The 109950-nt window shown below is 68.4% G+C and carries 106 protein-coding genes, 1 tRNA gene, 1 pseudogene and 1 riboswitch (1 of these 109 running past the window's edge); of the genes and pseudogenes, 57 read left to right on the top strand and 51 right to left on the bottom strand.

The features are described 5' to 3' along the window. Window positions 1-4 precede the first annotated feature (4 nt). Window positions 5-1015: a TRAP transporter substrate-binding protein gene (locus AC07PA_RS10145; RefSeq protein ID WP_494605035.1), complete on the bottom strand. Its 1011-nt coding sequence runs from the start codon at window positions 1013-1015 to the stop codon at window positions 5-7. Window positions 1016-1163: 148 nt separating this feature from the next. Here AC07PA_RS10145 and AC07PA_RS10140 point away from each other — a divergent pair, with 148 nt between their 5' ends. The 3 genes from AC07PA_RS10140 (at window position 1164) to AC07PA_RS10130 (ending at window position 3728) form a co-directional block, all read left to right on the top strand. Then, entirely contained in the window at window positions 1164-2141 is a 978-nt protein-coding gene (locus tag AC07PA_RS10140; protein ID WP_007855518.1) for a LysR family transcriptional regulator, read from the top strand. Between the two features lie 123 nt (window positions 2142-2264). Then, a complete protein-coding gene (locus AC07PA_RS10135) occupies window positions 2265-2750 on the top strand; it encodes a hypothetical protein (protein ID WP_007855517.1) in 486 nt (161 codons plus the stop codon). An 85-nt stretch (window positions 2751-2835) separates the two neighbouring features. After that, a riboswitch (FMN riboswitch) is annotated at window positions 2836-3031 on the top strand. A 181-nt stretch (window positions 3032-3212) separates the two neighbouring features. Then, window positions 3213-3728: a 6,7-dimethyl-8-ribityllumazine synthase gene (locus AC07PA_RS10130; RefSeq protein ID WP_145695270.1), complete on the top strand. Its 516-nt coding sequence runs from the start codon at window positions 3213-3215 to the stop codon at window positions 3726-3728. A 23-nt stretch (window positions 3729-3751) separates the two neighbouring features. On the opposite strand, the gene AC07PA_RS10125 is transcribed toward AC07PA_RS10130, so the two are convergent. The 3 genes from AC07PA_RS10125 to AC07PA_RS10115 form a co-directional block, all read right to left on the bottom strand. Beyond that, window positions 3752-5353, bottom strand: a complete 1602-nt coding sequence (locus AC07PA_RS10125) for a methyl-accepting chemotaxis protein (RefSeq protein WP_145695271.1) — start codon at window positions 5351-5353, stop codon at window positions 3752-3754. A gap of 194 nt (window positions 5354-5547) precedes the next feature. After that, window positions 5548-6801: a CaiB/BaiF CoA transferase family protein gene (locus tag AC07PA_RS10120; RefSeq protein WP_494605032.1), complete on the bottom strand. Its 1254-nt coding sequence runs from the start codon at window positions 6799-6801 to the stop codon at window positions 5548-5550. Window positions 6802-6902: 101 nt separating this feature from the next. Beyond that, on the bottom strand, window positions 6903-8102 hold the full coding sequence (locus AC07PA_RS10115) for an acyl-CoA dehydrogenase (RefSeq protein ID WP_494605030.1): 1200 nt from the start codon (window positions 8100-8102) through the stop codon (window positions 6903-6905). A 210-nt stretch (window positions 8103-8312) separates the two neighbouring features. Between AC07PA_RS10115 and AC07PA_RS10110 the strand changes: the two genes are divergently transcribed. The 3 genes from AC07PA_RS10110 (at window position 8313) to AC07PA_RS10100 (ending at window position 10034) form a co-directional block, all read left to right on the top strand. After that, entirely contained in the window at window positions 8313-9245 is a 933-nt protein-coding gene (locus tag AC07PA_RS10110; RefSeq protein WP_494605028.1) for a LysR family transcriptional regulator, read from the top strand. 246 nt (window positions 9246-9491) lie between these two features. Next, window positions 9492-9725, top strand: a complete 234-nt coding sequence (locus AC07PA_RS10105) for a hypothetical protein (protein ID WP_494605026.1) — start codon at window positions 9492-9494, stop codon at window positions 9723-9725. A 102-nt stretch (window positions 9726-9827) separates the two neighbouring features. Beyond that, window positions 9828-10034 (top strand): hypothetical protein, encoded by a 207-nt coding sequence (locus AC07PA_RS10100; RefSeq protein ID WP_007855509.1) that lies wholly within the window; start codon window positions 9828-9830, stop codon window positions 10032-10034. A 77-nt stretch (window positions 10035-10111) separates the two neighbouring features. On the opposite strand, the gene pcaC is transcribed toward AC07PA_RS10100, so the two are convergent. Then, window positions 10112-10510 (bottom strand): 4-carboxymuconolactone decarboxylase, encoded by a 399-nt coding sequence (gene pcaC / locus AC07PA_RS10095; RefSeq protein WP_494605024.1) that lies wholly within the window; start codon window positions 10508-10510, stop codon window positions 10112-10114. Window positions 10511-10685: 175 nt separating this feature from the next. On the opposite strand from pcaC, the gene AC07PA_RS10090 reads away from it, so the two are divergent. The 3 genes from AC07PA_RS10090 (at window position 10686) to AC07PA_RS10080 (ending at window position 12375) form a co-directional block, all read left to right on the top strand. After that, window positions 10686-11354, top strand: coding sequence for a GntR family transcriptional regulator (locus AC07PA_RS10090; RefSeq protein ID WP_494605022.1), 669 nt, complete (start codon window positions 10686-10688; stop codon window positions 11352-11354). Between the two features lie 317 nt (window positions 11355-11671). Then, window positions 11672-11938: a hypothetical protein gene (locus tag AC07PA_RS10085; RefSeq protein ID WP_494605021.1), complete on the top strand. Its 267-nt coding sequence runs from the start codon at window positions 11672-11674 to the stop codon at window positions 11936-11938. A gap of 2 nt (window positions 11939-11940) precedes the next feature. Further along, the gene (locus AC07PA_RS10080; RefSeq protein WP_494605272.1) at window positions 11941-12375 is read left to right on the top strand and encodes a clan AA aspartic protease; all 435 of its coding nucleotides are present in this window, start codon (window positions 11941-11943) and stop codon (window positions 12373-12375) included. An 88-nt stretch (window positions 12376-12463) separates the two neighbouring features. On the opposite strand, the gene AC07PA_RS10075 is transcribed toward AC07PA_RS10080, so the two are convergent. Then, window positions 12464-12688, bottom strand: a complete 225-nt coding sequence (locus AC07PA_RS10075; RefSeq protein ID WP_494605019.1) for a hypothetical protein — start codon at window positions 12686-12688, stop codon at window positions 12464-12466. Window positions 12689-12828: 140 nt separating this feature from the next. Beyond that, window positions 12829-13083 carry a hypothetical protein gene (locus tag AC07PA_RS10070; protein ID WP_494605017.1) on the bottom strand — a complete coding sequence of 85 codons (255 nt, stop codon included), beginning with the start codon at window positions 13081-13083 and terminating at the stop codon, window positions 12829-12831. A 113-nt stretch (window positions 13084-13196) separates the two neighbouring features. Here AC07PA_RS10070 and AC07PA_RS10065 point away from each other — a divergent pair, with 113 nt between their 5' ends. After that, entirely contained in the window at window positions 13197-13703 is a 507-nt protein-coding gene (locus tag AC07PA_RS10065) for a hypothetical protein (RefSeq protein ID WP_494605015.1), read from the top strand. A gap of 402 nt (window positions 13704-14105) precedes the next feature. On the opposite strand, the gene AC07PA_RS10060 is transcribed toward AC07PA_RS10065, so the two are convergent. Continuing rightward, window positions 14106-14190, bottom strand: a tRNA-Leu gene (locus tag AC07PA_RS10060). Window positions 14191-14231: 41 nt separating this feature from the next. Here AC07PA_RS10060 and cysM point away from each other — a divergent pair. The 3 genes from cysM (at window position 14232) to AC07PA_RS10045 (ending at window position 16135) form a co-directional block, all read left to right on the top strand. After that, the gene (gene cysM / locus AC07PA_RS10055) at window positions 14232-15134 is read left to right on the top strand and encodes a cysteine synthase CysM (RefSeq protein ID WP_007855477.1); all 903 of its coding nucleotides are present in this window, start codon (window positions 14232-14234) and stop codon (window positions 15132-15134) included. 189 nt (window positions 15135-15323) lie between these two features. Further along, complete coding sequence (locus AC07PA_RS10050) at window positions 15324-15890, top strand: NUDIX hydrolase (RefSeq protein WP_007855476.1); 567 nt, start codon at window positions 15324-15326, stop codon at window positions 15888-15890. Between the two features lie 5 nt (window positions 15891-15895). Then, window positions 15896-16135 (top strand): sulfurtransferase TusA family protein, encoded by a 240-nt coding sequence (locus tag AC07PA_RS10045; protein WP_007855475.1) that lies wholly within the window; start codon window positions 15896-15898, stop codon window positions 16133-16135. Between the two features lie 126 nt (window positions 16136-16261). Here the strand turns inward: AC07PA_RS10045 and galU are convergent, their stop codons facing one another. Further along, complete coding sequence (gene galU / locus AC07PA_RS10040) at window positions 16262-17149, bottom strand: UTP--glucose-1-phosphate uridylyltransferase GalU (protein WP_007855474.1); 888 nt, start codon at window positions 17147-17149, stop codon at window positions 16262-16264. A gap of 88 nt (window positions 17150-17237) precedes the next feature. Then, complete coding sequence (locus tag AC07PA_RS10035; RefSeq protein WP_494605011.1) at window positions 17238-20135, bottom strand: valine--tRNA ligase; 2898 nt, start codon at window positions 20133-20135, stop codon at window positions 17238-17240. Window positions 20136-20452: 317 nt separating this feature from the next. Here AC07PA_RS10035 and AC07PA_RS10030 point away from each other — a divergent pair, with 317 nt between their 5' ends. The 4 genes from AC07PA_RS10030 (at window position 20453) to AC07PA_RS10015 (ending at window position 27585) form a co-directional block, all read left to right on the top strand. Beyond that, window positions 20453-22306, top strand: coding sequence for a M48 family metallopeptidase (locus AC07PA_RS10030; protein ID WP_494605009.1), 1854 nt, complete (start codon window positions 20453-20455; stop codon window positions 22304-22306). A gap of 374 nt (window positions 22307-22680) precedes the next feature. Further along, entirely contained in the window at window positions 22681-24603 is a 1923-nt protein-coding gene (locus tag AC07PA_RS10025) for a PrkA family serine protein kinase (protein WP_007855471.1), read from the top strand. A gap of 79 nt (window positions 24604-24682) precedes the next feature. After that, on the top strand, window positions 24683-25954 hold the full coding sequence (locus tag AC07PA_RS10020) for a YeaH/YhbH family protein (RefSeq protein WP_494605007.1): 1272 nt from the start codon (window positions 24683-24685) through the stop codon (window positions 25952-25954). Between the two features lie 38 nt (window positions 25955-25992). Further along, on the top strand, window positions 25993-27585 hold the full coding sequence (locus AC07PA_RS10015; protein WP_494605270.1) for a SpoVR family protein: 1593 nt from the start codon (window positions 25993-25995) through the stop codon (window positions 27583-27585). 7 nt (window positions 27586-27592) lie between these two features. On the opposite strand, the gene AC07PA_RS10010 is transcribed toward AC07PA_RS10015, so the two are convergent. From AC07PA_RS10010 to AC07PA_RS10000, 3 genes are all read right to left on the bottom strand, one after another. Then, entirely contained in the window at window positions 27593-29032 is a 1440-nt protein-coding gene (locus AC07PA_RS10010; protein ID WP_494605005.1) for an aldehyde dehydrogenase family protein, read from the bottom strand. A 5-nt stretch (window positions 29033-29037) separates the two neighbouring features. Next, the gene (aptA, locus tag AC07PA_RS10005; RefSeq protein WP_494605003.1) at window positions 29038-30363 is read right to left on the bottom strand and encodes an omega-aminotransferase AptA; all 1326 of its coding nucleotides are present in this window, start codon (window positions 30361-30363) and stop codon (window positions 29038-29040) included. 212 nt (window positions 30364-30575) lie between these two features. Then, window positions 30576-31457, bottom strand: a complete 882-nt coding sequence (locus tag AC07PA_RS10000) for a GntR family transcriptional regulator (RefSeq protein ID WP_494605001.1) — start codon at window positions 31455-31457, stop codon at window positions 30576-30578. A gap of 81 nt (window positions 31458-31538) precedes the next feature. Here AC07PA_RS10000 and AC07PA_RS09995 point away from each other — a divergent pair, with 81 nt between their 5' ends. The 5 genes from AC07PA_RS09995 to AC07PA_RS09975 are packed head-to-tail and all read left to right on the top strand — an operon-like array spanning window position 31539 to window position 37818. Beyond that, window positions 31539-32699, top strand: a complete 1161-nt coding sequence (locus AC07PA_RS09995; protein WP_494604999.1) for a C45 family autoproteolytic acyltransferase/hydrolase — start codon at window positions 31539-31541, stop codon at window positions 32697-32699. Between the two features lie 52 nt (window positions 32700-32751). Then, on the top strand, window positions 32752-34329 hold the full coding sequence (locus AC07PA_RS09990; protein ID WP_494604997.1) for an ABC transporter substrate-binding protein: 1578 nt from the start codon (window positions 32752-32754) through the stop codon (window positions 34327-34329). A gap of 32 nt (window positions 34330-34361) precedes the next feature. Beyond that, window positions 34362-35318, top strand: a complete 957-nt coding sequence (locus tag AC07PA_RS09985; protein WP_494604995.1) for an ABC transporter permease — start codon at window positions 34362-34364, stop codon at window positions 35316-35318. A 17-nt stretch (window positions 35319-35335) separates the two neighbouring features. Then, window positions 35336-36151 carry an ABC transporter permease gene (locus AC07PA_RS09980; RefSeq protein WP_035205771.1) on the top strand — a complete coding sequence of 272 codons (816 nt, stop codon included), beginning with the start codon at window positions 35336-35338 and terminating at the stop codon, window positions 36149-36151. A 38-nt stretch (window positions 36152-36189) separates the two neighbouring features. Beyond that, the gene (locus tag AC07PA_RS09975; protein WP_494604993.1) at window positions 36190-37818 is read left to right on the top strand and encodes a dipeptide ABC transporter ATP-binding protein; all 1629 of its coding nucleotides are present in this window, start codon (window positions 36190-36192) and stop codon (window positions 37816-37818) included. A gap of 75 nt (window positions 37819-37893) precedes the next feature. Here AC07PA_RS09975 and AC07PA_RS09970 read toward each other — a convergent pair whose 3' ends face one another. Then, window positions 37894-38514, bottom strand: coding sequence for a VOC family protein (locus AC07PA_RS09970; RefSeq protein WP_007858971.1), 621 nt, complete (start codon window positions 38512-38514; stop codon window positions 37894-37896). A 212-nt stretch (window positions 38515-38726) separates the two neighbouring features. Here AC07PA_RS09970 and AC07PA_RS09965 point away from each other — a divergent pair. Next, window positions 38727-39324, top strand: a pseudogene (locus tag AC07PA_RS09965) (ATP-binding cassette domain-containing protein); the annotation flags it as partial. A 332-nt stretch (window positions 39325-39656) separates the two neighbouring features. Further along, window positions 39657-40424, top strand: coding sequence for an ATP-binding cassette domain-containing protein (locus tag AC07PA_RS09960; protein ID WP_494605268.1), 768 nt, complete (start codon window positions 39657-39659; stop codon window positions 40422-40424). A 60-nt stretch (window positions 40425-40484) separates the two neighbouring features. Here AC07PA_RS09960 and AC07PA_RS09955 read toward each other — a convergent pair whose 3' ends face one another. The 7 genes from AC07PA_RS09955 to hemC all read right to left on the bottom strand — a co-directional run bounded on the left by AC07PA_RS09955 (window position 40485) and on the right by hemC (window position 46817). Continuing rightward, on the bottom strand, window positions 40485-41069 hold the full coding sequence (locus tag AC07PA_RS09955; RefSeq protein ID WP_145695287.1) for a YceI family protein: 585 nt from the start codon (window positions 41067-41069) through the stop codon (window positions 40485-40487). 69 nt (window positions 41070-41138) lie between these two features. Continuing rightward, on the bottom strand, window positions 41139-41711 hold the full coding sequence (locus tag AC07PA_RS09950) for a YceI family protein (RefSeq protein WP_007858965.1): 573 nt from the start codon (window positions 41709-41711) through the stop codon (window positions 41139-41141). 52 nt (window positions 41712-41763) lie between these two features. Then, window positions 41764-42339 (bottom strand): cytochrome b, encoded by a 576-nt coding sequence (locus tag AC07PA_RS09945; protein WP_494604990.1) that lies wholly within the window; start codon window positions 42337-42339, stop codon window positions 41764-41766. A gap of 308 nt (window positions 42340-42647) precedes the next feature. Beyond that, the gene (locus tag AC07PA_RS09940) at window positions 42648-43925 is read right to left on the bottom strand and encodes a heme biosynthesis HemY N-terminal domain-containing protein (RefSeq protein WP_007858961.1); all 1278 of its coding nucleotides are present in this window, start codon (window positions 43923-43925) and stop codon (window positions 42648-42650) included. Between the two features lie 15 nt (window positions 43926-43940). Beyond that, entirely contained in the window at window positions 43941-45032 is a 1092-nt protein-coding gene (locus AC07PA_RS09935) for a uroporphyrinogen-III C-methyltransferase (RefSeq protein ID WP_007858959.1), read from the bottom strand. Further along, window positions 45029-45832, bottom strand: a complete 804-nt coding sequence (locus AC07PA_RS09930; protein ID WP_494604988.1) for a uroporphyrinogen-III synthase — start codon at window positions 45830-45832, stop codon at window positions 45029-45031. Before AC07PA_RS09930 ends, AC07PA_RS09935 begins: the two co-directional genes overlap by 4 nt. Before the next feature lies 1 nt (window position 45833). Beyond that, the gene (gene hemC, locus AC07PA_RS09925; protein WP_494604986.1) at window positions 45834-46817 is read right to left on the bottom strand and encodes a hydroxymethylbilane synthase; all 984 of its coding nucleotides are present in this window, start codon (window positions 46815-46817) and stop codon (window positions 45834-45836) included. Between the two features lie 84 nt (window positions 46818-46901). Here hemC and ppc point away from each other — a divergent pair, with 84 nt between their 5' ends. After that, window positions 46902-49691, top strand: a complete 2790-nt coding sequence (gene ppc / locus AC07PA_RS09920; RefSeq protein WP_007858953.1) for a phosphoenolpyruvate carboxylase — start codon at window positions 46902-46904, stop codon at window positions 49689-49691. 106 nt (window positions 49692-49797) lie between these two features. Next, window positions 49798-51870, top strand: a complete 2073-nt coding sequence (locus tag AC07PA_RS09915) for an EAL domain-containing protein (RefSeq protein ID WP_494604984.1) — start codon at window positions 49798-49800, stop codon at window positions 51868-51870. Between the two features lie 28 nt (window positions 51871-51898). Here AC07PA_RS09915 and AC07PA_RS09910 read toward each other — a convergent pair whose 3' ends face one another. Next, window positions 51899-53206, bottom strand: a complete 1308-nt coding sequence (locus AC07PA_RS09910; RefSeq protein WP_494604982.1) for an AI-2E family transporter — start codon at window positions 53204-53206, stop codon at window positions 51899-51901. A 220-nt stretch (window positions 53207-53426) separates the two neighbouring features. Here AC07PA_RS09910 and AC07PA_RS09905 point away from each other — a divergent pair, with 220 nt between their 5' ends. Beyond that, window positions 53427-54206 (top strand): hypothetical protein, encoded by a 780-nt coding sequence (locus AC07PA_RS09905; RefSeq protein ID WP_494605266.1) that lies wholly within the window; start codon window positions 53427-53429, stop codon window positions 54204-54206. Next, window positions 54203-54769, top strand: coding sequence for a FlgO family outer membrane protein (locus AC07PA_RS09900; RefSeq protein ID WP_494604980.1), 567 nt, complete (start codon window positions 54203-54205; stop codon window positions 54767-54769). The genes AC07PA_RS09905 and AC07PA_RS09900 overlap by 4 nt, the downstream gene beginning before the upstream one ends. Window positions 54770-54868: 99 nt before the next feature. Here AC07PA_RS09900 and flhC read toward each other — a convergent pair whose 3' ends face one another. From flhC to AC07PA_RS09875, 5 genes are all read right to left on the bottom strand, one after another. Continuing rightward, window positions 54869-55426 carry a flagellar transcriptional regulator FlhC gene (flhC, locus tag AC07PA_RS09895; RefSeq protein ID WP_007853388.1) on the bottom strand — a complete coding sequence of 186 codons (558 nt, stop codon included), beginning with the start codon at window positions 55424-55426 and terminating at the stop codon, window positions 54869-54871. A gap of 58 nt (window positions 55427-55484) precedes the next feature. Next, window positions 55485-55811 carry a flagellar transcriptional regulator FlhD gene (flhD, locus tag AC07PA_RS09890; protein ID WP_007853391.1) on the bottom strand — a complete coding sequence of 109 codons (327 nt, stop codon included), beginning with the start codon at window positions 55809-55811 and terminating at the stop codon, window positions 55485-55487. A gap of 248 nt (window positions 55812-56059) precedes the next feature. Beyond that, complete coding sequence (locus AC07PA_RS09885) at window positions 56060-56962, bottom strand: sulfurtransferase (RefSeq protein ID WP_145695297.1); 903 nt, start codon at window positions 56960-56962, stop codon at window positions 56060-56062. A gap of 323 nt (window positions 56963-57285) precedes the next feature. Next, entirely contained in the window at window positions 57286-58197 is a 912-nt protein-coding gene (locus AC07PA_RS09880) for a DMT family transporter (RefSeq protein ID WP_007853396.1), read from the bottom strand. A gap of 119 nt (window positions 58198-58316) precedes the next feature. Then, window positions 58317-59456 carry an aromatic ring-hydroxylating oxygenase subunit alpha gene (locus AC07PA_RS09875; protein WP_494604977.1) on the bottom strand — a complete coding sequence of 380 codons (1140 nt, stop codon included), beginning with the start codon at window positions 59454-59456 and terminating at the stop codon, window positions 58317-58319. A 359-nt stretch (window positions 59457-59815) separates the two neighbouring features. On the opposite strand from AC07PA_RS09875, the gene xseB reads away from it, so the two are divergent. From xseB to AC07PA_RS09850, 5 genes are all read left to right on the top strand, one after another. Next, window positions 59816-60058, top strand: a complete 243-nt coding sequence (xseB, locus tag AC07PA_RS09870) for an exodeoxyribonuclease VII small subunit (RefSeq protein WP_007853400.1) — start codon at window positions 59816-59818, stop codon at window positions 60056-60058. After that, a complete protein-coding gene (locus AC07PA_RS09865) occupies window positions 60055-60999 on the top strand; it encodes a polyprenyl synthetase family protein (protein WP_007853401.1) in 945 nt (314 codons plus the stop codon). The genes xseB and AC07PA_RS09865 overlap by 4 nt, the downstream gene beginning before the upstream one ends. A gap of 112 nt (window positions 61000-61111) precedes the next feature. Beyond that, entirely contained in the window at window positions 61112-62995 is a 1884-nt protein-coding gene (gene dxs, locus AC07PA_RS09860) for a 1-deoxy-D-xylulose-5-phosphate synthase (protein ID WP_494604974.1), read from the top strand. 172 nt (window positions 62996-63167) lie between these two features. Then, on the top strand, window positions 63168-64250 hold the full coding sequence (locus AC07PA_RS09855; RefSeq protein ID WP_007853405.1) for a TRAP transporter substrate-binding protein: 1083 nt from the start codon (window positions 63168-63170) through the stop codon (window positions 64248-64250). A gap of 282 nt (window positions 64251-64532) precedes the next feature. Beyond that, the gene (locus AC07PA_RS09850) at window positions 64533-65615 is read left to right on the top strand and encodes a TRAP transporter substrate-binding protein (RefSeq protein ID WP_007853407.1); all 1083 of its coding nucleotides are present in this window, start codon (window positions 64533-64535) and stop codon (window positions 65613-65615) included. A 52-nt stretch (window positions 65616-65667) separates the two neighbouring features. Here AC07PA_RS09850 and AC07PA_RS09845 read toward each other — a convergent pair whose 3' ends face one another. Beyond that, the gene (locus AC07PA_RS09845; RefSeq protein ID WP_494604971.1) at window positions 65668-66873 is read right to left on the bottom strand and encodes an MFS transporter; all 1206 of its coding nucleotides are present in this window, start codon (window positions 66871-66873) and stop codon (window positions 65668-65670) included. Window positions 66874-66991: 118 nt separating this feature from the next. Between AC07PA_RS09845 and AC07PA_RS09840 the strand changes: the two genes are divergently transcribed. Beyond that, on the top strand, window positions 66992-67444 hold the full coding sequence (locus tag AC07PA_RS09840) for a winged helix-turn-helix transcriptional regulator (protein WP_494604969.1): 453 nt from the start codon (window positions 66992-66994) through the stop codon (window positions 67442-67444). A 44-nt stretch (window positions 67445-67488) separates the two neighbouring features. Here the strand turns inward: AC07PA_RS09840 and AC07PA_RS09835 are convergent, their stop codons facing one another. The 4 genes from AC07PA_RS09835 to AC07PA_RS09820 form a co-directional block, all read right to left on the bottom strand. Then, entirely contained in the window at window positions 67489-67983 is a 495-nt protein-coding gene (locus tag AC07PA_RS09835; RefSeq protein ID WP_494604967.1) for a hypothetical protein, read from the bottom strand. Window positions 67984-68006: 23 nt separating this feature from the next. Further along, entirely contained in the window at window positions 68007-69548 is a 1542-nt protein-coding gene (locus AC07PA_RS09830) for a TRAP transporter large permease (RefSeq protein ID WP_007853416.1), read from the bottom strand. 118 nt (window positions 69549-69666) lie between these two features. After that, complete coding sequence (locus tag AC07PA_RS09825; RefSeq protein ID WP_007853420.1) at window positions 69667-70206, bottom strand: TRAP transporter small permease subunit; 540 nt, start codon at window positions 70204-70206, stop codon at window positions 69667-69669. 192 nt (window positions 70207-70398) lie between these two features. Further along, on the bottom strand, window positions 70399-71511 hold the full coding sequence (locus AC07PA_RS09820) for a substrate-binding domain-containing protein (protein ID WP_494604965.1): 1113 nt from the start codon (window positions 71509-71511) through the stop codon (window positions 70399-70401). 49 nt (window positions 71512-71560) lie between these two features. On the opposite strand from AC07PA_RS09820, the gene AC07PA_RS09815 reads away from it, so the two are divergent. Genes AC07PA_RS09815 through AC07PA_RS09800 form a run of 4 tightly spaced genes read left to right on the top strand, consistent with a single transcriptional unit; the run spans window position 71561 to window position 74720 of the window. After that, window positions 71561-72298 (top strand): ABC transporter permease, encoded by a 738-nt coding sequence (locus AC07PA_RS09815; RefSeq protein ID WP_494604963.1) that lies wholly within the window; start codon window positions 71561-71563, stop codon window positions 72296-72298. A gap of 38 nt (window positions 72299-72336) precedes the next feature. Next, window positions 72337-73053 (top strand): ABC transporter ATP-binding protein, encoded by a 717-nt coding sequence (locus AC07PA_RS09810; RefSeq protein WP_494605264.1) that lies wholly within the window; start codon window positions 72337-72339, stop codon window positions 73051-73053. After that, entirely contained in the window at window positions 73050-73883 is an 834-nt protein-coding gene (locus AC07PA_RS09805) for an ABC transporter substrate-binding protein (RefSeq protein WP_494604962.1), read from the top strand. Before AC07PA_RS09810 ends, AC07PA_RS09805 begins: the two co-directional genes overlap by 4 nt. Before the next feature lie 15 nt (window positions 73884-73898). Beyond that, a complete protein-coding gene (locus tag AC07PA_RS09800; protein ID WP_494604961.1) occupies window positions 73899-74720 on the top strand; it encodes a molybdate ABC transporter substrate-binding protein in 822 nt (273 codons plus the stop codon). 7 nt (window positions 74721-74727) lie between these two features. Here the strand turns inward: AC07PA_RS09800 and AC07PA_RS09795 are convergent, their stop codons facing one another. From AC07PA_RS09795 to modA, 7 genes are all read right to left on the bottom strand, one after another. Continuing rightward, window positions 74728-75207 carry a DUF2269 family protein gene (locus tag AC07PA_RS09795; protein ID WP_494604960.1) on the bottom strand — a complete coding sequence of 160 codons (480 nt, stop codon included), beginning with the start codon at window positions 75205-75207 and terminating at the stop codon, window positions 74728-74730. Then, window positions 75204-75575 carry a DoxX-like family protein gene (locus tag AC07PA_RS09790; protein ID WP_494604959.1) on the bottom strand — a complete coding sequence of 124 codons (372 nt, stop codon included), beginning with the start codon at window positions 75573-75575 and terminating at the stop codon, window positions 75204-75206. Before AC07PA_RS09790 ends, AC07PA_RS09795 begins: the two co-directional genes overlap by 4 nt. Beyond that, on the bottom strand, window positions 75572-76708 hold the full coding sequence (locus AC07PA_RS09785) for a saccharopine dehydrogenase NADP-binding domain-containing protein (protein ID WP_494604958.1): 1137 nt from the start codon (window positions 76706-76708) through the stop codon (window positions 75572-75574). The genes AC07PA_RS09790 and AC07PA_RS09785 overlap by 4 nt, the downstream gene beginning before the upstream one ends. Further along, window positions 76705-78414: an EAL domain-containing protein gene (locus AC07PA_RS09780; protein WP_494604957.1), complete on the bottom strand. Its 1710-nt coding sequence runs from the start codon at window positions 78412-78414 to the stop codon at window positions 76705-76707. The genes AC07PA_RS09785 and AC07PA_RS09780 overlap by 4 nt, the downstream gene beginning before the upstream one ends. A 174-nt stretch (window positions 78415-78588) precedes the next feature. Next, window positions 78589-79683: a molybdenum ABC transporter ATP-binding protein gene (modC, locus tag AC07PA_RS09775; RefSeq protein WP_494604956.1), complete on the bottom strand. Its 1095-nt coding sequence runs from the start codon at window positions 79681-79683 to the stop codon at window positions 78589-78591. After that, window positions 79683-80363, bottom strand: coding sequence for a molybdate ABC transporter permease subunit (gene modB / locus AC07PA_RS09770; protein ID WP_494604955.1), 681 nt, complete (start codon window positions 80361-80363; stop codon window positions 79683-79685). Before modB ends, modC begins: the two co-directional genes overlap by 1 nt. A gap of 32 nt (window positions 80364-80395) precedes the next feature. Beyond that, window positions 80396-81154, bottom strand: coding sequence for a molybdate ABC transporter substrate-binding protein (gene modA, locus AC07PA_RS09765; RefSeq protein WP_494604953.1), 759 nt, complete (start codon window positions 81152-81154; stop codon window positions 80396-80398). A 128-nt stretch (window positions 81155-81282) separates the two neighbouring features. On the opposite strand from modA, the gene AC07PA_RS09760 reads away from it, so the two are divergent. Continuing rightward, window positions 81283-81918 carry a LysE family translocator gene (locus tag AC07PA_RS09760; protein WP_494604951.1) on the top strand — a complete coding sequence of 212 codons (636 nt, stop codon included), beginning with the start codon at window positions 81283-81285 and terminating at the stop codon, window positions 81916-81918. An 18-nt stretch (window positions 81919-81936) separates the two neighbouring features. After that, window positions 81937-82716, top strand: a complete 780-nt coding sequence (locus tag AC07PA_RS09755) for a TOBE domain-containing protein (RefSeq protein ID WP_494604949.1) — start codon at window positions 81937-81939, stop codon at window positions 82714-82716. Window positions 82717-82723: 7 nt separating this feature from the next. Here AC07PA_RS09755 and AC07PA_RS09750 read toward each other — a convergent pair whose 3' ends face one another. Beyond that, window positions 82724-83878: a helix-turn-helix domain-containing protein gene (locus tag AC07PA_RS09750; protein WP_494604947.1), complete on the bottom strand. Its 1155-nt coding sequence runs from the start codon at window positions 83876-83878 to the stop codon at window positions 82724-82726. Window positions 83879-84097: 219 nt separating this feature from the next. Between AC07PA_RS09750 and AC07PA_RS09745 the strand changes: the two genes are divergently transcribed. The 7 genes from AC07PA_RS09745 (at window position 84098) to AC07PA_RS09715 (ending at window position 91862) form a co-directional block, all read left to right on the top strand. Next, window positions 84098-84568 carry a (2Fe-2S)-binding protein gene (locus AC07PA_RS09745; RefSeq protein WP_494604945.1) on the top strand — a complete coding sequence of 157 codons (471 nt, stop codon included), beginning with the start codon at window positions 84098-84100 and terminating at the stop codon, window positions 84566-84568. A gap of 37 nt (window positions 84569-84605) precedes the next feature. Continuing rightward, window positions 84606-86993 (top strand): xanthine dehydrogenase family protein molybdopterin-binding subunit, encoded by a 2388-nt coding sequence (locus AC07PA_RS09740; RefSeq protein WP_494604943.1) that lies wholly within the window; start codon window positions 84606-84608, stop codon window positions 86991-86993. 12 nt (window positions 86994-87005) lie between these two features. Continuing rightward, window positions 87006-87797 carry an FAD binding domain-containing protein gene (locus AC07PA_RS09735; protein ID WP_494604941.1) on the top strand — a complete coding sequence of 264 codons (792 nt, stop codon included), beginning with the start codon at window positions 87006-87008 and terminating at the stop codon, window positions 87795-87797. A gap of 61 nt (window positions 87798-87858) precedes the next feature. Further along, window positions 87859-88782, top strand: a complete 924-nt coding sequence (locus AC07PA_RS09730; protein ID WP_494655372.1) for an AAA family ATPase — start codon at window positions 87859-87861, stop codon at window positions 88780-88782. Window position 88783: 1 nt separating this feature from the next. Further along, complete coding sequence (locus tag AC07PA_RS09725) at window positions 88784-90001, top strand: vWA domain-containing protein (RefSeq protein WP_007853468.1); 1218 nt, start codon at window positions 88784-88786, stop codon at window positions 89999-90001. A 39-nt stretch (window positions 90002-90040) separates the two neighbouring features. Continuing rightward, window positions 90041-90724 carry an SRPBCC family protein gene (locus AC07PA_RS09720; RefSeq protein WP_494604936.1) on the top strand — a complete coding sequence of 228 codons (684 nt, stop codon included), beginning with the start codon at window positions 90041-90043 and terminating at the stop codon, window positions 90722-90724. A gap of 58 nt (window positions 90725-90782) precedes the next feature. After that, window positions 90783-91862 carry an XdhC family protein gene (locus AC07PA_RS09715; protein ID WP_494605262.1) on the top strand — a complete coding sequence of 360 codons (1080 nt, stop codon included), beginning with the start codon at window positions 90783-90785 and terminating at the stop codon, window positions 91860-91862. A gap of 8 nt (window positions 91863-91870) precedes the next feature. On the opposite strand, the gene AC07PA_RS09710 is transcribed toward AC07PA_RS09715, so the two are convergent. From AC07PA_RS09710 to hppD, 4 genes are read right to left on the bottom strand one after another with little or no spacing between them, the layout of a single operon-like run. Beyond that, a complete protein-coding gene (locus AC07PA_RS09710) occupies window positions 91871-92374 on the bottom strand; it encodes a low molecular weight protein-tyrosine-phosphatase (protein ID WP_494604934.1) in 504 nt (167 codons plus the stop codon). Window positions 92375-92434: 60 nt separating this feature from the next. Further along, a complete protein-coding gene (phhA, locus tag AC07PA_RS09705) occupies window positions 92435-93334 on the bottom strand; it encodes a phenylalanine 4-monooxygenase (protein ID WP_494604932.1) in 900 nt (299 codons plus the stop codon). Window positions 93335-93352: 18 nt separating this feature from the next. Continuing rightward, window positions 93353-93652, bottom strand: a complete 300-nt coding sequence (locus AC07PA_RS09700; protein ID WP_494604930.1) for a 4a-hydroxytetrahydrobiopterin dehydratase — start codon at window positions 93650-93652, stop codon at window positions 93353-93355. Continuing rightward, entirely contained in the window at window positions 93649-94755 is a 1107-nt protein-coding gene (hppD, locus tag AC07PA_RS09695) for a 4-hydroxyphenylpyruvate dioxygenase (protein ID WP_494604928.1), read from the bottom strand. Before hppD ends, AC07PA_RS09700 begins: the two co-directional genes overlap by 4 nt. A 353-nt stretch (window positions 94756-95108) precedes the next feature. Between hppD and AC07PA_RS09690 the strand changes: the two genes are divergently transcribed. The 6 genes from AC07PA_RS09690 to AC07PA_RS09665 all read left to right on the top strand — a co-directional run bounded on the left by AC07PA_RS09690 (window position 95109) and on the right by AC07PA_RS09665 (window position 100664). Then, window positions 95109-96080 (top strand): Bug family tripartite tricarboxylate transporter substrate binding protein, encoded by a 972-nt coding sequence (locus AC07PA_RS09690; protein WP_494604926.1) that lies wholly within the window; start codon window positions 95109-95111, stop codon window positions 96078-96080. A 17-nt stretch (window positions 96081-96097) separates the two neighbouring features. After that, window positions 96098-97561 (top strand): sulfatase family protein, encoded by a 1464-nt coding sequence (locus AC07PA_RS09685; protein WP_494604924.1) that lies wholly within the window; start codon window positions 96098-96100, stop codon window positions 97559-97561. Further along, the gene (locus tag AC07PA_RS09680) at window positions 97558-97917 is read left to right on the top strand and encodes a YidH family protein (protein ID WP_494604922.1); all 360 of its coding nucleotides are present in this window, start codon (window positions 97558-97560) and stop codon (window positions 97915-97917) included. The genes AC07PA_RS09685 and AC07PA_RS09680 overlap by 4 nt, the downstream gene beginning before the upstream one ends. Next, the gene (locus AC07PA_RS09675) at window positions 97902-98234 is read left to right on the top strand and encodes a DUF202 domain-containing protein (protein WP_007853498.1); all 333 of its coding nucleotides are present in this window, start codon (window positions 97902-97904) and stop codon (window positions 98232-98234) included. The genes AC07PA_RS09680 and AC07PA_RS09675 overlap by 16 nt, the downstream gene beginning before the upstream one ends. Window positions 98235-98243: 9 nt before the next feature. Beyond that, window positions 98244-99167 carry a LysR family transcriptional regulator gene (locus tag AC07PA_RS09670; protein WP_007853501.1) on the top strand — a complete coding sequence of 308 codons (924 nt, stop codon included), beginning with the start codon at window positions 98244-98246 and terminating at the stop codon, window positions 99165-99167. Window positions 99168-99257: 90 nt separating this feature from the next. Next, window positions 99258-100664, top strand: a complete 1407-nt coding sequence (locus tag AC07PA_RS09665) for an FAD-binding oxidoreductase (protein ID WP_494604920.1) — start codon at window positions 99258-99260, stop codon at window positions 100662-100664. Between the two features lie 3 nt (window positions 100665-100667). Here AC07PA_RS09665 and AC07PA_RS09660 read toward each other — a convergent pair whose 3' ends face one another. From AC07PA_RS09660 to AC07PA_RS09650, 3 genes are all read right to left on the bottom strand, one after another. After that, window positions 100668-101354 (bottom strand): glutathione S-transferase family protein, encoded by a 687-nt coding sequence (locus AC07PA_RS09660; RefSeq protein WP_494604918.1) that lies wholly within the window; start codon window positions 101352-101354, stop codon window positions 100668-100670. Between the two features lie 91 nt (window positions 101355-101445). Next, window positions 101446-102324, bottom strand: a complete 879-nt coding sequence (locus AC07PA_RS09655; RefSeq protein ID WP_494604916.1) for an N-formylglutamate amidohydrolase — start codon at window positions 102322-102324, stop codon at window positions 101446-101448. 5 nt (window positions 102325-102329) lie between these two features. Next, the gene (locus tag AC07PA_RS09650) at window positions 102330-103328 is read right to left on the bottom strand and encodes a tripartite tricarboxylate transporter substrate binding protein BugE (protein WP_494604914.1); all 999 of its coding nucleotides are present in this window, start codon (window positions 103326-103328) and stop codon (window positions 102330-102332) included. A gap of 124 nt (window positions 103329-103452) precedes the next feature. On the opposite strand from AC07PA_RS09650, the gene AC07PA_RS09645 reads away from it, so the two are divergent. Continuing rightward, complete coding sequence (locus tag AC07PA_RS09645) at window positions 103453-104367, top strand: LysR substrate-binding domain-containing protein (RefSeq protein ID WP_494604912.1); 915 nt, start codon at window positions 103453-103455, stop codon at window positions 104365-104367. A gap of 105 nt (window positions 104368-104472) precedes the next feature. Here the strand turns inward: AC07PA_RS09645 and AC07PA_RS09640 are convergent, their stop codons facing one another. The 3 genes from AC07PA_RS09640 to AC07PA_RS09630 form a co-directional block, all read right to left on the bottom strand. After that, window positions 104473-104643 carry a hypothetical protein gene (locus tag AC07PA_RS09640; protein WP_007853534.1) on the bottom strand — a complete coding sequence of 57 codons (171 nt, stop codon included), beginning with the start codon at window positions 104641-104643 and terminating at the stop codon, window positions 104473-104475. A 109-nt stretch (window positions 104644-104752) separates the two neighbouring features. Further along, window positions 104753-105661, bottom strand: coding sequence for a transglutaminase-like domain-containing protein (locus AC07PA_RS09635; RefSeq protein WP_035203162.1), 909 nt, complete (start codon window positions 105659-105661; stop codon window positions 104753-104755). Between the two features lie 316 nt (window positions 105662-105977). Then, the gene (locus AC07PA_RS09630; RefSeq protein WP_494604909.1) at window positions 105978-106346 is read right to left on the bottom strand and encodes a hypothetical protein; all 369 of its coding nucleotides are present in this window, start codon (window positions 106344-106346) and stop codon (window positions 105978-105980) included. Window positions 106347-106450: 104 nt separating this feature from the next. On the opposite strand from AC07PA_RS09630, the gene AC07PA_RS09625 reads away from it, so the two are divergent. Beyond that, window positions 106451-107083: an ABC transporter ATP-binding protein gene (locus AC07PA_RS09625; protein ID WP_494604907.1), complete on the top strand. Its 633-nt coding sequence runs from the start codon at window positions 106451-106453 to the stop codon at window positions 107081-107083. A 72-nt stretch (window positions 107084-107155) separates the two neighbouring features. Here the strand turns inward: AC07PA_RS09625 and AC07PA_RS09620 are convergent, their stop codons facing one another. Then, window positions 107156-107545, bottom strand: a complete 390-nt coding sequence (locus tag AC07PA_RS09620) for an acyl carrier protein (protein ID WP_494604905.1) — start codon at window positions 107543-107545, stop codon at window positions 107156-107158. Between the two features lie 326 nt (window positions 107546-107871). On the opposite strand from AC07PA_RS09620, the gene AC07PA_RS09615 reads away from it, so the two are divergent. Both AC07PA_RS09615 and AC07PA_RS09610 read left to right on the top strand, forming a co-directional pair. After that, on the top strand, window positions 107872-108507 hold the full coding sequence (locus AC07PA_RS09615) for a LysE family translocator (RefSeq protein WP_494604903.1): 636 nt from the start codon (window positions 107872-107874) through the stop codon (window positions 108505-108507). A 293-nt stretch (window positions 108508-108800) separates the two neighbouring features. Next, window positions 108801-109950: the 5' portion of an MdtA/MuxA family multidrug efflux RND transporter periplasmic adaptor subunit gene (locus AC07PA_RS09610; RefSeq protein WP_494604901.1), read on the top strand. The gene runs 599 nt beyond the window's last position; only the first 1150 of its 1749 coding nucleotides appear in the window; the start codon lies at window positions 108801-108803; its stop codon lies beyond the right edge, outside the window.

Raw genomic sequence — 109950 nt, 5'->3', positions numbered from 1 at the left:
CGGATCACTTGGCGGTGCCGCGCACCTTGGCCAGCTCGGCGTTCAGCTCGCCGGTGGTCTCTTCACCGAACTCCTTGCCGTACTTGGCCAGCACCGGCTGCAGCTTGGCGCGCATGCGGGCCTGCTCGGCCGGGGGCAGCTCGGTCACCTGCATGCCCGCCTTCTTGAGCTCGCCCAGGGCCTTGTCGCCGAAGGCGCGGATGGTCTTGCGTTCGAACAGGGTGGCCTCGCGCGCGGCCTCCTGCATGATCTTCTGCTCCTGGGCCGAGAGGCCGTCCCAGGCCTTCTTGGAGATCAGCAGCACCCAGGCGCTGTACATGTGGCGCGACAGCACCAGGTGCTTTTGCACCTCGTAGAACTTGCTCGACAGGATGGTGGCAGGCGGGTTCTCCTGGCCGTCCACGGCGGCCTGCTCCATCGCCGAATACAGCTCGGTGAAGGGCATGGGCGTGGCATTGGCGCCCAGGGCGTTGAAGGTGTCCAGGAACAGCGGGCTCTGGATCACGCGCAGCTTCAGGCCGGCCAGGTCGTCGGCCTTGGTGATAGCCCGGCGCGAATTGGTGACGTGGCGAAAGCCGTTCTCCCAGAACCCCAGGCCCACCAGGCCTTTTTCCGGCAGCTTGGCCAGCAGCTTCTGGCCGAAGGGGCCATCGAGCACGGCATCGGCCTCCTGCTCGTTGTTGAAGGTCAGTGGCAGGTTCAGCACGCCGAAGGGCTTGATCAGCGACATCAGGGTCGAGCTGTCGGGCACCGTCATCTCCAGGGTGCCGCCGCGCAGCGCCGAGGTCATGGTCACATCGTTGCCCAGCGAGCCGCTGGCATACATCCTGGCCACCAGCTTGCCGCCGCTCTTGGCCGACAACTGCTCGGCAAAGTGCTTGACGGCCAGTGCCTGGGGGTGGTCGTCGTTCAGGCCGATGCCGACCTTGAACACGTGTTCCTTGGTCTGCGCAGATACCGGGGCGGCCAGGGCGGCCATGAGCGTGGCCGCCAGGGCCAATGTTGTGAACTTCATGAATGTCTCCAAATATGGAATGGCTTGGACACGATGGGATGGCCCATCGGCACCTTCAGGTCTCTGGCGGACCCTCCTGGACGCAGGGCAGAGATTAGGTTTTGGGCCTGCCCGGGTCCACTCACTTTTTTGCTAGCATCCATTCCAAATGCTTATGACTTCAGGTCCGTTCCCGGGCAAGCCCCTGTCCATGGCCCAGGCCTGCGCGCGGCTGCGCTTTCGGCACCTGCAGTTTCTGGACATCCTGGGCCAGACACGCAACCTGCGCCTGACGGCCGAGCAGATGCACATCACCCAGCCGGCGGCCACCAAGATCCTGATGGACATCGAGGAGATCCTGGAGTCCCGCCTGTTCGAGCGTCTCTCGCGCGGCATGCGGCCCAACGAGCTGGGCCTTTTCACCTTGCGCTATGCCGCGTCCTCGCTGGCCGGGCACCGCAAATTCGTCGAGGAGTTCAATGCGCTCAAGCAAGGCGGGCATGGCCACCTCACGATAGGCGCCATCACGGGGTCCGCCGCGCACGTGCTGATCGCCTCCGTGGCCGAGATACAGCGGCTGCGCCCGCTGCTGGTGCTCAAGGTGCTGGAGCAGAGCAGCGACCAGCTCGTCGCCTGGCTGGAAGAGCGCAAGATCGACCTCATGATCGGGCGCTTCACCGACGATGCGCAGAGAACGCAGTTCCAGTACGAGCGCCTGTCCAGCGAGCCGCTGCAGGTGGTGGCGGGCGTGCACCACCCGCTGCGCGGCGCGCGCGACCTGGGCATGGCGGAGCTGTCCCACTGGCCCTGGATTCTCTACCCCGCTTCCACGGCCTTGCGCAAGGTGTCCGACGACATCTTCGGGCGCAACGGGCTGGCCCTCGCCTCGGGCGTGGTCGAGACCCCTTCCTTCCTGTTCGCGCTGGAGATGATGCAGGCCACCGACATGCTCTCGCTGCAGCCTTCGGCCCTGGTGGAACGCTACATCCACAAGGGGCTGCTGGCGCGCATCCCGGTGGAACTGCCGGACCGCATGCCGGACTACGGCCTCATCACGCGGCTGGGCGAGTCGCCCACGCCGGCCGCGCAGGCGTTCATCGACGTGCTGCGCGCAGTGGCGGCCCCGCCCACCGAGGCTGCACCGTGAGCGAGCCGCCTGCAGTGCCCCAGGCGCTCCATCGATAACAAAAGGTTATTCGAAAATGGACGCGGCTGCCGGCCAGTATGCTCTGCGCCCTTTCTCCCATTGAATCCTTGCGGGAACTCCCCCATGCCAGACGATCAGGACATCCCCGAACCCATCAACGAAGCGCGCCTGTGGAGCGACGAGCGCTGGATGGCGCGCGTCATCAAGAACGAGGACGACGATGGCTGGGCCGTGTCCATGACCCTGCACGGCGAGGCCGAGCCGGCGCTGGTGGGGCCCTGGACCATGGGGCGCGACAAGAAGAACCCCAAGCCGCTCGACGTCTCGGCGTTCAACACCCTGGTGAAGACGGCCAGCGAAGTGCTGCGCCGCCACGAGCAGCAGTTGCACGCCCAGCTCAACAAGAACCTCGCCATCACCACGGCGCAGGGCCAGCGCCTGCGCGTGGCGCTGGCCATCGTGCCCGACGAGGAGGGCGCCACGGCGACGCTGAGCGCCCAGGACGAACTGGGCGAGGAGATCGCGCGCGTGCCCGTGTCGCCCGGCTTCAAACTCACCGTGGCGACTGCCACGGCCTGGGTCGAGGGCGGTTTCGAAAAGCCGCGCTGACCATGTTGCTGGTCTTGCAGGTGACTGCACGATCTCAGGGTTTGCCCTAGAATAATTCCGCCGGGCTCGAATTCTTTCAGTCCGGCAGCGTTCTCAGGGCGGGGTGCAATTCCCCACCGGCGGTATCTGTGCAGTCTTGGGCCATCCAGGGCAGTGCAGGAGCCCGCGAGCGCCTGCAGCAACTGGCTGGTGTCTTCGGATGCATGCCAGGAGCGGCGGGGTCAGCAGATCTGGTGCGATGCCAGAGCCGACGGTCACAGTCCGGATGAAAGAGATCGCGAAGCCATGGGCCCTGCCGCCGGTGTGGGCGCCCGCGTGGATGCATTGCCGCTTCGGTGCGGCCGGCCTTCGGGTCGGCGGGTGCTGCAGGTGCGGGCCCGCGCGTGCGCCATGCCGTGTGCAGACGCCTTGTTCGCGCGCGCCCTGATTCTGGTAATCCTTTTCTTTCGTACGAGAAAATCCATGAATCAGCCTCTCCCTCCCCATGCAGTCACGGCCATTGCCGGCAGCGGCGCCCCTCGCGGCGAACGCGTCGCGGTGATATGCGCCAGCTGGCACCGGGACATCGTTCACCAGGCCCGCGATGCGGCCGTGGCGGAATTCGGCCGCAATGGCCTGCCTGCGGGCCAGGTCGAGCATTTCGACGTGCCCGGCGCCTTCGAGATCCCGCTTCTGGCCAAGAAACTCGCGCAAAGCGGGCGCTATGACGCCATCGTGGCCTGCGCCCTGGTGGTCAACGGCGGCATCTACCGCCACGAGTTCGTGACCACGGCCGTCATCGACGGCCTGATGCGCGTGCAGCTCGACACCGAAGTGCCGGTGATGAGCGCCGTGCTCACGCCGCGCGACTTCCATGAGCACGAAGAGCATGTGCGCTTCTTCCGCGAGCACTTCGTGAAGAAGGGCACGGAAGTGGCCCAGGCCTGCCTGGCCACCATGGCCCATCTGCGCGCGCTGGAGCCAGCGCACGGGGATTGATGAACGGGTAGGCAGTCCGCTCCTCAGCCTGCTGCCAGCCTGGGGATCCGCTGCGAGGGCGCGATCTGGGCCCCGCTGCCCTGGGCCTGGCCTGCACCCGGGTGCAGGCGAAACACCGCCACGGCCTGCACCAGTTGCTGGGCCTGCACCTTGAGGCTGTCGGCCGCAGCCGCGCTTTCCTCCACGAGGGCCGCGTTCTGTTGCGTGGCCTGGTCCATCTGCGTGATGGCCTCGCCCACCTGCGACACGCCCAGGCTCTGCTCATTGCTGGCCGCACTGATCTCGCCCACGATGTCCGTCACGCGGCGGATCGATGCCACCACCTCGGTCATGGTGGCCCCCGCCTTGTCGACCAGGGTCGTGCCCAGCTCGACCCGCTCCACGCTGGCGTGGATCAGGCTCTTGATCTCCTTGGCCGCTTCGGCACTGCGACCGGCCAGGCTGCGCACCTCGCTGGCCACCACGGCAAAGCCGCGGCCTTGCTCTCCGGCCCGGGCGGCTTCCACCGCCGCGTTCAGCGCCAGGATGTTGGTCTGGAACGCAATGCCGTCGATCACGCTGATGATGTCGGAGATCTTCTTGCTGCTGTCGTTGATGCCCTTCATGGTCTTCACCACCTCGGACACCACGTCACCGCCCTGCACGGCCACGGTGGAGGCATTGAGCGCCAGCTGGTTGGCCTGGCGGGCGTTGTCGGCATTGGCCTGCACGGTGGAGTTCAGTTCTTCCATCGAGGCTGAGGTCTCTTCGAGCGCACTGGCCTGCTGCTCGGTGCGGGCCGACAGGTCGTTGTTGCCCTGGGCGATCTCGGCACTGGCCAGGGCCACGCTGTCGGCATTGGTGCGCACATTGCTCACCACGCTGGACAGGCTGCCCTGCATGGCATGCAGGGCGTTGAGCAACTGGGCGATCTCGTCCCGGCCGCGCACCTCGGTGGCCACCGTGAGGTCGCCGCCCGCCACGGCCTGAGACACCAGAACGGCATTGCCCAGCGGCTGCGTCACGGTGCGGCTGAACATGATGGCGCCGCCGATGCCCAAAGCGCACACCACCAGCATCACTGCGAGGCTGATGGTGGTGGCGCGCTGCGCGGTGGCGGCCGCGTGGTCGGCCACACCGGTGCTGGCCTTGCCGATCAGCTCGCCCGCCTGGTCAAGCAACTGGGAGGGTTCGCGGTCCATGCCCTGCACGGCCTTGTCGCCGGCTTCCACGTCCTGCCCGGCGGCCTTGAAGGCCTCGAAACCCTTGCGGTAGGCCGCACCCATGCGCTCGTGCGCCTGCACGAACTTGGCCACGTGCTCGCGTCCCTCGCCCGGGGGCAGGGCGGCCAGCAGCTTCTGCGCCTGGTCGCTGACCGACTTTTCCTGCTTTTCAAAGGCAGCCCAGTAGCGCGTGAGCTGGGCCGGGTCCTTGCCGCGGATCAGCACGTTCTTCCATTCCTGCACCTGCACCTTGAAGCCATTGAGCACATCCGACGCCATGCGTTCGTGCTGGAAGCTTTGCGCTACGGCGGTCTGGTAGGTATCGAGGGCCTGGTTCAGGCGGCTGATGCCGAACATGGCGGCTGCAAACAGCAGCAACAGCGACGCGGTAAAGGCCAGGGGGAGCTTGAGGCTGAGCTTCATGACGGGACTCCTTGGATTCCACAGATCACCGCAGCCTGGCAGTCGGGATGCCAGGGCACTCCACTGCATTATGGGCGTTGTAAATGTTTGTGTCCGGCTTTTTTGCGGGACTGGCCGGTACCTGGCCTGTGCCCCGGAATGCAAAAGGCCTGGCTTGCAAGGCCAGGCCTGGGAGGGGCGGGCGTGCGCCGTGGTTACAGAACGCCGGCCGCCCGGAGCTGCGCAATGCGCGCCGCATCCAGCCCCAGCTCGGCCAGCACCTCGTCCGTGTGCTGCCCCAGTGCCGGTGGCGCATTGCGCAGCATGGGCGGGTTGGCCGACAGGCGCAGCGGGCTGGCCACGCCGGTGATGTGGGCCACGCCGTCGCCAGCCTCGCCGTCCTTCCAGCGCGGCAGGGCCACGGCCAGGCCGCGTGCCTTGACCTGGGCATCGTCGAAGGCCTGGGCAATGGTGTTGATCGGGCCGCAGGGCACGGCCTTGTCTTCCAGCAGGGCGATCCAGTCGGCCGTGGTGCGCGTGCGGGTCAGGGCCTCCATGGCCGGGATCAGCTCGGCGCGGTGCTTCACGCGCAGCGTGTTGCTGGCAAAACGCTCGTCGCTGGCCCACTGGGGCTGGCCGGCGGCGGCGCAAAAGCGCGCGAACTGGCCGTCGTTGCCGATGGCCAGCAGCATGGCGCCGTCTTGCGTAGGGAAGTCCTGGTAGGGCGCCAGGCTTGGGTGGCTGTTGCCCTGGCGCGTGGGCGCATTGCCCGTGGCCAGAAAGCCCGCGGCCTGGTTGGCCAGGATGGCCATGCCCACGTCCAGCAGCGACATGTCGATGTGCTGGCCTTCGCCGGTGCGGTGGCGCACGTTGAGCGCGGCGACGATGGCCGTGCTGGCGTAGACACCGGTGAACAGGTCGGTCAGTGCCACGCCCACGCGCAGCGGGCCGCCGCCGGGCTCGCCGTCGCCCCGGCCAGTGATGCTCATCATGCCGGTCATGGCCTGGATCATCAGGTCGTAGCCTGCACGCTCGGCATACGGCCCGTCCTGCCCGAAGCCGGTGACCGAGCAGTAGACCAGGCGCGGGTTCAGCGCGCGCAGGCTGGCGTGGTCCAGGCCGTATTGCTGGAGGCCTCCCACCTTGAAGTTCTCGACCACGATGTCGCTTTGCAGCGCCATGTCGCGGATCAGCTGCTGCCCCTCGGGCGTGGCCATGTCGATGGTGACCGAGCGCTTGTTGCGGTTGCAGGCCGTGAAGTAGCTGGCCTGCGTGGTGTCATTGCCCTGTGCATCCTTGAGGAAGGGAGGGCCCCAGTGGCGCGTGTCGTCGCCCGCGCCGGGGCGCTCCACCTTGACCACGTCGGCCCCCAGGTCCGCCAGGATTTGCGTGCACCACGGGCCCGCCAGCACGCGCGAGAGGTCCAGGACTTTGATGCCATCAAGGGCGCCGACAGGAGGTGTGCTCATAGGATTCGATCAGGAACTGCAAATCGTGAAAGGACAGGCGGCCGCCGCACAGGGTGCAGCGGCCGCGGTGGGACAAGGGGCGGCGCTTGCGCGCCCTTGTCTTAGTTGCTGAAGGCGGCGATGCCGGTTTGGGCGCGGCCCAGGATCAAGGCGTGCACATCGTGCGTGCCTTCGTAGGTGTTCACCACTTCCAGGTTCACCAGGTGGCGGGCCACGCCGAACTCGTCGCTGATGCCGTTGCCGCCCATCATGTCGCGGGCCAGGCGGGCGATATCGAGCGCCTTGCCACAGCTGTTGCGCTTGATCAGGGAGGTGGCTTCCACGGCAGCGGTGCCCTCGTCCTTCATGCGGCCCAGGCGCAGGCAGGCCTGCAGGCCGATAGCGATCTCGGTCTGCATGTCGGCCAGCTTCTTCTGGATCAGCTGGTTGGCGGCCAGGGGGCGGCCGAACTGCTTGCGGTCCAGCGTGTACTGGCGCGAGGTGTGCCAGCAGAATTCGGCCGCGCCCAGGGCGCCCCAGGCGATGCCGTAGCGCGCGCTGTTCAGGCAGGTGAAGGGGCCCTTCAGGCCCTGCACTTCGGGGAAGGCGTTTTCTTCGGGCACGAACACGTCGTCCATCACGATCTCGCCGGTCACGCTGGCGCGCAGGCCCACCTTGCCGTGGATGGCCGGGGCCGACAGGCCCTTCATGCCCTTTTCCAGCACGAAGCCGCGGATGGGGCCCACGGCGCCGCCTTCGGACACTTCCTTGGCCCAGACCACGAACACGTCGGCCACGGGGCTGTTGGTAATCCACATCTTGCTGCCCTTGAGCTTGTAGCCGCCGTCCACCTTGTAGGCGCGCGTGGCCATGCTGCCGGGGTCCGAGCCGTGGTCGGGCTCGGTCAGGCCGAAGCAGCCGATCCACTCGCCGCTGGCCAGCTTGGGCAGGTACTTCTGGCGCTGGGCTTCGGTGCCGAATTCATAGATCGGCACCATCACCAGCGAGCTCTGCACGCTGGCCATGGAGCGGTAGCCCGAGTCCACGCGCTCGACTTCGCGGGCGATCAGGCCGTAGGCCACGTAGTTCAGGCCGGGGCCGCCGTACTGCTCGGGAATGGTGGGGCCGAGCAGACCCACTTCGCCCATCTCGCGGAAGATGGTGGTGTCCATCTTCTCGTGGCGGAAGGCCTCGAGCACGCGCGGGGCCAGCTTGTCCTGGCAGTAGGCCGCGGCTGCGTTGCGCACCATGCGCTCGTCGTCGCTCAGTTGTTGGTCGAGAAGAAAGGGGTCGTCCCAATGGAAGGCGGCGTTTTTGGCCATGGTGCGTGTCTCCGTGAAGATGCAGATGAAAGAGCAGGGCACGGTAAGGGCCATGCCGCGGATGGGTGCCATCGTAGGCCTGCCCCGGCCTCGGAGCAAGCGAGTTCTTTTCATCCAGAAATGCGTTTTTGGAATGTATGGAATACTGGATGCTCGGGTGCGTTGCCACTGGGTCGGCGCCTGCACTGTGTTTAAAAGTTCCTGTTCAGCATGCGCCGCAACATCCCCTCTACCCAGGCACTGGCCTGTTTCGAAGTCGCCGCCCGGCACGAAAGCTACACCCGCGCCGCGCAGGAGCTGTCGCTCACGCAAAGCGCCGTGTCACGCCAGATCCAGGCGCTCGAAGAGTTCCTGGGCGTGGCCTTGTTCCGGCGCACGCGCCATGGCGTGGTGCTCACGCCCGCTGGGGCCCACTACGGCCGCCAGGTGGCGCGCTGGCTGCAGGGGCTGGAGCGCGACACCCTGGACGTGATGGCCCACCAGGGCCAGGGCGGCACGCTGTCGCTGGCGGCGGTGCCCACCTTTGCCACGCGCTGGCTGATACCGCGCCTGCCGCAACTGGCCCAGCAGCACCCCGACATCGTGGTCCACATCGAGACGCAGACCCGCCCCTTCTTGTTTGCCGACGCGCCCTTCGATGCGGCGCTGTACGCCGGCACGGCCGAGCAGGTGGCCAACTGGCCCGGCATCACCGCCCAGCTGCTCATGACCGAGGACGTGGTGCCCGTGTGCAGCCCGCGCCTGCTGGAGGCCGCCGCCCAGCGCGGCCTGGGCCGCGCCTACCAGCCCGTGGCGCCCCAGCTGCTGACCGAGTTGCCGCTCTTGCAGCAGAGCACGCGCCCTTATGGCTGGCGCCAGTGGTTCGAGGCCATGGGCGTGGACGCACCGCACGCACTCGATGGCCCGCGCTACGAGCTGTTCTCCATGCTCGCCGTGGCCGCCACCTGCGGCCTGGGCGTGGCGCTGATCCCTCCCTTGCTCATCGAGGCGGAGCTGGCGCGCGGCGAACTGGTGGTGGCGTGCAACCAGCCGCTGCAGGGCGAGCGCGGCTACTACCTCATCCGCCCCGCGCACGCGCAGTCGCCGGTACTGGCGGCCTTCTCGCAGTGGCTGCGCGAGGCGGCGGGCGCGCAGGACTCCTAGGACTCTGTCCCTAGGGCTGCCACCGGCTTGCGCCTTGCGGCGGACAGGTCTACGCTGGCGGTGCGGGCAATAACGAGCAAGCAAAAGTAGGGCAGGGGCCACGTCCTCCCGGGTCCTACAGGCCGATTGGAAAGATGGACGGAACGTATGCGCGGTGCGCGGGTCACACCCAGTGTGTGGCGTCGGGGAGGCATTCCCGGGCCATGCAGGCACCTCATACCTTTACTATTTCATCAAGGAGCCGTCATGACATTGAACGCGAACTACAGCCCCGTCTACCATGCCCCCCATTTCGAGCCCACGGTGGACGAACTCGCCGCCTTGAAGCACCTGGAGATGGAGAACATCAGCGTCACCTCGGCGCTGAAGGAGCATGTGTCCGGGCGCTTGTACGAGCACGGCTTCATTGCCAAGAATGCACACGGCCAGCTGACCATCACCGACACCGGCCGCCACCTGGTGCGCAGACAGGACAACTGAACGGAGGCGCCCGCGCCCGGCCGGCTGGAGGCCGGCCCTGCGCACCGCGCCTACACACCGGGGTTGAAGGTCGTCGCACAATGGCAGGCACAGGAGGCCATGATGCAAGACCCGCAGGAAGAAAACGTTTTCGGTGAGTACGACGGATCGACCTACTCGGCCACGCTGCGCGAGCAGGCGGGCCGGTACTACTGCAGCAACCTGGTGATCGATGGGCACAACACCCTCGTGACCAACGATGGCTGGTCCAGTCGCGAAGAGGCCATGCAGGCGCTGGACGAGATCGCCTCGGGGGCGCGCAAGCCCTAGCCCGGCGTCTCGGGCCGGCTGCAGCGCCCATGGGCCCGGGGTGTCGCACCCTGTTGCGATGCCTAGGTTCGTCCCCCTTACTGGTCCATTTCCTTGAACACCTCCGCCGCCGTGCGGAAAGAGTCGATCGCGGCGGGCACCCCGCAGTAGATCGCTGTCTGCAGGAACACCTCCTTGATCTCGTCGCGCGTCACCCCGTTGTTGAGGGCGCCGCGCACGTGCAGCTTCAGCTCGTGTGGCCGGTTCAGCGCCGTCAGCATGGCCAGGTTCAGGAACGAGCGCGTCTTGCGGTCCAGCCCCGGCCGGTTCCACACATCGCCCCAGCAGTACTGGGTCACCATCTCCTGCATGTCGATGTTGAAGTCGGTCGCGTTGCGCACTGCGGCATCGACGTACTCGGCGCCCAGCACCTCGCGGCGGGTGGACAGACCCTGGTCGAACAGGGCGGGGTTCTTGGGTGCTAAGGCGCGGGTCATGAAAGCTCCTGGTGGGTAGTTAGGTAAAGGCCGGCTGGAAAACTGTGCAGCAGTGCACCGCGATAAAAATGCAATAAGATTGTCAGACAATCATATGATGCATCCGAGGTTGGTGGCAAGCTTCGTCTGCGTGTCCGACAATCTGTTTGCAGGAGGGATCCGCTAGGATCAAGCCATGACCGCCATGCTCCGTGTGCCCCGTGAAGAAACCTCCCTGCGCGAGCGCGCCACCAGCGCGCTGCGCCAGGCCATCCTGGACGGGGAGTTCTCGCCCGGCCAGAAGCTCTCGGAGCGCGAGCTGTGCGAAAGCCTGGAGGTCAGCCGCTCCTGCGTGCGCGAATCCTTGCAGCACCTGCAGGCCGAGGGGCTCATCACCATCGTCCCGCACCGCGGTCCCGAGGTGAGCACCATCTCGCCCAAGGAAGTGCGTGACATCTACGACGTGCGCGCCCACCTCGAAAGCCTGGCCGCCAAGGCCTTTGCCCTCCAGGCCTCGCCCGAGCAGGTGCGCGCCCTGCGCGCCAAGCTCAACGAACTGGCCAAACCCGCGCTGGCGCAGGACCGGGCCCGGCTGCTCCAGGCCAAGAACCAGTTCTACGAAATCCTCGTCGACGGCTGCGGCAACTTGGTCGCCGGCCAGATGCTGCGCCAGCTCAACAACCGCGTGACGGTGCTGCGCCGCATCTCCATGGCCCAGCCCGACCGGTTGCCGCACACGCTCCAGGAACTCAACGCGATGGTGGCGGCCATCGAGCGCGGCGATGGCGAGGCAGCAGCCCGGCTGTCGGCCGCGCACGTGCAGAAGGCGGGGGAGAACGTGCTCCGGAGCATGGAGCAACATTGATCATTAGCGGCCTCAAGCTGGCATGCGTTGCGTAGCTACAGGCAAGCGTTGATGGCGTTCCCGAACTTCCTTAGATAGTCTTGTCTGTGAGTTGTTCAGCTACAACCCCGGGCACTTGTTACATATTTTTCTCCACATAGCCAAGCCGCCCAGCAGCTAAAAAAGTGGAAAGTTATCCACAAATCCAGACGCAAATCTGTGGATAACATGCTTGTAATTTGTTGATTAGTACTATTCAATGCAACCTTGATAGCAAAAAACTCAGGAGAACCTATGCAAAACACAGACTTCGACCGGAGTGCTTTGAGAGTGTCGCTATGAGCTTTGTTGCCACTTTTGACGACGTTACAGACGCAGCGATGGAGGGGGAGCAGCTCTACGCTAGCCGCTATCAAGTCGATTGCGAACTTAGATTTCCTGGCCATTTCGCCGCGATTGACATCAACAATGGTGAGCTTCATACCGCTGAATTTGCTGAAATAGCTATCCAAAGAGCTCTTGACGCTAACCCCGATTGTGTTGTGCACCTGGTGAAAATTGGTTCGCCAAGCGCAGTCACTATGGGCTACGTGCTTACTTGCTGAACATGGGTGGTCCTTGGCACGGGTCCAGCAGTGCGCCTCATCCAAGTATCGAGATGGTCATCGCGGGAAACGTGGGGCACCCAATCTCTATCTTGGCAACTATTGACACCGGATTCAGCGGCTTCTTAATGATTCCCCGGCGGGTGGCGGAGCCACATGGATTTACTCCGGTAGGGTCTACCCGGGCTAACTTGGCGGATGGCAGTACAAGAGTATTGCCGATGAGCCTTGTGAACATTGGGTTTGCTGGCCGTACGTGTGCTGGTTCGGCGACAGTGACTCCTGGTGAGTGTCACCCATTGGTTGGGTTGGATTTTCTTCGTAAGTTCGAGCTGGCACTGGTCATCGACCATCAGAAGCTTTGCTTGCTTCCTAGCTCTGAAATGGCACACGTCCTGAGTTCCTCAGGCCCAACGGTTCCCGCACCACAGCGTTGACTTAAGAGATGCCTATGAGGCGCAGCTGGCAGCTGCGTCGACTGGTAGGTCAAGCCTCTTTAGCGCACGGCGTTATGTGGGCCTCAGACTACTCTCGACTGAACCGAAGCAGTAGCGAGCTGGTCGCCGGCGCAATCACCAGCTCACCCTCGATGAAGCCGTACAGCCGTCCCTCGGGGCCTGCCGAGTAGAGCTCATTGCCGTCGATGCGGAAGAGCAGATGCTCGCCATCGCGCACGTACTCGTCGCCATCGACCACGCCCACGCTTTTTCCGGACGCGTCGGTCACATTCCATCGGCCTGTTTCGAACATTGAAGCACCTCCCGGTTGGCGGCTTTGCGGCGCCACAGCAGCATTCAAGCAAGGCCGGACTGTAGCAGTCCCTGGCAACCGTGCAAAGGCCGGAAGAAGGGGGAGGCAGATACTTCCAGGCGCGATGCGCGCACCCATCACTAGACGGAAATCTCGCCCGCCGGGTACCAGAGCCATGCTCCTTGCGCCAGCTTGGGCCGCTCGTTATCAAGTTCCCATACCTGCTGCCGCTCCAGCGACCCTTCGCTGCCGGTGCGCCGCTTGCAGCGTGTCTCGAAGCGGATGTGGACGAGGTGGTACCGCGCGCCCTCGGAATCCTGCTGGCGCTTGAGTGGATGGATTTTGGCCAGAGTGCAATTCGCATCCCTGTATTCGATGTTGAACCGCTCGGTCACTTCATGCCACTCCCTGCCCCATCGCCGGTCTACAGTAGCTGGACCTTGATAGTCTTAAAACGCCATGCATCTCTGCAGCGGCAATTTCCATTCCACTTTGCTACATTCCGTCCATGCGCACCCTCGCCCTCCTCCTCGCTACCTTGGCCAGCGCCGCTACCATCGCGGGTTTGCTGCTTCGGTATGAGGTAATAGCGGTACCGGGCAGCGTTGAAGACCGAGGTGTTCTGTATCGACTTGATCGGTGGACCGGCGACGTAGCGGTCGTATACGGGAAAAATTTCTTGCTCTTAAAGCCGGAGCCTGTCGACCATCCAGACAAGCTATTGCCAGAAGCCACACACATCCAGGTTGATGGTTTGCTCGGTGTTTCCAAGGAACGCGAGAAGCTCCTCTTTTCCGCCTTCAACGGCACCGAGTACGTCTTGACAAAGGTAATTGTCAGCGTGACCTTTGACACTCCGAACATGCAGCGGACTCGATTGATAGAGGTCCCCATCGGCTCTAACGGGATCAGGCCAAACACGCAGAGTTCAGAGTTCTCGACGCTCTTTCCTGCTCACGAACTTCAGAAGCTAGTGACCTGGAAAATCGCCGAGCTTCGAGGCTACAAAGAGTGATGCGCACCCTCGCCGCCGTCCTGACCAACGTCACCGCATGGCCCAGATGCCCGGTCGTGGCAGCTGAATGGCAGTGAAGAATTGGTCACCTTCGACAACGATGAGTATCAGCGCCGCGGTCCGCGGTCCGCGAGGCCGTGGCGAGGTGCTGCCCGACCTGCCTGGCTGTCACGTCTGGTATGCGCACGTCTGCCGACAGCGTGTCGGCAGGGGGATGCGCGAGGACGCCGATGGCCTGGCGCTGCGACTTGCCGCGCTGCACAAAAAATTCTCAGTTTGAGAGGGGAGCTGCCACGAGTAGGACGGGCAGTGGCACGTCTGGGACGCTGGCCCGTTCCGCTTTGCGGAACACGTGCGACACGGAATGCGGAACACATTCCCAAAACCATAGCAAAAAAGCCATGGTGCCCGGGGCCGGAATCGAACCGGCACGCCTTGCGGCGGGGGATTTTGAGTCCCCTGCGTCTACCAATTTCACCACCCGGGCAGGGAATTCGTGAAGACTCAAATTATGGCACAGTAGGGCGCATGAAATATCCGACGATCGAAGACGCAATTGGCAAGACGCCGCTGGTGGCGCTGCAGCGCATTGGGGCCGCAGACAACGCCGCGCGCGGCAACGTGATCCTGGGCAAGCTCGAAGGCAACAACCCCGCAGGCTCGGTGAAAGACCGGCCGGCGCTGTCCATGATCCGCCGTGCCGAAGAGCGCGGCGACATCCGCCCCGGCGACACGCTGATCGAGGCGACCTCGGGCAACACCGGCATCGCGCTGGCCATGGCGGCCGCGATCAAGGGCTACCGCATGGTGCTGGTGATGCCCGAAGACCTGTCGGTCGAGCGCGCTCAGACCATGAAGGCCTTTGGCGCCGACCTGGTGCTCACACCCAAGAGCGGCGGCATGGAGCATGCGCGCGACCTGGCCGAGGCCATGCAAAAGCGCGGCGAGGGCAAGGTGCTCGACCAGTTCGCCAATGCCGACAACCCGCGCATCCACTACGAGACCACCGGCCCCGAGCTGTGGGAGCAGACCGATGGGCGCATCACCCACTTCGTGAGCGCCATGGGCACCACGGGCACCATCACGGGCGTGTCGCGTTTCCTCAAGGAAAAGAACGCCGGCATCCAGATCATCGGCGCGCAGCCGCAGGATGGCTCGCGCATCCCCGGTATCCGCAAGTGGCCGCAGGAATACCTGCCCAAGATCTTCGACCCGCGCGCTGTGGACGAAACCGTGAACGTGAGCCAGGACGATGCCGAGGACATGGCCCGGCGCCTGGCGCGCGAAGAGGGCATCTTCGGCGGCATCTCGGCGGCAGGGGCCTGCTGGGCGGCGCTGCAGCTGTCGCAGCGCGTGAGCAATGCGACCATCGTCTTCGTGGTCTGCGACCGGGGCGACCGCTACCTCTCCACCGGTGTGTTCCCAGCGTGAAGCAGCAGGACTACCCCCTGAGTCGCTTCGCGCCTTCCCCCTTCTCTCGAATGGCTGCGCCATTCGGGAAGGGGGACACCGCCAGCGCGGCGGGGCGGCCCTTGCGCGGCGGTCGCTGGCTTCGGCCGCGCGCTGTTTGACGGTGTGGGCACTTTGATGAATAGTTGATGCTATAAAATAAAGAGCAAAATGCACTACGAAACCCGTTTCTGCACCCACTGCGGCACGCCGCTGGCACTGATCACCGTGGCCGAGGACGGCGGGGACAAGCAGCGCCTGCGCTGCCCCGCCTGCGGCTGGACGCACTGGAACAACCCCACGCCGGTGCTCGCCGCCATCGTGGAGGTGAACGGGCAGGTGCTGCTGGCGCGCAACGCGGCCTGGCCGGCCAAGATGTTCGCGCTGATCACCGGCTTCATGGAAGCGGGTGAATCGCCGATGGAAGGCATCGCCCGCGAGGTCAAGGAAGAGACCAATCTCGACGTGACCGCCACCACGCTGGTGGGGGCGTACGAGTTCCTGCGCATGAACCAGGTCATCATCGCCTACCATGTGGTGGCCCAGGGCGAGGTGAAGCTTTCGCCTGAGCTGGTGGACTACCGCATGTACGATCTGGCGGACCTGAAATGCTGGCCTGCGGGCACCGGCTATGCGCTGGCCGACTGGCTGCGCACGCGCGGGCACGAGCCGGTGTTCTTCAGCGCCGAAGAAAATGCCGAGCGACGCCGCGGCCTGGACCTGCCGCCAAAGGACTGACGACCATGGACATCCACAAAGAAATCGACACGCGCGGCCTGAACTGCCCCCTGCCCATCCTCAAGGCCAAGAAGGCCCTGGCCGACCTGGCCAGCGGCCAGTTGCTCAAGGTGGTGGCCACCGATGTGGGCTCGGTGCGCGACTTCCAGGCCTTTGCCAAGCAGACCGGCAACGAGCTGGTGGAGCAGAGGACCGAAGGGGCCGACGACACCAAGGAGTTCATCCACGTCCTGCGCCGCCGATAACGGTGACGGTAGGGAGGGAGCGAGGCGAGAACCGCGCTCCCCAGCAAAAAAGTCCTCCAGCTGCATTTGCGGCGGGAGGACTTTTTTCGTGGGGTCTGCCGCATCGGTTGCGGCATGGGGGTTGCCTTACAGGCTCAGCCCCTTGAGGTATTCGCGGAAGTGGGCACCCACCTGCGGGTGCTCCAGCGCCAGTTCCACCGTGGCTTCGAGAAAGCCTTCCTTGCTGCCGCAGTCGTAGCGCTTGCCTTCGTACTGGAAGGCGTAGACGGCCTCGTGCTGCATCAGGCGGGCGATGCCGTCGGTGAGCTGGATTTCGCCGCCCACGCCGCGCGGCTGGTTGCGGATCTCGTCGAACACGCCGGGGGTGAGGATATAGCGGCCGGCCACGCCCATGCGCGAGGGCGCCACATCGGCCTTGGGTTTCTCGACGATGCGGTCGATGCGGATCAGCGGACCCCCGGCGGATTCACCGGCCACGATGCCGTACTTGTGCACCTGGTCCTCGGGCACCTCCTGCACGGCGATGACCGAGCGGCCCTGCTGGCGGAAGGCCGCGGCCATCTGCGCCAGCACGGGCTGGCCGCCCTTGGGGCCGACCATCAAATCGTCGGCCAGCAGCACGGCGAACGGCTCCTTGCCCACCAGGGGCTCGGCGCACAGCACGGCATGGCCCAGGCCCAGGGAGCGCGGCTGGCGCACGAAGGCGCAGTCCATGTCGTCGGGCTGCACCGAGCGCACCAGGCTCAGCAACTCCTGCTTGCCGGCGGCTTCGAGTTCGCTTTCGAGCTCGTAGGCGGTGTCGAAATGGTCCTCGATGGCGCGCTTGCTGCGCCCCGTCACGAAGATCATGTGGCGGATGCCGGCGGCATAGGCCTCTTCCACGGCGTACTGGATCAGCGGCTTGTCCACCACGGGCAGCATCTCCTTGGGCGATGCCTTGGTGGCAGGCAGAAAGCGTGTCCCCAGGCCGGCAACGGGGAAAACGGCTTTGCGGATGGCGGATGCAGCGGTCATGGGGCTCCTTGCAAGAACAATGGTGGAAAAGAAAGAGGGCAGGGCCCGGCGTGGAGCCGGGCATTCTGCCCTCAGTATGGCCGGGTTTTTACCCCAGTCGTGTCAGCTGATCGCGCAATCGGCCCAGCGTGGCGGTGAAGTCGGCGATACGCTTCTTGGCCTCGTCGATCACAGCGGGCGGGGCCTTGGCCACGAAGGCCTCGTTGCCGAGCTTGGCGTTGGCCTTGGCCAATTCGCCCTCCAGGCGCGCGATTTCCTTGGAGATGCGGGCCTTCTCGGCCGCGACGTCGATCTCCATGTGCAGGCACATGCGCGCCTCGCCCACCACGGCCACGGGTGCCGCCTGTGCGGCGCCGGCCCAGGCGGCCTCGTCGTCGAACACCTTGACCTCGCTGAGCTTGGCCAGCGACTGCAGCACCGGGGCCACGCCGCGCATGAAGTCGGTGTCGCCCACGGTGTACAGCGGCAGGCGCGTCGATGGCGAGACATTCATCTCGCCACGCAGCGTGCGGCAGGCGTCCACCAGGCCCTTGACGCGCTGCATGTGCGCGATGGCGGCCTCGTCGATCTTGCTCGGCTGGGCCTCGGGGTAGCGGGCGATGCTCACCGAATCACCGGGCAAGCCGGCCACGGGTGCCACCGTCTGCCACAGGGCTTCGGTGATGAACGGGATGATCGGGTGGGCCAGGCGCAGGATGGCTTCGAGCGTGCGGATCAGCGTGCGGCGCGTGGCGCGCTGCTCGGCCTCGGTGCCGGTCTGGATCTGCACCTTGGCGATCTCCAGGTACCAGTCGCAGAACTCGTTCCAGACGAAGTCATAGATCGTGTTGGCCACGTTGTCCAGGCGGAACTCGGCAAAGCCCTTGGCGACTTCGGCCTCGGTCTTCTGCAGCAGCGACGCAATCCAGCGATCCGCCTGGCTGAAGTGCATGTAGCCGTGGGCGGGGCCGCCGGGCTGGCACTCTTCCTTGGTGTGCTCCTTGAGGCCGCAGTCCTGGCCCTCGCAGTTCATCAGCACGAAGCGGCTGGCGTTCCAGAGCTTGTTGCAGAAGTTGCGGTAGCCCTCGCAGCGCTTGCTGTCGAAGTTGATGCTGCGGCCCAGGCTGGCCAGCGCCGCGAAGGTGAAGCGCAGCGCATCGGCACCGTAGGCGGGAATGCCCTCGGGGAATTCCTTTTGCGTGTTCTTGCGCACCGTGGGTGCGGTCTCGGGCTTGCGCAGGCCGGTGGTGCGCTTGTCCAGCAGCGGATCGAGCGCGATGCCGTCGATCAGGTCCACCGGGTCGAGCACGTTGCCCTCGGACTTGCTCATCTTCTTGCCCTGCGCGTCGCGCACCAGGCCGTGGATGTACACGTGCTTGAACGGCACGCGGCCGGTGAAGTGCGTGGTCATCATGATCATCCGGGCCACCCAGAAGAAGATGATGTCGTAGCCCGTCACCAGCACGCTGCTGGGCAGGTACAGGTTGTAGTCGTCGGTCGGGCCGTCGCCCTGCTCGGGCCAGCCCATGGTGCTGAAGGGCACCAGGGCCGAGGAGTACCAGGTATCGAGCACGTCCTCGTCGCGGCGCAGCGTCTTGCCCGGGGCCTGGGCCTGGGCTTCGGCTTCGCTGCGCGCCACGATCACGTTGCCGTCCTCGTCGTACCAGGCAGGGATCTGGTGGCCCCACCACAGCTGGCGGCTGATGCACCAGTCCTGGATGTTGTTCATCCACTGGTTGTAGGTGTTCACCCAGTTCTCGGGCACGAAGGTCACCTCGCCCGTGGCCACGGCGTCGATGGCCTTTTGCGCGATGCTCTTGCCCGTGGGGTCCTGGTCGCTCACCTTGCTCATGGCCACGAACCACTGGTCCGTGAGCATGGGCTCGACCACCTGGCCGGTGCGCGTGCAGATGGGCACCATGAGCTTGTGCTTCTTGGTTTCCACCAGGGCGCCCGAGGCTTCCAGGTCGGCCACGATGGCCTTGCGCGCCACGAAGCGGTCCAGGCCGCGGTACTTTTCAGGGGCGTTGTCGTTGACGGTGGCCTGCAGCGTGAGCACCACGATCATCGGCAACTGGTGGCGCTGGCCCACGGCATAGTCGTTGGGGTCGTGCGCGGGCGTGACCTTGACCACGCCGGTGCCGAACTCCTTGTCCACGTAATCGTCGGCAATGATCGGGATCTCGCGGCCCACCAGGGGCAGCACCACGTTCTTGCCGATCAGGTGGGTGTAGCGCGTGTCCTCGGGGTGCACCATCAGCGCCACGTCGCCCAGCATGGTCTCGGGGCGGGTGGTGGCCACGGTGAGGCTGCCCGAGCCGTCGGCCAGCGGGTAGGCGATGTGCCACAGCGAGCCGTCCTTCTCCTCGCTCTCGACTTCCAGGTCGGACACGGCGGACTGCAGCTTGGGGTCCCAGTTCACCAGGCGCTTGCCGCGGTAGATCAGGCCCTGCTGGTAGAGCTTCACGAAGGTGTCGGTCACCACCTTGGAGAGCTTGTCGTCCATGGTGAAGTACTCGCGGCTCCAGTCCACGCTGTCGCCCATGCGGCGCATCTGCGTGGTGATGGTGTTGCCGCTCTTTTCCTTCCACTCCCAGACCTTGGCGACGAAGTTCTTGCGTGCCTCGGGCGGGGTCGGGCCCATGTCGTGGCGGCTGATGCCCTGCTCCTGCAGCTGGCGTTCCACCACGATCTGCGTGGCGATGCCGGCGTGGTCGGTGCCGGGCACCCAGGCCGTGTTGAAGCCGCGCATGCGGTGGTAGCGCGTGAGGCTGTCCATGATCGTCTGGTTGAACGCATGGCCCATGTGCAGCGTGCCCGTCACATTGGGCGGCGGCAGCTGGATGGAGAAGGCCGGCTCGCCCGCCTGCGCCGTGCCGGTGCCCCGAAAGCCCGCTACACCGTAGCCACGGCGTTCCCATTCGGGCCCCCAGTGGGCCTCGAGGGCAGCGGGTTCAAAGGACTTGGAAAGGCTGTCGAGGCCGGTTTGTTGCAGGGGCGAGCTCATGGGTGGGGCAGGTGGTGGAGGCTGCCCGGTCGGGCCGCCTTCCGCTTTCGAGAGGGTGGACCGGCCATTTTAAGTCAGCGGCAGGTCCGTCCGGCAGGCGCCCGCGCAGGCAGCCGACGGGCGGGTTTTGGCGGGGGTTCGCCTTTCAGCCGGGCCTTGCCGCCACTTATCCAATTGTTACCTTGTGCGACTGGCAGAAAGCAGGTGTTTATTGATAATCCGGCGCGAAGGGGTGGGGAAGCGGCGCGCTGCGGGCGTGCCTGGACCCCCTTTGCTTCGCCGGATTCCATAAAACCATTCCAACTGTCCGCTCCCGTATGAACATCTCCTCCGCCCTGCGCCTGGGCCTGGCCAAGGTCTTTGCCTATTCGCTGCTGTCGCTGTTCCTGATCCCGCTGGCCGCCTACCTGTTCACCGGCTACGCGCAGCGCGACGAGGACACGCAGTTCATCACCCGCATCGGCCAGCGCATCGACGCCGAAAAAGGCATGCCGGCGGCCGAAAAGCAGGCCCGCAAGGACTTCTACCGTGCCAACCCGCCGTCCCGGGTGTGCAGCAACCCCGCGGCCGAGGTGCAGGAGTACCGCGAGGCGGTGTGCGAGCGGTACGGCGAGCTGTGGCAGTTCAACCTGGTGCGCAAGGCCTCGCTGTGGACCCTGGTCGCCGGCGTGGTGCTGCTGGCGGCGGTGCTGGGCCTGGGGGCGCTGGCCTTCGTGGACCGCAAGATGCAGTACACCAGCTTCGTCACCGGCTGGCACCTGACCACCTGGTCCAGCGCGGCCTCGCTGGTGGTGCAGGGGGCGCTGGCGGTGTGGCTGTCGTTCTGGCTCACGGCCTTCTTCTTCCAGAAGTACTCGCCCAAGCTCATCATCTTCGTGGGCATCGCGGTGGCCATCGGCGTGATCATGGCGATCAAGAGCATCTTCACGCGGGTGCAGCTGCACAACGGCGTGGACGGCGAACTCGTGGCCGAGGCCGATGCGCCCATTCTGTGGAAGCGCATCCGCCACATGGCAGAGCGCTTGAAGACCGAGCCGCCCAAACACATCGTGGCCGGCATCGACGCCAATTTCTTCGTGACCGAGGCGCCGCTCACCGTGGGCAACCGGCAGCTCACCGGGCGCACCCTGTTCGTGAGCATCCCCCTGCTGCGCCTGCTGGACCAGCAGGAGGCCGATGCCGTCCTGGGCCACGAACTGGCCCACCTGCGCGGCGGCGACACGAAGAGCAGCGCCCTGCTCGGCCCCAAGATCAGCCAGTACGACCACTACCGCCATGCCATGCGCACGGGCGGCCTCTCGGCCGTGGTCTCGCCGCTGCTGGACATGTACCGCATGATCTTCGAGGTCGCGCTGGCGCGCGAGAGCCGCGAGCGCGAGTTCAAGGCCGACCGCATTGCCGCCCGGCTGATCTCGCCCAACGCCATCGCGCAGTCGCTGGTGAAGATCGCGGCCTATGCGCAGTACCGCTCGAAGATCGAGCACGAGCTGTTCGGCCAGAACCGCCGGCACGATGCCGCACTGGGCATTGCGAGCTACGTGGCCCAGGGCCTGCCGCCCTATGCCGCGTCCACCGATTTCCTGTCGGAGATGAAGACGGCCAACGTGCCGCACCCGTTCGACTCGCACCCGGCCATGACCGAGCGCATGCGCGCCGTGGGCGTGAACCTGCCCGAGAGCGCCTACGGCGCCATCGTCGTGCGCCAGCCCGCCAGCACCTGGGCGCAGCAGATCCTCACCGCCGATGCCATCGAGCAGCGCATGTGGGGCGCCTACGAGCAGGCCTTTGCCGCCGACCACGAGCGCAGCCTGGCCTACCGCTACGAGCCCGCCACCGACGAAGAGCGCGCGCTGGTGCTGCAGTACTTTCCGCCCGTGGTGTTCGCCTTGAAGGGCAGCGACACGGTGACGGTGAGCATCGATGGCATCAGCACCTCGGCCGACGGCACCACCATGTTCTGGGATGCCGTGAAGGCGCTGGAATTCAAGGAAAGCAGCTTTGGCAACGCGCTGGTCGTGACCCACCCCGAGAAAAATGCCCTGGGCCTGGGCGCCAAGACCAGCAAGATCAAGCTGGCCGGCCTGAAGAAGGAAAAGGACGACTTCAACGCCACCGTGGGCCACTACTGGCAGCGCCACCAGATCATGCGCGCGCACCAGACCGAGGGTTGAGCCGGAGCGAACCAGAGCCCGCCAGGGCGAAGGGGCGGGGCGCCGCGCCCTGCACAGCACGGCCACGGCACAGGGTATCCACCCATGGCCGCCCCACCGGCACGGCGCAGCATCGTGCTGCCCGCCACGGCATATGCATATACCCAGGAAATCCCTGACGTTCCACGTTCACTGAATGCGTGATGCGAGTGAACTTGTGCAGTGTGCCACGCTCTATCCCTGCATGGGCAGGCCCTGAAAAAAGCGTTGCGCACCTACACGAATTCCCTGTTCAAAGGCAGGCCGTGGTGCTACAAAGGACCGGAGCCGTTAGCGATTACTACTGCAACACCGTGGCACCACCGAGCACGCCGGGGGCCACCACAGGAGGTCGTATGGATGCCATCAGCAGTTTCGCCTCGCGTTACGCCCGTAGCCGCGAAGAGGAAATGTCGATCGACGAATACCTCGCCGAATGCAAGCGCGATCCCATGGTCTATGCCACGGCCGCCCAGCGCATGCTGGCCGCCATCGGCGACCCCGAGATGGTGGACACGCGCAATGACCCGCGCCTGTCGCGCATCTTCGCCAACAAGGTGATCAAGCGCTACCCCGCGTTCGCCGAGTTCTACGGCATGGAGGATGCGATCGAGCAGGTGGTGAGCTTCTTCCGCCATGCCGCGCAGGGGCTGGAGGAACGCAAGCAGATCCTCTACCTGCTGGGACCCGTGGGCGGTGGCAAGAGCTCGATCGCCGAGCGGCTGAAATACCTGATGCAGAAGGTGCCGTTCTACGTGCTCAAGGGCTCGCCCGTGAACGAGTCGCCGCTCGGCCTGTTCGACGCGGTGGAGGACGGTGCGGTGCTCGAAGAGCAGTTCGGCGTTCCCCGGCGCTACCTGCAGCGCGTGCTCTCGCCCTGGGCGGTCAAGCGGCTCGAGGAGTTCGGTGGCGACATCCGCCAGTTCCGCGTGGTCAAGCGCTACCCCAGCATCTTGAAGCAGGTGGGCGTTGCCAAGACCGAGCCCGGCGACGAGAACAACCAGGACATCTCCAGCCTGGTGGGCAAGGTCGATATCCGCAAGCTCGAAACCTTTGCCCAGGACGACACCGACGCCTACAGCTACAGCGGTGGCCTGTGCCTGGCCAACCAGGGGCTGCTCGAATTCGTGGAAATGTTCAAGGCGCCCATCAAGGTGCTGCACCCGCTGCTCACTGCCACGCAGGAGGGCAACTACAAGGGCACGGAAGGCTTCGGTGCCATCCCGTTCGATGGCGTGGTGCTGGCCCACAGCAACGAGAGCGAGTGGAAGGCCTTTCGCAACAACAAGAACAACGAAGCCTTCCTGGACCGCATCTACATCGTCAAGGTACCTTACTGTCTGCGCGTGAGCGAGGAGATCCGCATCTACGACAAGTTGATCCGCGAGTCCTCGCTGGGCAATGCCGTGTGCGCGCCGGGCACGCTCAAGATGATGTCGCAGTTCGCCATCTTGACGCGCCTGAAGGAGCCCGAGAACTCCAGCATCTTCAGCAAGATGCAGGTCTACGACGGCGAGAGCCTCAAGGACACCGACCCGCGCGCCAAGAGCTACCAGGAGTACCGCGACTACGGCGGCGTGGACGAGGGCATGACCGGCATCTCCACGCGCTTTGCGTTCAAGATCCTGTCCAAGGTGTTCAACTTCGACAGCGCCGAGGTCGCCGCCAACCCGGTGCACCTGATGTATGTGCTGGAGCAGCAGATCGAGCGCGAGCAGTTCGCCGCCGAGCTGGAGACCAAGTACACCAGCTACATCAAGGAGTTCCTCTCGCCGCGCTATGCCGAATTCATCGGCAAGGAGATCCAGACGGCCTACCTGGAGAGCTACAGCGAGTACGGCCAGAACATCTTCGACCGCTACGTCACCTACGCCGACTACTGGATCCAGGACAACGAGTACCGCGACACCGACACCGGCGAGGTGTTCGACCGCGGCGCGCTCAACGCCGAGCTCGAGAAGATCGAGAAGCCCGCGGGCATTGCCAACCCCAAGGACTTCCGCAACGAGATCGTCAACTTCGTGCTGCGCGCGCGCGCCAACAACCAGGGCAACAACCCGAGCTGGACCAGCTACGAGAAGCTGCGCCTGGTGATCGAGAAGAAGATGTTCTCCAACACCGAAGAGCTGCTGCCGGTCATCAGCTTCAACGCCAAGGGCAGCGCCGAGGAGGCGCGCAAGCACGAGGACTTCGTCACCCGCATGGTGGAAAAGGGCTATACGCCCAAGCAGGTGCGGCTGCTGTGCGAATGGTACCTGCGCGTGCGCAAGAGCAGCTAGCGCCACCGCAGACAGACAAGCGCTTGAAGGTTTTGCCAGTGCATCCCACCGGGGCGCTGGCCCATGATGGGGGCAAGGGATGGCATTGCAAATCATCGACCGCAGGCTCGCCGGCAAGAACAAATCGGTGGGCAACCGCGAACGCTTCGTGCGCCGCTTCAAGGAGCAGATCGCAGAGGGCGTGCGCCGGGCTGTGTCGCAGCGCGACATCCGCAACATCGAGCAGGCCGAGAACATCACCATTCCGAAGAAGGACATCGGCGAGCCCGCGTTCCACCATGGCCGGGGCGGCATCCACGACCGGGTGCACCCGGGCAATGCCGAGCATGTGCGCGGCGACCGCATCCAGCGGCCCCAGGGCGGCGGGGGCGGCGGTGGCGGTTCGCAGGCCAGTGACAGCGGCGAAGGGGAGGACGATTTCACCTTCACCCTGACCAAGGAAGAGTTCATGCAGCTCTTCTTCGAGGACCTGGCACTGCCCAACCTGCTGCGCACGCACATTGGCGAGACCCCCAAGTACAAGCCGCGCCGCGCCGGCTACAGCCAGAACGGCATTCCCAACAACCTGGCGGTGCTGCGCACCATGCGCGGGGCGCTGGGCCGGCGCATCGCCCTGGGCCAGTCGGCGCACCGCGAGCTGGCGGCGCTGCAGCTGCAGCTCGAGGCCCTGGTGGACGCCGGCGGCGGCAGCGGCGAGGAGGCAGGTGCGCTGCGGCTGCGCATCGACGAGCTCAAGGCGCGCACCGGCCGCATCCCCTACCTGGACCCCATCGACCTGCGCTTTCGGGCCCGGGTGCAGGTGCCCGTGCCCAACAGCCAGGCGGTGATGTTCTGCCTGATGGACGTCTCGGGCTCCATGGACCAGGCGCGCAAGGACCTGGCCAAGCGCTTCTTCATCCTGCTGTACCTGTTCCTCACGCGGCACTACGAGAAGATCGACATCGTCTTCATCCGCCACCACACCCAGGCCGCCGAGGTCAACGAGGAGCAGTTCTTCCACTCCACCGAGAGCGGGGGCACGGTGGTCAGCAGCGCGCTGGTGCTGCTCGACCAGATCATCCGCGCGCGCTACCCCGCAGGGGACTGGAACATCTACGTGGCCCAGGCCAGCGACGGCGACAACTTCACCAACGACAGCGGCAACTGCCGCAACCTGCTGGTGGACCGCATCCTGCCGCTGGCGCGCTACTTTGCCTACGTGCAGGTGGCCCAGGAAGAGCAGAACCTGTGGGAGGAGTACAGCCAGCTGGTGCCGCTGTTTCCCCATTTCGCCATGCGCAAGGTGTCCGAGCAGGGGGATATCTACCCCGTGTTCCGCGACCTCTTCAAGAAGGAAGGGGTGCAGGTATGAACCACTCCATGGCCCAGTACCCGGTACTGGAACGCCGCATGCGCGACAACCCGTGGAAGACCGCCGTCGTCGGCGAGCGCCGCCACCGCACCGTGCCTGAGCAGCCCCTGCCCGCCGGGGCACGGCCCGCGCAGCCCCTGCCCGATCCCAGCGACTGGACCTTCGAGCTGATCGATCGCTACCACGCGGCCATCGCTGCCACCGCCGAGCGCTTCGGCCTCGACACCTACCCCAACCAGCTCGAGGTCATCACCGCCGAGCAGATGATGGACGCCTATTCCAGCGTGGGCATGCCGGTGAACTACCGCCACTGGAGCTACGGCAAGGAGTTCCTGGCCACGGAGCGGCGCTACCGGCGCGGTCACATGGGCCTGGCCTACGAGATCGTCATCAACTCCAACCCCTGCATCAGCTACCTGATGGAGGAGAACACCACCGCCATGCAGGCGCTGGTGATCGCCCATGCCGCCTACGGGCACAACAGTTTCTTCAAGGGCAACTACCTGTTCCGCATGTGGACGGATGCCTCCTCCATCATCGACTACCTGGTGTATGCCAAGGACTACGTGGCCCAGTGCGAGGAGCGCTACGGCTTCGACGAGGTGGAGCGGCTCATGGACTCCTGCCACGCGCTGGCCAACTTCGGCGTGGACCGCTACCGCCGCCCGTCCAAGAAGAACCTGGCGCGCGAGCGCCAGGAGCGCGAACAGCGCGAGTCCTATGCCCAGCAGCAGGTCAACGAGCTGTGGCGCACCCTGCCCACGCGCCCCGGCAAGGACGGTGCGGCGCAGGAGAGCAACCGCTTTCCGAAGGAGCCGCAGGAGAACATCCTGTACTTCATCGAGAAGAACGCGCCGCTGCTGGAGCCCTGGCAGCGCGAGATCGTGCGCATCGTGCGCAAGATCGCGCAGTACTTCTACCCCCAGCGCCAGAGCCAGGTCATGAACGAGGGCTGGGCCACCTTCTGGCACTACACGCTGCTGAGCACGCTCTACGACGAGGGCTACCTCAGCGACGGGGTGATGGTCGAGTGGCTGGGCTCGCACACCAACGTGATCTTCCAGCCCCCCGTGGGGCACCGCGCCTACAGCGGCATCAACCCCTACGCGCTGGGTTTTTCCATGTACCGCGACATCCAGCGCATCTGCCAGAACCCCACGCCCGAAGACAAGCGCTGGTTCCCCGACATCGCGGGGGCCCCCTGGCTGCCCACGCTCGACCATGCCATGCGCAACTTCAAGGACGAGAGCTTCGTCGGCCAGTACCTGAGCCCGCACCTGATGCGCGAGATGCGCCTGTTCGCCCTGCACGACGACGCCCGCGTGAACGAGCTGGTGGTCAGCGAGATCCACGACGAGAACGGCTACCGCAACCTGCGCCAGCTGCTGTCGCAGCAGTACGACCTGGGCACGCGCGAACCCAACATCCAGGTGTGGAACGTGAACCTGCGCGGCGACCGCAGCCTGACCCTGCGCCACACCCAGTACCAGGGGCGCCCGCTGGGCGAGGACACGCAGGAGGTGCTGCGGCACGTGGCGCGCCTGTGGGGCTTCGGCGTGCAGATCGAGAGCGTGGACGCCTACGGCAACCACCCGATGCTGCTGCACTCGGTGCCCGCGCCCACCGAATGACCGCGCACTAGGCGGCCAGCTCCTCCTCGTACCCGAACATGGACTTGGCCTCCAGGTACTCCTCGAAGCCCAGGCGCCCCCATTCGCGGCCGTTGCCCGACTGCCGGTAGCCGCCGAACGGCGCCGCGTGGTCGGCGCGTGCCCCGTTGATATGCACCATGCCGGCACGCAGGCGCCGGGCGATGCGGCGGGCATGCTCCAGGTCGGGCGCGCTCACACCGGCCGACAGGCCGTAGACCGTGTCGTTGGCGATCGCAATGGCCTCTTCCTCGCTGCCATAGGGTAGGATGCAAAGCACCGGGCCGAAGATCTCCTCGCGCGCGATGGCCAGGGTGTTGCGCACGTTGGCAAACACCGTGGGCTGCACGAAATAGCCCCGGGCCAGGCCTGCGGGCCGCGTGAGCCCGCCAGTGGCGAGCCGCGCCCCCTCGTGCAGGCCGGTGGCGATGCATTCGCGCACCTTGCCGTACTGCACGGCGTTGGCCACCGGCCCGAGCGTGGTGGCCGCGTCGCGCGGATCGCCCATGCGCAGCGACTGCGCCACGTCCACCGCGATGGCCGTGGCGGCATCGTGCAGGTGCGCGGGCACCAACAAGCGCGTGGGCGCATTGCACGACTGGCCGCTGTTGCGAAAGCACTGCAGCGCCGCCTGGCGGATCGTGGCCGGCAGGTCGACGCCGTCCACCACGATGTGGGGCGACTTGCCCCCCAGCTCCTGCGCCACGCGCTTGACGGTGTCGGCCGCCGCCTTGGCCACGGCCACGCCGGCCCGCGTGGAGCCGGTGAAGGAAACCATGTCGATGTCCGCATGCGCCGCCATGGCGGCGCCCACGCCCGGCCCGTCGCCGTTGACCAGGTTGAACACGCCCGGCGGCACCCCCGCTGCATGCAGCACCTGCGCGAACAGCAGGGCCGACAGCGGCGCCGTCTCGCTGGGCTTGAGCACCACGGTACAGCCCGCGGCCAGCGCGGGCGCCACCTTGCAGGCGATCTGGTTCATGGGCCAGTTCCAGGGCGTGATCAGGCCGCACACGCCGATCGGCTCACGCGCCACCCGGGTGCGGTTCACCACCTCGTCGAAGGCATAGTCCGCCAGCACCCGGGCCGCCTGCTTCAGGTGCGACAGGCCCGCCACCGCATGCGCCTGGCGGGCCAGCGTGATGGGGGCCCCCATCTCCAGCGAGATGGCCATGGCGATCTCGTCCATGCGGCTTTCGTAGGCGGCGATCACGGCGTGCAGCACGGCCAGGCGTTGCTCCCGGCCCTGGGCGGCCCAGGCCGGGAAGGCGCGGCGCGCGGCAACCACCGCATGGTCGAGGTCGCGTGCATCGCCCAGCGCGATGCGCGCCACGGGCTGTTCGGTGCTGGGGTCGATGACGTCCTGCGTGCGCGTGCCCAGGGCGGGTACCCAGGCGCCATCGATGTAGAAGTTGCGGTGTTCCTGCATGGTGCTCAGGCGATGGTCTGAAGCGCCGCGCGGATGCTGTCCGCTACCTCGTGGATCTGTGCCTCGCTGATCACCAGCGGGGGCGAAAGCACCAGCGTGTCGCCCGAGTTGCGGATCAGCACGCCGGCCTCGAAGCAGGCCGCATGCACGGCATTGCCGCGTGCACCGGCGGCGCCAGCGCGCGGCGCCAGGTCCACGGCACCCAGGAGGCCGATGTTGCGCACGTCCACCACGTGCGGCGCATCGCGCAGGGCGTGCAGTGCGGCCTCCCACACCGGGGCGATGGCCTGCACGCGCGCGGCCAGACCCAGTTCCTCGTGCACGTCCAGCGTGGCCAGGCCGGCCGCGCAGGCCAGCGGGTGGGCCGAGTAGGTGTAGCCGTGGAACAGCTCGATCATGCTGGCCGAGCCCTGCATGAAGGCCTCGTAGACCGCATTGCCCGCGACCACGCCGCCCATGGGCACGGCACCGTTGGTCATGCCTTTGGCGCAGCAGATCAGGTCCGGCGTGACGCCGAAGGCCTGGGTACCGAAGGCGGCGCCCACGCGCGCAAAGCCGGTGATGACCTCGTCGAAGATCAACAGGATGCCGTGCTGCGTGCACAGCTCGCGCAGGCGCTGCAGGTAGCCCACGGGCGGCGGGTACACGCCGCCCGAGCCTGTCACGGGCTCGACGATCACGGCCGCGATGGTGGCCGGGTCGTGCACCAGGAACAGCTGCTCCAGCGCATTCGCGTAGTGCGCGCCCGTGGCCGGCTGGCCGCGCGAGAAGCGCGCGTCCGCGTCGTAGGGCAGGGGCAGGTGGGCGGTGTCGGGCAGCAGCGGGCCGAAGTCGCGCTTGTGGCGCCCGATACCGGCCACCGACAGGCCGCCGAAGCCCATGCCGTGGTAGCCCTTGGCGCGGCCCACCAGCAGGGTGCGGCGCGCATCGCCGCGCGCCTGGTGGTAGGCGCGCGCGATTTTGAGGGCCGTGTCCACCGCCTCGGAGCCCGAGTTGGTGAAAAACACATGGTCCATGCCGCTAGGCGCCAGGTCGGCGATGCGCCGGGCCAGCGTGAAGGCGGCCGGGTGGCTCATCTTGAACGACGAGACGAAGTCCATGCGGCCCGCGGCCTCGCGGATCGCCTCGGTGATGCGCGGCTGGCCGTGGCCGGCGTTGCAGCACCACAGGCCGGCCATGGCGTCGAGCACCTGGCGGCCATCGTCGGTGGTGTAGTGCATGCCCTGGGCGGCGGTGAACAGCATGGGCTGCTGCTGGAACTGGCGCTGGGCGGTGAAGGGGAGCCAGAAGGCGGTGTCGTTGGGGGCGCTGGGGTGGGGGGCGGAGGTCATGGGGCTTTCGGTGAGGGCTGCAATTTCACTCATTATGTTTTTTGTTTAAACAAAAATCAATGCGCGCAGATTCCAACAACTGACGCGATCCAGCCCAGTGCCCCCGCGCAAGGGCCGCCCCGCCGCAAAGGCGGCGTTTCCAGCCCATGCGCTGGGGGCGTCCCCCTCAGGGGGAAGGCGCGTAGCGCCTCAGGGGGAAGGCGCGTAGCGCCTCAGGGGGGAGTCAGCTTCGGAGGTCGCAAACGGCTGGCCACGTCCAGATGGCGCAGCATTAGCAAGGCAGCCAGTTCCTGGTCGCCCGCCTGCATGCGGTCCAGCATCTCCAGGTGCTCGCGGCAGTTCACCTCCATGCGCTCGCGGCCGTACTTCCAGTCGTAGTTGGACAGGCGGCGCAGGCGGTTCTGGCGCTGGATGTCCATGTGGAAGAAGCGGTTGCCCGAGGCAGCGGCCACGCCCTCGTGGAAGGCCGCATTCATTTCGAAGAAGGCGATGCTCGACGACTCCTCCGACAGCGTGCGCAGAAACGCCTCGTGCTGCCGGCGCATGTCCTGCGCCCAGGCGGCAGGCAAGGCAAACCCGGGCTCGCGGATGGCCGCGGGCTCGATCACCATGCGGTAGCGGTAGCTCTCGTGGCGCACGCTGGCGTCCCAGGCGCCCGTGGCAAAGCGCCAGCCGTAGCCCAGCTTGGGCTCGATGGCGCCCAGGTCGGCCAGGCGCTCCAGCGCATTGCGGATGGCCGGGCGGCCCAGGTCATAGGCCTCCATCAGCTCCTTCTCGGAGACGTACTCGCCCAGGTTGCCATGCTGGCGGTCGTAGGCGATGCGCCTGAGCAGTTCGTCGCTGCCGTCGGCCGCCTCGCGGGCGGGCGCGGGCAGGGGCGGTACCTGCAGCAGTTCCACCCCGCGGTGCGGCTTGCGCTCGGCAAAGCCCTGCTGCGCGAGGTGGTCGAGCGCGGCGCGCACCGGCGTGCGCGAGACGCCCAGGCGCTCGGCGAGCTGGTTTTCATTGAGGCGCGCACCGGCTGCCAGGCCGTCCTCGTGGATGAGGCGGCTGATGCGGTCGGCCAGCTCCAGATGCAGGGGGGTAGAAACCATAGCTTGAAACAGTTGATGTTTTTTATTCTACAAAATACAATTCAATCCATCGATCGATGATCGCTCACTCCACCCATCGCCATGGACCAGACTTTCCCTTGGGGCGCCCAGCAGCCCATTCCTTCCTGCCCGCTGATCGAGGTGCGCGGTACGCCGCGCGAGCGTGGCCGCCAGTATGGCGAACAGGCCAAGGCGCGCATCCTGCGCGGTATCGAACATTACTCCACCCAGCTGGAGGGCAGCCAACTCGGCTGGCCCGAGATCGGCACGCTGGTGAAGACCTTCGAGCCGACCATCGAGGCCTTCGATGCCGCCTACCTGGATGAGATGCGGGGCATCGCCGAGGGGGCCGGCGTGTCGTACGAGGCCGTGGTGATGCTCAATGCGCGCACCGAGATCCTCAAGCTCGCCGACCGCCGCCGCAAGGGCCAGCCCGCGCAGATCGACCCCGATGGCTGCACCGGCGTGGTGGCCATGCCCGAAGCCACGGCCTCGGGCCGCGTGATCCATGCCCAGAACTGGGACTGGAAGGCCGAGTGTGCCGAGACCGCCGTGGTGCTGCGTGTGCTGCGCGACGATGGCCCGGACATCCTGACCTTCACCGAAGCCGGGGGGCTGGCCCGCTCGGGCATGAATTCTGCGGGCATCTCCATCACCGCCAACTACCTGGAGTCCGACCGTGACTACCGCCAGCTCGGCGTGCCGCTGGCCCTGCTGCGCCGCAAAGCGCTGGAGCAGGTGCAGCTGGCCCTGGCCATGCGCATCGTCTACTGCACGCCCAAGTCGGCGTCCAACAACGTGATGGTCTCGCACGCCACCGGCGTGGCCATCGACTTCGAGTGCGCGCCCGACGAGACCTTCCAGATCCACCCGGAGCGCGGTGTCATCGTGCATGCCAACCACTTCCAGAGCCCGATCGCGCTGGCCAAGGTCAAGGACATGGGCATCGTGAACACGCCCGACTCGCTCTACCGCGACCTGCGCGTGCGCGCGCTGGTCGCGCCGCACATCGGTGCGCTTACGCGCGAGCACATCAAGGCCGCGCTGTTCGACGACTTCCAGTCGCCCTGGTCGGTGTGCCGCCCGCCGCGCCCCAACTCCAGCAGCAACCTCTCGGCCACCGTGGCCATGGTGGTGATGGAGCCGGCCCTGGGCGAGATGGAGGTGGCCATGCTGCCCGCGCTCAGCCGCAGTTTCCAGGCCTACCGCCTGGACCTGGAGCGCCAGCTGGCGCTGGCCTGAGCGCGCCCGCCGCCCCTCCGCTCGCCTGCCCCCCCGAAGAAAGGACCCCGAGATGACTACTGCCCCCTCGCGCTGGCTGTCCAGAGGCCTGGCCCTGCTCGCCGGCTTGTGCACGTTCGGCCTGGCCCAGGCCCAGCCGCAGGCCGATACCCTGCGCATCCGCCTGAATGCCGACATCCGCTCCACCGACCCCGGCGTCAACCGCGACAACAACACCGACGCGGTGATGATGCACGTGCTCGAAGGCCTGGTGGCCTACCGCGAGGACGCCTCCGTGGCGCCGCTGCTGGCCCAGTCGGTCAGCACCTCGGCCGACGGCAAGACCTACACCTTCAAGCTGCGCCAGGGCGTGAAATTCCACAACGGCGCGCCGCTCACGGCCGATGACGTGCTCTTCGCCTGGAACCGCTACATGGTCCCGGCCAACAACTGGCGCTGCCTGGCCGAGTTCGACGGCCGCGGCCTGGCCAAGGTGCTCAAGGTGGAGGTGCCCGATGCCGCCACCGTGGTCTACACGCTGGACAAGCCCTCGGCCCTGTTCCTGGCGACGCTGGCGCGCGTGGACTGCGGCGGCACCGGCATCTACCACCGCAGCTCGCTCGAGGCCGACGGCAAGTGGCGCGAGCCCGTGGCCACCGGGCCCTACAAGCTCGGGGAGTGGAAGCGCGGCCAGTACATCGAGCTCTTGCGCAACGACGGCTATGCCGCGCTGCCCGGCCCGCGCGACGGCAACACCGGCGCCAAGATCGCCGAGACGCCCAAGGTGCGCTTCATCATCATCCCCGATGCCTCGGCCGCCAAGGCCGCGCTGTTCTCGGGCGGGATCGACCTGAATTACGACATCAACGACGAGGACATGGCCGAGTACAAGGGCCGCAAGGACGTGCTGATGGAAACCCAGGCCACCATGAACGTGCAGGGCCTGCTGTTCCAGACGCGCGACCCGCTGCTCAAGGATGCGCGCATCCGCCGCGCCATCGCGCTCGCGCTCGACATGCCCGAGCTGGTGGCCGCCGTCACCTCGGGCAATGCCCCGCCCAGCCGCTCGGTCGTGCCCACGCCCAGCGCCTTCTACAAGAAGCCGCAGGCCGCCGTGCCGCCGCGCAACCTGGCGCTGGCCAAAAAGCTGCTGGCCGAGGCCGGCTACAAGGGCGAGCCCATCAAGATCCTGGCCACCAAGCGCTACAACAGCGTGTTCAACATCGCCGTGCTGACCCAGGCCATGGTGCAGGAGGCGGGCATCAAGGCCGAGGTCGAGGTGCTCGACTGGGCCACGCTGCTCGACCGCTACACCAAGGGCAGCTACCAGGCCATGGCCTTCACCTTCTCGGCCCGGCTCGACCCGGCCCTGTCGTACGAGATGGTGACCGGCCCCAAGGACAAGCAGCCGCGCAAGGTGTGGGACGAACCCCTGGCGCACGAACTGCTGGCCAAGAGCATGGAAACCAGCGACACGGCCCAGCGCCAGGCCCTGTTCGACAGGCTCGAAGCCCGCATGCGCGAGGATGTGCCGGCGATCTTCATGTACTCGGCCGTGAACACCAGTGCCGCCCGCTCCTACGCCAAGGGCTACAAGGGCTGGGCGCTGGGTACGCCGCGGGCCTGGGGCGTGGCGCTGCGCGCCCCGTGAAGCCGATGGCCTGCTGACCGGATTCACACACCATGGGTTCCTCCTCCCCCGCCTATGTCGGCCGGCGCCTGCTGTGGACGCTGCCGACCCTGTTTCTCGTGAGCCTGATGGTCTTCGTGCTCATGCGCCTGGTGCCGGGCGATCCGGCGCTGCTCATCCTCGGTGACAGCGCCACGCCCGAGCAACTGGCCGACCTGCATGCCCAGTTCGGGCTCGACCGGCCGATCCCCGTGCAGTTCACGCTGTGGCTCGGCAAGATGCTGCAGGGCGACCTGGGCCACTCCATCACCAGCGGTGAGGCCGTGCTGCCGCTGCTGCTCGAGCGCTTCCAGGTAAGTGCCGCCATCGTGCTCGTGGCCGTGGCCCTGGCCGCGCTGCTGGCCGTGCCCGCCGGCCTGCTGGCCGCGTGGAAGCAGAACAGCGTGCTCGACACCATGGTGGTGGCCGCCGCCACGTTCTTCCTGTCCATTCCGAGCTTCTGGCTGGGCCTGCTCCTGCTGCTGTTCGTGGGCCTCAAGCTCGGCCTGGTGCCGGTGGTGGGCTACGTGCCCTTCAGCGAGGACTGGCGCTCGGCGCTGTCCTTCCTGGTGCTGCCGACCATCACGCTGGCGCTGATCGAGCTCGGCATCCTGACCCGCATGGCGCGTGCCAGCGCCGTGGAGGTGCTGCGCCTGGAGTACGTGACGCATGCGCGCGCCAAGGGCCTGTCGGAGCGGCGCGTGCTGCTGCGCCATGTGCTGCCCAATGCGTTTGCGCCCACCTGGACCATGATCGGCCTGGTGCTCGGCAACCTGCTGGGCGGCATCGCGGTGCTGGAGACGGTGTTCACCCTGCCCGGCCTGGGCCGCCTGCTGGTGGACGCGATCTTTGCGCGCGACTACCCCGTGGTGCAGGGCTGCCTGCTGTTCACGGCCGCCATCTACGTGCTCGTCAACCTCGTGGTGGACCTGTGCTATCCCCTGTTCGATCCCCGGGTGTCCGCGTCATGATGATGATCAAGCGCTTGATGAAACGTCTGCGTACCAATGCCCTGGTCGGGGGCCTGCTGGTGGCCCTGGTGGGCGCCATGGCCCTGCTGTCGGTGTTCTGGACCCCCTACAACCCCATGGGCGTGGCGCTGCGCCAGCGGCTGCAGCCGCCCTCGGGCACCTACCTGCTGGGCACCGACGAATTCGGCCGCGACATCCTCTCGCGCCTGATGGCCGGGGCCGGCACCAGCCTGGTGGTGGCCGCACTCACCGTGGCGCTGGCGCTGGTGCTGGGCGTGGTGATCGGCCTGGTGGCCGGCTACTTCCGCGGCTGGCTGGACCGGGTGCTGATGGTCTTCAACGATGCCATGCTGGCCTTCCCCGGTATCCTGCTGGCCCTGGGCGTGATGGTCATCGTGGGCGCCAACCAGTGGGGCATCATCGTCGCGCTGGGCCTGGCCTATGCACCCACGGCGGTGCGCGTGGTGCGCGGCTCGGTGCTGTCGCTGCGCGAGAAGGAGTACATCGAGGCCTCCGAGGTCATCGGCAACTCCGGCCTGCGCACGGTGTTCGCGCACATCCTGCCCAACTGCGTGGCGCCCCTGGTGGTGCTGGCCACGTCGATGTTCGGCTGGGTCATCCTGGCCGAGAGCGCGCTGAGCTTCCTGGGCCTGGGCGTGCCGCCGCCCGCGCCCACCTGGGGCAACATGCTGGCCTCGGGCCGGCCCTACATCGAGACCGCCGCCTGGCTGGGCATTGCGCCCGGTGCCTGCATCGCGCTCACGCTGCTCGGCGTGAACCTGCTGGGCGATGCGCTGCGCGACTGGCTCGACCCGCGCATGGAGCACCGCTGATGCGGCCATCGTCCTACCCCTTGGCGGAAAGAACCGACATGACGACCGAGAAGAACCCGTTGCCGCTCTTGTCCGTGCGTGAGCTCACGGTGCACGGCCCCCACGCCCGTCCGCTGCTGGACGCCGTCTCCTTCGACGTGCCCGCCGGTGGCGTGGTGGCCCTGGTGGGCGAGTCGGGCAGCGGCAAGACCATGGCCGGGCGTGCCGTGATGGGCCTGCTGCCGCCCCAGGTGCGCCAGAGCGGCGGCAGCGTGCTACTGCAGGGCCGCGACGTGGGCACGCTGTCGGCGCAGTCGCTGCGCGCTTTGCGCGGCTGCGACGTGGGCATGGTGTTCCAGGAGCCCATGGTCTCGCTGAACCCCGCGATGACCATTGCCGAGCAGCTCTTCGAGGGCCTGCGCCTGCACGAGAAGGTGAGCACGGCCCAGGCGCGCGAGCGCGCCATCGCCATGCTGCGCCGCGTGCAGATCGCCGACCCCGAGCGCTGCCTGGCCGCCTACCCGCACCAGTTCTCGGGCGGCATGCGCCAGCGCATCATGCTGGCCTCGGTCATGCTGCTCAAGCCACGCCTGTTGATCGCCGACGAGCCCACCACGGCGCTCGATTCGCTGAGCCAGCGCGAGGTGATGGAGATCATGGCCGAGCTCACGCGCACCGAGGGCACGGCGGTGCTGTTGATCACGCACGACCTGGGGCTGGTGGCGCGCTACGCGCAGTCGGTGGTGGTGCTCGAAAAGGGCCGGCTGGTCGAGGCCGGCGCGGTGCGCAGTGTGCTTACTGCGCCGCGCCAGGCCTATACCCGAAGCCTCATCGAGGCACTGCCCCAGCGCAGCGCCCAGCGCCCGGCGCGCCCCGTGCAGGCGCCGCTGATCGAGGCCCGGGACGTGCACGTGAGCTTTCCCGGCGCGCGCCAGGGTTGGCTGTCCAAGCCCGCTCCCAAGCTGGCGGTGCGCGGGGTGTCGCTGGCCATCCAGCCGGGCGAGGTGGTGGCCGTGGTGGGGGGCTCGGGCTCGGGCAAGACCACGCTGGGCCGCGCCATGATCGGCCTGTTGCCCGTGGCGGGCGGCGACGTGTGCTTTCGCGGCACCTCGCTGGGCCAGGCCGATGCCGCCGGGCGGCGCGAGTTCCGACTGGCCTGCCAGCTGGTGTTCCAGGACCCGTACTCTTCGCTCGACCCGCGCCAGCGCGTGCGCGACATCGTCGCCGAGCCGCTGCGCCACGGCCCGCCGCTCACGCGCGATGCCCTGCAGGCCACGGTGGATGCCATGCTGGCCGAGGTGGGCCTGGCCGGCTTTGGCGAGCGCTACCCGCATGCCCTGTCGGGCGGCCAGCGCCAGCGCGTGGCGATTGCGCGCGCCCTGGTGCGCAAGCCCGCCTTCGTGGTGGCCGACGAGCCCGTCTCGGCCCTGGACATGACGATCCAGAAGCAGGTGCTGGAGCTGCTCAGGCGCCTGCAGGCCGAGCGCGGCTTCGGCTGCCTGTTCATCTCGCACAACCTGGCCGTGGTGTCCGAGATCGCCGATCGCATCATCGTGATGGAGAACGGCCGCATCGTCGAACAGGGCAGCGTGGCCGACATCTTCGACCGGCCGCAGCAGCCCTATACGCGCGCGCTGCTCGAAGCCGCCACCACCAGCGACCTGCTGGCGGAGCTGGACGCTGCGTAGCTACCGGCCTGTGCAGCAATGCAAAAGGCGCCGTCCGAAAGGGTGGCGCCTTTTCCTTTTGCGGCGGGGCCGGCTTCAGCCCTTGGCGAATTCCGGCCGGTCGTTGCTCTGGGGCTTGAGCGGCTCGGCCGCCTTGCCCTCGGCGCGCTCCTTGCGCCACTGCTCCTTGCGGGCCGTCCATTCCTTCAGGCGCGCATGGGCCACGGTGCTGTCCTTTTCCATGGCCTGCGCATCGGCGAGCTGCGCGGTCAGCTCCAGGCGGATGCCGTTGGGGTCGAAGAAGTAGATGCTCTTGAAGATGTGGTGGTCGGTCACGCCCAGCACCTCGATGCCGAAGGCTTCCAGGCGCGCCTTGGTGTTTTCCAGTTCCTGCACCGTGTCCACGCGGAACGAGATGTGGTTGACCCACAGCGGCGTGTTGGGCGAGGGCTCGGCCTTCACGTCGTCGCCCAGGTCGAAGAAGGCGATGAAGGAGCCGTCCTTCAGGCGAAAGAAGAAATGCGTGTAGGGGCAGTACTCGCCCGTGCTGGGCACGTAGTCGCTCTGGATGATGTGGTACAGCGGCAGGCCCAGGATGTCTTCGTAGAACTGGCGGGTTTCCTCGGCGTCGCGCGCCTTGTAGGCGTAGTGGTGCAACTGCTGGACGGCAGCAGGTGCAGGCAGGCTGGCGAGGTCGGGCTTCAGAACGGCATTCATGCGTTGTCTCCTTGGTCGGTGGTGAAATTCTACTATTCGTAATTGATTTACGTAAAGAGAATTTTGAAGGCGTGGGTATTTGCGGTACATTGCGCTCCTCGCCAAACCACCCGAGGTGTCTTCACCGATGCGCCTGTAAGCCCGCTTTCACGCTGTTCCGCCCTGGCCTTGGCACAGGTGCGGTTGTGTGGTGACCGTGGAGTCCTTCAGGCATGGCGACGACCAACGATTTTTCGGGCCCCCGCGCCCGTGGCGGCAGCAGGGCTGCCGCCGCTTCTTCCTTTTCTTCCTTTTCCCCGCTCCAGTTCCAGGACGTCATCTGGGTGCTGCCCGATGGCCAGCCGCTGTGGAACGCCCCGTTGACGCTGGCCCTGGGCGCCGGCACCGCGGGCATCGTGGGCGCCAACGGCGTGGGCAAGAGCGTGTTCCTGCAACTGCTGCTGGGCCGGCTGCAGCCCACTGCCGGCACGGTGCTGCACAGCGCACGCCTGCATGCCGTGGCGCAGGAGGTGCAGGGCGGCCCCGGCAGCACCGTGGCCGACCTGGCGGGCCTGGCACCCGTGCTGCGCGCGCTGGAGCGCCTGGAGGCGGGCCAGGGCAGGCCCGAGGACCTGCTGCAGGCCGATGGCCAGTGGGACCTGCCCGCGCGCTGGCAGCGCGCCCTGCAGGCGCTGGGCCTGGGGCACCTGCCAGGCGACGGCGACGCGGCCCGCCTGAGCGGCGGCGAGCGCATGCGCGTGGCGCTGGCCGGGGCCTTTGTCTCGGACGCCCAGGTGCTGGTGCTCGACGAACCCACCAACCACCTGGACCGCCGTGCACGGCGCTGGCTGCTGGACCAACTGGCCGCACGCCAGGACGGTGCGGTCGTGGCCAGCCATGACCGGGAACTGCTGGGCGTGGTGGATGCCATCGTGGAACTGGCGCCCGCCGGGCTGCGGCGCTACGGAGGGAACTGGGCCTTGTATGCGGCGCAGCGGGACCAGGAGCGGGCCGCAGTGCAGGCGGCGCTCGACCATGCACGCACCGAGCGCGAGCGGGGCCGCAAGGCGCTGCAGCGTGACCACGAAGCGCAGCAGCGCCGCGCCGCGCAGGGGCGCCGGGTGGGGCGCACGGCCAACCTCGCGCCCATCCTGCTGGGCCGCATGAAGAACAGTGCCGAAGCCCATGCCGGGCGCGAGCACGAGCGCCAGCAGGAGGCGCGCGACCAGCTGGATGCGACCGTGCGCGAGGCCGTGCGGCAGGCCCCGGCCCCCACCCCCGTGGCGCTGGCCCTGCCGCAGAGCACGGTGCCCGCCGGCAAGCAGGTGCTGGCGCTGGAGCAGGTGCGCGCGCCGTTCGCACCGCCCACGCTGGCGCCCATCGACGGCGCATGGCACGGCCCGGTGCGCATTGCCATCACCGGCCCCAATGGCTGCGGCAAAAGCACCCTGCTGCGCCTGGTGGCCGGGCAGGTGGCACCTGCCTCGGGCCGGGTGGTGCGCGGCGTGCGCGCGGCCTGGCTGGACCAGCACAACGCGCAGTTGCTGCCGCCGCACGCGAGCGTGCTGCAGCGCCTGGCCGAACTGGGCTCGCCCCTGCCCGAGGCCACCTTGCGCACGCGCCTGGCGCAGCTGGGGCTGGATGCCGACCGCGTGCAGCGGCCCGCGGGCGTGCTCAGCGGCGGCGAGCGCACCAAGGCCGCGCTGGCCTGCGCGCTGTGGGGCGGCGAGCCGGCGCAGATGCTGCTGCTGGACGAGCCCACCAACCACCTGGACCTGGCCTCGGTGGAGGCCTTGCAGGCAGCGCTGCAGGGTTTCACGGGAGCCCTGCTGGTGGTCTCGCACGACCTGCATTTCCTGTCGGCGCTGGCGCCCACGCATGTCTGGGCATGGCATGCCGAAGGCTGGCGGCCCGATGCCCGCCTGGTATGAAAAAAGCCACCCGGGGCCGTGCCGCGGGTGGCTTGTGCGGACCGGAAGGCCCGTGGTGGATTACTGCTTGATGGCTTCGATCTGCACCACCAGGCGCACGTTCTTGGGGAAGCCGTACTGCACGCCGTAGTCCAGGCCCCACTGGGTGCGGTCGATGGTGGCTTCGAAGTCGCCGCCGCAGACTTCGCGCTTGAGCATGGGGCTCTGGTAGCAGGTGAACTGCGTGGCCTTCAGGGTCACGGGGTTGGTCTTGTCCAGCAGCGTCAGCTGGCCGCTCACTTCGCTGACCTTGTCGCCGTTGAAGGTGAACTTGTCGGAGACGAACTTGATGGTGGGGTACTTGGCGGCGTTGAAGATGTCAGCGCTTTGCAGGTGCTTGTCGAAGGGCGGCGTGCCCGAGTTGATGGAGGTGGTGTCCACGGTGATCTCCACCTTGCCGGTCTTGCCGGCGCGGTCGAACTGCACGGTGCCTTCCTTCTTGTCGAAGCGGCCGCGGTTGGTCGTGGCGCCGAAGTGGCCGATCTCGAAGGTCACGAAGGTGTGCGTCGGATCGATGGCGTATGCGGCGCTCTGGGCCTGGGCTGCGCCCGTGGACAGAACGGCGGCTGCGGCCAGGGCGAGCAGGGCGAACGAAGACTTGCGCATGTAAACAACTCCTGAAAAAGGAAGGGTCAAGGGAAAGGGAACGCGAAGGGAAAGGAAAGGGTGCGGTGATCAGAGCTTGGCCACGCCGGTCAGCGCGAGCTTGAACTTGACGGTCACGTCGTCGGCCACCATGGAGGTGTCGGCCCACTCGTTCTCGCCGATCTTGAAGGCCAGGCGCTTGATCGGCAGGGTGCCGGTGGCCGTGGTGGTGGCGCCGCTCTGGGCCAGCGTCACGGGCACGACCACGTTCTGCGCATTGCCCTTGATGGTGAGCTTGCCGGCCACTTCGAACTTGCCGCCGCCCAGCGCCTTGATGGTGGTGGATTCGAACGCGGCCTGCGGGAACTTGGGCACGTTGAACCAGGTGGCCTTGGGCAGCTCGGCGTCGGTCTCGCGCGAGCCCAGCGTGGCGCTGCCGGTGTCCACGGTGAAGCTGATCTTGCTGGTGTCGGGCTTGGCCGGATCGAACGCCACCTTGGCATCGAACTTCTTGAAATGGCCCTCGAGCGGCACGCCCATCTGGCGCGCGGTGAACTGCACCTCGCTCTGCGCGGGAACCAGTTGCTGCTGTGCGAAGGCGGACGGCGCGGCCAGCACGGCGGCGCCCAGCACGAGGCTCGAGACGAAGGAAGATGCTTGCATGGAGGCTCCTGAAAAATCGGTGCGAAAGAACGGGGAAGGGGGGAGGGAGGGCTCAGCGCGGGCCGGGCAGCATGCGGCCGATCAGGCCGTCGCGGTCGATGAATTGGTGCTTGAGCGCGGCAGCCACGTGCAGCACCACCAGGGCGGCCATGGTGCAGGCGGTGTACAGGTGCCAGGGCTTGATGGCCTCGGCCAGTTCCTTGTTCACGGGCACGAAGTCGGGCAGTTGCCACAGGCCCAGGAAGACGATGGGAAAGCCCGCCGCCGAGCTGTAGGCCCAGCCGATCAGCGGCACGGCCAGGAACAGCAGGTACAGCAGGCCGTGCGTGGCGTGGTGCGCCAGGGCCTGCCAGCGCGGCATGGCCTGGACCATGGCGGTCGGCAGGGCCGGCGGCCGGTGCGTCGCGCGCCACAGGATGCGCAGCACGGACAGCGTGAGGATGGTGACCCCGGCCCATTTGTGCCAGTTGTAGAGTTTGAGACGCGCTGGCGAGAAGGGCAGGCTGGTCATGTACAGGCCGACGCAGAAGGCGCCGATCAGGGCCAGGCCCAGCACCCAGTGCATCAGCATGGCGGTGCGGGTGTAGCGGGCCGGTCGACTGGCGGAGGGCGGCGTGGAGTGGGGCATCGTGGTGGGATCGGCAGTGGGGTGGCGGGCAGGGGTAGGCAGCAGGCGGTGGGAGCAGGTTTTTCGGGCTGGCGCATCCGTCGCTGCCCCGCACGCCGCACCCTGTGCCGTGCGCACAAGGCTCCGCGATGAGCGCAGTGTAGGAAGCTGCCAGCGCGTTCGGCTTCAGCAGGATTGATGCTTCAGTTCAAAAAAACTGAATTGACAGGGGGTTTGCGCTCAAAGTTCCCTCTTGTTTGCCAAAAGGTGGGCGCTGAGGGATGGCCGGTAGATGGCCGGGGGATGGGCGGGCACCCTCGCCTGCCCGGTCAGCGCGCGAGCGCGGCTTTTTTCCAGGCCTCGGCGGCGGCGGGCTCGTCGCCCCGCTGCTCGGCCAGTTCCGCCAGGTGGCGCCAGGCGCTGGCGCGCAGGCTGGCGTCGGACAGCTGGTGGGCCGCCTGGGTCAGCAGCTGCTGGGCCTTGCCCCAGAGCTGGCGCTTGAGGCAGGCCATGCCGGCCAGGTACTGCAGGCGCGCATCGCGCGGGTTGGCCTGCTGGGCGGCTTCGATGCGGGCCAGCCAGGCGGCGTCCACGGCGTCCAGGCCCGACTCGAGCGCGCGCACCAGCTTCAGGGCATGGTGTTCGGCCAGCGCGTCGGGCAGTTCCACCATGCGTTCCCATACCGGCTGTAGCCAGGCGCGCACCTGGCCGGCATCGCCGCCCAGGGCGGCCATGCGCTGCGCGGCCTGGATGGCCAGCTCGGGCATGTTGCGCTCGGCGGTTTCCAGGTCGTCCCAGACGCGGCGCAGCTGGGCTGTGTCATGGGCGCTGTGGATGAGTTCGGTGGCCAGGCCGCGCACGATGCTCTGCGCTGCCGTGGGTGAGAAGGCGCGGTGCTTGGCCAGCAGGCGGGCCGTGTCCAGCGCCTCCTGGGTGCGGCGGGCCAGCCGCGTGGCCTTGAGCTTGATGCGCAGCGCCAGGGTGCGGCGTGCGGCGCCCTGGGGCAGGGAGGCCAGCCATTCGAGGGCGGCATCGGCGTCGCGGTCGTCCAGCGTCCAGCGCGCGGCGCGCATCTGGGCGCCCTCGCGCAGCTCCTGCTCCAGCGCGGTGCCGCGTGCGGGCGCGTCTTCGAGCGCGCGCTGCAGGTGGCTGTCGCGCGTGGCGGTGTCCTGCAGGGCATGGGAGCCTTCGGCCGCCACCAGGTGGGCCAGCGAGCGCAGCTGGTGGCTGTGCGGCACCGACTCGCCCGCAGCGGCCAGCGCATTTTCCTGGGCCAGTGCGGCCACGGCCGCCTTGCGCGAACGGATGAAGCGCCCGCCCAGCAGGTGCGTCATGGCGTCGAGCAGCGCGCTGTGCATGGCGCGCTCCTTTTGCTGCACGCGCCAGCGGCGCGCCTGGTGCGGCAGCTCCAGCAGGGCCGCCAGGGCCCGCAGGGCGGCATGCACGGTGACGAAGCCGCCCACGAGCAGCAGCACCACCATGTTCAGCGACAGGTCGACCCGGTACGGGGGCCAGTAGAGTGTGACGGTGCCCTGGTTGTTGCCCGCAAACAGCGCAGCCGCGACGGCCACGCCAAACAACGCCAGGAGCCAGAGTGCTGCGCGCATGCGTGCTGCCCTCTTTCAGCGCCCCGCCGCGGCCGTGGCCAGGGCGGAGAGTGTTTCATCCGGGCGCGGCAGTTCGGCGGCCTTCATGCCGGCCTGTGCCTGCTGCAGCACCGTGGCGGCCGTCTGCGTGCGGCGCGAGGCCGGGTCGAAATACTTGTTGACGGCGGCGGTGGCTGCGGCGAGGTCGGCGCGGGCCGAGTCGAACTGCCGCGCCAGCACACCCAGGCGCGCATTGAGCAGCTTGAGCTTGAGGTTCTCGCGCAGGAAGAAGGTCTGCTCGGGTGCCAGCAGGATGGCCTCGGGCTGGTCCACCCGGCTCACGCGCACCAGGTTGCGGGCCTCGTCGCGCACCACCTCCCAGCTGCGCTGCAGCGTGGCCTGCCACCAGGGCGTGTCCGCACTGGGTGCGGCGCCGGCAGGGGCCGAGGCGATCAGGCGCCGGCTGGCTGCGGCCTGGGCCACGGCGTTGAGCACGGGCAGCTCGTCCACCTGGCGCACCAGATCGTCCAGGCGCGCCAGCAGGCCGGCGGTGTCGGTCACCTGGGCACGGTTGATGCGCTCGATGTCCCGGCCGATGGCGCGCTGCACGGGCGCCAGGCGTGGCTGGGCGGCGCGCTCGATGCGCTGGTCGGCGGTCTTGAGCGCTGCCAGCAGCGGGTCCAGGCTGCCCGTGAGCTGGGCCTGCTGCTGCGCCAGGCGGATGGCGGATTCGATGTCCACCACCAGGTTTTCGTCGCGCGAGCGCGACAGGCTCTGCATCAATTCCTCAAGCTGGCTGCGCTGCAGGGCCACTTCGCTCACGCGGGCTTCGGCCACGGAGAGGCGGGCGGCGGTCTCGCGCACCAGCTCTTCGGCCTGGCGGGCCATGGTGCGCGCCTCGATCGCCAGGGCGCCCGAGTCGGCTGACTGGCGCGCCAGCTGCTCCTGGATCACGCTCAGCTTTTGCCACAGCAGCCCGCTGCTGGCCACGGCCGCCACGGCCAGCACGCCCGCCAGCAGGGTGGGCAGGCTGCTGCCGCGCACCACCACCGCAGGCGGTTGCGCAGCGGCTGCGGCGGGGGTGGAGGGGGCTGCAGTGGGCAGGTCGTGGGGTGGCGCGGAACTCATGGGGCCGATTCTATCGAGGCCACCACGTCTTCCAGCGCCGGACGACACTCCCTTACATGGCCAAAGCCCATGGCGCGCGCGGTCTGGGCGATGCGCGGGTGCGTGGCCAGGGCCCGTGCCGGTGCAAAGGACCGGCCGGGCAGGGCCTCGGCCAGGTGGGCCACGGCCTCGGAGCTGCTCAGCAGCCACAGCGAGCCGTCCTGGAGGGCGGCCTCTGCCAGCGCTGCCTGGTCAGGGGTGAACCGGGGGGCTGCGCGCTCGTAGGCCACGGCCCAGTCCACCTGGCCGCCCGCGGCCTGCACCTGGCGCGCCAGCCAGTCGCGGCCCGAACCCTCGGACGACTCATGCACCCCGGCCGAGCGGCCGCGCACGATGAGCACGCGGTCGCCAGACCGCACCTGGGCGCCCACCTGCTGCCAGAGCGATTCGGAGTCGAACTGCGGGGCATCGGCAGCGGGGCCATCGATGGCCGCGGGCGGTAGGCCCAACTGCTCCAATGCGCGCGCCGTGCCCGGGCCGGGGGCCCAGGCGCGGGTGCCGGCCGGCAGGGGCGGGGCGCCATGCAGGAAATGCAGCGCTGCATTGCTGCTCACGAACATCAGTGCGCGGTAGCCGGGCGCCTGGGCAAGGCGCTGGCGCGCAGCGGCCATGGCCTGCTGGGCCGAGGGGTCGGTACAGGGGCCGATGGCGATCAGCGGCAGGGCCGTGGCGGCCAATCCGCGCGCGGTGAGCTCTGCCACCCACTGTGCCGCCTCGCGCTCGGGGCGCGTGACGATCACCCGGGGCGCTGTGGAGGGCATGTCAGCCAGCGGTGGAGGCGGGGTCCACGCCCCGTGCACCACCCGCGCGCAGGCGCCGGGCGATCTCGTCGCCCAGGGCCTCGGCCTGGGCCAGGGTGGCCACGGATGCACTGGCCTGGGCGCGCACCAAGGGTGCGTGGGCGTCTTCGGGGTCGCCCCAGGCCGCGTCGAGCTGCAGCGTGCCGTTGGCGCCCAGGGTGCCATGCGCCGCCAGGGGCATGGAGCAGCTGCCGCCCATGGCGCGGCTCACGGCGCGCTCGGCGGCCACGGTGAGCCAGGTGGCCTGGTGGGCCAGCGGCGCCAGCGCGGCGATGAGGTCCTGCCGCTCGCTACGCACCTCGATGCCCAGGGCGCCCTGGCCGGCCGCGGGCAGCATGGTGGTGGGCTCGAAAGCCAGGCGGATGCGTGATTCCAATCCCAGGCGCTTGAGGCCGGCGGCCGCGAGCACGATGCCGTCGTACTGGCCTTCGTCGAGCTTGCGCAGGCGCGTGTCCAGGTTGCCGCGCAGCGGCTCGATCTTCAGGTCGGGCCGCAGCGCCTGCAGCAGCACCTGGCGGCGCAGGCTGGAGGTGCCGACCACGGCGCCCTGCGGCAGTTCGTCCAGGGAGGCGTAGCGAGGGGAGACAAAGGCATCGCGCGGGTCCTCGCGCTCCATCACGCAGGCCAGGGCAAAGCCCTCGGGCAGCTCCATGGGCACATCCTTGAGCGAGTGCACGGCGATGTGGGCGCGGCCCTCTTCGAGCGCCACTTCGAGCTCCTTGACGAACAGGCCCTTGCCGCCCACCTTGGACAGCGACCGGTCCAGGATCTGGTCGCCCTTGGTGGTCATGCCCAGCAGCTCCACGGTGTGGCCGCGGGCCTGCAGCAGGGCCTGCACGTGCTCGGCCTGCCACAGGGCCAGGCGGCTTTCGCGCGTGGCGATGATGATGGGATGGGGCAGGGGGCGCGCGGCGGAGCTCAAGATTCGTAACCTGTTTGTAATCATTCAGGGGCGGGCGATGCTAGCATGCGCCCGCACTAGCAGGGTGATGCCTGCAGGCCGCCGCCCCCCATTCCCGGAGACCCTCGCATGAAACGATCCGACAAGGACCAGCCCCTGATTGACGACATCCGCCTGCTTGGCCGCATTCTGGGGGACGTGATCCGGGACCAGGAGGGTGTGGCCGCCTACGAGCTGGTGGAGCAGGTGCGCAAGCTCTCCGTGGCCTTCCGCCGCGATGCCGACCAGGAGGCCGACCGCGCGCTCAAGAAGCTGCTCAAGTCCCTGTCGGGTGACCAGACGGTGAGCGTGATCCGCGCCTTCACCTACTTCAGCCACCTGGCCAACCTGGCCGAGGACCGCCACCACATCCGCCGCCGCGCCGTGCACGAGCGTGCGGGCGACACGCAGGAGGGCAGCATCGAGGTCGCCCTGTCGCGCCTGCGCTGGGCCGGCATCGCGCCCAAGACCATCTCGCAGACCCTGGCCGGCAGCTATGTGGCGCCGGTGCTCACGGCCCACCCGACCGAGGTGCAGCGCAAGAGCATCCTCGATGCCGAGCGCGACATCGCCCAGCTGCTGGCCGCGCGTGACGACATCCAGGTGCGCGCCCAGCTGTACAACACCGCCAAGGACGCGCTCACCCCGCGCGAGCTGGCTGCCAACGAAGCGCAACTGCGCGCCCGCGTGGCCCAGCTGTGGCAGACGCGCCTCTTGCGCTACAGCAAGCTCACCGTGGCCGACGAGATCGAGAACGCCCTGTCGTACTACGAAGCCACCTTCCTGCGCGAGATCCCCAAGATCTATGCCGACCTGGAGAGCGAGCTCGGCCAGTACCCCGTGCACAGCTTCCTGCGCATGGGCCAGTGGATCGGCGGCGACCGCGACGGCAACCCCAACGTGACCGCGCAGACCCTGCAGTACGCCCTGGGCCGCCAGGCCGAGGTGGCGCTGCGCCACTACCTGACCGAGGTGCACTACCTGGGTGGCGAGCTGTCGCTGTCGGCGCGGCTGGTGCAGGTCTCGGCCGAGATGGAGGCCCTGGCGGCGCGCTCGCCCGACACCAACGAGCACCGCCAGGACGAGCCCTACCGTCGCGCTCTGACCGGCGTCTATGCGCGTCTGGCCGCGTCGCTCAAGGAGCTGACCGGCGGCGAGGCGGCGCGCCACGCGGTGGCGCCGCAGAACCCCTATGTGAGCGCCGAGGCTTTCCTGGCCGACCTGCGCGTGATCGAGGCATCGCTCCGGTCGCACCATGGCGAGGCATTGGCCGCCGAGCGCCTGCACCCGCTGATCCGCGCCGTGCAGGTCTTCGGCTTCCACCTGGCCACGGTGGACCTGCGCCAGAGCTCCGACAAGCACGAGGAGGTGGTGGCCGAGCTGCTGGCCACGGCCCGCATCGAGACCGCATATTCCACCCTGGCCGAGACAGACAAGCGCGCCCTGCTGCTGCGCCTGCTCAACGATGCGCGCCCGCTGCGCGTGGTGGGTGCCAGCTATTCGGACCATGCCCGCGGCGAGCTGGCCATCTTCGAGGCGGCGCTGGCCATGCGCCAGCGCTATGGGCACGAGGCCATCCGGCACTACATCATCAGCCACACCGAGACGGTGAGCGATTTGCTCGAAGTGCTGCTGCTGCAAAAGGAAGTCGGGCTGATGCGCGGCACGCTGGACGGCGACGCACGCAACGACCTGATCGTGGTGCCGCTGTTCGAGACCATCGAAGACCTGCGCAACGCTGCGCCCATCATGCGCGAGTTCTATGCCCTGCCCGGCGTGGCAGGCCTGGTGCACAGGAGCGGTAGCGAGCAGGACATCATGCTCGGCTACTCCGACAGCAACAAGGACGGCGGCATCTTCACCAGCAACTGGGAGCTGTACCGCGCCGAGATCGCGCTGGTGGAGCTGTTCGACGAACTGGCCACCAACCACGGCATCCAGCTGCGCATGTTCCATGGCCGTGGCGGCACCGTGGGCCGCGGCGGCGGCCCGAGCTACCAGGCCATCCTGGCCCAGCCGCCCGGCACCGTGCGCGGCCAGATCCGCCTGACGGAGCAGGGCGAGGTCATCGCCTCCAAGTACGCCAACCCCGAGATCGGCCGGCGCAACCTCGAGACCCTGGTCGCCGCCACGCTCGAGGCCACGCTGCTGCAGCCCACCAAGCCGGCCACCAAGGCCTTCCTGGAGGCCGCCGCGCAGCTCTCGCTGGCCAGCATGGCGGCCTACCGCGCGCTGGTCTACGAGACCCCGGGCTTCACCGAGTACTTCTTCAACTCCACGCCGATCCGCGAGATCGCCGAGCTCAACATCGGCTCGCGCCCCGCATCGCGCAAGGCCAGCCAGAAGATCGAGGACCTGCGCGCCATCCCCTGGGGCTTCAGCTGGGGGCAGTGCCGCCTCACGCTGCCGGGCTGGTTCGGCTTCGGCGCCGCCGTAGATGCCTTCGTCAATGCCGAGGGCAAGGACCCCAAGGCGCAGCTGGCGCTGCTGCAGAAGATGTACCGCCAGTGGCCGTTCTTTCGCACCCTGCTGTCCAACATGGACATGGTGCTGGCCAAGAGCGACCTGGCCCTGGCCTCGCGCTACAGCGAGCTGGTGACCGACGCGCGCCTGCGCAAGAAGGTGTTCACCGCCATCGAGGGCGAGTGGCAGCGCACGGCCGAGGCGCTCACGCGCATCACCGGCGACAAGCAGCGCCTGACGCACAACGCCGCGCTGGCGCGTTCCATCAAGCACCGCTTCCCCTACATCGACCCGCTGCACCACCTGCAGGTCGAGCTGGTGCGCCGCTGGCGCGCGGGCCAGGGCGACGAGCGCGTGCAGACCGGTATCCACATCTCGATCAACGGGATCGCCGCCGGCCTGCGCAACACGGGCTGAGCTGGTCGGGCTGGGCGGGTTCAGCCACTTTGCCATCCTGGTGCCCGCCTGCTAGCATGGGCCCGACCGCAGTGCGCGGCAGGGAGGGCATGGTGTGGGCATTGATATGGCTGCCCTGAAGCTGCGGCTGTCGCTGCGGCTGCAGGCCGTTGCACGCGCGGATTCCATGCGCGCCATCCGCGAGGGGCTGCTCTGGGTGCTGCCCTGCCTCATGGTGTCGGCGGTGTTCCTCGTCTCGTCGGTGCTCACGCGCATGCTGGGCCTGCCCACCGAGACCACCGATCTGCTGGCCGGCCTGCATGCCGAGATCAGCCGCATCCTGCCCCTGCTGATCGCCGCGTCCATCGGCTACATGCTGGCCATACGCCACAGCCTGCCGCGCCTGCCCGTGGCCTTCCTGTGCTTTGTCTACGTGGCGCTGGCGGCCTACCTGCTGCGCGGGCAGCCGCGCGCCGCCGCCACGCTGGTGCTGTTCATCGCCATCGCCTCGCCCATCGTCAACGTGCCCATCATGGCCCGGCTGATGCGGGTGCGCTGGCTGCAACTGTCGCGTGGCTCCCTGGTCAGCGACAACGTGGAAGACGCCATGAACATGGTGCTTCCCGGGGTGCTGACGGCGGGGCTGCTGGTCGGGGTGCTGACCCTGCTGCAGCAATGGCAGGGCCTGGCGCACTGGAGCCTGCCCCTGGACGTGGTGGACCCGGACCGGCCCTACCTGAATGCCGTGGCGATCACGGGCATGAATTCGCTGCTGTGGTTCTTCGGCATCCATGGCTACCATGCGCTGCAGCCGCTGTTCCAGGTGCTGGAGTTGGCCGTGGGGTGGAATGCCATCGAGGTGCTGGCGGACCAGCCGCCACCCTACCTGCTCAACGCCGGACTGCTGGGGGCCTTTGCCTTCATCGGCGGGGCGGGGGGCACCCTGTCGCTGGTGGTGGCCGTGCTGTGGCGCGCGCGCGGCCCCGGTCTGCGCCTGCTGGCCCTGGCCAGCCTGCCCATGGCCCTGCTGAACGTGAACGAGCTGCTGCTGTTCGGCATTCCACTGATACTCAACCCGCGCCTGTTGCTGCCGTTCATCCTGGTGCCGGCCGTCAATGCCTGCCTGGCGCTCGCGGCCGTGCAGGCGGGCTGGGTGCCGGTGGCCACCATGGCCATGCCGCTGAATGCCCCGGTGCTCTTCAACGCCTATGCCAGCACCCAGGGCGCGTGGCCCGCCGTTGCGCTGCAGCTGGCGCTGGTGCTGCTGGGGGCCTGCATCTATGCGCCGGCAGTGCGGGCATTGGAGCGCCACAACGCCACCACGGTGCACCTGCCGGGGTTGGACACCACGTTTTCGCGCCTGCAGGAGCAGGGCCGCCTGTATGCCAGCGACCCGGTGGTGCTGGCGCAGCAGCGGCAGGCGGGGCGCGAGGAACTGCTGGCCCAGGTGCGGCGCATGGGCGAGTATGAATTCTTCCTGGAGTACCAGCCCCAGGTGTCGCCGCGCACCGGCGAATGCGTGGGCTGCGAGGCACTGCTCAGGGCCCGCGATGCCCGGGGGCGCACGCAGTCCCCCGGGGCTTTCCTGGCGTGGTTGACCGAGGCCGGGCTCATGAAGGATGTCGACCTGTGGGTGGCCGGTGCCGCCCTGCAGCAGTACCAGCACTGGCGCAACGCGGGCTTCGTGCTGCCCATCTCGATCAACGTCACGGGGCCCACGCTCATGTCGGCCGTGCATTGCCGGCGGCTGGTGGAGTTGATCGCGCCAGCGGCCGGCTGCATCAGCGTCGAGATCACCGAGGATGCGCTGGCCGCGGACGTGGGCCAGATGCGCGACGCCATCGCCCGCATCCACGCCGTGGGTGCCCAGGTGGCCATCGACGACTTCGGCACCGGGTACTCGTCGCTCAGCTACCTGCACGCCTTTGCGGTGGACACGATCAAGATCGACCGCAGCTTCGTGGTGGCCAGTGCCGAACCGCGGGGTGCGCGCCTGCTGCAGGGCCTGCTGCACTTCTGCCAGAGCCTGGAGGTCGGCATCGTGGTGGAAGGGGTGGAGACGCCCGCGCAATTGCAGGCGCTGCCCGGCGGCATGGACCTGCAGGTGCAGGGCTGGTACTACGGCCGTGCGATGGGCGCCGCCGACCTGCCGGCCTTTGTGCAGCGCTGCGCGGCAGGTGTGGCGACCCCGGTGGCGTGACGGCACACCCTGCCGTGCGCCGCCGGCCTCAATCCCCCAGTATCTCGCCCACCGCTTTCAGGTCTTCCACGCGGTCGCAGACCGCCTTCACGGCCATCATGACCGGAATGCCCAGCAGCAGGCCCCAGAGCCCCCAGAGCCAGCCCCAGGCGAGCACGCTGACGAACACGGCCACGGGGCTCATGCTGCTAGTGCGGCTGGTGAGCCAGGGCGTGAGCAGGTTGCCGATGAGGGTGTGGATGACCAGCGAGGCACCGCCGATGGCCAGGGCCATGTCGATGGTGCCGAACTGCAAAAAAGCCACCAGCGCCGAGGCGCCGGCCGTGAGCGCCGAGCCGATGTAGGGCGCCAGGTTGAGCACGCCGGCCACCACGCCCCAGACGGCGGCGTTCTCCAGGCCCAGCGCCCAGTAGGCGAAACCCGTGGCCACGCCCACCAGGATGCTGGTGAACACCTGCACCAGCAGGTAGCGCTGGATCTGGCCGGTGATGTCGTCGAGCACCTGCATGGTGATGTTGCGCCGCTCCAGGCTGCTGCCCGCGATGCGCACCAGCTTCTGGCGGAACAGGTTGCCCGAGGCCAGGGCGAAGTAGGTCAGGAACACCACCACCGTGAGCTGGCCCAGGGCCGACACCAGGCCCATGGTGCCGCTCCACAGGTAGTCGCGGATGTTGAAGGGCGGGCGCTCCACCACCACGCGCTGCACGCCGCGCCGGGCGGGGGCGGCAGTGCTGTTCTCGGCGGCGGCCTGCTCGATCTGGGCGGCGGCCTTCTGCATGGTGTCCAGCGTGCTGGGCATGCCGGCGCGCGCACGCAGGTTGTCGCGCACCTTCTTGGCGGCCACGGGCAGCGAGTCGACAAGCTGCACGGCCCCGTCGCTCAGCGACCAGGCCGTGCTGGCCAGGCCGCCCACCAGCGCGACCAGCAGCACGGCGGCGCCCAGCGGGCGGGGAATGTGCCAGCGGCGCAGCACGTTGACGGCAGGACGCAGGGCGGTGGTCAGCAAAAGGCTGAGCATCAGGGGGATGAAGACCGCGCTGGCCCAGTGCAGCAGCGCCACGCTGGCAAACAGGGCCAGCAGCGCCAGGGACAGGTTGCGCACGTCCACCGGCATCTGCAGCATCAGCGGGGCGGGGGGCGGGGGGGGCGCCGGGGTGGATGCGCTGGCGGGGTCGGCTGCGGCAGGGTCGCGGTCGGACTCCGGTTGCGGCGTCGCGGCCGGGGCCTGCAGCGCGCCGGGCTCCGTCACCGCGCTCGCGGCGGCCACCGGTGGCACCGGCGGCGGCAGGTCGGGGGATGGGACAGGGGGGCTTGCGGGGGCGGGCGCGGCGGTCATGCGGGGGATTGTCATGCACTGTGAGCAAATGTTGTGTAGGTGCCCGCGCCAACGCAACAGCCGGCAGGCGCCTGCCGCGCAAATGCAACGCAATTGCCTCGCTATTCGCGCGATGGGGGCGGCGCCGGGCCGCTAGCATGGCTGCATGCAAGTTGAACCATTGCCTGGCGGCCAGCCGCAGGGCCCCTCCGAACGACGACTGCCCGCCGGGCAGTCCGGCATGGCCGCACCCACGCAGGGCAATGCCCGCGCCCGGCCCGTCGTGCAACGTGTGGTCGTGCCGCTGCTGGCCGTGGCCTCGCTGCTGGCCGCGGGCTGCTCGTCGCTCGACGTGCCGCGGGCCGACAACTACCCGGCATCGAACCAGAAGAAGGCACGTGCCGTGCACCACTGGGACGTGCTGGCCGACGACGTGGCCACGCGCATCACCGACAAGATCCGCAACTGGCCGGCGGGAGAGCACCCGATCTACGTGTCCGCCTCGGGCGACACCAGCTTCAACAATGGCTTTCGCAAGCTGCTGATCACCCGGCTGCTGGACCGCGGCGTGGTGCTCACCAACCAGCCCTCGGCCGTGACCCTGGCGTTCGAGACCCAACTGGTGCAGCACCCGGGCCGTGTCTCCAACAGCCTGCCCATGCCCCTGACCCGGCTGGCCCTGGGCGTTGGCGTGGCGCGCGACTGGGTCCACCGGGCTCCCAGCGCCACCTCCATCGTCGCCGGGATGACCGCGATCGGGGCCCTGGCCGATGCCGCGCAGTACACCACCGACGGCCCCGCCGCGGGCGGCCCGACGCGCACCGAGGTGCTCATCACGACCTCGCTGGAAAGCGGCGACCGCTACCTGGCGCGCACCTCCGACGTGTACTACATCGAACAGGACGACGCCGTGCTCTACCAAGTGCAGCAGCCGCCACCTCCGCCGCCCCCGCCGCCACCGCCGACCCCGGTCAAGACCTGGCAGGTGGTGAGCCCGCCGATGATGGTGGTGGCGCCATGAGGCGGCGCAGCCTGTTGCGCGCCGCCGGGGCGCTGCTGCCGGTGCTGGCCCTGCCGGGCTGCGCCTCCTACTACTACGGCGACAAGGCCGGTGGCAGTGGTGGCGGGCTCATGGACCTGATCACCCCCACGACCATCGAGCGCAACCACCGCGCAGCCGATGCGCTGCTGTTGCAGGCGCCGCTGGACCCGCAGCACGCCGTGCTGGTGGCCACGCTGGTGAATGTGGACCGCCTGAACGAGTCCTCGCGCCTGGGGCGCATCTTTTCCGAGCAGATCGGCTCGCGCCTGGTGCAGCGCGGCCTGCGCGTGACCGAGCTCAAGCTGCGCGAGAACGTGGCCATGCAGCGCGGCACCGGCGAGTTGCTGCTCTCGCGCGAGGTGCGCGAGGTGAGCCGCGCGCACGATGCGCAGGCCGTGGTGGTGGGCACCTACGCCGTCTCGACCACCACGCTGTTCATCAGCCTCAAGATCGTGAACCCGGTGGGCAACACCGTGGTGGCGGCGCACGACTATGCGATGCCCGTCGACGAGAACGTGCGTTCGCTGCTGGCCGCGCGGTAGATCGCGCGCCAGGAAACCTTCCTCCAGCAAAAAGCCCCGCACGGCACGGCCGGCGGGGCTTTGGTATTTGTGGGCGGCCCGGCATCGCCGGGCAGCGGGTCAGTGCAACATCAGGGCGCCAGCGTTCTTGCTCTTGCCGGCGCGGGCGGGCGGGTTGCACAGGCCGCAGGTGTAGTGGCGGTTTTCGTAGAGCTCGGTCACGAAGTGGCCCTTGCAGTCGGCGCACTGGGTGCGGGTGAGCATGCCGGCGTCCACGAACTTCACCAGGCGCCAGGCGCGGGTGAAGGACAGCAGGGGTTCGATCTCGGCGGTGGTGACCTGCTCGTTGTACAGGCGGTAGGCCTTGGTCAGCAGTTCCACCGAGTCCAGGTCCACGCCCTTGGACAGGTATTCGTAGATGTTCAGGAACAGCGAGCTGTGGATGTTTTCCTGCCAGGTCAGGAACCAGTCGGTCGAGAAGGGCAGTTGGCCCTTGGATGGCGACTTGCCGGCGATCTCCTTGTACAGGCGGATCAGGCGTTCATACGACAGCGTGGTTTCCGACTCCAGCACCTGCATGCGGGCCCCCATGCCGATCAGCATCGCAGCGCGTTCGATCTGCTTGGATTCGTTGAGTACGCTCTTGGCTGGGGCTTTGGCGGCGGCAGTCGTGGTCATGGCAGGCTTTCGAAGGAGGCGGTGAACAAGCGGGGCGGGCTGCAGGGAGGCGCGGTGCTCAGAGCACTTCCGACACGCGGCTGGCCATCAGGATGTTGGCGTGCAGGGTGTTGGTGGCTTCGTTGCCCACCTTCTTGGCCGTGTGGTTGGTCAGCAAGCTCCAGACCAGGTTGTCGTCCACGCGGAAGCTGCAAAGAAGCGTGTTTCTGGAGGCCAGTTTCAGCACTTGGGCGGCCGACAGCGATGCAAGAATATCGGCAGCGTCTTCGTTCATGCCCAGGCGGAACACTGCTTCTGCCTTGTCGTGGCGAATCAGGTTCTGCGCCAGCATCAGGTAGGTCAGGTTGGCTTCGCGGATCTCGGCGAGCAGTTGTTCGTTGGTCATGGCGGTGGTTCCTTTGTTCCAGTTCCGGGGCTTCGCCTTGCCATGCTGTTTGCATGTTTTGCGTGATCCGGTGAAATGGATTGTGAAACCAGGCCAATCAAAAATTAAGTCGGCGTTGCTCTGTGCAGCGTGTCTGGTTCAGGGGTAGTCCGTGTAGGAATTTGCCTTACAGACGCCGAAGGTCCGGTACTACCCCACAGAGCGCCACGGCCTGCTGCCGCAAGGCGCTCAGGCCGCCAGCAACCGGCTCAGCCGCGTTCCACCGGGCGTGAAGAATCGCTCACCCATTCGCTCCAGCTGCCGGCAAAAAGCGCGGTTTTCCCGAGCCCGGCGACCTCCATGGCGATCAGATTGGGCAGGGCGCTCACGCCGCTGCCGCACTGGTGCACCACGCTGGCCGGATCGCGCCCCTGCAGCAGGGTGTCGAACTCGGCGCGCAGCACGGCGGCGGGCTTGAATTGGCCGTCGGGGCCGATGTTGTCAACGAAGGGGCGGTTCAGGGCGCCGGGAATGTGGCCGGCCACCGGGTCCAGCGGCTCCACCTCGCCGCGGTAGCGCGGGGCGGCGCGCGCATCCACCACCGTCTGGCCGGGCTGCTGCAGGTGGGCCAGCACGTCGCTGGCCGTGGCCAGGCGGCGCAGGGGTTCCTTGAGTTCGAAGTTGGACTGGAAGTGCGCGGGCTCTTCACCGCTGGCGACTGCGCCACCCGCGGCCTGCCAGGCCTGCAGGCCGCCGTCGAGCACGGCCACGGCATCGTGCCCGGCCCACTTGAGCATCCACCACAGGCGGCCACAGTAGTTGGCGCCCTGGCGGTCGTACACCACGGCCTGCATGCCGTTGGCAAAGCCCACGCTGGACAGCCAGATCGCAAAGCGTTCGCGGCTGGGCAGCGGGTGGCGGCCGCCCGATGCGGGCTTGTCCGCCTCCTGGGCGGTGACCACGGCGCCCGATGCGCCGGGCACGCCGTGCTTGGCGCTCAGGTTCTCGTTCAGGTCCGCATACACCGCGCCGGGGATATGGGCCTGGGCGTATTGCTGCGCACCGGCGGTGGACTGCGTCAGGTCGAAGCTGCAGTCGAACACCATCAGGGGGGTGCCGCTGGCGGCCAGCGATTGCAGTTCGGTAGCGGAGATCAGGGTGGTGTAGGTCATGGCAGCGGGACGGTTGAGAGCTGAGCCCTGCATTGTGTCAATGGTCGGCGTTCACAAACGTATCAATTGTTCACGGCTTCAATTGCTGTGGGGCGCCATGCGCAGCCCACATCGCGTGAAACTGGCAGGGCCAATGCCAGTGCCCCCGTGCAAGGGCCGCCCCGCCGCACCGGGGGCGTCCCCCTCCCGACTCGCGCAGCGAGACGAGAGAGGGGCTGAGGGCCGCGGCTCCGAGCCTGCTTGCGCAGGCTTGGACGTGCCCGAAGAGCGGCCGTCTTTGGCGGACGCACGGAGGCGCGAAGCGACTCAGGGGGTGCTTCATGTCAATGTTCTTCCGCGGGGGTTCCAGGGGCGGCGCGGGCGCGCAGCACGGTGGCCGCGATGCCGCTGCCCACGATCAACACCATGCCGGCCCAGGCGATGGGCGGCAGCACGTCGCCGAACAGCGTCACGCTGTAGATGGCGGCGAAGACGATGCCCGAATACTGCAGGTTGGCCACCACCAGGGTGCCGCGCTGGGTCTTGGCGCTGGCGTAGGCCTTGGTCATGCACAGCTGGCCGCCGGCGGCCAGGATGCCGATGGGCAGCAGCCACAGGGCCTGCCAGCCCGGCCACGCCGAGGTGCCGGTGAACAGCAGGGCCACGCCGCCGGCCACTGCCGAGCCCAGCGCGAAATAGAACACCGTGCGCGACTCGGGCTCGCCCAGGCGCGACAGGGCCACCACCTGCATGTAGGCAAACGCGGCCGACAGGCCCGACATCAGCCCGATCATGCCGGCGAAGGCCTGGTTCTGGTCCAGGCTGGGACGCAGCATCATCACCACGCCGACGAAGCCGGTGAGCACGGTGACGATCAGCGTGCCCTGCAGTGCCGGGCGCGGCGTGGCGGCCGAGGGGCGCCAGGCCAGCAGGGTACCGCCGACCAGGAAGGCGGCGATCCACACGCTGCTCATGTAGTTCAGGGTCATGGCCGTGGCCAGAGGCAGGTGGGCGATGGCATAAAACCAGGCCCCCAGCGAGACCACGCCCACCGAGCTGCGCCAGGCATGCATGCCCGGGTAGGCGGTGCCCAGCGAGACCTTCTGCGAGCGCGCCAGCAGCCACAGGATGCCCATGCCGATGAGGCCCCGGTAGCAGACCAACTCGGCCGCATTGAAATGGGCCGAGGCGATCTTCACGCACACCCCCATGCTCGCAAAGAGGAACGCGGCCAACACCATCCAGAGGGCTTGCATGGGAAAATCAGGACTCGAAAATGAAAATAGCTGCCGTGCTTGGAACGCAAGCACTGGCAGCTATTGTAATGAGAGCATTCCGGCTGAACCCGAAGACTCGGGGAGGTTTGCGACGCTGTTCAGCGCTTCGGTACAACCTCGCCCATCGCAGCCCTGTACCACTCGTGGAAATGCTGCATGCCATCTTCCATCGGGCTCTGGTAAGGACCCACTTCGTTGTCGCCGCGTGCCAGCAGGGCCTTGCGGCCGGCGTCCATGCGCTCGCCGATCTCGTCGTCCTCGATGCAGGTCTCCATGTAGGCGGCCTTCTGCGCTTCGACGAACTCGCGCTCGAAGGCGGCGATCTCCTCGGGGTAGTAGAACTCCACCATGTTCAGCGTCTTCGTCGGGCTGATGGGGTGCAGCGTGGACACGGTGAGCACGTGCGGGTACCACTCCACCATGATGTGCGGGTACAGCGTGAGCCAGATGGCGCCGTGCTTGGGCGGCTTGCCCTGGCGGTAGGCCAGCAGGGCCTCGTGCCAGCGCTCGTACACGGGGCTGCCGGCCTTGCCCAGGCGATTGGCCACGCCCACGGTCTGCACCGAGTAGTTCTTGCCGAACTCCCAGCGCAGGTCGTCGCAGGTCACGAAGCTGCCCAGGCCCGGGTGGAAGGGGCCGACGTGGTAGTCCTCGAGGTAGACCTCGATGAAGGTCTTCCAGTTGTAGTTGCACTCGTGCAATTCCACATGGTCGAGCACGTAGCCCTCGAAGTCGAGGTCGGCGCGCGGGCCCATGGCATCGAGATCGGCGGCCACGTCGTAGCCGTTGTCCTCGAACAAAAGGCCGTTCCACTCGCGCAGGGGGTAGTTGTTGAGGTTCAGGCAGGGGTCGTCGGCAAAGTGCGGCGCACCCAGCAGTTCACCCTTGGCGTTGTAGGTCCAGCGGTGCAGCGGGCACACGATGTTGCCGCCCGCGCTGCCCTTTTGCTGGGTGTGCAGCGAGCCGCGCCCCTTGAGCATCACGGCCTGGCGGTGGCGGCAGACGTTGGAGACGAGCTCCACCCCGCCCTGGGCATTGCGCACCAGGGCACGGCCCTCGGCCTCGTGGGGCAGGGTGTGGTAGTCGCCCGCATGGGGCACGGCCAATTGGTGCCCCACATAGCGGGGCCCGCGCTGGAAGATGGTGTCCAGCTCGCGCTGGAACAGCGCTGGGTCAAAGTAGCTTGAAACTGGTAGTTGGCTTGCGGCCTGCTGCAGTTGAAGACTTAAATCAGACATGGGTGACCTGACCTAAAGACTCCCCACAGGGAGGTGTGCCAGGGGGCACATCTGGAGGAAAAAAAGAAACCGGCGCATAGGCCGGCTGGACGAGAATGGGATTATAGCCAATGGGGTTATTCCGCCGCCCCATTCCCGCACCCCCCCTGCGTGTATTGGCAAGCGGGCTGCGGCCCGCGCCCGGATGGGGCAGGCAGGGGTTCGGCCGGCCCGCGCCCTGGTGGCGTGGTTGCGGCCGGGCGGTCGCCGTCCGGACCGGCTGCGCCCGCCAAACCGGGGACCTGTGGGCAGGAGCGCCATGCGCTGGGCCTAAAATCAGCGGTTTTTCCATTCGCGGTGCTTGTCCACCGCCTCCACCCATGCCCAAGGCCCCCGCCACCGCCGCGCCCCCTGCAGAACCCGCCAGCTATGAAGCGGCGCTGGAAGAGCTGGAGCAACTTGTGGGCCGGATCGAGTCGGGCCAGTTGCCCCTGGACCAGATGCTCGCGGGCTACCAGCGTGGCGCCGCGCTGCTGGCCTTTTGCCGCAAGCGCCTGGACGCCGTGCAGGACCAGATCAAGGTGCTGGACGAAGGCGGCCTGCACGCCTGGACGCCCGAATGAGCGCGGCGCCCGTGGTGAATTCCCCCATCGACCTGGCTTCCTGGAGCCAGCGCCACCTCTCCCGCGTCGAGGAAGCCCTGTCCCGCTGGGTGGGCGAGGGCGCGCCCGCCGGCCTCGGTGAGGCCATGCGCTATGCGGTGCTCGACGGCGGCAAGCGCCTGCGCCCGCTGCTGGTGCTGGCGGCCGAGGAGGCGGTGTGCAGCGGTGCCGACATCGCGGCTTCGGCGCATGCCGTGTCCGACGGGGCGGCGCTGCGCGCCGCCTGTGCCGTCGAGCTGATCCATGCCTATTCCCTGGTGCACGACGACATGCCGTGCATGGACAACGACGTGCTGCGCCGGGGCAAGCCCACGGTGCACGTGCAGTTCGGCGAGGCCCAGGCCCTCCTGGCCGGCGATGCGCTGCAGGCCTTTGCCTTCGAGCTGCTCACGCCCGACGACGGCAGCGTGCCCGCCGCGATGCAGGCCACCCTGTGCCGTCTGCTGGCGCGCGCGGCCGGCTCGGCCGGCATGGCCGGCGGCCAGGCCATCGACCTGGCCAGCGTGGGCCTGGCCCTGACCGAAGACCAGTTGCGCCACATGCACCGCCTGAAGACCGGCGCACTGCTGCAGGGCAGCGTGATGATGGGTGTGGCCTGTGGCCCGGCGGACGCGCGGGCGCACGAAGCCCTGTCCGACTACGGCGCCGTGATGGGCCTGGCCTTCCAGGTGGTGGACGACATCCTCGACGTGGTGGCCGATTCCGCCACCCTGGGCAAGACCGCCGGCAAGGATGCCGCGAGCGACAAGCCGACCTATGTGTCCCTGCTCGGCCTGGCACCCGCGCAGGCCTATGCCCGCGAGCTGCAGGTGCAGGCCCACGCCGCCCTGGCGCGCAGCGGCCTGGCCGACACCCGCGCTCTGGCCGCCCTCGCCGACATGGTGGTGGACAGGACGCATTGATGGCTCTGGCAAGGCTCTCCCGGCCCATTGGTACGATGCATGAAGACGCAGGCGCCCGCTGGCGCATGGCGCTTGCCTCGTGAGCACTGATCGACTCCAAAAAGAATAGCAAATGTCCACGACCTCCTATCCCCTGCTGCAGACCGTGAACGACCCGGCGGACCTGCGCGCCATGCCGCGGGCCGACCTCAAGGCCCTGGCCACCGAGCTGCGCGCCTTCGTGCTCGAAAGCGTGTCGCAGACGGGCGGGCACCTGAGCTCCAACCTGGGCACGGTGGAGCTCACCGTGGCCCTGCACCATGTGTTCAACACGCCCGAGGACCGGCTGGTGTGGGACGTGGGCCACCAGACCTACCCGCACAAGATCCTGACCGGCCGGCGCGACCGCATGAACACGCTGCGCCAGATGGGCGGCATCTCGGGCTTTCCGCAGCGCGCCGAGAGCCCCTACGACACCTTCGGCACGGCGCATTCGAGCACCAGCATCTCGGCCGCGCTGGGCATGGCGCTGGCCGCCAAGGTCAAGGGCGAGAACCGCCACGCCGTGGCCATCATCGGCGACGGGGCGATGACGGCCGGCATGGCCTTCGAGGCGCTGAACAACGGCGGCGTGGCCGATGCCAACCTGCTGGTGGTGCTCAACGACAACGACATGAGCATCAGCCCGCCCGTGGGGGCGCTCAACCGCTACCTGGCCCAGCTCATGAGCGGCCAGTTCTACGCGGCCGCCAAGAACGTGGGCAAGACCGTGCTGCGCCCGGTGCCACCGCTGCTGGAGCTGGCCAAGCGCTTCGAGCAGCAGGCCAAGGGCATGGTCGTGCCGGCCACGCTGTTCGAGAAATTCGGCTTCAACTACATCGGGCCCATCGACGGGCACGACCTCGACTCGCTGATCCCCACGCTCGAGAACATCAAGAGCCTCAAGGGCCCGCAGTTCCTGCACGTGGTCACCAAGAAGGGCCAGGGCTACAAGCTGGCCGAGGCCGACCCCGTGGCCTACCACGGCCCCGGCAAGTTCGACCCGGCCGTGGGCCTGGTCAAGGGCACGGCCAGCCCCAAGCAGACCTTCACCCAGGTCTTCGGCCAGTGGCTGTGCGACATGGGGGCGCACGACCAGCGCCTGGTGGGCATCACCCCGGCCATGCGCGAAGGCTCGGGCATGGTGGAGTTCGAAATGCGCTTTCCCGAGCGCTACTACGATGTGGGCATTGCCGAGCAGCATGCCGTCACCTTCGCGGCCGGCATGGCCTGCGAGGGCCTCAAGCCCGTGGTGGCGATCTACTCGACCTTCCTGCAGCGCGGCTACGACCAGCTGATCCACGACGTGGCGCTGCAGAACCTGCCCGTGGTGTTCGCGCTCGACCGTGCGGGCCTGGTGGGGGCCGATGGCGCCACGCATGCGGGCGCCTACGACATTCCCTTCGTGCGCTGCATCCCCAACATGAGCATGGCCTGCCCGGCCGATGAGCGCGAGTGCCGCCAGTTGCTGTCCACCGCCTTCGAGCAGGACCACCCCGTGGCCGTGCGCTACCCGCGTGGCAGCGGGGCCGGCGTGGCGCCGCTGGCCGGGCTGGAAGGCCTGCCCTTCGGCAAGGGCGAGATCCGCCGCGAGCGCAAGGCCGCTGCTGGCGAGGCCGGTCCGCGCATCGCCATCCTGGCCTTCGGCACCCTGCTGTACCCTGCGCTCGAGGCGGGCGAGGCCCTGGATGCCACCGTGGCCAACATGCGCTGGGCCAAGCCCGTCGACGTGGAACTGCTGCGCGATGTGGCCGAGCGCCACGACGTGCTGGTCACGGTGGAAGAAGGCGCCACCATGGGCGGTGCCGGCAGTGCCGTGACCGAGGCGCTGAACGCGGCCGGCATCGTGCGCCCGGTGCTGCAGCTGGGCCTGCCCGACGCGTTCATCGAGCATGGCGACCCGGCCAAGCTGCTGTCGCTGCAGGGGCTCGATGCCGCGGGCATCGAGCGTGCGGTGCGGGCCCGGTTCCTCGGCTGAGTCGGCTTCTCCGGCGCGGCTTCGCGGCGCGCAGGGGCTGTCGAAAACCCGCACAGCACCCTGGCGGGGCTCCTCCTACAATGCAGGCGCGCTGCATTGATCTGCACGCGCGCCCCTGCGCAGCACGCATCGCTGCCGCATCCACCCCCCGCGGAAACAGGAGAGAAGTCGTATGCATCGCCGTTCGCTCATCAAGCACACCGGCCTGGCGGGTGTACTGGCCTCTGGCGTCGCGCCGGCCGTGCATGCCCAGGCCACGCTGCGGTGGCGCATTGCATCGAGCTTTCCCCGCACCTCGGACAACATCTTTGGTGGCGCCCAGGTGTTTGCCAAGGCGGTGCGCACCCTGTCCAATGGCAAGTTCGAGATTTCCGTGCACCCCGGTGGCGAGCTGATGCCGCCCTTCGACGTGGTGGATGGCGTGCAGAGCGGCACGGTGGAGATGTGCCATGCCGTGCCCTACTACTTCTACAGCAAGAACCCGGCGTTTGCGCTCGGTTGTGCCGTGCCCTTCGGCTTCAATGCGCGCCAGATGAGTGCCTGGATGCTGCACGGCAACGGGCGCCGGCTCATGAACGAGTTCTATGCCGGCTTCAACATGGTGAGCTTTGCCTGCGGCAACACCGGCACGCAGATGGGCGGCTGGTTCCTGCGCGAGGTCAAGACCCCGGCGGACTTCAAGGGCCTCAAGATCCGCGTGGGCGGCGGCCTGGTGGCCGAGGTCATGCAGCGGCTGGGTGCCATTCCCCAGAGCCTGCCGGGCGGCGAGATCTACCAGGCCCTGCAAAAGGGCAGCATCGATGCGGCCGAATGGATCGGGCCCTACGACGACCAGAAGCTGGGCTTCAACAAGGTGGCGCCGTTCTACTATTACCCTGGCTGGTGGGAGGGCGGGCCCGAGGTGGACCTGTTCGTGAACAAGAAGGCCTACGACGCCCTCACGCCCGACTACCGCTTCATCATCGAAGCCGCGGCCTCCTATGCGCATGCCGACATGCTGGCCCGCTACGATGCGCTCAACCCCAACGCGCTCAAGCAGCTGGTGGCTGCCAAGACCAAGGTGCTGCCGTACTCGCAGGTCATCCTGGACGCCGCGTTCCGTGCATCGATGGAGGCCTTTGCGCACAACGATGCCAGAAGCCCCGAGTGGAAGAAGATCTACGCCGACATGCGCAACTTCCAGCGTGACCAGATCCTCTGGTTCCGCTTTGCCGAGGCGCGCTACGACACGTTCATGTCGGCACAGAAGATCTGAAACGCCCTGAGTCGCTTCGCGCCATGCCCCCAAGGGGGAAGCAGCCCTCGGTGCGCGGCGGCCCTTCCTCGGCTGCCCTGGCTTGGGCGCGCCAGTTTCCAGCACCGTGAGCGGATGCTTGCAGAACCCTGAAGCCCTCGCGCAGGGGGCGGGCTTTCACGGGAAAACCCGCAAATCCACGGGGGGGCATGTTCCTACAATCAATCGGGCTAGAAGGTCCTTGGCCGCGGGCGACCCGCCTGCATGCCAGGGTGTGCAATCACAAGTATTCGGAGAGAACTCATGGATCGTCGTTCAATCATCAAGCATGCCGGTATTGCCGGTGTCCTCGCCGCCGGTGTCGCACCGGCCGTGCATGCGCAGGCTGCCGTGCGCTGGCGCTTGGCATCGAGCTTCCCCAAGCCCCTGGACACCATCTACGGCGGTGCCGAAGTGTTTGCCAACGCGGTCAAGGCCATGTCCGGCGGCAAGTTCGAAATCTCCGTGCATGCCGGCGGCGAGCTGATGCCCGCCTTCGGCGTGGTGGACGGCGTGCAGCAAGGCTCCGTGGAAGCCTGCCACACCGTGCCTTACTACTTCTACGGCAAGAACCCCGCGTTCGCCATCGGCTCGGCCATTCCCTTCGGCATGAACGCACGCCAGATGAATGCCTGGATGATGCACGGCAATGGCCGCAAGCTGATGGACGAGTTCTATGCCGGCTACGGCATGCTGAGCTTTGCCGGTGGCAACACGGGCACCCAGATGGGTGGCTGGTTCCGCAAGGAAATCAAGTCGGTCGCCGACCTCAAGGGCCTGAAGATGCGCCTGGGTGGCGGTCTGGTCGGTGACGTGATGACCAAGATGGGCGTGGTGCCCCAGAGCCTTCCTGGCGGCGAAATCTACCAGGCGCTCGAAAAGGGCACCATCGACGCCGCCGAGTGGGTGGGTCCTTACGACGACCAGAAGCTGGGCTTCAACAAGGTCGCGCCCCACTACTACTACCCCGGCTGGTGGGAAGGCGGTCCTGAAGTGGACTTCTACATCAACAAGAAGGCCTTCGACGCACTCACGCCCGAAAACAAGGCCATCGTGGCTGCCGCATCGGCACAGGCTGCATCCGACATGCTGGCCAAGTACGACGCCCGCAACCCCGTGGCCTTGAAGCAGCTGATCGGCGCCAAGATCAAGCTCCTGCCCTTCACCAAGGACGTGCTCGACGCCTCGTTCAAGGCATCGCAAGAGGTGTACGCCGAGAACGACGCCAAGAGCCCCGAGTGGAAGAAGATCTTTGCCGACTTCCGCGCCTTCCAGCGCGACCAGGTGGCATGGTTCCGCGTGGCCGAAAGCCGTTTCGACAGCTACATGCAGACCGTCAAGCTCTGATACGTCCCCGGCCTGTCATTGCTGCCAAAAACCGCGCCTCGGCGCGGTTTTTTTATGCGCCATTTTCATGCGGCATGTACGGCAGGCTGGCCGCCCAGAAGACGCCTGCCGACGCGCTGACGGCCGCGCCCAGCGCGCACACCCCGCTCCAGCCCCAGGCTGCAAAGACGGCGGGGGAGGCTGCGGCACCGAGCCCGCTGCCCGCGGCATAGAACAGCATGTAGCAGCCCACCAGCCGTCCATGCAGGCCCGCGTCGCCGCGCAGGACGAGGGCCTGGTTGGTCACGTGGATGGCCTGGCCGCCCAGGTCCAGTGCCACCACGCCCAGCACCAGCCACCCCAGTGAATGCGGCATGAGCCACAGCGGCAGCCAGGCCGCGAGCAGCAGCGCCAGCGCGCCTGCGGTGGCACGCTGGGCCAGGCCCCGGTCGGCCCAGCGCCCGGCACGCGTGGCGGCCAGCGCCCCGAGGGCCCCCACCAGGCCGAAGGCGCCGATGGCCGTGTGCGACAGCGCATGGGGCGCCCCGCGCAAGGGGAGCACCATGGCGCTCCAGAAGATGCTGAAGGCCGCGAACATCAGCAGGGCGAGCGCGCCGCGGATCTGCAGCACCCGGTCGGTGCGCAGCAGGGTCAGCATGGAGCCGACCAGGGCCGGGTAGGCGAGCCCGCCTGCGGACGACGGCGCGGGAGGCAGCGCGCGCCAGAGCAGGGCCATGAGGGCCAGCATGGCCAGCGCCGCGGCGGTGTAGACCCCGCGCCAGCCCACCAGGTCGGCCAGCAGGCCTGACGCCACCCGCGCCAGCAGCAGGCCGATGACCACGCCGCCCTGGGCGGCACCTACCACGTGGCCCCGCTCCTGCGGCGCCGCGGCGGTGGCCGCGAAGGCGATCAGCCCCTGGGTCATGGCCGTGCCCAACAGGCCCAGGCACAGCATGCCCGCCAGCAAGGTTGCGGCAGAGGTTGCCGCGGCCGTGCCGAACAGCGCTGCGACCAGGGCGGCGCATTGCCACAGCATCAGGCGCCGCCGGTCCATGCGGTCTCCAAGGGATACCAGCAGCACCAGGGCCAGGGCGCAGCCCGCCTGTGTGGCCGCCACCACCGCGCCGATGGCGGCAGGGCGGATCCCGAAGTCGGCCGCCAGCGCATCGAGCAGGGGCTGGGCGTAGTAGACATTGGCGACACAGAGCCCGCTGGCGCAGGCGAACAGCGCCACCAGGGCACGGGGCATGGTGGCCGCTGTGGACAGGGGTTGGGGCATGGATCAAGCAATCTAGTTTCAAATAAAGACCGGTTTGATTCTAGGCAAACCAGTCTTAAAATGAAACCTGTTCCCGCAAAAACACCCCTGCGGGCAGTGCCATCACCGAGGAGTCACCATGTCCCAGCGCAAGCATGCAGTCGCCGAAACCTGTCCCGTGGCGCGTTCGGTCGACCTGGTCGGCGACCGCTGGAGCCTGCTGATCGTGCGCGACGCCTTCGACGGAACGCGCCGTTTCGGTGACTTCCAGCGCGGCCTCGGCGTGGCCCGCAGCATCCTGGCCGAACGCCTGCGCAGATTGGTGGAAGAGGGCATCCTGGCCGTGCAGCCGGCATCCGACGGCACCTCCTACCAGGAGTACGTGCTCACGCCCCGCGGCGAGCAGCTGTTTGCGGTGGTGGTGGCCCTGCGCCAGTGGGGTGAGCAGCAGCTCTTCCAGCCGGGCGAGGCCCGTTCGCAGCTGCTGGAGCGGGCCACGGGGCAGGAGCTTGCTCCCATGCAGCCGCGCGGCGCCGATGGCCAGGTGCTCGGCCCCTGGCAGGCGGTGGTGCGCAAACCTACCGCCCCATGAAAAAACCGCGCCAGGGCGCGGTTTCGAGGGGATGGAGGAGGAGCTCAGAAGCTGCGGAAGGCTTTGAGCTCGGCGCTGACGCGCTCGAATTCCTGGATCAGCGCGGGCGTGGCGCCGTAGAACACGGTGAACTTGCCGGCCAGCGTGCGCACGTACAGGCGCGGTGCGATCAGCCAGCCCAGGCCGCGCACGCGGATCAGCTTGGCGTAGGCCAGGTCGTCGAAGGGCAGGGCCTTGTCCCAGACCCAGCGCTGGTGCAGGCCGTCCTTGCTGATGCGCGTGCGGCTGACCATGATGCTCCACCAGGTCCAGGCCATGAGCACCAGGCCGGCGATGAACCAGCCCGCGCCGTTGCTCACCCCCGTGCTGGAACCCAGGGCGCCGCGCGACCACAGCTGGGCGAACCAGACGGCGCAGCCGCCCACGATCACCGTGGCCAATGCCCGGAAGGTCGGCGAGAACGCCGAGCCTGCCACCTCGCCCCCTTCGGGGGTGAAGCGAAAGGGCTCCGGCATGGACATGGGGGTCTGGTTCAGCATGGACAGGGTCGCCACTTGCGTTCTCACTGCTTGGCGTCGGAGCCCGCAGGCGCCGCGGCAGCCGGTGCGGCATCCGAGGCCGCCGGAGCGGGGTCACCGAACGGGTTCTCACCCGCGCCCGAGGAGTTGGAGTCGGAGTTCATCAGGTCGTCGGCGGGCACCTCGATCTGCACCTTGTCGGTGTCGATGACCTCGGCCTTGGGCAGGAACATGGTCACCGTCTGGGGCACGAAGATCACGATGGTCACCAGCAACAGCTGCATGATCACCCAGGGGATGGCGCCCATGTAGATGTCGCTCGACAGGATGGGCTTGGGAATGCGCCCCTCCTTGAACAGGGTGTTGGAGATGCCGCGCAGGTAGAACAGTGCGAAGCCGAAGGGCGGGTGCATGAAGCTGGTCTGCATGTTCACGCACAGCAGCACGCCGAACCAGATCAGGTCGATGCCGAGCTTGTCGGCCACCGGGCCGAGCATGGGCAGGATGATGAAGGCGATCTCGAAGAAGTCGAGGAAGAACGCCAGGAAGAAGATGAACAGGTTCACCGCGATCAGGAAGCCGATCTGCCCGCCGGGCAGGCCCGAGAGCATGTGCTCGACCCACTTGGCGCCGTCCACGCCCTGGAACACCATCGAGAACACGCGCGCACCGATCAGGATGAACACCACCATGGCCGTCAGGCGCATGGTGCCCTGCATGGCCTCCCACATCAGGGCCCAGGTCAGGCGCTTGTGGATGGCGGCCAGGATCATGGCGCCCACCACGCCCATGGCGCCGGCTTCGGTCGGTGTGGCGATGGCGGTGTCGATACCCGGCAGGCCGCCCATGGAACCCAGCACGGCGAAGATCAGCAGCGCCGAGGGAATGATGCCGCGCAGGCACTTGAGCCACAGCTTGGCGCCGGACATGGTGCGCGCTTCCTTCGGGATGCCGGGGATGTAGTGGGGCTTGAACACGCCCAACATGAAGGTGTAGCCCGCGAAGATCAGCACCTGCAGGATGGAGGGGCCCCAGGCGCCGCGGTACATGTCGCCCACCGAGCGGCCGAGCTGGTCGGCCATGACGATCAGCACCAGCGAGGGCGGCACCAGCTGGGTGATGGTGCCCGAGGCGGCCAGCACGCCGGTGGCGTAGCGCATGTTGTAGCCATAGCGCACCATCACGGGCAGCGAGATCAGGGCCATGGCGATCACTTGGCCGGCCACGGTGCCGGTGATGGCGCCGAGGATGAAGCCCACGATGATGACCGAGTAGCCCAGGCCGCCGCGCACGGTGCCGAACAGCTGGCCCATGGAGTCGAGCATGTCCTCCGCCAGGCCGCACTTCTCGAGGATGGCGCCCATGAAGGTGAAGAACGGGATGGCAAGCAGCAGCTCGTTGCTCAGGATGCCGAAGATGTTGATCGGCAGGTTGGACATGAAGACGGCCGGGAACCAGCCCATCTCGATGGCGAAGAAGCCCGAGGCCAGCCCGAGGGCGGCCAGGGAGAAGGCGACGGGGAAGCCGATCAGCATCACCAGCACCAGCCCCGCGAACATGATCGGGGCAAAGTTTTCCATATGCATTTTGTTGTTCCTGAGTATCCGGGAATGGGGGCGCAGTCGGTGCGCTAGCGGGCGGGGCGGGCCGGCGGGCTGCGCAGGGAGGACTGCTGTGTCACGATGGGGTGTTCATCGGCCCTGGTTATTGCACCGGCTTTTCATAGTGGGTGTTCATCTGGTAGATGCCTTGCAGATGGGCCACCCGCTTGACGATCTCGGAGACACCCTGCAGGAACATCAGGCCAAAGCCCACCGGCAGCAGCAGCAGCGCGGGCCAGCGGATCAGGCCGCCCGAGTTGCCCGACATCTCGCCCGAAACGAAGCCACGCAGGAAGAAGGGCCAGCTCAGGTAGGCGATCAGGCCCATGGCCGGCAGCAGGAACAGCGCCAGGCCCATGATGTCCACGTAGACCTGCTTGTTGCCGCGCAGCTTGCCGTAGATGATGTCCACGCGCACATGCTCGTTCATGTACAGCACGAAGGGTGCGCCCATCATCACCGTGGCGGCGAACAGGTACCACTGGATCTCCAGCCAGGCGTTGGAGCTGTAGTCCAGGCCGTAGCGGACGAAGGCATTGCCCGCCGAGATCATGGCCGCCGCAAGCACGGTCCATGTTGCCACCTTGCTGAGCTGGCTGGAGATCCAGTCCATGCCCAAAGCCAATTTGAGAAGTGCTGACACCTTGTGTCTCCTGGGGTTTTGAAAAGAGCGCAGACGCACCCGAAGCGCTGCCGGGTGTCTGAAAGTAACGCGGATGGTACCCCCTGGGCGCTGAAGAAAGCCTGACGCGCGGGGATAGGGTTTTCCTCAGGCTCCCCTCATCGGCCCCGTGCCAGCGCGGGCCTTGCCGCCTGGGCACCCGGCTTTGCGGTGTCAGGTCCGTGCAGGCTTGGGCCGGGCAAACTGCCACCAGGGCAGCACGGCGCTCATGGACAGCACCTCGCCGCAGTGCATGGGCGCATAGCCGGGCAGGGCCGCCATCTGCGCCTGCCAGGCCGTGGTCTGCAGCAGGTCGCGCAGCGCCTGGGTGGCCGGCTGCTCCAGCGTGGATTTCAGGCAGGCCAGGTGGTAGCGTTCCTGTGCCAGGGGCACGAAGCCCAGGCCCCGGGCGTGGGCCGCCAGCTCGATGCCCATGCCCACGTCGGCCGCGCCGGCCGCCACTGCCTGGGCCACGGCCGTGTGCGAGGGTTCGTGGCGCTCATAGCCCTGCAGGTCGCCAGGGCCGAGACCCGCTTGCGCCAGCAGGTCGTCCAACAGCACGCGCGTGCCGGTGCCCAGCGGCCGGTTCACGAAGCGCACGCCCGGGCGGGCCACGTCGGCCAGCGTCTGCAGGCCCAGCGGGTTGCCGCGCGCGACGATCAGCCCCTGGGTGCGCTGGGCAAACCCGATGATCTTGTGGTGCCCCGGTCGCAGCAGCGGCTTGTAGGTGCGGGCGGCCAGCGAATCGGCGGCGGGTGTCTCCCGCGTATGGAAGCCGGCAATCGTGCACCGGCCTTCGTTGAGCGCGCGGATCGCATCCACGCTGCCGGTGAAGCGGATGTCCAGGTGCAGCGCGCCGGTTTCGCCCGGCGTGGCTGCATAGGCACGCAGCGCCGCCAGCGCATCGTCATGGCTGGCATACATGGTCAGCACATGCGCCTGGTCGTCGAAGGCCACGGCGAAGGCCCGCTCCAGGTCGGCATGCAGGGCGGCGATCTGCGGCGCCAGCCGGGCCTGGGCCTGGCGTTCGGCCCACAGCAGCTTGGCGCCGAACTCGCTGAGCTGCGCGGACTGCCCCTTGCCCCAGATGATCAATTCACCGCCCAACTGCTCCTCCCAGCGCTTGAGGGCGCCCCAGACATGGCGGTAGGACAGCTTCAGCGCGCGCGCCGCGCCGGAGATGGAGCCCTGCTCGGCCACCGCCTGCAGCAGTTCGGGCAGGGGGTTGCGGATCTGGGTGTCGCCCGCATCGCGGCTGAGCGTGTAGTGAAGTTGGACCCTATGCACGGCCGTTCATATCGCTGGAGAAGAAGGAGGTCCATACGATAGCCCAAGCATGTCCACCCTGACGCAAAGCGCCGCCACCGCCCTTGAACTGACCCTGTCGGGGGATCCGGCGCTGTGGACCATCGTCGGCCGCTCCCTGTCGGTCAGCGCCACGGCCTGTGCGCTGGCCTGCGCCGCGGGCCTGGTGCTCGGGGCCTGGCTGGGCGTGGCCCGGTTCGCCGGCCGGGGGGCGGTGCTGGCGGTGCTCAACACCCTGCTCGCCGTGCCCTCGGTGGTGGTGGGGCTGGTGGTCTACCTGCTGCTGTCGCGCAGCGGCCCGTTCGGTGCGCTGGGCTGGCTGTTCAGCTTCAAGGCCATGGTGCTGGCCCAGGCCATCCTGGTGCTGCCGGTGGTCACCGCGCTCACGCGCCAGGTGGTGGAAGACGCCGAGCGCGCCCATGGCGAGCAGCTGCGTTCGCTGGGAGCCGGTCCGCTGCTGCGCAGCCTGCTGCTGGCCTGGGACGAGCGCTATGCGCTGCTCACGGTGCTGATCGCCGCGTTCGGCCGCGCCATCTCCGAAGTCGGCGCGGTGATGGTCGTGGGCGGCAACATCGATGGCTTCACCCGCGTCATGACCACGGCCATCGCCCTCGAGACCAGCAAGGGCGACCTGCCGCTGGCGCTGGCGCTGGGCCTGGTGCTGCTGGGCGTGGTGCTGGCCCTGAACGTGCTGATCGCGCTGCTGCGCCGCTGGCGCGAGCGGGTCGATGGCGGTGCCTCCGACGTCCTGGCGGGGGTGGCGGCATGAGGCATCCCGAGCCCCAGCCCGTGGCCATGCCGCCCGTCCTGTCCCCGCTGATCGAATTGCAGGGCGTGGCCGTGCGCTACGGCCGTGTGCAGGCGCTGGCCGACATCGACCTGCGCATTGCCCCGGGTGAGCGCGTGGCCCTGGTGGGGGCCAACGGCAGCGGCAAGAGCACCCTGTTGCGCGTGCTGCACGGCCTGGTGCCGCCCAGTGCCGGCCAGGTGCGGTGCGACGCGGCGCAGCGCCAGGCCATGCTGTTCCAGCGCCCGCACATGCTGCGCACCAGTGCCCAGAACAATGTGGCGCTGGCGCTGTGGCTGCGCGGCACGCGCTGGCGCGAGGCCCGGGCCCAGGCCCTGGCAGCGCTGCAGCGCGTGGGGCTCGAGGCCATTGCCGCGCAGAACGCGCGCACCCTGTCGGGCGGCCAGCAGCAGCGCGTGGCGCTGGCGCGCGCCTGGGGCCTGCAGCCCGGCGTGCTGCTGCTCGATGAGCCCACGGCCAGCCTGGACCCGCATGCCAAGCGCGAGGTCGAAGGCCTGATGGCCGACCTGGCAGGCAGCGCGGTGCAGGCAGGCGGCAGCATCCAGGTGGTGACCATGGTGTTCAGCAGCCACAACCTGGGCCAGGTCAAGCGCCTGGCCAGCCGCGTGGTCTACCTGGAGCAGGGCCGCATCGTTGCCGCCCTGCCGGTGCACGAGTTTTTCAACGGCCCCCTGCCGGAGGCCGCGCGTTTGTTCGTCAAAGGAGAAATAGGATGAGACAACCCACGATGGCCCGCCGCCACCTGCTCTTGGTTCCCTCTGCGGTCGCACTGGCCCTGGCCCTGTCGCATGGCGCGGCATTTGCGCAGGCCACGATCACCATGGCATCGACCACCTCCACCGAGCAGTCGGGCCTGTTCGGCCACCTGCTGCCGGAGTTCAAGAAGGCCAGCGGCATCGACATCAAGGTGGTGGCCCTGGGCACCGGCCAGGCGCTGGACATGGCGCGCCGCGGCGATGCCGACGTGCTCTTCGTGCACGACCAGGTGGCCGAGGAGAAGTTCGTGGCCGATGGCTGGGGCGTCAAGCGCTACCCGGTGATGTACAACGACTTCATCCTCGTGGGCCCCAAGGCCGACCCGGCGGGTACGCAGGGCAAGGACATCGTCGAGGCCCTGAAGAAGCTGGCGGCCGGCAGCGCCCCGTTCATCTCGCGCGGTGACAAGAGCGGCACACACGCCGCCGAGCTGCGCTACTGGAAGCTCGCGGGCGCCGAGGCGGCCAAGGGCGGCGGCTACAAGGAATGCGGCTGCGGCATGGGCCCGGCGCTGAACATCGCTGCCTCCAGCGGCGCCTACGTGCTGGCCGACCGGGGCACCTGGCTCAACTTCAAGAACCGCGCCGACATGGTGGTGCTGGTCGAGGGCGACACGCGCCTGTTCAACCAGTACGGGGTGATGGTGGTCAACCCGGCCAAGCACCCGCAGGTCAAGGTGCAGGACGCCCAGAAGTTCGTGGACTGGGTGGTCTCGCCCGGTGGGCAGGCCAGCATCGCCGCCTACAAGATCGGCGGCGAGCAGCTGTTCTTCCCCAACGCTGGCAAGTAGGGGTGGGCCCGCGCCATGCACCGCTGGATGCCCAGGGCCCAGGCGGCGGGGGCCATGCTGGCCATGGCGGGCTGCGCTAGCCCGCCGGCCGAGCCGGCCGCTGCGCCCGCGGCGCTGCAGGTCTATGCTGCCGGCAGCCTGCGCGAGGTGTTCACCGAGGTGGCCGCCGCGCACCAGGCGCGCACGGGCCAGCCGGTGGAACTGAGCTTCGGCGCCTCGGGACTGCTGCGCGAGCGCATCGAGCAGGGTGCGCAGGCCCAGGTGTTCGCGTCGGCGGATACGCAGCACCCGGCACGCCTGGCGGCCCGGGGCGGCTGGCAGGCGCCCGTGGTGTTCGTGCGCAACGGCCTGTGCGCCCTGGCCGCCGAGCAGGTCCGCACCACCCCCGCGACCCTGCTGGCCACCCTGATGCGGCCCGATATCCGGCTGGGTACCTCCACGCCGCTCGCCGACCCCTCGGGCGACTATGCCTGGGAGCTGTTCCGCCGTGCCGAGGCGGTGCAACCGGGGGCCTTCGCGGTGCTGGAGGCCAAGGCATTGCAGCTCACCGGCGGTGCCAGCTCGCCCAAGCCACCCGCCGGGCGCGGCACCTATGCCTGGGTCATGGAGCAGGGGCAGGCCGATGTCTTCCTGACCTACTGCACCAACGCCATGGCCAGCCAGCGGGAGCTGCCGCGCCTGCAGGTGGTACAGGTGCCGCCCGCGCTGCAGGTGGGCGCCGCCTACGGCGTGTCGGTGCGTTCGGGGGCTCCGCCTGCAGCGCATGCATTCGTGCGCGCACTGCTCTCGGAATCCGCCCAGGCGGTGTTCAAGCGGATGGGCTTTGCGGCGCCCTGACCGGCGTTCAGAATTCCAGATAAGGCTTGGCCACCATGAGGTAGAACACCACCACCATGGCCACGAAGGCCGGGTAGCCCAGCGCCTCCCACCAGCGGGCGTAGCGCCAGTAGGTGGGGGGCAGGGCGTCGCTGCCGGCGTCGGCCGCCTGCTGGGCCAGTGCGCGCATGCGCAGCTGCAGCCACACCACGGGCAGCCAGCACAGGCCGGCCAGCACGTACAGCGCGAGCGAGACGGCGAGCCAGGGCGTGGACAGGGGCAGGCCTGCCATGTGCGCCATGGCCAGCCCCGTGGCGGGCTGGATGAACACCGTGGGCGTGGTGAACCACCAGTCCGCCCGCACCACCAGCCGCGCCACCACGGCCTGGGCCTGCAGGTTGCCGCTGCGGTTGGCAAAGAACATGTAGTAGGCCGAGCCCAGGCCCGTGCCCACCAGCAGCACGCTGGAGACGATGTGGATCCACTTGAGGGTCAGGTACAGGCTCATGGTCGGGGGTCGTCGCGCAGCAGCACCACCAGGATGGCGGCGATGGGCAGGTTCTTGGTCAGCGGGCCGAAGGGGTGCAGCCACCACCCGGGTTCGATGGCGGTGGCCAGCAGCGTCATCACCCCCATCAGCAGCAGCGCAGCGGCATAGGCCACGCGGCCGGGCCACAGGGCGATCCACAGGCCCACCACGGCATCGGCGGCGGCGCCGGCCAGCACCAGGGCGGTGACGACCTGTGGGCTGTTGAAGGGCAGGGTGGCCAGCAGCTGGCGGCTTTGGCCGTCGAGCTCCCAGACGCTGACGACCGCGGTGGCGAGCCAGACGAAGACCAGGCTGTAGCGCAGCAGGCGGCGGTGGTCGTCGCTCATGGTGCTGGGGCCTCTTCTTCCACCACGTCCGTCACCATGCCCCATTTCGTGAACTCGGGCGCAAAGGCCGCCAGCGGCAGCAGGCTGGTGCTGGTGTGGGCGCCGACCGGAAGGACGGCATGGTCTCGCGCGAGCTGGCGCGCCAGCAGGATGGCGGCCATGCAGGGGATCTCGGGGCCGTGGTCGTTGTCGGCGGCGATGTGCCAGGCGCGGCGCCGCGGTGCGCCCTGTGCATCGGCACCGGCCACGCGCACCACCATGCCGCCCAGCGGCGTGCCGAGGAAGTCGAACACCCCGCCCGTGCGGTGCATGAGCCCGGCCAGGCGCTCGGGGCGCCGCAGCACGCCCCAGGCGCGCAGCGCGGCGATGGCAGCGAAGGCGCGCTGGGCCAGACCCACTTCGAGTGCGGCGCGAAAGTCCACCCGCTGCGTGACGCGGTAATGGGCCGGCAGCAGCTCCAGGTCGGGGATGTCGCAGACCGCCGCCAGGCGCGGGCGCAGGCGCTGGAACCGCACCAGGGTGGGCGCCGCCCAGCCAAGCCGGTTCTGCCAGCGGCCGTCCTCCCACACGGGGATGGCCTCGCCGCAGTAGCTGAGCACGGCTGCCAGGGTGGCCTGGCCGCGCGGCGCGCGCTGGGCCGGGGCGATGCAGATGTCGATGCTGTCGATGCGCTGCCAGCCGGCGCACAGCTGGTCCACCACCGCCGAGGACAGGGCCGGCACCGTGCTGGCGCCGCAGACCGCCGTGCGCCCCGCCGCCGTGAACCGGGCGTTCAGGGCCGCCGGGAAGTCGCAGACGAAGCGGCGCCCGTCGGCCAAGTCGATGTAGTGCGCACCGGCTTCGGCGGCCGCCTCGGCCACCGCATAGCCCTGCGCCTGGAACGGCCCTGCCGTGTGGACCACCAGGCCCACGCCGAGCGCCTTCAAGGTCTGCGCCAGGCCGGGCGCGCTGTGGTCCAGCGCGACGCCCTGGGAACCCGGGCCCAGCGTGGCTGCCAGGGCCTGGGCCTGGGCGGCGCTGCGGCCGGCCACCAGCAGGTGGATGCTCGGGTCGCCGGCCAGTGCGCGGCAGATGCGGGCGCCGAAGTTGCCATAGCCCCCCAGCACCAGGGTGGTCAGTGCAGCGGTGCTCATCGGCGGGCCCCTTGGGGCTGCATCCATGCGGCAGCCGCAGCAGGGGGGGTGTGGGGCTCGGGGGATTCCGGGGAGTCGGTCGTGCCCGCCTGGGCCCGCAGTGTGGCCAGGTGCTGGGGCCACTGGGCCTGGTTCCAGCCGGGCACGTCGGCGGCCGGCATGGGCCTGCAAAGGACATAGCCCTGGACGGTGGGCAGGCCACAGGCCGCCAGGGTCTGCAGCTCGGCCGGGGTCTCGACCCCTTCCACCACCACCGACAGGCCGAACTCGCTGGCCAGCGCGCCCACGTGCCGCAGCAGCGACTGGCGCCGCGGGTCCTGGGCCAGCTGGCGCATGAACAGGCGGTCGCACTTGATGCCGGCAATCGGCAGGTCGGCCAGCATGCCCAGCGAGGAGTAGCCGGCGCCGAAATCGTCCATCAGCACGCCCACGCCGATGGCCTGCAGCCGGCGGATGGATTCGAGCATGCGCGGGCCGCTGGCGATCAGTGCGTGCTCGGTCAGCTCCAGCTTGAGGGCGCTGCCGGGCAGGGCACGGCGCGCGAGCTCGGCCTGCAGCCAGGGCGCGAAATTCTCTTCGAGCAGGGTGGCCGGTGCCACGTTCACGCTGAACTTCGCAGCCGCCATGCCTGCGCTGCGCCATTGGCAGGCCCAGGCCATGGCGTTGGTCAGGATCAACCGGTCCACCAGGGGCGTCTTGCCCTGCAGTTCGCAGACCAGCAGGAAGGCCTCGGGATGGATGGGCCCCAGGAGCTCGCTGCGCACCCGCAGCAGCGCCTCGAACTGCACCTCGCCGCTGTCCAGGTCGGCAATCGGCTGGAAGTGCAGGACCAGCTGCTCGGGCAGCAGCAGCTGCGGCAGCTGGTCCGCGATCAGCGACAGCTGGATGTCTCCCTCGGGCGCCTGCACTTCGTAGCTGGAGGTGCGCATCAGCGACAGGCCGCGGCGCAGCAGCTGCTGGCGCGCCTGGTCGAAGCGCATATTGCTCAATTGCTCGGTGGCGATGGCCATGCCGAACAGCAGCACGATCACCAGCAGCGCCACCCCGTCGGTGGGCGCGGCGCTGTCGGGCCATTCCAGGGGAAAGGTGTTCACCAGCAGCCAGTGCAGCACCAGGATGGCGGCGCCGGCCAGGAGCTTGTCCTGCCATTTCTGGGGAATGTAGATGCGCGTCAGGGCCTTCATCTTGGCCGCGCGGTGGCGTATGGAGGTGTAGGCGGCGATGCCGATGGCCGTGGCCAGGGCCAGCACGACGGCCAGACCGTTCACCCGCGCATAGCTCGATACGTAGCCTTCGGAGATGGTGAAGTGTGCGGCCAGCATGCCCAGCGACAGCCCGGTCCCGGCCAGCAGGATGCGTGCCTTGCTGGTGCTGGTGCTCAGCGTGGGGACCGTCAGCCGCGCGCTCAGCGCCATGATGACCAGCCCCGTGAGCGCGGGCACCAGGCCCAGCATGTGGCCGGCCAGCTCGGCATACATGAGCATGCCCACCACGTCCAGCGCCCACACGACGCAGCCGATGCACAGGGCGGCATGGGATGCGCTGATGCGCCGGCTCGACGGGTCGATGGCAAAGGCCGTGTGCTCCACGAGCCGCTGGCACACGTGCACGACCAGCGAGGCGAAGATCCAGAACAGCAGGCTGTGCAGCAGCGGCGGAAAGCCCACCGCGAACACCTGCGTGGCGTCATGCCCGATTGAAAACATCCTGACCCTTCCCCCCAAAATCTTGTGCAGTCATCATACGACCTGCCCATGTCGGGGCGGCTGGACCCAGGAACTGGGCCGCCATTTCAGCGCTCCATGGCGCTGCACGCCATGCCCGAGCCGCGAAACTGGCACGGCCGAAGCCAGTGCTGCTGCGCGGCGCCACAGGGGGCATCAATTGACGATGGCGACGCCCTTGACCTGGGCGAAGACGGCCTTGCCCGGCGCCAGTGCCAGGGCCTGGGCCGAGCGCTGCGTCACCCGCGCCAGCAACCGCGTGGGGCCGGCATCGAGCGCCACCATGCACTGCCCGGGGCTGTCGGCGTCGACCTGCACCACCGTGGCGGCCAGGATGTTGAGGATGCTGGTGTCCACCTGCTCGGCCAAGGTCAGGCTCACATCGCGCGCCTGGATGCGCAGGCGCACCGGCGTGCCGGCCGTCCGCTCCGTGGGGCTGGCCAGCAGCAGCTGGCCGCCCGCGAACTGCACGCTGGTGATGTGGTCGTGCGCGTCATGGCGCAGCACCGTGCCCTCCACCACCGAAGCCGCTGCATCGCCGTGCGCCAGCGGCAGGTCCAGGCGCACCAGCATGTCCTCGGTGCGCCCGCTGGCCAGCACCCGGCCGTCCTGCATCAGCACCATGTGCGCGGCCAGGCGCGCCACCTCGTCGATGGCGTGGCTCACGTAGAGCACGGGTATCTCCAGCGCCCGGTGCAGCCGTTCCAGGTAGGGCAGCACCTCGGCCTTGCGCTGGGCGTCCAGCGCGGCCAGGGGCTCGTCCATCAGCAGCACGCGCGGGCCGGTGGCCAGGGCGCGGGCCATGGCCACGCGCTGGCGCTCGCCGCCCGAGAGGGCATGGGGCTTGCGGTCCATCAGGTGGGCGATGCCCAGCAGGTCCACCGCCTGGTCCAGCGCCACGGTGTGCTGCCGCTCCCGGGGCGTGCGCTTGCGGCCATAGTCGATGTTGCCGCGCACGCTCAGGTGCTCGAACAGGCTGGCCTCCTGGAACACATAGCCCAGCGCGCGCTGGTGCGTGGGCCGCCAGATGCGCTGGCTGTCGTCCTGCCAGACCTCGCCGTTGACCACCACGCGGCCCGGCTCGGCCCGCGCCAGCCCCGCGATGGCGCGCAGGCTGGTGGTTTTGCCGCAGCCCGAGGGGCCGAACAGGGCGGTGACGCCGCGCCCGGGCAGCGTGAGGTCCACGTCGAGCGTGAAGCCGCCGGGGCGGGTGAGCACCAGGCGGGCGGAAATCTGGTCGTCTGCAGCCATCAGGACACCATGGACGCGCGGCGGCGCGTGAGGTTCAGGCCCAGCAGCACCAGGAAGGAGAAGGCCACCATGCAGCCCGCCAGCCAGTGCGCCTGGGTGTATTCGAGGGCTTCCACGTGGTCATAGATCTGCACCGAGACCACGCGCGTCACGCCCGGGATGTTGCCGCCCAGCATGAGCACCACGCCGAACTCGCCCACCGTGTGGGCAAAGCTCAGGATGGCCGCGGTGATGAAGCCCGGGCGCGCCAGCGGCAGTGCCACGGTGAAGAACCGGTCCAGCGGCCCGGCGCCCAGCGTCGCCGCCGCTTCCAGCGGCCGGGTGCCGATGGCCTCGAACGCCGCCTGCAGCGGCTGCACCGCGAACGGCAGCGAATAGATCAGCGAGCCCGCCACCAGCCCCCAGAAGGTGAAGGGCAGGGCGCCCACGCCCAGCCACTGCGTGAACTGCCCGATGGGCCCGTTGGGGCCCATGGTGACCAGCAGGTAAAAACCGATCACCGTGGGCGGCAGCACCAGCGGCAGCGCCACCACGGCCGACACCGGCCCGCGCCAGCGCGAGGGCGTGTGCGCCAGCCACCAGGCCAGCGGTGTGCACAGCACCAGTAGCAGTGCCATGGTGGTGCCCGCGAGCCGAAGCGTGAGGCCGATGGCCGCAAGGTCGGCGCTGGAAAAGGGCATGGGCAGTGGAGAGGGATCGTGCAGGGAACTGTTTAGAAACTATAGCCGTAAGATTTGATGATGGTTTTGGCCTTGTCGCCCTTGAGGTACTGCATCAGCGCCGTCGCCGCCGCATTGCCCTTGCCGGTCTCCAGCAGCGCCGCATCCTGGCGGATCGGCTCGTGCATGTCTGCGGGCACCTGCCAGGCCGAGCCCTGGGCGATCTTGCCGTCCACCATCACCTGCGACAGCGCCACGAAGCCCAGTTGCGCATTGCCCGTGGCCACGAACTGGTAGGTCTGCGCAATGTTCTCGCCCTGCACGAAGCGCGGCTGCAGCGTGGCGGTGAGCCCGAGCTTGTCCATCACCTGCGTGGCGGCCAGGCCGTAGGGGGCCAGCTTGGGGTTGGCGATGGCGATGTGCTTGAAGTCGCCGGTCTTGAGCACGGCGCCCTTGGCGTCCACATAGCCCTCCTTGGCGCTCCACAGCACCAGCGTGCCGATGGCGTAGGTGAAGCGCGAGTTGGCCACCACCTTGCCTTCGCGCTCGAGCTTGGCCGGCGTGGCGTCGTCGGCCGACAGCAGGATCTGGAACGGCGCGCCGTTGGTGATCTGCGCGTAGAACTTGCCCGTGGCGCCGAACGACAGCTCGGCCTTGTGGCCCGTGTCAGCCTCGAAGGCGGCCGCGATCTTCTGCATGGGCGCGGTGAAGTTGGCGGCCACGGCCACCGACACCTGCTCGGCATGGGCCGTGGCGGCGGCAGCCAGGGCCAGGCTGAGAACGGAGAGAAGGCGGGCGGTGGGCATCTGCATGGCGGTAGGGCGCGCAAGCGCTGTTCATTGATGGAATAGCGAAAGTATAAAAGCAGGCGCCATGGCGCGCTGGCAGCCCTTGTGGCGCGTGGCGGTATTCGGGCCGCATCCCCTACACTGTGTCCACCATGCTGATGTTCCCTCCTGAAATCCTTGCCGCCTACCTTGTTGCCGTGATCGTCGTCGTCTTTGCGCCGGGGCCGGACAACATCCTGGCCATCAGCCGCGGCCTGAGCCAGGGGCGCCTGGCGGCGGTGCTGTCCTCCATCGGTGCGGGCCTGGGCATCATGGTGCACACGGTGGCTGCCACGCTGGGGCTCACGCTGATCGTGCAGGCCTCGCCGCTGGCCTTCTGGGCCGTGAAGATCGCCGGCGCGGCCTACCTGCTGTACCTGGGGTACAAGGCGCTGACCTCGGGCAACCTGATCTCGTTCGCGCCGGCCGCGCGCCAGCCGCTGGCCAAGGTGTTCGGCGTGGGCCTGTTCTCCAACGTGCTCAACCCCAAGCCGGGGCTGTTCGTGCTGGCCTTCATCCCGCAGTTCGTCGACGCATCGCGCGGCCCCGTGGCCACGCAGATGCTGGTGTACGGCGCCATCTTCGCGGTGCTCACGGCGCTCATCTTCTCGGTGCTGGGCAGCTGCGCGGCGCAGCTCTCGGGCTGGCTGGCGCGCCGCCCGCGTGCCACCAAGTGGCTCAACACCGGTGCGGGCGTCACCTTCATTGCCTCGGGCATTTCGGTGCTGGCACTGGGCAACCGGCGCTAGGCAAGGCACCGCGCCCCGATGCCCGGCACCCCTCCCGTTTCCTTTGCGGGCGCGCTCAGCCATGACATGGCCGACAAGCGCATCGCCATCCTGCGCGAGATCGGCGCGGGCGGCTCGATCTCGCAGGCGGCGCGCGCCGTCGGCGTGAGCTACAAGGCCGCCTGGCAGGCGCTCGACACCCTCACCAACCTGGCCGGCACGCCCCTGGTGGACCGTGCCGTGGGCGGTGCCGGCGGTGGCGGTGCGCAACTGACCGACGCCGGCCACCAGCTGCTGGCCGCCGCCGACGCCATGGCCCAGGCGCGCAGCGCCGTGCTGGCGCGCTGGGAGGGCAGGGCGGGCCCTGCAGCAGCGCGCCTGGCGGTGCGCACCAGCATGCGCAACCAGTGGCCCTGCAGCGTGCAGCGGCTGGAAGACTTGGGCCAGATCGTGCGCGTGCACCTGGGCCGGGCCGCGCAGGGGGGCGATGCCTTTCTCAGCGCCCGCATCACGCGCGAGAGCGCCGAGTTGTTGGGCCTGGCGCCCGGCCTGGTGGTGCAGGCCCTGTGCAAGGCCACGGCGGTGCGGGTGGAGCGCGCCGGGGCGGACCTGCCCGCGGCCGAGCCCGGCACCTGCCGCCTGCCTGCCAAGGCCGTGCGCGTGGTGCGCGGGGCGTCGGGCGACGAAGTCTCGGCCGAACTCGCCCACGGCATCCAGATGGTGGGCTTTGCCGCGCCGGACAGCGGCCTGCGTGCCGGCAGCCGGGTGCTGGTGGTGGTGGAAGACAACGCGGTGGTGATCGCGCTGGCCCAGGGCTGAACGCGACTCAATGCCCCTTCGGGGCGCCCAACTTGCGGTACACCGTGGCCCGGCTGATGCCCAGGGCGCGCGCCGCCTCGGCCACATTGCCGCGCGCCTCCTGCACCGCCTGGCGGATGAGCGCGGTTTCCGCCGCGCGCAACGGTGCCGCTGCCACGGCAGGCACCGGCGTGGGGGGCAGCAGGGGCCGCAGGGCACTGCCCTGCCGGGGCGCCAGCGCCAAGCCTTGCAGGCGCAGGCCCGACCACAGGGGCAAGTCCAGCGGCGCGGCGCCCGCATTCTGGCGCTGCGCAGCGTCGAACAGCAGGGCCCAGGGCAGGGCCAGCAGCTCGCTGGCATGGGCGCGGGTGCCCGGCGTGCGCAGTGGCTGGGGCACCAGCTGGCGCGCCGTGCGGTTGCTGCCCTGTATATAGCCATCGGCGTCCAGCAGCATCAGGCCATCGCCTTCGCCGCCCAGCGTGCTGCCGGGCCAGTTCAGGCGCAGCAGCAGGGCATGGGGCTGCTGCAGCAGCAGGGCGTCTTCGATGGCGCGGGCCGAGCGGTCCACCAGGTGGCGCAGTTCGGGCCGCTCGGGCACGTCCACGCCCGTCAGGTCCAGCATGCCGGCGCAGCGGCCCTCGGGGTCGAACAGCGGCGCACCGGCGCAGCTGTAATGGGTGTTGTCATCGAAGAAGTGCTCGCCCCGGTGCAGCCACACGGGCTGCAGCTCGGCCAGCGCGGCGCCGATGGCGGTGGTGCCCACGGCCGCTTCCGACAGGTCGATGCCGACGCGGCCGATGGCATGCACGCGCGCGTCGCGGTGGTCGATGGCGCCCTGCACGTCCACCACCACGCCGCGCGCATCGGTGAGCACCGCGAAATAGTGCATGCCGGCAATGGCGCGCGTGAGGTGGCCCAGCACCGGCTGCGCGGCCTGCAGCAGATGGCGGTGCTGCTCGGCCACGCCGCGCAGCGTGGCCGCACTCACCTGGTCGAAGGCCACGCGCTGGCGCGGCGACTGGCCCTGCGCCAGGCAGCGCTGCCACGAGCGCACGATCCAGGGCTCGATGCCCAGCGCGGCCGGCACCTGGCCCTGGCTGAACAGGGCGGTGCGGGCGCGGGCGATCAGGGCCTGGCGCTCGTCGGGTGGTGGCGTGACGGCAGCAGCAGCGGCGGACAGCATGGCGGACTCCCGTGGGGTGGCGGGCCGGTGCACCCACTGCGGGGTGCTTCGGTGTGCAGTGCGCATGATGCGCGGGCGGTGCACTGCAACATGTTTCATTTTGAGAATATCCGCCGCCGCGCGCCGCCAAGCTAGGGTTGACCCTAGGAATCCGGCCCCGCGCCCGGCCCAAGATGCGGCTTGCAGATCCAGCCAACACCCTCCCGAGGAGACAGCCAGATGCAAGTCCAGTTCACCGTCAACGGCCGTGCGGCCAGCGTTGATGTGCCCCCCAACACCCTGCTGGTCCACGCGCTGCGAGAGCACCTGCTGCTCACCGGCACGCACGTGGGCTGCGACACCAGCCAGTGCGGCGCGTGCACTGTGCACGTCAACGGCCGCGCGGTGAAATCCTGCGCCATGCTGGCCGTGCAGGCCCAGGGCGCCGAGGTGCAGACCATCGAGGGCCTGGCCGCAGCCGACGGCACCATGCACCCCATGCAGGCGGCCTTCAAGGAATGCCACGGCCTGCAGTGCGGCTTCTGCACCCCCGGCATGGTGATGAGCGCGGTGGACCTGTGCACCCACCACCCCAAGGCGGACGAGGGCGAGATCCGCGAGCTGCTGGAGGGCAACATCTGCCGCTGCACCGGCTACCAGAACATCGTGCGTGCCGTCCAGCACGGCCAGAAGGCCATGGCGTCGGCCTGAGCCCCCGTCCAGAACTCACACACCAGGAGACAAGACCATGGGTGCTTCCGACTTTTCCAAGCTGCCGCACATCGGCGAGGCCCTGCGCCGCAAGGAGGACTACCGCTTCCTCACGGGCGCGGGCCAGTACACCGACGACGTGGTGCTGGCCGCGCAGAGCCACGCCGTGTTCGTGCGCTCGCCGCATGCGCATGCGCGCATCAACAGCATCAACACCGACGCCGCGAAGGCCGCACCCGGCGTGCTGGGCGTGTTCGTGGGCACCGACGTGGCGGCCGACAACATCAACGGCCTGCCCTGTGGCTGGCTCATCACCAGCACCGACGGCCAGCCCATGAAGGAGCCGCCGCACCCCATCCTGGCGCAGGGCAAGGTGCGCTACGTGGGTGACCACGTGGCCATGGTCGTGGCGCTCACGCAGCAGCAGGCGCGCGATGCGGCCGAGCTGGTGGAGGTGGATTACGACGTGCTGCCCGCCGTGGTCCACGTGGCCGATGCCGCGGCCGGCAAGGTGGCTGGCGCCGGCCTGCATGACATCGCCGAAGACAACCATTGCTACAAATGGGCCATCGGCGACAAGGGGGCGGTGGACTCGGTGTTCGCCAGCGCCGCGCACGTGACGAAGCTCGACCTGGTCAACAACCGCCTGATCCCCAACGCGATGGAGCCGCGCACGGCCATTGGCTCCTACAGCCGGGCCAACGACGAATACACGCTCTACGTGAGCAACCAGAACCCACACGTCGAGCGCCTGTTGATGACCGCCTTCGTGATGGGCCTGCCCGAGCACAAGGTGCGCGTCATCGCGCCCGACGTGGGCGGCGGCTTCGGCTCCAAGATCTTCCTGTACGCCGAGGACGTGTGCCTGACCTGGGCCGCCAAGAAGCTCAACCGCAACATCAAGTGGGTGGCCGACCGCAGCGAGGCCTTCCTCTCGGATGCCCATGGCCGCGACCACGTGAGCCATGCCGAGATGGCGCTCGACAAGGACGGCAAGTTCCTGGCCATGCGCGTGCACACCGACGCCAACCTGGGTGCCTACCTGTCGACCTTTGCCACGGCCGTGCCCACCATCCTCTACGCCACCTTGCTGGCCGGGCAGTACACCACGCCCCAGGTCTATGTGGAGGTGGACGCCTGGTTCACCAACACCGCGCCGGTCGATGCCTACCGCGGCGCGGGCCGGCCCGAGGCCACCTACCTGCTCGAACGCCTGGTCACGCGCTGCGCCTGGGACCTGGGCCTGTCGCAGGACGAGATCCGCAAGCGCAACTTCATCACCACCTTTCCTTACCAGACCCCGGTAGCCTTGCAGTACGACGTGGGCGACTACCACGCCTGCATGACCCAGGCCCAGGAGCTGGCCGACGTGGCCGGCTTCGAGGCGCGCAAGAGCGCCAGTGCCGCCAAGGGCTTGCTGCGCGGCGTGGGCTACAGCAGCTACATCGAGGCCTGCGGCATCGCGCCGTCGAACATCGCCGGCGCCCTGGGCGCACGCGCCGGCCTGTTCGAATGCGGCGAGGTGCGCGTGCACCCCACGGGCAGCGTGACGGTGTTCACGGGCTCGCACAGCCACGGCCAGGGGCACGAGACCACCTTTGCCCAGGTGGTGGCGGCGCGCCTGGGCATTCCGGTGGAGAACGTGGACATCGTGCACGGCGACACGGGCCGCGTGCCTTTCGGCATGGGCACCTACGGCTCGCGCTCCATCAGCGTGGGCGGCGCGGCCATCATGAAGGCGCTGGACAAGATCGAGGCCAAGGCCAAGAAGATCGCGGCCCACCTGATGGAGGCCAGCGACGCCGACATCGACTTCAGCGGTGGTGAGTTCACCGTGCGCGGCACGGACAAGAAGATCCCCTTCGGCCAGGTGGCGCTCACGGCCTACGTGCCGCACAACTACCCGCTCGACAAGCTCGAACCGGGGCTCAACGAGACGGCCTTCTACGACCCCACGAACTTCACCTTCCCGGCTGGCACCTACATCTGCGAGGTGGAAGTGGACCCGATGACCGGCTCCACCCGGGTGGACCGCTTCACCGCGGTGGACGACTTCGGCACCATCATCAACCCCATGATCGTCGAGGGCCAGGTGCATGGTGGGCTGGTGCAGGGCATCGGCCAGGCGCTGATGGAGAACTGCGTGTACGACCGCGAAACCGGCCAACTGCTCACCGGCAGCTTCATGGACTACGCCATGCCGCGTGCCGATGACTTCCCCGAGTTCAAGCTGGGCCATGTCTGCACGCCCTGCACGCACAACCCGCTGGGTACCAAGGGCTGCGGCGAGGCCGGCGCCATCGGCTCGCCGCCCGCGGTGATCAATGCCTTGCTCGACGCCCTGCGCCCGCTGGGCGTGAAGGAATTCGACATGCCCGCATCGCCCCACCGCGTGTGGGAAGCCATCCAATCCGCCAAGGCATGAGGAGAGCACACCATGTATGCATTCACCTATGAAACCCCGGCCAGCATGGCCGATGCGGGGCGCCTGGCGGCCGCGGGCGGCAAGCCCATTGCAGGCGGCCAGAGCCTGCTGCCTTCCATGCGCCTGCGCCTGGCCAATCCGGGCCAGATCATCGATCTCAACGGCATCCCCGAGCTGGCCGGCATCCGCCGCGAGGGCAATGCCCTGGTGATCGGCGCGATGACCCGGCACATGGACGTGGCCGCGAGCGCGGAGGTCAAGGCCGCCATCCCGGCCCTGGCCGACCTGGCCGCGCACATCGGCGACCGCCAGGTGCGTGCCCGCGGCACGCTGGGCGGCTCGGTGGCCAACAACGACCCCGCGGCCTGCTACCCGAGCGCCGTGCTGGGGCTGAAAGCCACCGTCATCACCGACCAGCGCGAGATCGCGGCGGACGACTTCTTCGTGGGCATGTACACCACGGCGCTGCAGGAGGGCGAGCTGATCACCGCGATCCGCTTCCCGATCCCGAAGCGCGCGGCCTACCTCAAGTTCAAGCAGGCGGCCTCGCGCTTTTCGCTGGTGGGCGTGTTCGTGGCGCAGACCGACGCCGGCGTGCGCGTGGCCGTCACCGGTGCCGCCAGCAGCGTCTTCCGCCAGCAGGCGCTGGAGGCGGCGTTGAACCAGGACTTCTCGGTGGCCTCGGCCGCCGCGGTGAAGGTGGACGCCAGCGACCTGAACACCGATATCCACGCCAGCGCCATCTACCGTGCCAACCTGATCAGCGTACAAACCCAAAGGGCGGTGGCCCAGATGCTGGGTTGATGTTCCGCTGTCCGTCCCCAACCGCCATGTGCCCGCGTGCATGGCGGGTCTCATCTGCCCTATGAATGCTGCTGCCTTGCCATCCGAGCTGGCCTCCATCGACGACCTGGTGCAGGCCCTGCAGCGCGTGGGCTATTTTGCCGACCGGCGCCTGGCGACCGCCGTGTTCCTGGCGCTCAAGTTGCAGCGCCCGCTGCTGCTCGAAGGCGAGCCCGGCGTGGGCAAGACGGCGCTGGCCAGGGCCCTGTCCGAGGTGCTGGCGCGCAGCCTGATCCGCCTGCAGTGCTACGACGGGCTGGAGCAGCGCGAGGCGCTGTACGAGTGGAATTACGCTGCCCAGCTGCTGCACATGCGTGCCGCCGAACTGGAGCCAGGGGGCGCAAGAGACATCGAGGCCGAGGTCTACCAGGAGCGCTACCTGATCCGCCGCCCCCTGCTGCAGGCGCTGCAGGCACCCGCCCCCGGCGCCGTGCTGCTGGTGGACGAGGTGGACCGCGCCGACGAGCCCTTCGAGGCCTTTCTGCTCGAATACCTGGGCGAGTACCAGGTCAGCATTCCCGAGATCGGCACGGTGCGCGCCACGGCCACGCCGGTCACCCTGCTCACCAGCAACCGCACGCGCGACCTGCACGACGCCGTCAAGCGCCGCTGCCTGTACCACTGGCTCGACTACCCCGAGCGTGAGCGCGAGCTGGCCATCGTGCGCGCCCAGGTGCCCGGCGCCAGCGAGGCCCTGGCTGCCCAGGTGGCCGACTTCGTGCACCGGCTGCGCAGCCAGCCCTTTGCCAATGCCTTCCAGCGCGCGCCCGGCATCGCCGAGAGCGTGGAATGGGCCAAGGCGCTGGTGGCGCTCGACACCCTGGTGGTGGACCCCGAGATCGTCTCCGACACCGCCGGCATCCTGTTCAAGCAGCGCGAGGATGTGGCCGCGCTGACGCGGGACATGGCGGCCGAACTCCTCAAGCCGGTGGAAGAAGCGGGCTGACATGGCCGCCACCCCTTCCGCCGCAACGGCCTCCCAGCTCGGCGATGCGCGCACCGGCAAGCTGGCCGACAACCTCACGGGTTTTGGCCGCACCCTGCGCCGCGCCGGTGTGCGCGTGGACGCCGCGCGCATGGCCCTGGCCCAGCAGGCGGTGCTGCTGGTCGGCCTGCAGCGCCAGGACTTCAGCGCCGCGCTGGAGGCCGTGCTGGTCAGCCGCGAGCAGGACCGCCTGGTGTTCCGCGAGCTGTTCGACGCCTACTTCAAGAACCCCAACGTGGCGCAGAAGCTGCTGGCCCAGATGCTGCCCAGCGCGGAATCGAAGGCCGAGCCCGTGAAGCGCCGCCCGCGCGTGAGCGAGGCGCTGGCGCCCGTGCGCGCCGCGCGCAAGGCCCCGCCGCGCGAGGAGGACAAGGTCGACTTCGATGCCGCCATGACCGCCAGCGACCTCAGGCGCCTGCGCCATGCCGATTTCAACCAGCTGTCCGCCAGCGAATACCGGTTGGTGGAGCAACTGGCGCGCGACATTCCGCTGCCGCTGCCCGACTTTGCCGCGCGCCGCACCCGCCCCGGTGCGCGCGGCAACCGCCCGCACTGGCCCGGTGCCATGCACCAGGCAGCGCGCACGGGCGGCGAATTCTTGCAGGTGCCGCTGCTGCAGCGCCGCCGCCAGCCCTTGCCGCTGCTGGTGCTGGTGGATGTGTCGGGCTCCATGGAGCGCTATGCGCGCCTGCTGCTGGCCTTTTTGCACGCCGCCACCGCGCCGCGCAGGGCGGGGGCGCTGCGGCGCGACGTGTTCGCCTTCGGCACGGGGTTGACCGACCTCACCCCGGCCTTTCGCCTGGCCGACACCGATGCCATGCTGGAGGCTGCCAGCCACGCCATCGCCGACTTTGCCGGCGGCACGCGCATGGGCGAGAGCCTGCGCGCCCTGCGCCTGCAGCACGCGCGCCGGCTCGTGGGGCGGCGCACCCTGGTGCTGCTCATCACCGACGGCCTGGACACCGGCGAGTCCGAGCTGCTGGCGCAGGAGCTGGCCTGGCTGCGCCGCCACTGCGCGCGCCTGCTCTGGCTCAACCCGCTGCTGCGCTTTGGCGGCTATGCGCCCACGGCGCGCGGCGCATCGGTGCTGCACCGCGAGGCGCACGGCATGCTGGCCGTGCACGACCTGAGCCGCCTGCAGGACCTGGCCGGCAGCCTGGCGGCCGTGCTGCGGCAGTGACGCCACCGACCTGACTGAATCACCGAGGAATCAATCACCATGGAAATGCAAGCCAGCCGCACCCTTGCCGCCAGCCAGAGCCAGGCCTGGGCGGCGCTCAACGACCCCGAGGTGCTCAAGCTGTGCATCCCCGGCTGCGAGAAGATCGAGCCCACGGGCGAGAACCAGTACAGCGTGGCCATGGCGCTCAAGATCGGCCCGGTCTCGGCCAAGTTCGCGGGCAAGATCACGCTGTCTGACATCGTGCCGCCCGAGAGCTACACCATCGCCTTCGATGGCTCGGGCGGCGTGGCCGGCTTCGGCAAGGGCAGCGCCCAGGTGCGGCTCGAGGCGCTGCCGCCCGAGGGCGCGCAGGAGCGCTGCGAACTGCACTACACCGTGCACGCCACCGTGGGCGGCAAGATCGCCCAGCTGGGCCAGCGCCTGATCGACGGCGCCGCCAAGGGCATGGCCGAGGATTTCTTCAAGCGCTTCGACAACGAGATGCAGCGCCGCCATCCGCCCGCCGCGGAGGAGAGCGATGCCGACCCCCCCGACACCGTGCCTACTGAAATCCCCACCCAGCCGGGCGAGGACGCCGGGCCTGCAAGCGGCTTTGTTCCGAGCCAGCGGGCGGGCCTGCAGCCTGCAGGCGGACCCGAGTCCCAGGGCGGCGGCATCCCCGTCTGGGTCTGGGTCGCCGGCGCAGTGGCCCTGGTGGCGCTGGCGTGGTGGCTGAACTAGCGGTATCCCTCGGCGCACGGAACCGCCGGGCCTTGGGCACAATCTACGCACGATGACGATGGAAAACCTCGATGTGATGGTGCTGCGCTCCCTGCACGGCTGGCGTGCGGCAGGGCGGCGTGCTTTGCTGGCCACGGTGGTGCGCACCTGGGGTTCCTCGCCCCGGCCCGTGGGCTCGATCATGGCGCTGTGCGACGACGGTGCGGTGGTGGGCTCGGTTTCGGGCGGCTGCATCGAGGACGACCTGATCGACCGCCACACCCGCGCCTATGCGCAGGAGCGCGCCGGGGCCACGGGGCACGAACACCGCATTCCCCAGGGCCCGCCGTCCTTCGTCAAGTACGGCATCACGGCCGACGAGGCGCACCGCTTCGGCCTGCCCTGCGGTGGCACGCTGGAGCTGCTGCTCGAATACGACCCCGACCCCGCGCGCCTGGCCGAGTTGATCGCCGCGCTCGAAGCCGGGCGCCTGGTGCGCCGCACGGTGCGCCTGGCCGATGGCGCGGTGGCCCTGGCCATGGCCACGGAGCCTGCCGAGCTGGCTGTGGACGGGCAGGAGCTGACCAACACCTTCGGCCCCGAGTACCGCATGCTCATCATCGGCGCGGGCCAGATGGCCGAGTACCTGGCCACCATGGCCCTGTTCAATGGCTTCGCCGTGACCGTGTGCGACCCGCGCGAGGAGTACCGCCATGGCTGGAAGGTGCCTGGCGCCACCCTGGTGAGCGCCATGCCCGACGACGTGGTGGTGGATTTCAAGCCCGACCGGCGCAGCTGCGTGGTGGCGCTCACGCACGACCCCAAGCTCGACGACCTGGCGCTGCTGGAGGCCCTGTCCAGCGAGGCCTTCTACGTCGGCGGCATCGGTTCGCGGCGCAACAACGAGGCACGGCGTGCGCGCATGATCGAGCACTTCGAGCAGACCGAGGCCAGCCTGGCGCGTCTGCGCGGGCCCATCGGCATCTACATCGGCAGCAAGACGCCGCCCGAGATCGCCGTGAGCGTGATGGCCGAGATCCTGGCCGTGAAGAACGGCGTGGCCCTGCCGCGCGTGATGGAAGTGGCCCAGGCCAAGAACGACCGCGACGTGGCGCACAACGATCCCGGGCCGCTGGTCTGTGCGGTGGTGAACCGCTGACCGTTGTTTCAGCGGCTGCGGGTCTGCAGCTCCCGCTGCACATGCTGCAGCAACCCCTCGCAGGCATCCTCCACCAGGTCCAGTACGTCATCGAAGCCGGTGGCACCGCCGTAGTACGGATCGGGTACCACGGGACTGTCCATGCGCAGGCAGAACTTCGTGAGGCGCCGGAGCTTGTGGGCATGCTGCGGCGGGCACAGGTCCTGCGCCATGGCCAGGTTGTCCCAGTCCATGGCGAGAACCAGGTCGTGCGTTTCGAAGTCGGCCAGCAGCATCTGCCGCGCCCTCAGGTCCGACAGGTCGTAGCCGCGCCGGGTGGCGTGATTTTGCGAGCGGTGGTCCGGCGGCTCACCCGGGTGGTAGTTGTGCGTGCCGGCCGAGTCCACGCGCACCCGGTCACCCAGGCCCGCCGCCTGCACGCGGTGGCGGAACACGCCATGCGCCGTGGGGCTGCGGCAGATGTTGCCCATGCAGAGAAAAAGGACCGAATAGCCGGGTGTTGTTGGTGCCATGTGTGCCCTCAATGCAGAACGGCCCCGTGGGGGCCGTTCAGGAGTGTCGCATGGCGGCGATCAGGCGTGCACCTTCTCGCGCTTGGCGTCGTGGTAGGCCAGGGTGCCGCGCGTCACCACGCGGTCACCGGCCAGCACGGCACCGGCCTCGTGCTCGGGCGCGCCCTTCAAGCGATCGTAGAGCGGCGCGAAGTCGATCTTGGCCAGTTCCAGCAGTTCGTCCAGGTGGCCCAGCACGAAGTAGGTTTCCTGGAAATCATCGATGCGGTAGTTCGTCTGCATCACGCGTTCCAGTTCGAAGCGCACGCGGTTGGGCGAGTCGCTCTCGACCGAAAAGCGCGTCTCGCTGGCCGACGAGGCGATGCCCGCGCCGTAGATGCGCAGGCCGTCGCTCTGCTGCACCAGGCCGAACTCCACCGTGTACCAGTACACGCGTGCCAGCTTCTCCAGCACGCCCAGGCGGCTGGCGCGCAGGCCGCCTTCGCCATAGGCCTGGATGTAGTCGGCGATCACCGGGTTCATGAGCATGGGCACATGGCCGAACACGTCGTGGAAGACGTCGGGCTCTTCCAGGTAGTCGAGCTCATGCGGCTTGCGGATGAACTGCCCGGCCGGAAAGCGCCGGTTTGCCAGGTGGCCGAAGAACACGTCGTCGGGCACCAGGCCGGGCACGGCCACCACTTCCCAGCCCGTGCGCTTCTTGAGCACCTTGGACATCTGCTCGAAGTCGGGGATCTGCTCGGGGCCGATGGGCAGGTCCTGCATACCGCGGATGAACTCGTCGCAGGCGCGGCCCGGCAGCAGTTTGGACTGCCGCTCGAACAGGGTGCGCCAGACGCCGTGCTCTTCCTTGGTGTAGTTGGCCCAGCCCTGGTCGATGGTCCAGTCGGGCCGTTCGGGGGCGTGCGCGTCCCCGGCCGCCAGGCCGTGCTTGGCGGTTTCCTTGAGCTGCTGCAGCATGTGTGTCTCCTGGGCCGTCTATGCCGCGAAGGCTGCGGCGATGCGGTTCATCAGCAAGGCCATCTCGATGTCCTTGGCCGAGATGCCGTCCACGTCGTGCGTGGTCAGGGTGACCTTCACGCGGTTATAGACGTTGAACCACTCGGGGTGGTGGTTCATGCGCTCCGCATGCAGGGCCACCTGGGCCATGAAGCCGAAGGCCTGCACGAAGTCCTTGAACTGGAACTCGCGCGTGAGCACGCCGCCGCGCTCGGCGCCATGCGCCCAGCCGGCGAGGGCAGGCAGCTGCGCCGCCAGCTGCTCGGGCGTGAGCTTCATGCCGGTTCCTTGGCAGGGGCCTTCTCGTCCACTGCCAGCACGCCGCGGTTGATCTGGTCGCGCTCCAGCGATTCGAACAGGGCCTTGAAGTTGCCTTCGCCAAAGCCTTCGCGGTAGTCGCCCTTGCGTTCGATGAACTCGAAGAACACGGGGCCCAGCATGGGCTGCGAGAAGATCTGCAGCAGCAGGCGCGGCTGGCCGCCTTCAGTCGTGCCGTCCAGCAGGATGCCGCGGGCCTGCAGCTCGCCCACGGGCTGGCCGTGGCCGGGCAGGCGCTTGGCGAGGTTCTCGTAGTAGACCTCGTTGGGCGCGGTCAACAGGGGGATGCCGGCCATCTGCAGCTGGTCGATCGATTCGAGCAGGTTGTCGGTCAGCAGGGCGATGTGCTGGATGCCTTCGCCGTTGAATTGCATCAGGAACTCTTCGATCTGACCGCCGCCCTGGCGCGATTCCTCGTTCAGCGGGATGCGGATCAGGCCGTCCGGTGCCGTCATGGCCTTGGAGGTCAGGCCCGTGTACTCGCCCGAGATGTCGAAGTAACGGATTTCGCGGAAGTTGAACAGCTTGGTATAGAAGTCGGCCCAGTAGGCCATGCGGCCGCGGTAGACGTTGTGCGTGAGGTGGTCCACCACCTGGAAGCCATGGCCCTTGGGGTGCAGGTCCACACCGGGCAAAAATTCGAAGTCGATGTCGTAGATGGACTTGCCGTCTTCGAAGCGGTCGATCAGGTACAGCGGCGCGCCGCCGATGCCCTTGATCGCGGGCAGGCGCAGTTCCATCGGGCCGGTGGGGATCTCGACGGGCTGTGCTCCCAGTTCCAGCGCGCGGTTGTAAGCCTTGTGCGCATCGCGCACGCGGAATGCCAGGCCGCAGGCCGAGGCGCCATGCTCGCCCGCGAAATAGGCCGCGTTGCCCGGCTCGTTGTTCACGATGAAGTTGATGCCGCCCTGGCGGTACAGCAGCACGTTCTTGGAGCGGTGCTTGGCCACGAGCGTGAAGCCCATCTTCTCGAACATCGGCTCCAGCACGCCGGGCTTGGGCGAGGCGAATTCCACGAACTCGAAGCCGCACAGGCCCATGGGGTTGTCAAACAGATCGCTCATACATCGTCTCCATCATCGGTGGGCGGCACTCAGGCCGGGGGATAGGGAGACTGTAGGGATTTCAGGGCGCAGTTATCTTGCAATTTCGACATGCCAGAAGCCATTGCGCGCTTGATTCGTGCGAGAAACCAAATCCAGTGCATTTGAAAGGCTAAAAGTACTCGAATTGTGCAGGCTTGCTGCACTTTGGGGCGCTGTTGAGCCAACACACAAAGCCACCCTGGCAGTGCAGGCATGCGGGCGCATGCCCAGGTGTGATGCATCAGATTTTCTGCATGCCTCGCGCGCTGAAACGGTATTTCTCACGCCCGCATCCCTTGACCATACTCAAGCCCCATAACAGGAGACAAGCGATGAACACCACCCGCCGCCAGTTCGCGGGCCAGCTGGGCGCCTCAGCCCTGGCCGCCTACAGCCCCTTCGCCTTCGCCCAGGACAAGACCATCCGCGTGCTCGTGGGCTACGCCGCGGGCGGCGCGGCCGACACCGTGGCCCGTGCCGTGGCTGAAGGCGTGCGCGGCCATGGCTTCAACATGCTGGTGGACAACAAGGGCGGCGCCGGCGGCCGGCTGGCCACCGAGGCCCTGGTGGCGGCCCCAGCGGACGGCGCCACCCTGCTCATGACGCCCATGGGCAACCTCACTCTGTACCCCCACGTCTTCAAGTCCCTGTCGTACGACCCGCTCAAGCAGTTCGTCGGCGTGGGCAAGGCCTGCAGCATGAGCTTTGCATTGGCCGTGGGCGCCAACAGCCCGGCGAAGACGCTCAAGGAGTTCCTGGACCTGGCGCGCAAGGACAACGCCCTTGCCGCCTATGGCACGCCCGGTGCGGGCACGGCCATGCACTTCATCGGCCAGTTGCTGGGCAAGGCCGCCAAGGTTCCGCTGGCGCACGTGGCCTACCGTGGAGGCTCTGCCGCGGTGACCGACGCCATCGGCGGGGTTTTGCCCTGCGTGATCACCACCCTGCCCAACCTGCTGCCCATGCACAAGTCGGACAAGCTGCGCATCCTGGCGATCTCCGACGAGGCGCCGCTGGCCGCGCTACCCGGCGTGCCCACCTTCAAGTCGCTGGGCTACGGCGACCTGGCGATCACCGAGACCTTCGCCCTGTTCGCGCGGGCCGGCACGCCCGCGCCCCTGGTCGCGCAGCTCAACAAGAGCGTCACGGAGGCCATTCAATCCGAAAAGATCGCCTCGCTTCTGCACAAGCTTGAATACCAGCCCCAGACCGCCACCACCGAAGCCCTGGACCGACAGCTGCGCGAGGACCACGCCCGATGGGCTCAGATCGTGAAAGCCGCAGGCTATACCCCCGAAGACTGATGAAAGACCCTTGCTCCATGCCACGCCGCAACGTCATCGTGATCATGTCCGACGAGCATGATCCCCGCATCATGGGCTGTGCCGGCCATGCCTTCGTGAAGACGCCGCACCTGGACGCGCTGGCCGCGCGCGGTGTGCGCTTCACCGACGCCTACACCCCCAGCCCCATCTGTGTGCCCGCGCGCGCGGCCTTTGCCACCGGGCTGCGCGTGCACCAGACGCGCCACTGGGACAACGCCATGCCCTACGTGGGCGACCCGCGCGGCTGGGGCCATGTGCTGCAGCGCCAGGGCGTGCGCGTGGAGAGCATCGGCAAGCTGCACTACCGGGCCGAGGAAGACCCCGCCGGCTTCGACAAGGAGCACATCCCCATGCACGTGGTGGGCGGCCATGGCATGGTGTGGGCGTCCATCCGCGACCCCTATATTTCCAGCCCCAGCGGCAAGCGCATGCTGGGCGAGCACATCGGCGCCGGCGAGTCGCACTACACGGCCTACGACCGTGAGGTCACCGGCCGCGCGGTCGAATGGATCCGCGACGCCGGCACCCGCCCCGACGAGCCTTTCGTGCTCTACGTGGGCCTGGTGGCGCCGCACTTCCCGCTGGTCGCGCCCGAGGAGTTCTTCGCGCTGTACTCCAGCGAAGTGATGCCCGAACCCAAGCTGCAGCCCGCCAGCGGCTACCAGCGCCACCCCTGGGTGCAGGCGTATGCGGACTTCATGGACAACGAGGGCGAGTTCAAGAGCCCCGAGGAGCGGCGCCAGGCCTTCGTCGCCTACTACGCGCTGTGCAGCTTTTTGGACCACAACGTGGGCCGCATCACCGAGGCCCTGCGCGACGCGGGGCTGGAGGGCGACACTACCCTGGTCTACACCTCGGACCATGGCGACAACCTGGGCACGCGCGGGCTGTGGGGCAAGTCCACCCTGTACCAGGAGAGTGTGCGTGTGCCCATGCTCGTGGCGGGCCCGGGCGTGCAGCCCGGGGTGTGCGAGACGCCGGTCGACCTGCTCGACCTGTTCCCCACCATCCTGCAGGGCGTGGGCATCGACCCGGCGCCCGAGATGCAGGACCGGCCCGGCCGCTCGCTGCTGGACCTGGCGCAAGGCCCCGCCGAGCCCGAGCGCGTGGTCTTCAGCGAATACCACGCCGCCGGCAGCAACACGGCCGGCTTCATGGTGCGCAAGGGGCGCTACAAGTTCCACTACTACGTGCGCCACCGGCCAGAGCTGTTCGACCTGGTGGCCGACCCCGAGGAACTCGCCGACCTGGCCGGAGACCCCGCGTACGCCGACGTGCTGCGCGCCATGGAGGCCGAGCTGCGCTCCATCTGCGACCCCGAGGCCGTGGACGCGCTCGCCAAGGCCGACCAGTTGCGCATGATCGAGCGCCTGGGCGGCGTGCAGGTGGCCTCGCGCATGGGGGCGGGGGGCGCCACACCCGTACCGCAGGAGGCGCTGGCCGCTGCCGCCGTGCCATGAAAGGGCCCGCTTGGCGGCATGAGGGCGAAGAGCCCGACTACCGCTTCACCCTGGCCAACGAGCGCACCTTCCTGGCCTGGATACGCACCGCCCTGGCCGTGCTGGCAGGGGGCGTGCTGCTGGAGCAGTTCGCCACCCACCTGCAGCCGCGCCTCTTGGTGTCGGCCATCGCGCTGCTGATGTGCGCGCTGGCTGCCGCCCTGTGCATGCTCGCCTACCGGCGCTGGCGCGCCAACGAGATCGCCATGCGCCGCAAGGGCCCGTTGCCTGCCACGGCGGCGCTGGCCGTGCTGGCGGCCGGCCTGTTCCTGGCCGCGGTGCTGCTGCTGGGCCTGGTGCTGTGGCTTTCGCGCTAGGGACTGCGCGCGACCCGGGCCTGCAGCCCGAGCGCACCAGCCTGGCCTGGACGCGCACGGCCCTGGCCGTGCTGCTGAACGCCCTGGTGGCGCTGCGCGGCGCCTGGATCGACGGGTCGGCCATGCTGCTGGCCACTGGCGCCGTGCTGGCGCTGGCCGCCTGCGCGCTGTACGGCTACGGCGTGCACCGCGGCCGCGTGCTGCTGGCCTGCGAGGGCCGGGTGCCCCACCCGGCCGGCCTGGTCTGGGTGGCTGCGTTGGTGCTGCTGGCCTGCACCACGGGGGCGGCGGGTGTCGCCTGGCACCTGCTGCATTAGAGTTTGGGCATGACCCCCCGCCAGCTCAAGTATTTCGTGGAGATCGCGCGCTCCGGCAGCATCACCACGGCCGCTGCCACCCTGCACATCGCCCAGCCGGCGCTGAGCCACCACATCGCGGCGATGGAGGAAGAGCTGGGCGTGGTGCTGCTGCAGCGCCATGCGCGGGGCGTGCGCCTCACCATGGAGGGGCAGCGCCTGTTTGACCGGGCGGCCTCCATCCTGCGGCAGATGGAGCGCCTGCGCGAGGATGTGCGCGACGCCGCCTCCGAGTTCCGCGGCGTGGTGCGCGCCTGCATCGTCGGGTCGGTGGCGCCCGTGCTGGTGGTGCCTCTGTACCGGCTGATCGAGGAGCGCGCGCCCGAGGTGCAGCTGCACCTGACCACCGCCATGTCGCGCGAGGCCCAGACCCTGGTGGAGGCGCGGCGCGTGGACCTGGCCCTGCTGCCCACGGCGTCCGAGATGGCCAAACTCGAATCCCGGCCCGCCTACGAGGAGGATTTCTGCCTGTTTGGCACCCGGGAGCAGATGGGCGATGCCACGGGCGACATCGCCTTCTGCGAGATTGGCGACCGCCCGCTGGTAGAGCCCGACCGCGAGCACGACCTGCGCAAGCTCATCGAGCGCACGGCTGTGGCGCTCGATCGCCCGCTCAACGTGCGCTACGAGGTGAACAGCTCCGACCTGCTGCGCAGCATGGTCTGCGGCGGGCTGGCCTTCGCGGTCATGCCGCGCAATTCCTTCCCGGCGTTCGAGGCGCGCGGCATCGTGGCCCGGCGCATCGTGGAGCCGGTCCTGAGCCGTACCCAGTCGGTGGTCTGGTCCATGGAGCAGCCGCTGACGCCAGCCGGCCACCTGGTGCGCGATGCGATGCTGGAACTCATCGGCCAGATGGTGCGCGAGGGCCAACTGGTGGGCCGTGCCCTGCCATGAGGTTTATCTGATGGTGCGTGGGTGCAAGGCGTATTTCTCCGCGTGCTTGTCTTTCCGTACAGTGCAATGACTTCAACGGAGACAAGTGCAATGCAGACGATATCGCGGCAGGATGTGCCGGTACAAGCTTTGGTGGATGCCCTGTCGGGCATTCTTTCAACCGCCCAAATCGTGCTGGACCCCGGCGTGGCTGCCAGCCATGCGGGCGACTGGAGCGAGGCGCCGCGCCGCGTGCCGGCCGTGGTGCTGTTCCCCCGCACCCCGCAGGAGGTGGCCGGTGTGCTCGCTGCGTGCAGCCGCTTGGGCCAGCCCGTGGCCATCCAGGGCGGGCTGACGGGGCTGGCCGGCGGGGCCACCCCTGCAGGCGTCGAGGTGGCCCTGTCGCTGGCCAGGCTCAACGCCATCGAGGACATCGACACCGTGGGCGGCACGGCCGTGGTGCAGGCCGGCGTGGTGCTGGAGGAACTGCAGCAGCGGGTGGAAGAAGAGGGCTGGTCCTTCCCGCTCGACCTGGGGGCGCGCGGCTCGTGCCAGGTGGGCGGCAATGCTGCCACCAATGCCGGCGGCAACCGGGTGATCCGCTTCGGCACCATGCGCGACTTGGTGCTGGGGCTGGAGGTGGCGCTGCCCGACGGCCGGCTGATGACCATGCTCAACCGCGTGACCAAGAACACCACGGGCGTGGACCTCAAGCACCTGTTCATCGGAGCAGAGGGCACGCTGGGCGTGATCACGCGCCTGGTGCTCAAGCTCTCGCCCCGGGCCACGGCGGCCAATACGGCGCTGTGCGCGCTGCCCTCGTTCGATGCGGCCACGCGCCTGGTGCGCGACCTGCGCCGCGCGCTGCCCGCGCTGTCGGCCTTCGAGGTGATGTGGGCCGACTACCTGGAGGCGGCCATGGAGGTGACCCGGCTGCGCCAGCCCTTCGATGCACTCCACCCGGTCTATGTGCTGGTCGAGACCCTGGGTGCCAACGACGAGCGCGACCGCGAGGCGCTGGAACGCGAACTGGGTGAAGCCCTGGAACAGGGCCTGATTTCAGACGTGGTGGTGGCCCAGTCGGTGGAAGACGGCAAGAAGCTCTGGGCCTACCGCGAATCCATCGGCGAGCTGCTGGGCCAGCTCAAGCCGTTTGCCGCCTTCGATGTGGGCATCCCCATGGCGGCCATTGACGCCTTCGTGGAATCGGTGGGGGCGGAACTCGAGCGCCGCTTTCCGGCGCAGCGGCACCTGTTCTTCGGCCACATTGGCGATGGCAACCTGCACGTGCTCTCGGGCCCGCACGCGTCGTCGGACAGCCTGCACGACGTGGAAGAGGTGGTCTATGCCGCCACCGGCCGTGTGGGCGGCTCCATTTCGGCTGAGCACGGCATCGGCGTGGTGAAGAAGGAATTCCTCGCCCACAGCCGCTCGCCGGTGGAGATCGAGCTCATGCACAGCCTCAAGGCGCTGCTCGACCCTTCCGGCATCCTGAACCCCGGCCGCATTCTGGAATAGCCGTCAGCCCATGACGACCGGGCCGCCCTTCTGGATGCCGCGCTGGTAGGCCGGGCGGGCCTCCATGCGCTTCTTGTAGGCCTGCAGGTTCGGGCAATTGCCGGCCTTTTCGGAGCGCGACAGGGCGGCCTCGACCGCAAAGCTCATCTGGAAATCGGCCATCGTCAGGTGCTCGCCAGCGAACCAGGTGTTCTTGCCCAGGTGGGCCTCCATGAAGTCCATGGCGGTGTTCACGTTCGGGTCCACTACCTTGTCGAGCACCTTGCCGCACAGGGCCTTGGCAATGGGCTTGACGAAGAAGGGCATGGGCTGGCGCGGGATGGTCATGAACACCAGCTTCATCACCAGCCAGTTCATCAGCGAGCCTTCGGCGTAGTGCATCCAGAAGCGGCACTGGCGGTATTCGGGCGTGCCGCGTGCGGGCTCCAGGTGTGCCAACTCGCCCGTGGCCTGTGCGCCATAGGTCTCTGCCAGGTATTCGATGATGGCGGCGGACTCGGCGACCACCTCGCCGCCATCGGTGATGACGGGCGACTTGCCCAGCGGGTGGATCTTCTTGAGCTCGGGCGGGGCCAGCTTGGTGGCCTTGTCGCGTTGGTAGATCTTGAGCTCGTAGGGCACGCCCAGTTCTTCGAGCAGCCAGAGGACGCGCTGCGAGCGCGAGGTTTCGAGGTGGTGGACGGTGATCATGCGCGCATCTTAGGCGCTGTGCCCGGTGCTTTGCGCGCCCGTTGTGTCGCCTGGGCGATGCTGGGGCCAATCTGCCCTGGTGCCGGGCGGTTCAGCCCCGTGCCTGCACGGCCGGGTGTCCGCGCAGGTAGCGTGCAACGGCCTGCAGCACGCCGGCCAGGTCGCGCTGCACCGTCTCGAAGTGGGCGTTGCGCTCGCGGCTGGCCTCGTCCATGTAGACCGGCCGGCGGATCTCCACCTGCATGCTGTGCCGCTGGTGCGCGGGCTGGCCGATGCGGGCGATGAGCTGCACGCCCTTGTAGGGGTCGTTGCGCGCCACGGTGTAGCCACGGGATTTCAGTTCCTTTTCGACCAGCTCCACGAACGCCGGTTCGCAGGTGGTGCCGTCGCGGTCGCCCAGCACGAAGTCGGCCAGCGGGTGCACGCTCTGGATCTGCAGGCGCTCGTAGGCGTTGTTGGGCATGGAGTGCAGGTTCAGGTGCCAGACGGCACCGAAGCGCGCATGCGCCCGCGCGATGGCGGCCGCCAGCGCCGCATGGTAGGGCTGGTAGCAGCGCGCTATGCGGGCCTGCACCTCGGCAACCGACAGCCTGCGGTCGTAGATGGGCGTGGCGGCGTTCACGTTGCGCCAGATCAGGCCATAGCCCAGGCGGGTCTTTTCGCCGGGCGCCAGCGGCGTGGGCCATGGCGCGTCCAGCAAGGCCGGGTCCAGGTCGTCGAGCGTGCGGTTGGCATCGATGTAGCTGCGCGGGAAGTGTGCTTCCAGCAGGGTGGCGCCGACCTCGGGTGCGGCCTGCCAGAGTGCCTCCACATGCGTGTCCTCGGCCGCGCGCAGCAGGGCGCGCGGCACTGCGTGGCCGAAGTCCGTGGGGTAGGTGGTGCCGCTGTGCGGCGAGTCGCAGACCAGGGGAATGGCCGGCGTCACTGGTGCATGTAAGGTGAAGGTGGGGGCGTCGCTGTGCAGGTCCATGTGCATCATTCCGCAGTCAGTTTGGCGACCTTGGCCACGCGGGCATAGCGGTCCAGCGCCTGGCGGATCTGCACGCCGAACTGTGCGGGCGTGCCGGGGATCAGCGTGGCGCCGGCCTCGTCCATCTTCTTGATGAAGTCGGGGTGCTTCATGGCCGCGTGGATCGCCTGGTTGAGCCGGTTGACCACGGGCGTGGGCGTGCCCGCGGGCGCCACCACGCCGAACCAGCCGCCGGCACCCATTTCCTTGAAGCCCAGGTCGCCGTAGGTCGGCACCTCGGGCAGCAGGGGCGAGCGGGTGTCGGAGAGCACGGCCAGCGCCCGCAGGCGCCCGGCCTTGATGTGCGGCAGCGCCGACGGCAGGTTGTCGGTGATGCCATCGACCTGGCCCGCCACCGCGTCATTGAGCGCCATGCCCGCGCCCTTGTAGGGGATGTGCAGCAGCTGGATCTTGGCCAGGCTGGAGAAATGCTCCACGTTGGCATGCCCGAGCGAGCCCGTGCCCGGGGATGCGAAGTTGTACTTGCCCGGGTTGGCCTTGGCCAGCGCTATGAACTCCTGCATCGTCCTGGCGGGGAAATTGGCATTCACCGCGAACACGCTGGGCACCGTGGCCACGTTGGAGACCGGGGTGAAATCCTTCACCGGGTCGTACTTCATGCGGCTGCCGTAGGCCGCTGCGTTGGAGCCGTGCGTGCTCATGGTGGCCATGCCCAGGGTGTAGCCGTCGGCACGGGCCTTGGCCACCTGCTCCATGCCCAGCGAGCCGCCGGCGCCGGCCTTGTTCTCCACCACGATGGGCTGGCCGAGCTCGCGCCCGGCGAATTCGGCGATCAGCCGCGCCGCCAGGTCGGTGGAGCCGCTGGGTGCAAAAGGCACGATCAGTTTGATCGGGCGGTCCGGGAATGCGGCTTGCGCATGCACCGCGCCAGCCAGCGGTGTCAGGGCGAGGGCCAGCAACGCAGCCCTGCGGTGGAGGGAAGAAGGGAGGCGAATGCTTGCCATGGTGGGGGTTCTCTCGGTGACCAAAGGGTGCCGGCAAGTCTCTGGCGAACAGCCAGTCCCGGCAAACGACACTCCGGCATTCCTGTATTACCATTGGTCATACAACTCCCCACCTGCTTGCACCATGCGCCTGCATTCGCCGTCGATGTCCGAGCTGCACGCATTCGTCACCGTGGTGCGCACGGGCAGCTTTTCGCGCGCCGCTGACGAGCTGTGCGTGACCCAGGGCGCGATCAGCCGGGCCGTGGCACGGCTCGAAGGCCACTACGGCAAGGTGCTGCTCAAGCGCAGCGCGCAGCAGATGCAGCTGACCGAGTCGGGCGAACAATTGCTGGCGGCCGTGCGCGAGCCGCTGGCTGCGATCGAGGCGGCCAGCGAGGCGCTGCGCGTGGGGCCCTCACGCACCACCGACCTGGTGCTGTCCGTGGTGCCCACGCTGGCCAGCGTGTGGCTGGTGCCGCGCCTGCCGGACTTCCAGGCCCGGCACCCGGAGGTGCGTGTGCGCTTCGTTCCCTACCGCAAGGACGAGGATTTCTCGGGTCCCACGCCGCATGCCGCCATCCTTACGGGCCTCGGTCCCGCGCAGTGGCCGGGATGGGAGTGCGACTACGTCATTGGCCGTGAGGTGGTGCCGGTGTGCCACCCCGCGCGCGCCGCGAGGCAGCGCTGGCAGCACCCGGCGGACTTGGCGGCCGAGCCGCTGCTGGCCCATTCCACCTCGCCCGGCAACTGGGCGCAGTGGTTGCGGGCCGCAGGCGCCACCGGGGCCGAGCCCGAGCTGTCGACGGTGTTCGACCAGGTGTCCATCCTGGTCCAGGCGGCCATGGCCGACATGGGGGTTGCGCTGGTGCAGCGCTGCCTGGTGCGGGCCGAACTCGATGCAGGGCGCCTGGTCACGCCGTTCGACCTGCCCATCTGCCTGCAGCGCGGCTACTTCCTGTGCCGCCTGCCCGGGCACCGCCCGGCAGCCAGCCTGCCGGTCTTTCGCCAGTGGCTGCTGGAGATGGCACGGCAGGACATTGCGGCCATGCCTGCGTGAAGGGGGTTCAGGGTGTGTCGCAAGCCGGCCCGGAAAGCAAAAAGCCCTCGCGAGAGGGCTTTTTTGCAAGGTGCCGGCCGCAGCCGACCCGTGGCGATCTGGCGATCAGCCGCCCTTCTTGGAGCGCTTGCCAGGGTTCTTCTTGCTGCGCGTGGCAACGCCGCGCTCCAGACTCACGCGTTGGCCGCGGCCGCCGGTGGGCAGGGTGTAGCCAGCCACGGGCGTGGGGCGGGGGGTGCGCTTGCGGTCTGCTTCGGTAACGATCTTGTTGCCCATGGAAATTCTCTGGAAAAAGATTGGTGGAAAAACGCGTATTAGGCCATAGGTCGGCACAAAAGCCCAGAACTGCGGTTTTTCCGGGCCCGCACCAGGGTGGTTGCAGGCCTTATTTGCCGGCAAACCGGGTGGCAAAAGCCGCCCCGTGGTCGGTGGACAGGGCCTCGCGGCAGTGGTGCGGCAGCACGAAGCCGCGGCCTGCATCCTCCACCGCCCTGGTGCGTATCACGGGCGGTTGGGCCCGCACGCCGCCAAAAATGGTGGCAAACGCCACGTCGGCCGCGTCGCGCCCGGTGCCAAAGCGGATCAGCCCCATGGGGATGGCGGTGCCCGAGGGGTCGAACAGGTACCAGCGGTCGCCCAGGTAGGCCTCCACGTAGGCGTGGAAATCGGGCGGCCCCAGGTTCGGGTCGGCGCCGTAGTCCGTGCCGGTGGTAAAGCGCGCCGGGATGTTCACTGCACGGCACAGCGAGATCATCAGGTGGGCGAAGTCGCGGCACACGCCGACCTTCTCCACCAGGGTGTCGACGGCCGAGGTGTTGGAGTTGGAGGTGTTGGACGTGAAGGCCACGTGCTTTTGCACCCAGTCGCGGATGGCCTGCACCCGGCTGTGACCCTGCCACAGGGCACCGAACTCGCTGAGCGCCAGGCGCAGCAAGCGGTCGGACTGGCAATAGCGGCTGGGGTAGATGTAGCCCATGACCTCCTGCGGCAGGCGCCGAACCGGCACTTCGGCCAGTTGCGAGGGATCGGTGCAGTGGTGGCTGATGTCCACCGTGGCCGAGTAGGCCACGCTCAGCGGCCCGGGCTCGCCGTGCAGGCGCAGGTAGCGGTTGCCGGTGGCGGGGTCGGTATGGATCTGCTGCGGCACGTCCTGGTTGATGACCAGGCGCTCGTTGCTGATCGCCTGGCTCGGTGTATGGGCCGCGTGGATGTTGAACACGAAGTCGGCGCCGTACTGGTCGATCTCGTAGTTCAGCTCGATCTCCAGCTCCAGCCGCACCTTGGTATGGGCCATGAACGGGGCGGCCGTGGCAGGCAGGGGGGCGGCTGATGCCGGGTGCAGGGAGACGCCCGGCTGTGGCTGCTGAGGCGGGTTGCCGGCTTCGCCATTGGCGGCAACGAACGGCAGGCGGGCTGCCAGGGGATTGAAAGGGGTTGCGATGGAGGACGCTTGCGCGAGCATGGTGGGGTCTCTCTGGAAGGGCTCGCGGCCTGCCACACCGGCATACCGCAGCACCACTGTCAGAGTAGGCGCCTGCCAGGGGTTTGTATGTAGGCAGACCGCCTGTCACCCCTGCAACCGGCGCTTACGCGCGGTGGGCAACAGGCGATCAGTCCACCCCGAAGGCCTCGCGCAGGGCGCCGCAAAAGGCGCTGCCACCGCTGATGGACAGGGTGACGGTGGTGCGCGCCGGGGCCGGTGTGCCCGCATGCACCGCAATGGTGCCGCTGGCGCTGTCGAATGCCAGCGCCAGCGGCGTTGCCACTTCCTGCACGGCAGAGAGGTCGTAGTCCCATTCACCGCCCTCGTCCGCCGGGCCCTGCGTGCCAGGGAACTGTGCGTGCGCCCATGCCAGCACCTGCGCGACCTCGGCCTGCACGGCCGGCAGCTGCGCCGGGCTGGCGGCTGCCATCGCATCGAAGGTGCCCGTGCCCTCGTAGTCTTCGCTGTAGTCGAAATCCAGATAGTCGAGGGTCATGGCAGGCAAGGGTGGCGGGCGAGAGCGGGCGTGCATTGTCTCAGCAGGGCGGCAGGCCTTCCTAGAATCGGCGTTTTGCCCGTACCGAAAGAAGAGGCCGCTCCATGCCTTCCCCCAGCCTACTCCTGCAGATCGACAGCCTGCGCTTTGCCTACCCCGAAGTCCCGCTGTTCGACGGCCTGTCCGCCCAGGTACCGCCTGGTGCCACCCTGGTGCTGGGGGCCGACAGCAGCGGCAAGACCACGCTCATGCGCCTGCTGGCCGGGGAGCTGGCCGCCGGTGCGGGCGAACTGGTGCTGCAAGGCGTTTCCCTGCAGGCGGCGCCGGCCGCCTACCGCGCCCTGGTCTTCTGGGGCGACCCGCGCTCCGGGGCGCTGGACGAGCAGGGGGTGCAGGACTGGCTGGCCGCGCTGCCCGCCCGCTACCCGCGCTTCGATGCGGTCGCACTGGCCCGGCACATCGAGGGCTTCGACCTGCAGGAGCACCTGGCCAAGCGCTTTCTGATGCTGTCCACCGGCACCCGGCGCAAGGTGTGGACGGCTGGAGCCCTGGCCTCGGGTGCCGCGCTCACGCTGATCGACGAGCCCGTGGCAGGGCTGGACAAGCCCTCCATCCAGTACCTGCAGCAGGCGCTGGCGGCCCTGGCGGAGCAGCCGGACCGGGCCATCGTGGTCGCGCACTACGACGCGCTGGCGGGCGTGCCCTGGCAAAGCACCATCGCACTGCCCGACCGGTGAAGCCTGGGCGCTGACACGGGCATGCCAGCGGCCATGCCCGGCCAGGGCCGCCCGCCCGCGTGGCGGCGCGCACTACTGCCGTCGTGCAGCGCAGCCCAGTGCCTTGTGGAGCGCATCCACATAGGCCTTCATCGTCGTGCCGCTGCCGTCTGCCAACTCGTCCGGCAGCACGACCAGGAACTCGTCTTCGAGATGCATGGTGAGGCCGGGCAGGCGCTGGTCGCTGGCGCCCAGGTCTTCCACCAAGCGCAGGCTGGGTTGCAGGCGGGTCTTCGGGATCTTGAGGATGCGGACGATCGCCTGTTCGATGGCCGGGGCGGCTTGGTCGCATTTCGCCGTGTTGTGGGCGCCGGCGCCTTGGGCAAAAGCCGGGGCGTGCAGAAGGCCGATGGCGCAGCAGAGCAAAACGGGCGCCAGCCAGGTGGGGGCGGCGGTGCGAAGCGTTGGCACGGGAAATGGCATGGCTAGTCGGCGGGCAGGGCAGGGCAAGGATGGCTGGCTGGTAGGGTCGCGCCGGGCGCTGCGCGCAACCGGGGGCGGCCCCGAAAAGACCGCGGCAAGATCGTACACGCCATGGCCACCCCCGCTCGCCGGCCCGGCTGCCCTGCCGCAGCGCCCCGTCCGTCCACGATCGTTTCGGTCCCCGCAAACGCGTGGTTCATTCCACAATGCAGAAAGCTGCTCGGCAAACCCTTCTGGCAAATACCAGCGCCCTGCAGCACCGCATGCAAAGCCCTAAACTGGTGGGCTGGGCCGCGTCGGTGGCCTTTTTTTGGATATCCCTTCCCATGGACGCCCTGCTTTTCGCCCCCGTTGCCGTGGCCATCGCGCTGACGCCCGGCCCCAACAACTTCTGTGGTCTCAACAACGGCATCCGTGCCGGCGTGGGCGCGGCCCTGGTGGGCACCATCGGGCGGGCTGCGGCGTTTGCGATCTTTCTCACCGTGTCGGCCGTGGGGCTGGGGGCCATGCTGCTGGCGTCGGAAGCCGCCTTCACCGCCGTGAAGTGGGTGGGGGCCTGCTACTTGTTCTGGCTGGGCTGGCGTGCCTGGCGCAGCCGCGAGTTCAATGGCCTGGAGGTGGCCGATGGCGCCGAGGTGGCGGCCACCGGTGCTGTGCCGGTGCGCCTATGGTCGCTGGTCACGCAGGAATTCCTTTTGGGCATCACCAACCCCAAGGCCATCATCCTGTTCGCGGCCATCTTTCCGCAGTTCATCGACCCGGCCCAGCCTGCAGCGCACCAGTTCCTGGTGCTGGGCAGCGTGTACCTGGCGGCCGAGTTCGTGGCCACGGCGGTGTATGCGGCCGGTGGGCGGCAGATCCGCCGCTTCATCCGCACTTCGCGCGGCGTGGTGCGCCTGAACAAGGCCACGGGCGGCTTCTTCATGGGCGCGGGCGGCCTGCTGCTGGCCACCAACCGCTGAAATGAAACACCCCCTGAGTCGCTTCGCGCCTTCCCCCTCTCTCGACTCGCTGTGCGAGTCGGGAGGGGGACGCCCCCGGTGCGGCGGGGCGGCCCTTGCACGGGGGCGCTGGCCTTGGCCGCGCCAGTTTCGTGCGATGCGGGTGGCGCGCAGCACCATGGGTGACTGAATTGCGTTTCGGCCTTGAAAACGCGGTAAACCGAGGGTAAAGGCAGGGTAAATCCTTTTGTCCGGGCGCCAGAGCGTCTTGGCGGGTGGCTACCATAGCCACGATTCCATTTGTAACGCCCACCATGCCTTCCCTTCGTCTCCCGTCCGTGCCTTCGCGGCCTCTCTTGTGCCAACAGGGGCGTGCCCTGTGGTGGATCGTGCTGCTGGTGGTGATTGCCGCCGCTGCGGGCGGGGGCTGGTGGTGGAAGCAGCGCCAGGCGGCGCCGGCCCAGGCCGATGCGCCTGCGGGGCGCGGCGGCCCGGGCGGTCCCGGGGGCCGGGGGCCGGCACGCTTCAGTGCAGGCGGGCAGACGCAGCCGGTGTCGGTCGGCGTGGTGCGGCGCCAGGACGTGCGCGTGCAGGTCAATGCCATCGGCACCATGAGCGCACGCGCCACGGCCGTGGTGCGCGCCAAGGTCAGTGGCGAGCTGACCAGCCTGCGCTTCAAGGAGGGCGAGGAGGTCAAGGCTGGCCAGTTGCTGGCCGAGATCGACCCCCGCAGCTACCAGGCATCGCTGAGCCAGGTGCAGGGCAACCTCGCGCGCGACCAGGCCCTGCTCAAGAACGCGCAGCTCGACCTCAAGCGCTACCAGGACCTGCTGGCCAAGGACTCGATCGCCAGCCAGCAGGTGGACACCCAGGCCGCCCAGGTTCGCCAGCTCGAAGGCACGGTGGCCGCCGACCAGGCCCAGGTGGACGCCGCCAAACTGCAGCTGAGCTACACCCGCATCACCGCGCCCATCGCCGGGCGACTGGGCCTGCGCCAGGCCGACCGGGGCAACGTGGTCGGCCCCTCGGACGCCAACGGCATCGTCACCATCAACCTGGTGCGTCCCATCGACGCGGTGTTCTCCGTGCCTGAGGCGCACCTGGCGCAGATCAACCAGCGCCTGGGCGAGGGCGCCGAGTTGCCCGTGGAACTGTGGGACCGCGAGCAAAAGCGCCGCCTGGGCCGCGGCAAGGTGGGCGCGCTGGACAACGCCATCGACGCCACCACCGGCACCATCAAGGTCAAGGCCACCTTCGGCAATGAGGATGGCACGCTGTTCCCGAACCAGTTCGTCAACGTCCGCCTGCAGGTCAACCTGCTGCAGGACGCGCTGACCGTGCCGGGCACGGCCATCCAGAACAACTACGTCTACCTGGTGCAGCCCGATGGCACGGTGACGCAGCGGCGCATCCGCGTGGGCGTGGCCGACGGCGACCGCGTTGCGGTGGAGGGCGAACTCAAGG

This window comes from Acidovorax sp. GW821-FHT09B03, from assembly GCF_059418305.1.
The sequence above is the reverse complement of the archived record's forward strand: the minus strand, read 5'-3'. Positions and strand labels throughout refer to the sequence as shown.

Bases quoted from the DNA above. Each gene is read 5' to 3' on its own strand.
- AC07PA_RS09865 (WP_007853401.1), top strand. From the start codon at position 60,055: ATGAGCGCGGCGCCCGTGGTGAATTCCCCCATCGACCTGGCTTCCTGG.
- hemC (WP_494604986.1), bottom strand. From the start codon at position 46,817: ATGATTACAAACAGGTTACGAATCTTGAGCTCCGCCGCGCGCCCCCTG.
- AC07PA_RS09905 (WP_494605266.1), top strand. From the start codon at position 53,427: ATGGCCGCACCCACGCAGGGCAATGCCCGCGCCCGGCCCGTCGTGCAA.
- AC07PA_RS09845 (WP_494604971.1), bottom strand. From the start codon at position 66,873: ATGCCCCAACCCCTGTCCACAGCGGCCACCATGCCCCGTGCCCTGGTG.
- AC07PA_RS09725 (WP_007853468.1), top strand. From the start codon at position 88,784: ATGGCCGCCACCCCTTCCGCCGCAACGGCCTCCCAGCTCGGCGATGCG.
- ppc (WP_007858953.1), top strand. From the start codon at position 46,902: ATGAAACGATCCGACAAGGACCAGCCCCTGATTGACGACATCCGCCTG.
- AC07PA_RS09955 (WP_145695287.1), bottom strand. From the start codon at position 41,069: ATGCGCAAGTCTTCGTTCGCCCTGCTCGCCCTGGCCGCAGCCGCCGTT.
- AC07PA_RS09935 (WP_007858959.1), bottom strand. From the start codon at position 45,032: ATGAGTTCCGCGCCACCCCACGACCTGCCCACTGCAGCCCCCTCCACC.
- AC07PA_RS09780 (WP_494604957.1), bottom strand. From the start codon at position 78,414: ATGTTTTCAATCGGGCATGACGCCACGCAGGTGTTCGCGGTGGGCTTT.
- modA (WP_494604953.1), bottom strand. From the start codon at position 81,154: ATGCAGATGCCCACCGCCCGCCTTCTCTCCGTTCTCAGCCTGGCCCTG.
- AC07PA_RS10130 (WP_145695270.1), top strand. From the start codon at position 3,213: ATGAATCAGCCTCTCCCTCCCCATGCAGTCACGGCCATTGCCGGCAGC.
- AC07PA_RS09760 (WP_494604951.1), top strand. From the start codon at position 81,283: ATGCTGATGTTCCCTCCTGAAATCCTTGCCGCCTACCTTGTTGCCGTG.
- AC07PA_RS10110 (WP_494605028.1), top strand. From the start codon at position 8,313: ATGCGCCGCAACATCCCCTCTACCCAGGCACTGGCCTGTTTCGAAGTC.
- AC07PA_RS10025 (WP_007855471.1), top strand. From the start codon at position 22,681: ATGGATGCCATCAGCAGTTTCGCCTCGCGTTACGCCCGTAGCCGCGAA.
- AC07PA_RS09885 (WP_145695297.1), bottom strand. From the start codon at position 56,962: ATGACCTACACCACCCTGATCTCCGCTACCGAACTGCAATCGCTGGCC.
- AC07PA_RS10105 (WP_494605026.1), top strand. From the start codon at position 9,492: ATGACATTGAACGCGAACTACAGCCCCGTCTACCATGCCCCCCATTTC.
- AC07PA_RS09655 (WP_494604916.1), bottom strand. From the start codon at position 102,324: ATGGACCTGCACAGCGACGCCCCCACCTTCACCTTACATGCACCAGTG.
- AC07PA_RS09645 (WP_494604912.1), top strand. From the start codon at position 103,453: ATGCGCCTGCATTCGCCGTCGATGTCCGAGCTGCACGCATTCGTCACC.
- AC07PA_RS09950 (WP_007858965.1), bottom strand. From the start codon at position 41,711: ATGCAAGCATCTTCCTTCGTCTCGAGCCTCGTGCTGGGCGCCGCCGTG.
- AC07PA_RS09750 (WP_494604947.1), bottom strand. From the start codon at position 83,878: ATGCTGTCCGCCGCTGCTGCTGCCGTCACGCCACCACCCGACGAGCGC.
- AC07PA_RS09815 (WP_494604963.1), top strand. From the start codon at position 71,561: ATGTCCACCCTGACGCAAAGCGCCGCCACCGCCCTTGAACTGACCCTG.
- AC07PA_RS09745 (WP_494604945.1), top strand. From the start codon at position 84,098: ATGCAAGTCCAGTTCACCGTCAACGGCCGTGCGGCCAGCGTTGATGTG.
- AC07PA_RS09650 (WP_494604914.1), bottom strand. From the start codon at position 103,328: ATGGCAAGCATTCGCCTCCCTTCTTCCCTCCACCGCAGGGCTGCGTTG.
- AC07PA_RS09735 (WP_494604941.1), top strand. From the start codon at position 87,006: ATGTATGCATTCACCTATGAAACCCCGGCCAGCATGGCCGATGCGGGG.
- AC07PA_RS09875 (WP_494604977.1), bottom strand. From the start codon at position 59,456: ATGTCTGATTTAAGTCTTCAACTGCAGCAGGCCGCAAGCCAACTACCA.
- AC07PA_RS09630 (WP_494604909.1), bottom strand. From the start codon at position 106,346: ATGACCCTCGACTATCTGGATTTCGACTACAGCGAAGACTACGAGGGC.
- AC07PA_RS09990 (WP_494604997.1), top strand. From the start codon at position 32,752: ATGACTACTGCCCCCTCGCGCTGGCTGTCCAGAGGCCTGGCCCTGCTC.
- AC07PA_RS10085 (WP_494605021.1), top strand. From the start codon at position 11,672: ATGAGCTTTGTTGCCACTTTTGACGACGTTACAGACGCAGCGATGGAG.
- hppD (WP_494604928.1), bottom strand. From the start codon at position 94,755: ATGAGCGATCTGTTTGACAACCCCATGGGCCTGTGCGGCTTCGAGTTC.
- phhA (WP_494604932.1), bottom strand. From the start codon at position 93,334: ATGCTGCAGCAGCTCAAGGAAACCGCCAAGCACGGCCTGGCGGCCGGG.
- modB (WP_494604955.1), bottom strand. From the start codon at position 80,363: ATGCCCTTTTCCAGCGCCGACCTTGCGGCCATCGGCCTCACGCTTCGG.
- AC07PA_RS09800 (WP_494604961.1), top strand. From the start codon at position 73,899: ATGCACCGCTGGATGCCCAGGGCCCAGGCGGCGGGGGCCATGCTGGCC.
- AC07PA_RS09850 (WP_007853407.1), top strand. From the start codon at position 64,533: ATGGATCGTCGTTCAATCATCAAGCATGCCGGTATTGCCGGTGTCCTC.
- AC07PA_RS09795 (WP_494604960.1), bottom strand. From the start codon at position 75,207: ATGAGCCTGTACCTGACCCTCAAGTGGATCCACATCGTCTCCAGCGTG.
- AC07PA_RS10075 (WP_494605019.1), bottom strand. From the start codon at position 12,688: ATGTTCGAAACAGGCCGATGGAATGTGACCGACGCGTCCGGAAAAAGC.
- AC07PA_RS09995 (WP_494604999.1), top strand. From the start codon at position 31,539: ATGGACCAGACTTTCCCTTGGGGCGCCCAGCAGCCCATTCCTTCCTGC.
- xseB (WP_007853400.1), top strand. From the start codon at position 59,816: ATGCCCAAGGCCCCCGCCACCGCCGCGCCCCCTGCAGAACCCGCCAGC.
- AC07PA_RS09670 (WP_007853501.1), top strand. From the start codon at position 98,244: ATGACCCCCCGCCAGCTCAAGTATTTCGTGGAGATCGCGCGCTCCGGC.
- AC07PA_RS09665 (WP_494604920.1), top strand. From the start codon at position 99,258: ATGCAGACGATATCGCGGCAGGATGTGCCGGTACAAGCTTTGGTGGAT.
- AC07PA_RS09710 (WP_494604934.1), bottom strand. From the start codon at position 92,374: ATGGCACCAACAACACCCGGCTATTCGGTCCTTTTTCTCTGCATGGGC.
- AC07PA_RS09880 (WP_007853396.1), bottom strand. From the start codon at position 58,197: ATGCAAGCCCTCTGGATGGTGTTGGCCGCGTTCCTCTTTGCGAGCATG.
- AC07PA_RS10115 (WP_494605030.1), bottom strand. From the start codon at position 8,102: ATGGCCAAAAACGCCGCCTTCCATTGGGACGACCCCTTTCTTCTCGAC.
- galU (WP_007855474.1), bottom strand. From the start codon at position 17,149: ATGACCGCTGCATCCGCCATCCGCAAAGCCGTTTTCCCCGTTGCCGGC.
- modC (WP_494604956.1), bottom strand. From the start codon at position 79,683: ATGGCTGCAGACGACCAGATTTCCGCCCGCCTGGTGCTCACCCGCCCC.
- flhD (WP_007853391.1), bottom strand. From the start codon at position 55,811: ATGACCAACGAACAACTGCTCGCCGAGATCCGCGAAGCCAACCTGACC.
- AC07PA_RS09915 (WP_494604984.1), top strand. From the start codon at position 49,798: ATGGCTGCCCTGAAGCTGCGGCTGTCGCTGCGGCTGCAGGCCGTTGCA.
- AC07PA_RS09625 (WP_494604907.1), top strand. From the start codon at position 106,451: ATGCCTTCCCCCAGCCTACTCCTGCAGATCGACAGCCTGCGCTTTGCC.
- aptA (WP_494605003.1), bottom strand. From the start codon at position 30,363: ATGACCTCCGCCCCCCACCCCAGCGCCCCCAACGACACCGCCTTCTGG.
- AC07PA_RS09755 (WP_494604949.1), top strand. From the start codon at position 81,937: ATGCCCGGCACCCCTCCCGTTTCCTTTGCGGGCGCGCTCAGCCATGAC.
- AC07PA_RS10050 (WP_007855476.1), top strand. From the start codon at position 15,324: ATGCACTACGAAACCCGTTTCTGCACCCACTGCGGCACGCCGCTGGCA.
- AC07PA_RS09940 (WP_007858961.1), bottom strand. From the start codon at position 43,925: ATGCGCGCAGCACTCTGGCTCCTGGCGTTGTTTGGCGTGGCCGTCGCG.
- AC07PA_RS10120 (WP_494605032.1), bottom strand. From the start codon at position 6,801: ATGAGCACACCTCCTGTCGGCGCCCTTGATGGCATCAAAGTCCTGGAC.
- AC07PA_RS09855 (WP_007853405.1), top strand. From the start codon at position 63,168: ATGCATCGCCGTTCGCTCATCAAGCACACCGGCCTGGCGGGTGTACTG.
- flhC (WP_007853388.1), bottom strand. From the start codon at position 55,426: ATGACCACGACTGCCGCCGCCAAAGCCCCAGCCAAGAGCGTACTCAAC.
- AC07PA_RS09685 (WP_494604924.1), top strand. From the start codon at position 96,098: ATGCCACGCCGCAACGTCATCGTGATCATGTCCGACGAGCATGATCCC.
- AC07PA_RS10035 (WP_494605011.1), bottom strand. From the start codon at position 20,135: ATGAGCTCGCCCCTGCAACAAACCGGCCTCGACAGCCTTTCCAAGTCC.
- AC07PA_RS09930 (WP_494604988.1), bottom strand. From the start codon at position 45,832: ATGCCCTCCACAGCGCCCCGGGTGATCGTCACGCGCCCCGAGCGCGAG.
- AC07PA_RS10145 (WP_494605035.1), bottom strand. From the start codon at position 1,015: ATGAAGTTCACAACATTGGCCCTGGCGGCCACGCTCATGGCCGCCCTG.
- AC07PA_RS10080 (WP_494605272.1), top strand. From the start codon at position 11,941: ATGGGTGGTCCTTGGCACGGGTCCAGCAGTGCGCCTCATCCAAGTATC.
- AC07PA_RS09785 (WP_494604958.1), bottom strand. From the start codon at position 76,708: ATGAGCACCGCTGCACTGACCACCCTGGTGCTGGGGGGCTATGGCAAC.
- AC07PA_RS09660 (WP_494604918.1), bottom strand. From the start codon at position 101,354: ATGATCACCGTCCACCACCTCGAAACCTCGCGCTCGCAGCGCGTCCTC.
- AC07PA_RS09840 (WP_494604969.1), top strand. From the start codon at position 66,992: ATGTCCCAGCGCAAGCATGCAGTCGCCGAAACCTGTCCCGTGGCGCGT.
- AC07PA_RS09620 (WP_494604905.1), bottom strand. From the start codon at position 107,545: ATGCCATTTCCCGTGCCAACGCTTCGCACCGCCGCCCCCACCTGGCTG.
- AC07PA_RS09830 (WP_007853416.1), bottom strand. From the start codon at position 69,548: ATGCATATGGAAAACTTTGCCCCGATCATGTTCGCGGGGCTGGTGCTG.
- AC07PA_RS09715 (WP_494605262.1), top strand. From the start codon at position 90,783: ATGGAAAACCTCGATGTGATGGTGCTGCGCTCCCTGCACGGCTGGCGT.
- AC07PA_RS09615 (WP_494604903.1), top strand. From the start codon at position 107,872: ATGGACGCCCTGCTTTTCGCCCCCGTTGCCGTGGCCATCGCGCTGACG.
- AC07PA_RS09910 (WP_494604982.1), bottom strand. From the start codon at position 53,206: ATGACCGCCGCGCCCGCCCCCGCAAGCCCCCCTGTCCCATCCCCCGAC.
- AC07PA_RS09640 (WP_007853534.1), bottom strand. From the start codon at position 104,643: ATGGGCAACAAGATCGTTACCGAAGCAGACCGCAAGCGCACCCCCCGC.
- AC07PA_RS09945 (WP_494604990.1), bottom strand. From the start codon at position 42,339: ATGCCCCACTCCACGCCGCCCTCCGCCAGTCGACCGGCCCGCTACACC.
- AC07PA_RS10125 (WP_145695271.1), bottom strand. From the start codon at position 5,353: ATGAAGCTCAGCCTCAAGCTCCCCCTGGCCTTTACCGCGTCGCTGTTG.
- AC07PA_RS09980 (WP_035205771.1), top strand. From the start codon at position 35,336: ATGAAACGTCTGCGTACCAATGCCCTGGTCGGGGGCCTGCTGGTGGCC.
- AC07PA_RS10140 (WP_007855518.1), top strand. From the start codon at position 1,164: ATGCTTATGACTTCAGGTCCGTTCCCGGGCAAGCCCCTGTCCATGGCC.
- AC07PA_RS10020 (WP_494605007.1), top strand. From the start codon at position 24,683: ATGGCATTGCAAATCATCGACCGCAGGCTCGCCGGCAAGAACAAATCG.
- AC07PA_RS09720 (WP_494604936.1), top strand. From the start codon at position 90,041: ATGGAAATGCAAGCCAGCCGCACCCTTGCCGCCAGCCAGAGCCAGGCC.
- AC07PA_RS09690 (WP_494604926.1), top strand. From the start codon at position 95,109: ATGAACACCACCCGCCGCCAGTTCGCGGGCCAGCTGGGCGCCTCAGCC.
- AC07PA_RS09740 (WP_494604943.1), top strand. From the start codon at position 84,606: ATGGGTGCTTCCGACTTTTCCAAGCTGCCGCACATCGGCGAGGCCCTG.
- AC07PA_RS10100 (WP_007855509.1), top strand. From the start codon at position 9,828: ATGCAAGACCCGCAGGAAGAAAACGTTTTCGGTGAGTACGACGGATCG.
- AC07PA_RS09835 (WP_494604967.1), bottom strand. From the start codon at position 67,983: ATGCTGAACCAGACCCCCATGTCCATGCCGGAGCCCTTTCGCTTCACC.
- AC07PA_RS10090 (WP_494605022.1), top strand. From the start codon at position 10,686: ATGACCGCCATGCTCCGTGTGCCCCGTGAAGAAACCTCCCTGCGCGAG.
- AC07PA_RS09700 (WP_494604930.1), bottom strand. From the start codon at position 93,652: ATGAAGCTCACGCCCGAGCAGCTGGCGGCGCAGCTGCCTGCCCTCGCC.
- AC07PA_RS10030 (WP_494605009.1), top strand. From the start codon at position 20,453: ATGAACATCTCCTCCGCCCTGCGCCTGGGCCTGGCCAAGGTCTTTGCC.
- AC07PA_RS09730 (WP_494655372.1), top strand. From the start codon at position 87,859: ATGAATGCTGCTGCCTTGCCATCCGAGCTGGCCTCCATCGACGACCTG.
- AC07PA_RS10000 (WP_494605001.1), bottom strand. From the start codon at position 31,457: ATGGTTTCTACCCCCCTGCATCTGGAGCTGGCCGACCGCATCAGCCGC.
- AC07PA_RS10015 (WP_494605270.1), top strand. From the start codon at position 25,993: ATGCGCGACAACCCGTGGAAGACCGCCGTCGTCGGCGAGCGCCGCCAC.
- AC07PA_RS09960 (WP_494605268.1), top strand. From the start codon at position 39,657: ATGAAGAACAGTGCCGAAGCCCATGCCGGGCGCGAGCACGAGCGCCAG.
- AC07PA_RS09680 (WP_494604922.1), top strand. From the start codon at position 97,558: ATGAAAGGGCCCGCTTGGCGGCATGAGGGCGAAGAGCCCGACTACCGC.
- AC07PA_RS10010 (WP_494605005.1), bottom strand. From the start codon at position 29,032: ATGCAGGAACACCGCAACTTCTACATCGATGGCGCCTGGGTACCCGCC.
- AC07PA_RS09790 (WP_494604959.1), bottom strand. From the start codon at position 75,575: ATGAGCGACGACCACCGCCGCCTGCTGCGCTACAGCCTGGTCTTCGTC.
- AC07PA_RS10065 (WP_494605015.1), top strand. From the start codon at position 13,197: ATGCGCACCCTCGCCCTCCTCCTCGCTACCTTGGCCAGCGCCGCTACC.
- AC07PA_RS09805 (WP_494604962.1), top strand. From the start codon at position 73,050: ATGAGACAACCCACGATGGCCCGCCGCCACCTGCTCTTGGTTCCCTCT.
- AC07PA_RS10045 (WP_007855475.1), top strand. From the start codon at position 15,896: ATGGACATCCACAAAGAAATCGACACGCGCGGCCTGAACTGCCCCCTG.
- AC07PA_RS09635 (WP_035203162.1), bottom strand. From the start codon at position 105,661: ATGGCCCATACCAAGGTGCGGCTGGAGCTGGAGATCGAGCTGAACTAC.
- AC07PA_RS10135 (WP_007855517.1), top strand. From the start codon at position 2,265: ATGCCAGACGATCAGGACATCCCCGAACCCATCAACGAAGCGCGCCTG.
- AC07PA_RS09970 (WP_007858971.1), bottom strand. From the start codon at position 38,514: ATGAATGCCGTTCTGAAGCCCGACCTCGCCAGCCTGCCTGCACCTGCT.
- cysM (WP_007855477.1), top strand. From the start codon at position 14,232: ATGAAATATCCGACGATCGAAGACGCAATTGGCAAGACGCCGCTGGTG.
- AC07PA_RS09985 (WP_494604995.1), top strand. From the start codon at position 34,362: ATGGGTTCCTCCTCCCCCGCCTATGTCGGCCGGCGCCTGCTGTGGACG.
- AC07PA_RS09975 (WP_494604993.1), top strand. From the start codon at position 36,190: ATGACGACCGAGAAGAACCCGTTGCCGCTCTTGTCCGTGCGTGAGCTC.
- dxs (WP_494604974.1), top strand. From the start codon at position 61,112: ATGTCCACGACCTCCTATCCCCTGCTGCAGACCGTGAACGACCCGGCG.
- pcaC (WP_494605024.1), bottom strand. From the start codon at position 10,510: ATGACCCGCGCCTTAGCACCCAAGAACCCCGCCCTGTTCGACCAGGGT.
- AC07PA_RS09900 (WP_494604980.1), top strand. From the start codon at position 54,203: ATGAGGCGGCGCAGCCTGTTGCGCGCCGCCGGGGCGCTGCTGCCGGTG.